We start from the raw sequence: 115343 nt of genomic DNA, 5'->3' as shown, positions 1-115343 counted from the left end.
GCTCGTTGTAACGCCGCGCCACTTCCACCGGGTCGCCGGCATCACGGATATTCTCGAACTGCACGCCTTTGACCACGCGGCCGTTGTCGACGTCCAGGCAGGGGATGATTCTCTTGGCCAAACCCATGGGCTTTCTCCGAAAGCAGCTTCAAGCGGCAAGCCTGAAGCTGCAAGTAAATGCTTGTGGCTTATGGCGTGCCGCTTGCCGCTGCGCGATCACAGAGCGCTTGCGCCTCTGCCACATCCAACGTGCCTTCGTAGATCGCGCGGCCGGTAATGGCGCCGATAATGCCGGGTGAGCGGGCGTTCAGCAGGGACTGGATATCGCCGAGATTATGAATGCCGCCGGAAGCGATTACCGGGATGCGTGTGGCATTGGCCAGCGCGGCGGTGGCTTCGACGTTGCAGCCCTGCATCATGCCGTCTTTGGCGATATCGGTATAAACAATAGCGGCCACGCCGTCGGCTTCAAAACGCTTGGCCAGATCAATCACCTGCACGGTGCTGACTTCGGCCCAGCCGTCAGTGGCCACAAAGCCGTCTTTGGCGTCCAGGCCAACAATGACCCTGCCAGGGAAGGCGCGGCAAGCTTCAGCAACGAACTCCGGCTCTTTGACCGCTTTGGTACCGAGGATCACGTAGCTGACGCCGGCGCGTACATAATGCTCGATGGTGTCCAGTGAACGGATGCCGCCGCCGATCTGGATCGGCAGCTCGGGATAGGCGCGAGCAATCGCCGTTACTACGTCGCCATTGACCGGCTTGCCTTCAAAGGCGCCGTTGAGGTCGACCAGGTGCAAACGGCGGCAGCCACCGTTGACCCATTTCGCGGCCATGGCCACCGGATCATCAGAAAATACCGTGGCATCGTCCATCAGGCCCTGGCGCAGGCGCACACAAGCGCCGTCTTTAAGGTCGATAGCGGGGATTATCAGCATAACTTTTTCCTTTGGAAAAAGCTTCAAGCCTCAAGCGGGTGCTTGCAGCTTACAGCTTGAGGCTTGAAGCTCTAGTTTTTCTACCAGCGTCCGTCCCAGGCCAGAAAATTCTGCATCAGCTGCAGGCCATTGGTATGGCTTTTTTCCGGGTGAAACTGGGTGGCAAATATATTGTCCTGGATCACCGCGGCAGCGAAGTCGACGCCATAGCGGCAGCGGCCGGCAATGTGGGTGTGCTTGCCTGGCTGGGCATGGTAGCTGTGCACGAAATAAAAACGCGCATCCTGATCAATACGATGCCACATGGGATGGTCAATGTTCTGTTTGACCTGGTTCCAGCCCATATGCGGCACTTTCAGGCGCACGTCGCCTTCGTACAGCTCATTGCCGAAGAAACTGACCTTGCCTGGGAAGAGGCCGAGGCAATCCACGCCGCCATTCTCTTCACTGCTTTCGAATAGCATCTGCATGCCGACACAAATCCCCAGCAGCGGCTTTTCCTTGACCACTTCGCGCACAACCTGATCCAGCCCCAGTTGCCGCAGCTCACTGACGCAGTCCCGGATGGCGCCCACGCCGGGCAGTACCACTCGGTCAGCCGCCAGAATGATGGCAGGATCGCTGGTCACTTCCACGCGCAGGGCGCCGGCATGCTCAAGGGCTTTGGCTACCGAATGCAGGTTGCCCATGCCGTAATCAATAACGGCTACTCGGCTGGCAGTCATCGGTTACAGGCAGCCTTTGGTGGAGGGCATCATGCCGCTCATGCGCGGATCTTCTTCCACGGCCATTCGCAACGCGCGGCCAAAGGCCTTGAACACCGTTTCGATCTGATGGTGGGTGTTGACCCCCTTCAGATTGTCGATGTGCAGCGTCGTCTGCGAGTGGTTGACGAAGCCCTGGAAGAATTCGCCGAACAGATCCACATCAAAGCCGCCGACACTGGCGCGGGTGTAATCTAGGCTCATGTGCAGCCCCGGGCGACCAGAAAAATCGATCACCACGCGGGACAGAGCTTCATCCAACGGCACATAGGCATGGCCGTAACGACGGATACCTTTCTTGTCACCAATGGCCTTGGCAAAAGCCATGCCCAGGGTGATGCCGACATCCTCCACAGTGTGGTGGTCGTCGATGTGCAGGTCGCCACGCGACTTGATCTGCATGTCGATCAGCCCGTGCCGGGAAATCTGGTCTAGCATGTGCTCTAGAAATGGGACGCCAATATCAAAGTCGGACTGGCCGGTGCCGTCCAGGTTGATCTCAACTTTGACCTGGGTTTCCAGAGTGTTGCGCTCGACGCTTGCCTTGCGCTCCGCCATGGCTGTTCTCCGCTGAATAATCTATCAAGGGCGTGCATTATACGGGTACCACGGTGCCCGGGGCTACAGCAGGCTGATCGCTTGTGCATATCGTGCCGATAGTGGGGCGCAGCCGGTTTGAAAATAGTGGGAGGGTGATTGATGTGCTGGGTAATCGATAGTGGACTCTGAGGTAGTGGTGGTTGGTGCGGGCGTAGTCGGCCTGGCTATCGCTCAGCGGCTGGCGCGCGGTGGGCGCGAGGTGCTGGTATTGGAGCAGGAGGCCTGGCCGGGTCAGCATGCATCAAGCCGCAATAGCGAAGTGATCCATGCCGGTATTTATTATGCGCCGGGGTCGCTGAAGGCGCGCCTGTGTCGCGAAGGTCGTGATCTGCTTTACGCCTGGTGCGCCGAATACGCCGTGATGCATCGGCGGGTTGGCAAGTTGCTGGTAGCCGTCGAGGCGGCAGAGCTGCCCGCACTGCAAGCGCTCCAGACCAATGCCAAGGCCAATGGCGTAGAGCTGCAGCCACTGACCGCCGCTGAGCTGCATGCTCGCGAGCCAGCAGTGCGTGGCGTGGCAGGTCTTTTTTCGCCACTCACCGGCATTATTGATAGTCACGGTTTGATGGGCTCCTACGAAGCGGCATTGCAACAGGCAGGCGGCGCGCTGCAATGCCGTACCCGAGTCGACCGCGTGGACACAATTGCCGGCGGTTTCCGGCTCAGCGGCGACAGCGCGGGCGATGTGTTCACCTTGACCTGCCGTTACCTGATCAACGCGGGCGGGCTATTTGCTCAGGCGCTGGCCGCCTCCGTAGAAAGTATGCCTGAGCAACAGATTCCGCCGCTGCATCTGTGCCAAGGGCAATATTTTGCTTACAGCGGTCGTTCGCCCTTCAGTCATCTGGTGTACCCCATGCCGGAGGCGAACGCGACGGGTCTTGGTGTGCATGCCACTCTGGACCTGGCTGGCCAACTGCGCTTCGGCCCCGATGTGCGTTATCAACAGCAGCTGGACTATGCGATGGACGAGTCGCGCCGCGAGGCGTTTGCCAAGGCAGTAATGCGCTACTGGCCCGAATGCCAAGCCGAAAAGCTGGTGCCAGCCTATGCTGGAGTGCGGGCCAAGCTCAGTGCGGCGGGGGAAGCGGCGATGGATTTTTTCATCCAGGATCATTCAAGCCACGCAGTGCCTGGCTTGATCAATCTGTTTGGGATCGAATCGCCTGGACTCACCGCCAGCTTAGCTCTGGCAGAAGAGGTGGCTACTCGATTCAAGAGCCTTTACCCTATCCGATATTAATAGGGGCACCCATTACTGGCCCCTTGGTCCTTTTCGCGTGTTGATGAATATAAGGAAGCATCCATGAAATCCTTTGCCAAAGTGCTGGGGCTGGTGGTCTTTGGTGTCGTACTACTGGCGGCAGGCGTACTGTTTTTCCTGACCCGCATGTTCGTCCCGAATGACTACAAGGACGAGATCCAGCAAGCAGCCCGTGAGCAGGCGAATATCGAGCTTACTTTGGGTGGCGATATTGGCTGGTCACTGTTTCCATGGCTGGGGATCGAACTTGAGGATGTCGGTGTGGCCGCGCTTGATGCTCCGGATGATGCGCTTGCGCAGATTGGTAATCTCGGATTGGGCGTCGAGGTGTTGCCTTTGCTTCGCCGGCAGCTGCGCATGAGCGATGTGATCCTCGACAACGTCAGCCTGAACCTGGTCAGGAATGCCGAAGGCAGGGGTAACTGGGAAAGTATCGGCGCTGATCAAGAGGCCGAGGCTGCGGCGGAAGAAGAGGTTGCCCAGGCTGACGAGGAGTCTGCAGACGAGGGTCGCGATTTTGAGGTGGCGATTGAGAGCGTGCGTATTACCAACGCGCGGGGTCGTTACGAGGATCTGGCTTCCGGGCAGATTTTGCAGTTGGAAGACGCCAACCTGACTACCGGGGCGCTGATCGAGGGTGAGCCCTTTGATGTGAATTTTCTTGGCCTGTTGACCGCGGAGCAGCCCGCCCTGCGTGTACGTATTGATCTGAAAACCCTGGCGCAGTTTGATTTTGAGCTTGAGCGTTATCAGTTGGATGCGGTGGATCTGAAGGTGGATGCCAGCGGCGAGCCCTTCTCCGGGCGCGCATTGGCTATGCAATTGCAGGGCGATGCTTTGCTGGATCTGGGTGCAAATATTGCCGAGTTCAATCAGATGCGTTTGTCCGTAGCCGATTTGCGCGCCACGGGACAGGTCAGAGCCAGCGAGCTCAGCGGTGATATGCGCCTGGACGGCCGCCTCGATGTAGCCGATTTCGATGCCCGCGCGCTGCTCGCGGCAGTAGGTCAGGAAGTGCCGGAAACCGCCAGGACCGGTGCGCTTGAGTCGGTGGCATTGAGCTCGGTCATCAGCGGTTCAGCTACCAGCCTGATGTTGGAAGAACTCAAGTTGTTGGTGGACGGCACCGAGCTGACGGGGAATCTTGGCATTGCCGATTTCGAGCGCCAGGCGTTGCGCTTTGACCTGTCTGGCGGCGCGTTGAATCTGGATGATTATCTGCCGCCAGCAGAAGAGCCCGCTACTGCTGAAGCCGCGGCCCAGGCTCCGTCTGGCGGCAGCCGGTCCGACACCGCACCTGAGGCCTGGAGCGATGAGGAGGTGCTGCCGTTGCAGGCCTTGGCTGGCCTGGATGTCGACGGCAAACTGGCGCTGGATGAGGTGCAACTGACGGGCCAAACGATAAAGCCGTTCATCGCCGCAGTGGTTGCCCGTGATGGCAAAATTCAAATCAAACAATTCGATGGCGGCGTGTTTGGCGGCCGCTTCAGTGTGACAGCAGAAATTGACACCACCAGCACGCCAGTCAGTCTCTCAGTGGCCAAGCAGTTGACCGGTATGGATTCATTGGCCATTCAGCAAGCCTACGATATGGGCGAGCAGATGCGCGGCAAACTGGATTTCAATCTGGATGTCAGTGCCAGCGGCAATAGCATCAAGCGCTGGATGGATACGCTGAACGGCAGCGCCCGCTTCAACGTGCTGGAGGGCGCGCTTATTGGTGTGAACCTGGAACAGCAGATGTGCGAGGCCATTGCCCTGGTTAATCGCAAAACGCTGGGTGAGTCTCGCGGCGGCGAAGATACGCCTTTCTCGGCTCTGGGCGGCAGCTTCCGCATCGTTGATGGCAAAGTGAGAAATGACGATCTGCTAGCGGCTTTGCCGGGCCTGGCGGTGAAAGGCACCGGCGAGGTGGACCTGCCACAGCAGCGCATGGATTACCGCCTGGGTTTGCTGATTCAGGGCGACAGTGCCTCGACGCCGGACCCCGCCTGTGCGGTGAACGAGCGCTATGTGGATGTTGAGTGGCCAGTGCGTTGTCAGGGCTTCTTGCACAATGCGGCCAGTAGCTGCAACGTCGACCGCGATGGCGTGCAGCGCATCGCCGGGCAATTGCTGGGCAATGAAGCGCAGCGCAAGGTCGAGGAAAAGCTGGAAGAAAAACTCGGTGATAAAGCCCCTGCGGTGCGCGACGCCATTCGGAGCCTGTTCGACCGGTGAGCAGCGCGGCTGACTTTTCGGCGGCGGTGCTGGAATGGTACGACCGGCACGGCCGCAAGGATCTGCCTTGGCAGCAGGATATGACGCCGTACCGGGTCTGGGTCTCGGAGATTATGCTGCAGCAGACTCAGGTCGCTACGGTGATCCCCTATTTCGAGCGCTTTATGCAGACGCTGCCCGATGTTGGGGCGCTGGCGGCGGCCGAGCCCGACGAGGTCCTGCATTTGTGGACTGGTTTGGGTTACTACAGCCGGGCGCGTAATCTGCACAAAGCCGCCAAGCTGGTGGTAGCCGAGTTTGCTGGCGAGTTTCCCCGGGACATTGATCAACTGATCAGCCTGCCGGGCATCGGCCGCTCCACTGCGGGGGCAATCGCCAGCCTGAGCATGGGCCTGCGCGCGCCCATTCTTGACGGCAACGTCAAGCGCGTACTGGCGCGCTACCACGCGGTGGCGGGCTGGCCCGGCGAGAAGGCCGTGCACGATCGATTGTGGGTGATTGCCGAACGTTACACCCCGCACAGCAGGGTCAACCACTATACTCAGGCGATGATGGATCTGGGCGCCACGCTTTGTACGCGCAGCAAGCCTTCCTGCCTGGTGTGTCCGCTGCAAGCCGGCTGCGAGGCGCGCCTGCTGGGTCAGCCAACGCAATATCCGCACTCCAAGCCGCGCAAGCAGATACCCGTGCGCCAATGCCTGATGCCCTTGGTGATGAATGCCGAAGGTGATATCTGGTTGCAGCGTCGTCCGGATTCTGGTCTCTGGGGTGGTCTGTGGTGTCCGCCGCAGTTGGATGATCGCGAACAGTTGGCCCGTTTGATCGAGCAGCAGGGCTGGCGCGCAGAAGCGCCGGAGCTGCTGGAGCCGCTGCGTCATACTTTCAGCCACTTCCATCTGGATATTCAGCCGCTGCTGGTGCGGGTGATGGCAGGCCATAGCGTGGCCGAGCCGGGCCAGGTCTGGTATAACCTGCGCCAACCATCGCGCCTGGGGCTTGCTGCTCCGGTAAAAAAGCTGCTGGCGCGAGCTGAATTGATTATCTGACCTGGCGTTTGATTGCCTCATTCAAGGAGATGCCCATGATCCGCATGGTGATGTGCCGCAAATATAAAGAACAGCTGCCTGGTATGGAGCGCGCGCCCTACCCAGGCCCCAAGGGCGAGAAAATCTTCAATGAAGTGTCGAAGAAAGCCTGGGATGAATGGCAGGCGCACCAGACGATGCTGATCAACGAGCGCCGCCTGAACATGATGGATCCTGAGGACAGGCGCTTTATTCAGGAAGAAATGGACAAGTTCCTTTCCGGCGAAGAATACGCTCAGGCCGAGGGTTACGTGCCACCTGAGCAATAAATGATCGGTAAGCGGCTGAAACAACGGAACAATATTTTCCTGCGGCGCTTGACACATACATCCTTAAACCGTTTAATAGCGCCCCGTTGCCCAGATAGCTCAGTTGGTAGAGCAGAGGATTGAAAATCCTCGTGTCGGCGGTTCGATTCCGTCTCTGGGCACCATTATTGTTAAAACCCGCTAGCGTCTTTGGCGGGTTTTTTTATGTCCGTACGAAATGTCTCCGCCGGGTTTAATCTGGAAAGACTTTTGCATGCATATTCGGGACATGACCCCAAGAGGGTTCTTGGTCATGCGCATTAGCTGTGCTAGCTTTGCCGCATGACAGGATTATTGCAGACGGATCTGTCGATACGCCGGAATCCGGTATGCCGGCCCACCGGTATGCCGGCTCAGCCGGTAGTCATTCATAATCAAGTACCTGTAGCCAGGTGCTATTTGCGCTGACTGGAAACGATACGTGACACCGCCCGCTCTCGAAGTGCGTAATCTGCATAAACGCTACGGCGACCTTGAAGTTCTCAAGGGCGTTGATCTTGTTGCCCACGACGGCGACGTCATCTCCATCCTCGGCTCTTCCGGCTCCGGCAAAAGTACTTTGCTGCGCTGTATCAACCTGTTGGAAAACCCCCACGCAGGACAGATCATCGTCGCCGGCGAAGAAATGAAGCTCAAGCCCGGTCGTGACGGTGCACTGGTTGCAGCTGACAGCAAACAGATCAACCGTCTGCGCGCACGGGTCGGTTTCGTGTTCCAGAGTTTCAATCTGTGGCCGCACATGAGCATCCTCGACAACATTATCGAGGCGCCGCGCCGTGTGCTGGGTCAACCCAAGGCCGATGCGATCGCCGCAGCGGAACTGTTTCTTGAGAAAGTCGGCATCGCCGACAAGCGCCACTCGTTCCCCGCACAGCTCTCCGGCGGCCAGCAACAGCGTGCAGCTATTGCTCGCACCCTGGCTATGCAGCCGCGGGTTATTCTGTTTGATGAGCCGACCTCGGCGCTGGACCCGGAAATGGTCAATGAAGTGCTGACCGTGATCCGCGCGCTGGCCGAGGAAGGGCGTACTATGTTGTTGGTAACCCATGAGATGGGCTTTGCCCGGCAAGTGTCCAGCCAAGTGGTTTTTCTCCATCAGGGTCAGGTCGAGGAAATCGGCACCCCTGAGCAAGTGTTTGATAACTCCAAGTCGGAACGTTGCAGACAATTCATGTCCAGCCAAAAGTAAGGAGCAGTACCCATGAAAAGCTATAAGAAGGTTCTGTTAGCCGCCGCTACCGCCATGCTGATCAGTGCTCCGGCACTGGCCGATGAGCTGCGTATCGGCACCGAAGGGGCGTATCCTCCCTTCAACCTGATCGACAAGAGCGGTGAAGTGGTCGGTTTCGACATCGACATCGCCAAGGCTCTGTGTGAAAAAATGGACGCTGAGTGCACCGTGGTTACTTCGGACTGGGACGGTATCATTCCCGCGCTGAACACCCGCCGTTTCGACTTCCTGGTCGCCTCCATGTCGATCACCGAAGAGCGCGAGCAGGCCGTTGATTTCACCGAGCCCTATTACACCAACAAGCTGCAGTTTGTTGCGCCGAAGGACTCTGACTTCAAGACTGACGAAGCCAGCCTGAAAGGCAAGACCATTGGTGCCCAGCGCGCGACTATTGCTGGCCAGTGGCTGGAAGACAACATGGGCGACGTGGTTGACGTGCGTCTGTATGACACCCAGGAAAATGCTTACCTGGACATGAACTCCGGTCGTATTGACGGTGTGTTGGCGGATAACTTCGTGCAGTACGAGTGGCTGCAAAGCGAAGCCGGTGCCAATTTCGAATTCAAGGGTGACCCGGTATTCGACAACGACAAGATCGGCATCGCTGTACGCAAGGGCGACCCGCTGCGTGAGCGCCTGAACAAGGCTCTGCAGGAAATCATTGATGACGGCACCTACGCCGAGATCAACGACAAGTACTTCCCCTTCAGCATCTATTGACCTGACTGGCCGGGCCCCTCGGGGCCCGGAACTGATACCTGCCCATGCTTGATTTACAAGGTTTTGGTCCAGCCCTGCTCGAAGGGACCTGGATGACCATCCGCTTATCCCTCGCATCTGTCGCACTCGGGCTGCTGCTTGGCCTGTTGGGTGCAAGCGCAAAGATATCCGGAAACCCACTGTTACGTGGTGTGGGCGGTTTCTATACGTCGGTTGTGCGTGGCATTCCTGAAACGCTCTGGGTGTTGCTGGCCTATTACGGCACCACCTCCATTTTCAATTACCTGGGTAGTTTTTTTGGCAATCCCTACCTGACGCTGAGCCCCTTCATTGCGGGCACCATGGCGTTGGGTCTGTGTTTTGGTGCCTACGCTACCGAGGTATTTCGCGGCGCATTATTGGCCATTCCCAATGGTCAGAAAGAGGCTGGGTTGGCGCTGGGCATGTCTGGCCCGCGAATTTTCTGGCGCATCACTTTGCCGCAATTGTGGCGTGTCGCGCTGCCTGGCCTGGGAAATCTGTATCTCATCCTGCTCAAGGATACCGCTCTGGTGTCGCTCATCAGCCTGGAAGAAATCATGCGCAAGGCACAGGTGGCATCGAACGCGACCAAGGAACCTTTCACCTTTTACTTTACCGCCGCAATGATCTACCTGGGACTGACAGTGATCATTATGGCCGCGCTGCACGTGTTTGAGCGTCGAGCGAATCGGGGCTTCGTGAGGACTGAACTGTGAGCTGGGCCGAACGCTGGGAAATGGTTGCGCGGTTCCTGCCAGCTCTGCTCGATGGGATGTTGGTGACGCTGGAGCTGGTCGCCGTCGCAATAGTAGTCGGTTTGATCCTCGCGATTCCGCTGGGCATCGCCCGCGCCTCTCGCCATTGGTATGTTCGCGCGCTGCCGTACATCTATGTGTTCTTCTTTCGCGGTACCCCGCTACTGCTGCAGTTGTTTCTGGTCTATTACGGCATTTCGCAATTCGAGGCCGTGCGCGAGAGCATATTCTGGCATTACCTGCGCGAGCCATACTGGTGTGCACTCATCACTATGACGCTGCATACAGCGGCTTATATTGCCGAGATACTGCGCGGTGCCATTCAGTCGGTTCCCGGTGGTGAAGTCGAGGCGGCTCGCGCCTTGGGTATGTCCCGTCGGCAGGCTCTGCAATACATCATTTTGCCGCGCGCAGTGCGCATCGGTCTGCCCGCCTACGGCAACGAAGTGATTTTGATGCTCAAGGCCAGCGCCGTGGTCTACACCATTACGGTGATGGACATTATGGGCGTGGTAAAGGGCATCAACTCCCAGACGTATCAGTTCGAACTCTTCTATCTGGTTGCGGGCGTCATCTATCTGGTCATCACCATTGCCTTCACGCAGCTGTTCAAGCTGGTCGAGCGCTGGTTGAAGATTGAGGCCAGCCAGAAGCGCTGAGGACCGCCATGGACTATGTTGAGCGATTCCAGCAGTTGGATGCCTGGCTGGTTCAACATCAGTCCGTGTGGCGCGCCACGCCCTTTACCCAGCTCAAGCTATCCTGGGAGCAGGAGTGGCCGGAATTGGCCGCCTGGCTGCGCTCACGTAGCCTGAGTGAGGCCGAGCAAGCCCATACGCAACTGCAAGCCCTCGACGCCCCTGACCCTTTTCGCCACCTGTGTGAACAAGCAGGTATCTTGAGCCAGGTTCCAGATTGGTCTGCGGAGCCGACGCGAAGCTGGCCGGAGTTGCTGGAGCGGCATATTCCTGGGCGCAAATGGCAGCAGATCACCCGATTTGCCCATGCCAGTCAGCGCGGCTGGAGCCGGCCGCCACAGCATTGGCTAGACTGGTGCGCTGGTAAGGGGCATCTTGGGCGCTTACTGGCGTGGCAGGGCGGTGAGCCGCTGACTTGTCTGGAACAAGATGCACAGCTCAACCGGGACGGGCGGATGCTCAGCCAGACGCTGCAGGTGGATGCTGCGCACCTTGACTGCGACGTACTGACGCCGAGAGCCTGGCGCCAGTTGCGGCCTGAGCATAGCCTGGTCGCGCTGCATGCTTGCGGTCAGTTGCATATGACCCTGCTGCAACAGGCCGCGCACGCGGGTTGCGCACAAATAGCTCTGTCGCCGTGCTGCTATAACCGGATTGACGGGGACAGCTATCATCCATTATCCACACTCGCACAGCAGTCCCGCCTGCAGCTCACCAGGCACGACCTCAGTCTGCCGCTGCAAGCTACCTATACCGCAGGCCGGCGCGCGCGGCGGCTGCGCGACCAATCGATGGCCTGGCGCCTGGCATTTGATCTGTGGCAGCGCGAGGCCAGCGGGCGCGATCTGTACTTGCCCACGCCCTCCAGACCGGAGAGCGCACTGGCGCAGGGCATTGCTGCATTCTGTGCCGACCTGGCCGCGCATCACGGCCTTATACTGCCCAACGGTTTCGACTGGGCCGCGCTGGAAGCACGCGGCTGGCAACGCTTGGCCGAGGTGCGCAATCTGGAGCTGGTTGGCGGCGTATTTCGTCGGCCATTGGAGCTCTGGCTATTGCTTGACCGTGCACTCTTTCTGCAAGAAGCGGGTTATACCGTAAACCTCGGCCTGTTCGCCCCGGCCCACCTGACGCCGCGTAATTTTCTGCTGCTGGGCGAGCGAAATACTGAACAGGCCATCACCAGTCTGTGAACCGGTTGCACACAGACTTATCCACAAGATGCCCAGATAAAACTTATCCCCGCCATCTGTGGATAACAATGTTGATGACTTCTTGGTAGTTTCATAGGAGCCCCTGAATGCGTGGCTTGCAGCGCGCTGATCAAAAACAAACCAAAGTGGATATCTTATTGTAAACAACGGCTTGAGGCAGCTTTGTCAAGTGCTGGTAGAGATTTCATGCACAAGCTGGGCACTAGTCTAAATAAGCAGAAAATTTGGACTTTTTACCCACAAGCGCTGTGGATGGCTTTACACAGAGGCCAAGCTCTATATAATGCGTGCCCATGCCGGTATAGCTCAGTTGGTAGAGCAACTGACTTGTAATCAGTAGGTCCCGAGTTCGACTCTTGGTGCCGGCACCATACAAATCAAGGGCTGCAGCGATGCTGCAGTTTTTGACACCGCATTCAGATGTTCCCGAGGTACAGTTTCAGTACAGTCGTACTGATCGCCGCCTCGGAGAACAGCATGGCAACACTCGTAAAAACCCCCTCTGGTACTTGGAAAGCCCTCATCCGTAAACACGGATGGCCTACCACCTCGAAGACTTTCCGCACAAAACGCGATGCCTCTGACTGGTCCAGACGAGTCGAGGATGAGATGGTGCGTGGCGTTTACATTCAGCGTACCGCTTCTGAACGAATGACTCTTGAGCAGGCTCTCCAACGTTACCTCTCAGAAGTCAGCCCTACCAAAGCGCCGAAAACCCTTTTAAGCGAACAAGGCAGTGCGAAGAACCTAGTCCGAAAGCTTGGTGGTTACTCACTAGCTGCATTGTCTGCAGAGTTGATTTCTGGCTACCGCGATCAGCGGCTGTCAGAGATGACTCGTCGGAAAACACCTGTCAGCAATAATTCGGTTCGTCTTGAACTAGCGTTGCTCAGTCACATGTTCAATGTCTGTATCAGAGAGTGGGGCGTCGGCCTCCCGTTCAATCCGGTCTTGAATGTGCGAAAGCCTGCGGCGGGGAGGGGGCGGGATAGACGTCTGACGCCCGATGAGGAGCGTCGTCTTTATGCAGCCGTTGACGCTCATTCGAACCCTTTTCTAGGCTACATCGTCCGGGTCGCTATTCAGACGGGCATGCGGTCCTCCGAAATCACTAATCTCCGACGGTCGCAGGTAGACATCCGACGCCGGATTATCACATTGGGCGCGACCAAAAACGGTGAACGTCGGGTGGTGCCCCTTAGTAAAGCCGCTACTGCGGTTTTCAGCCAGGCGCTCGACCACCCATACAGACCTATCGACACTGATCTAATTTTTTTTGGGGAGCCGGGCGGCAACGGTCGTCGACGTCCTTATGCATTCAATAAAACATGGCAGCGGATCAGAAACCGACTGGGTATGCGTGATCTGCGTTTTCACGATTTGCGCCATGAGGCTGTTAGTAGGCTAGTTGAGGTCGGTCTATCCGATCAGGAGGTTTCCATGATTAGCGGTCACAAAAGCATGCAGATGGTGAAGCGATACACCCATCTCCGCGCAGAGGATCTCGTGGAGCGGATTGATCTGCTGCGCAAGCAGCGGCAAATCTAGAGAATTCAGCCATCTTTCGCATGCGAAAGATTATATTTGGAGTCTTTTGCGAGGACGCCCCAAAAAGGGCCGAAAAAGGGGCACCTCTTCGCACTATTAGTGAAACCCATAGAATATTGGAGTTTCACGATGGCGAAAGATTGCGAAGCAGCAAAGATAATTGAAGAGCAATTAATTGAAGTTTATGGACTGTTGCTCACTCGTAAGCAGCTTGCGGAAGTTCTGCAGCGAAGGATTGGAGGCCTTAATTGGGAGCTTGGGCGCCATGATAGCGCGTTGAGACGCGCGCTCGGCCGGTAATCCCCCCATTTTTAGCGGGGCTCAGAAGTAGAGTTAGGCCGCCATGGCCAACTTCTGTCGCGGTGTAATGCCGCCCAAGGCCATATTTGGCCGCTCGTTATTGTATGTCCATAACCAATGTGTCGCGAAGTCCTGAACCTCCTCAACGGAGTCGAACAGGTATTGGGCCAGCCAGTCATAGCGCACGGTGCGGTTGTAGCGCTCGATGTACGCATTCTGCTGTGGGTTGCCAGGCTGGATAAAAACCAGCTTAACACCCTGCTTCTCGGCCCAGGCTGCCAGCGTGGCACTGATGTATTCCGGACCATTGTCGCAGCGGATCTGGAGAGGCTTTCCCCGCCACTCGATGATCTGATTCAGAGCTCGTATAACGCGTTCTGAGGGCAATGACAGATCTACCTCAATGCCCAGTCCTTCCCGGTTGTAATCATCGATCACATTGAACAGCCGGTAGCTGCGGCCATCCTCTAGCTGGTCGTGCATGAAGTCCATGGACCAACTGGTATTGATGGCCGTGGGCACAGCCAGTGGTTCTGGTTTCGCACGTATTAACCGCTTGCGGGGCTTGATACGCAGGTTCAATTCCAGCTCCCGGTAGATCCGGTAAACGCGTTTATGGTTCCAGGGGTATCCCTTCACGTTGCGCAGATACAGAAAACACAGACCAAAGCCCCAGTTACGCTGGTTATGGGTCAAACGCACCAGCAAATCAGCGATCTCGGCGTTTTCACTGCTGAGCTTGGCCCGGTAGCGATAGCAGGTCTCACTGATACCGAAGATCACACAAGCCTGGCGAATACTACAGCGAGCAGCGGCAACGGCTTTTTGCGCCATCTCACGGCGGAGAGACGGCTTTACCACTTTCCCTCAAGGGCCTCCTGGCGTAGCTCGGCCTTGAGCCGTTCTTCGGCATACATCTTTTTCAGCCGCCGATTCTCGTCCTCAAGTTCTTTCATGCGCTTGATCATGGAGGTATCCATGCCGCCGAACTTGGCGCGCCACTTGTAAAAACTGGCGCTGCTCATGCCGTGCTCACGGCAGAGGTCAGGCACCGCTACACCGTTCTCGGCTTGCTTCAGGATTGCCATGATCTGGCTGTCGGAAAAACGTGATGTTTTCATTGCAGAATCTCCCTGCGCTTAGCTTACGGAAAATTCTACTTCTGATCACCGCTGTTTTTTGGGGGGATTACCGATGTCAGTGTCCTTGAATTTAGTGGTTCTTGCAGGTCTGAATCATACCCAGGTTATCGAGTCTGTTTTATTTAAGTCAGGTCTTGGTGACTGTGGTTGTCTTGCTGGAAGAAGCTCCTCTCAGCGCGATTATCCTCCAACTGGTTTTTGTTTTTCCAAACAGGGGCCAACAAAAACGCAGCCATAGAAACCTGCAGATAACAGGATTGTCACTTGCGGTTCACTCTCTGGTTAACCTCATCCGGGATAATGGCTCCACGGATTACATTCGAATACCACGGCGAGAGCGCTATGAAATATCGCGAAATATGGACGAACTGAAGTTAGCTTTCGTCCTGTTTGGAGTGAGCACGGGAGTTATGCCAGAAGATCGCGGCTTACGCCTAATGATGACGCCCACCTATATGGATTCGGTGTGAACGCGGATGAGTCTTCGCCTAAAGACGAAGCTTGAAAGCGTGAAACGTTGATTGTGAAAAGTCACCTAGGCAGCGTCACTGTGATCTCCAGCGAAGCTGACCCTACGACATTTCAATTGTTGTTCAACCTAACATGAGGTGGCTTATGCTTGCCCTTTTTTGTTGTCGTCTGCGTGCGTCCGGGTGGTCGCGTCAGGCGAGGCTTTTGCTCTTCGGTAGCATGTTAATGGGATGGTCTAGCTATGGTTGGCCAGCCGATCGTGATACCGCGATCCTGACCTTGTCAGAGACCCTGGCTCGTGTTCTGCAGTCCAACCCCGAACTGGCTGTTTACCCCTATGAAATCCGTGCAGCCGAAGCAAGAACACTACAGGCGGGTCTGCGACCCAATCCCCGTATCTCTGTGGACGTCGACAATGTTCTTGGCAGTGGAGCACTCTCCGGTATTGACGCAATGGAAACCACGCTTGCGCTTAGCCAGGTAATTGAGATGGGTAATAAGCGTAGTCTTCGACGTGACGTCGGTAGTTGGCAGCGCCAGGCGGTAGAGCGTGACTATGAACTTGCGCGCCTTGATGCTCTGGCTGCAGCTGCAAGCCGCTACCTTGAAGTCGCACAAACCCAGAGGTTGCTGAATTTCTCAAAGCAGGTTGTTGAATGGACTCAAGCTTCTGAAGCCGTGGCCAAGAGGCGTTTCGACGTGGGTGGCGCTAGTAGGGCCGAGCTCGGCCGCGCCCGCACAGATTCGATGCAGGCTTCGCTTGAGGTTAGCAATCTCGAAGTACGGCTGGCGAGCGCCAAGCGCCGCCTGGCAGGTTTATGGGGAGAGACTGAACCCGATTTCGCTATTGTGGGGGCGGAACTTTTTTCATTGGTGGAAATACCAGACTTTACCCGCGTTCGGGCCCAGCTTGAGCAAGCGCCGCAGTTGCAACGGTTCCTGACCCAGCGCAGGTTGCGCCAGGCCCAACTTGAACTCGCCATCGCGGCGGGCCGGCAGGACATTGAGGTCGGTGCCGGTTTCAAACACCTTCGGGAAACCAACGATATCGGAATGGTGCTGCAGTTCTCCATGCCGTTGGGCTTGAACGACCAGAATCCGGGGAATATCCAGGCCGCGCGTGAGGACCTCGCGGTACTCGACATGGAGGAGGAGGCAACACGGGTCAGGATTTTTACCGAGCTACGCAACGCATACGCTCAACTCGAGCAGACCCGTCGCCAGGTCACGGTTCTGCGTGACGACATACTGCCCGAAGCACGGGAGACTCTGGAGTTGATCCAGGAAGGTTACCGCGCAGGCCGTTTCTCCTACCTTGAGGTCGTGCAAGCCCGACAGCAAGTGCTCGCGGTCGAGAACGATGCAGTTGTGGCTGCAACCGACTTTCACCAGACCCTTATAACCCTAGAATCCCTTACTGGTCAGCCTCTGACGGGTGCCGGACAAATTCTTACCGGTACCAACACCACCAACGGTCCGCCCTCCGAATTCCGTTTGCCATACCTAGATGGGTCCGCTGTTGATGAGCAAACGTCACGACAGGAAAAGTCACGATGAACAAACTATTGAATCTGGTACTTGGCTGTTTGCTCCTAGTTGCGCAACCGCTCCAGGGTGTCCTTGCCGCAACCGATCCTAAAAAGGAAACACAAGCCACTCACGCCAAAGAAAACGCTTCGCATCAGCATGCAGCGGAGGAGTCAGACGCTGAAGCACAGGACTCTGAAGAGGGACACTCTGAGGAGGAACGTAATCCTGCCGCGGAGGAAGCAGGACATGCCGATCATGCTGAAGAAGTTCAGGGTGAGGGCCACGAAAGTCATGAAGACAGCGAAGAGCCGGTTCTGACTCTCAGTGCCGATCTGTTACGGGATTTAGGTGGTGAAATTGCCGTCGCGGACGCGGGTATCATCCGCCAGCAGGTGTCATTGCCGGGAGAGATCCAGCTTAACAAGGAGGCAGTCACTCACATCAGTCCGCGTTTCGCCGCGAAAATCGTAGAGGTGCGTGCCAAAACTGGTGACAAGGTCAGCGCAGGCCAGACCCTTGCAGTGGCAGAGAGCTCGGAAACTCTTGCACGCTTCAGTCTTCAATCGTTAATCAACGGCGTGGTGATCAACCGGGAGGTTACTCTGGGCGAGCATCTGTCTCCAAGCGACACTGCCTTTGTGGTCGCGGATATGTCAACTCTTTGGGCCGACATTGCGCTATATCCAAGGCAAGTGCCATTGGTGAAGGTTGGCCAGTCGGTCCGCCTGAGCACCAACTATGGCCCGGAGGCGGTTGATGCCCGTATTGATTATGTCTCTCCCTCGGTAGATGAGCGCACGCGTACTGGCTTGGCCCGTGTGTTTCTGTCCAACGAAAACCAGGCGTGGAAACCGGGTATGTTCGTTCAAAGTGACATAGCCATAGGCGAATATCCGGTAGACGTTGTCGTTCCCGAGAGCGCAATCATCGATTTGGAAGGTCAAGCAACGATTTTTGTAAAGGAAGGTGAGCGTTGGGAGCCGCGACCGGTAACCGTAGGTCGCGGCGATGGAAAAATGGCAGAGATCCTCAGCGGTCTCCAGCCCGGTGAAAGTTACGCAATCCAAGGCGGATTCGTGCTCAAGGCGCAGCTGCAAAAGAATGAATTCGAATCCGGTCACAACCACTAGTCTAGGGGAACAGTATGCAAGGCATCATCCGTTTTGCGCTGGATAACCGGCTACTGGTAGTCGCGTTAGCTCTGGCGACGCTTGTTGGAGGCTATTTCGCCTATCGTACTTTGCCGGTGGACGCTTACCCGGATATCTCGCCTGCACTGGTTCAAGTGTTTGTGGAAACTGAAGGATTGGCGCCAGAGGAAGTGGAAAAATACGTTACTTACCCGATCGAAAGTGCCATGAACGGGCTGCCCAAGCTTGATCATGTGCGCTCAATTTCCAACTTCGGGCTATCTGTTGTCAATATTTACTTTGAGGAGGGAACGGACATTTATTTCGCCCGGCAATTGGTGGGCGAACGACTTCAAATGGCTCGGGAGTCAATCCCCGAAGGCTTTGGTGAGCCGGTAATGGGGCCGATTACTACTGGGCTTGGGCAGATCCTGTTTTATGTGCTCGAGGATACCACGGGCCAATATAGCACTACCGAGCTGCGCGAGATTCAAGATTGGATTGTCAAGTTCAATTTGCAGACCGTCAAGGGCGTAACAGAGGTCTTATCTATTGGTGGTGAAGTAAAACAGTTTCAAGTCAATATTGAGCCGAACGCATTGCTCCGTTACGACGTCAGCTTGCCGGAAATCAAGGCGCGAATTGAAGCTAACAACGCCAATGCGGGCGCTCAGTTTATTGTCAAGAATGACGAGGAGTACATTGTGCGCTCGGTAGGTCTCGCCACAGACCTGGAGTCCTTGCGCAATATCGTGGTGAAGACCAATGACGGTACACCTGTATATCTGCATCAACTTGGCGACCTTGAAGTTGGCGGGGAAATTCGTCGTGGACTGACGACCAAAGATGGTAACGGCGAGGTGGTTGTTGGGATGGTATTGAAGCTGATTGGCAGCAATACCTCGAATGTCATCGGCGCTGTGAAGCAGGAGTTGGCGGCGATCAACGACAACCTTCCGGAAGGCATCGAAGTCCAGCCTTATTATGACCAGGCCACTCTGGTCAAGGCGGCTGTAACCACTGTAATCAGTGCACTATTGCAAGGCATTATTCTGGTGGCTCTGGTGCTGTTGGCTTTTATGGGTGGGCTGAGGCCAAGTCTGGTCGTCGCACTGTCCATCCCATTTTCGGTAGGCTTTACCTTTATCGCGATGAAAATCTTTGGCATCTCCGCGAACCTGATGTCATTGGGCGGGCTTGCGATAGCAATAGGCATGATGGTTGATGGCGCGGTTGTAGTTGTTGAAAATGTTGATCGCATGTTGCGTGAGGCTCAACCTGATGAGTCTCGTATGCATATCGTAATGCGTGCCTGCCAGTCGGTTGCACGGCCGATCCTATTTGCAATCAGCATTATCATTATCGTATTTCTGCCGCTGTTTACCTTGCAGGGTGTAGAGGGCGCCACGTTCAAACCGCTGGCATATACGGTGGCGGTGGCAATGTTCGGCTCGCTTATTTTTGCCCTGGTGGTCGCGCCGGTGGTCGCTACGCTACTGATGAAGAGCCCCAAGGTGCGCGAAGACAAGCCACGCAAAGATATTGTCAGCTTTCTGCTCAAGGGCTATAAACCGCTGGTAGAGGCCATGGTCGCCCGCGGCTGGATCGCTTTGGTGCTGGCGGTGGTCGTTTTAGCCGTGGGCGCTGCAGTCGCGCCGCGTTTGGGTTCAGAATTCGTGCCGCGCCTTAACGAGGGTGATCTGTTGATCCGAGCCACCATGGCGCCTTCCATTTCTCTGGAAAAGGCTGAGACCACCATCACCGTCTTCGAACGGCAACTGATGGAAGATTTTCCGGAGGTAACACAAGTGGTTTCGCGTATCGGCCGGGGTGAGGTGGGTGCACACGCTGATCCAGTGAACAACGCAGAAATATTCGTTGCTCTCAAGCCACAGGATGAATGGGTCAGCGCGGACACGTTGGACGGTCTGTATGCCGCGATGAGCGAGCGATTCGAAAGCTTCCCTGGTGCCAAGTTTAACTTTACCCAGCCTATCGCTGCGGCCGTAGATGAGTTGCTCACAGGCACGAAGGCCGAGCTCGCCGCCAAGCTATTTGGTGATGATCTCGATCTGCTGGTTGAAAAGGCCCAAGAAATCGAACAGGTGATGCGTACTGTAAACGGAGCACAGGATGTTCAGCGTGATCAGATCGGTGGCACCCCGCAATTGCGCATTACGCTGGATCGGGCCGCCATTGCCCGCTATGGACTGAATGTTAGCGATGTTCATGACACGCTTAGTGTAGCCGTGGGAGGAAGTGAAGCGGGGCAGGTGTTCGAGGGTATTCGTCGTTTTGATATCTATGTGCGGCTAAAAAAGGAGGCGCGCAATGAGACGGAGGTCATTCGGCAATTGATTTTGGAGAACACCGCTGGGCAGCGAATCCCGCTGGAGGAGCTAGCAGCAATTGAAGAGGTGGTTGGGCCGAGGCAAATCACCCGGGAGAACAATCAACGCTTCATTACCATTCAGACCAACGTACGAGAACGGGACATAGGCTCCTTTGTAGCCGAAGCCGACGCGGCTATTGCCAAGCAGGTTGAATTGCCGCCCGGGTATTTTCTCAAATGGGGCGGCCAGTTTGAGCTTCAGCAACAGGCCAACAAGCGGCTGATGATTGTGGTGCCGATTACCCTGGCGCTAGTTTTCGTGATGCTTTACGCAAACTTCGGCTCACTTCGTAATGCGTTGCTGATCATGCTTAATATTCCGTTGGCTTTGGTAGGGGGTATTGTAGGCTTGTGGATGACAGGGCAGAGCTTGTCGGTGCCCGCGTCGATTGGTTTCATCGCGCTGTTTGGTATCGCATTGGAGAATGGTTTGGTGCTGGTCAGTTATCTCAACGAGTTGGTCAGGGACGGCGTTTCCGTTGCTGAAGCCAGTGTTCGCGCGGCTTGCGCACGGCTACGTGCGGTAATCATGACTGCGGTAACAACGGCGCTCGGTCTATTTCCACTCCTATTTGCCAGTGGTACAGGCAGCGAAGTGCAACGGCCTCTGGCGACCGTCGTGGTCGGGGGGCTGGTGACGGCTACGATTCTCACCCTGTTGGTTATTCCAGCCCTGTATCAATGGTTCGCTGATAAACCAGATGATATCGGCGAAACGCGTTGAAAGGAGATAACGTCATGCAAGAGATCAAAGCTTACATAAAGAACCACAAGCTTGAAGCGGTGACCCTCGCGCTGCATCGGGTAGAGGGTATCAGTGGTATGAGTGTGTCCGAGGTACGTGGTTTTGGACGAAGTAAAGCCCATACCAGCGCATCTAATCCAATTGACGGTACTGCAGATTTCGTCAAGCACGTGAAGATCGAAATAGTGTGCCACGACCAGTACGTGGACGAGGCGCTTGAGGTGCTGAAAGGTTTAGCCCATACAGGGCTTCGCGGCGACGGTCGTATCTTCGTCAGCGATGTCAGTCGGGCGATCCGGATTGAAGATGGTGTGGAAGACAACACAGTGGTGTGACTTCAATACCGTCGAGATTTTGTGGGTGGTATTCGAAAATACCCGCCCGGCAAATTGTCGGGCGATTTTCAAATAGCAATGAGCCTAGAGTTCAGGTTTTGGAACACAAAAACGCTATCATGCTAAACCCATGTGGAGGTGGACCCTATGAGTCATGACCATACCCATATGTCTGGTGGGTCCAAAGACAAACGCGTTGCTATTGCCATCTGGGCTAACGGAATACTGACCATCGCTCAGATAGGGGGCGGGATCTTCGCCGGCAGTCTTGCGTTAATTGCGGACGCCCTACATAACTTTTCGGACATGGCTTCGTTAGTAATTGCTTATGCGGCTCGAAAGATAGCGCGCCGTCCCGCAGATGCAAAAATGACCTTCGGTTACGGTCGAATTGAGGTCGTTGCAGCGCTGATAAATTACACTTCATTGATTATTATCGGGTTTTACCTCGTATACGAAGGCGGCATGCGCATTATTGATCCACCGGAAATAAAGGGCTGGTGGGTAGTCTGGCTGGGCGTTGTTGCGTTGACAGTCGATACATTGACCGCCGTACTCACCTATTCGATGCAGAAAGATAGTGTCAACATTCGCGCTTTGTTTCTGCACAATCTTTCCGATGCACTTGCTTCTGTCGCCGTCATTATTGGCGGTGCCCTTATTCTGCTTTACGACCTACGGTGGGTTGATCCTGCAATCACGATAGGTATCGCCGTGTATGTGCTCTATCTAGGTTTCACCGAAATTGGTGGCACCATCCGGACGCTGATGCTGGGAAGCCCGGTTGATCTGGATGTTGATGCTGTTATTTCCGCGCTCTCAAAGGTCGATGGTGTTATTGATCTACACCATGTGCATTTTTGGCAAATGGAGGAGCACGAGGCATCGCTGGAAGCTCATGTGGTCATCGAACAAAATGCATGGAATCACTTTGAAGAGATAAAACGCGAGATAAAACAGCTTTTGAAGCAAGAGTTCAACATAAAACACTCTACGCTGGAGTTCGAACATTCCGACCACGCCGATATTGATTCGCAATTTTGCGAGCACCGTTAATCCGGGCAGGCTCATTGAAATCCGGATCGTGATCGCCAGATAGCCATCCTTGGATTAATTTGTGAGAAGTCAAATAAGCTGCGTATCATGACTCCAGCAACCATAGTTACGAATCATTAGATCATCCTATGATCCAGCCCGGCTCAGGACACCGGATGTCTGTCCTGCAACTGCCTACACAGGCCGCCGATTTCTCCCCACGTTTCCGCTACCGCCTCGAGCGTCTGCCTAAAGGCTAGTCGCGCTGCAACGCAGATTTTAAATAATTTTTGCGTCTTTATGTTGTTATTTTTGTTTGACGGCGATTGGCACGCGCGTGCAGGCACTGGCAGACATTGTATGTCCTGGATATTCCTGACTGGTCTGTTCGTCATGATCGCCGAAGCGCGGGCCTACAATGTCGCCGAGGGCGACAAGAGGTAAATACACGAAATCACCGGGATGGATCTCTTTGCGTTCATGTACCTCGAGGCCATTGGCAATTCGGATTACCGGTTCAGATGCTAGTTGGTGCTGGCCGATTGCTGCCGTGATTCTTTTCAGTCGATTCGAAGCTCTGACAACGGGATTTCTTTTCCACCGATCATAAATGTACGAGGGGCGTCAGAGTCGACCTCTGCAGGTTTAGCTTCAATTTTTTTTGCCTGAGGTGCCTCCTTACCATAGTCTTTTAGCCAATTTCGGTGCCCAAATGTCTCTTTGAATAAGCTGAGCAGATGGTCGTGCCAGTCATCCAACGCCTTCGCTTTTTCGTCAAAATATGCATATCTGTCGTAGATCGCGTCCACGCTTAGATTCGCGTGATTAAGAATTCGGCTGCGTACGTTCTTGCCCAGGCCCCGGCCTGACATATGAGTCGTGGCGGTTCTCCTCAGGTCGTGAGCAGTGGGCCTTGGATACCCTTCGGCAACTCGGAGTAACCCTTCAGACTTCACTAGCTCCGCGTCGGCGACATACGTGTCATAAAGTCTGCGCATTGCTCGGTTTAATGAAGGTTGGGTCTGATGGGATGTCGTACCTCGACCAGGCAGAACCCAAGGGCTAGGTTTGCCGGTATCGCCGCTCTTTTCCAGTTTTACCGCTTGAAGATGTTTAAGGTGTTGCAAGATTTTGATGATGGGCGTGGAAAGGGGGATTGCGACGGGATTATTGTTTTTCTCAAAGCGGCCAGATCTGTCCCAGATCCCTTTCTCCAAATCCAAGTCGACCCAGCGCATTGCAGCGATAGTCCCCGAACGCTGTGCAAGCATCAAGGAAAGCAATAACGCAAAACGAGTGGCTACGGTAATCGAAGGATTTGCTAAGCGTTTTAAAAACCAAACTAATTCATGCTGATTGAGAGCCCGCTCTCTCGGGGTTTCTTTCGCAATGCTTTTCATCTGTACCAAGGGTGTGGCTTCGATAATTTCCCGCTCTACGCAAAAATTGAATAGCTTTCGGACTACTGCTTGTAAGCGATTTGCTGCGACTGGGGCGGTTTTTGCTTTGTTGTCCAACAGAGCCAGGACCTGTTTGCGCTTAACGTCTTGAAGCTTCATGTCCCCAATGGATTTTACAAAATCGTTCTTGAGCATCCGCTCGTCTTCTTTCCAAGATTTTTTGTTGGCCATGGCCCATTCGAGGTATGTGTCGACGGCATCAGCGACGGAAGGGCTTGTCCGGTACTCGAATAGTTCTAGCGTTTTTTTCTGACCCGGATCGATACCTTGCTCTACTAACTGAGCAGCATGCCTTGACCTAGCTCGAGCATCCGCCAGTGACATTGTTGGATAGGAGCCTAAAGTCAGCCGTCTTGGTTTGCCGTGAAAGCTGTATAGCAGGATGTACGCTATGGATCTTTTGTTAACCCGTACGCCGAAAGTCCCTTGGCCGTAAAGAGGAGGATCGAAGAATTCCTGGCGGTCTTTCTTCGGGTCGTACTTTAGCCGCTTCAGAAAATGCTCTTTCAATGCAGAGCGATTGCTGCTCATGGCCGATCCTTTTTGGGGTAGGTTTCGGGTAGGAGTTTAGCGTTTCGGGTAGGATTCGGGTAGGAGTTTGACCATTTTTATTTCGCGGTTATACGTTGCCTGTTTTGGGCGTTCCCGTTAAATAATCCTTAATTAACATAAGGATAAGCTATAGGTATTTTTTGTTTAAGGCTCGCAGAGCCACTGATTTCGGAGCAATGATACTGACTTGTAATCAGTAGGTCCCGAGTTCGACTCTTGGTGCCGGCACCATACAAATCAAGGGCTGCAGCGATGCTGCAGTTTTTGACACCGCATTCAGATGTTCCCCGAGTACAGTTTCAGTACAGTCGTACTGATCACCACCTCGGAGCGCAGCATGGCAACACTTGTTAAAACCCCATCTGGTACTTGGAAAGCCTTGATCCGCAAGCACGGATGGCCTACCACCTCGAAGACCTTTCGTACAAAACGCGATGCCCTTGATTGGTCCCGGCGGGTCGAGGATGAGATGGTGCGTGGCGTTTACATTCAGCGCACCGCTTCCGAACGAATGACCCTCGAGCAGGCTCTCAAACGTTACCTGTCAGAAGTCAGCCCTACCAAAGCGCCTAAAACCCTTTTAAGCGAACAAGGCAGTGCGAAGAACCTCGTCCGTAGGCTTGGAGGTTATTCGTTAGCAGCACTGTCAGCTGAGCTAATCTCTGGGTACCGCGATCAGCGCCTTTCTGAGACGACGCGACGGAATACTCCTGTAAGCAACAACTCAGTCCGTCTCGAGCTCGCCTTGCTCAGCCATATGTTTAACGTCTGTATCAGAGAATGGGGCGTTGGCCTTCCGTTCAATCCTGTCTTAAATGTGCGAAAGCCTTCGGCTGGTAGAGGGCGGGATAGACGTCTGACGCCTGACGAGGAAAGGCGTCTTTATTCTGCCGTTGACGCCCATTCGAACCCGTTTCTTGGGTATATCGTCCGTGTCGCTATTGAGACTGGAATGCGGTCCAGCGAGGTCACTGGTCTCCGACGGTCTCAGGTAGACCTTCGGCGCAGAATTATCACATTGAGCTCCACAAAGAATGGAGAGTCTCGCGTGGTGCCGCTTAGTATGGCCGCTACTGCAGTCTTCAGGCAGGCGCTCGACCACCCCTTTCGGCCCATCGACACCGATCTGATCTTTTTTGGTGAGCCGGGCGCATATGGGCGCCGACGTCCTTATGCGTTCAATAAAACCTGGCAGCAAATTAGAAACCGGCTAGGCATGCGTGATCTGCGTTTTCATGACCTCAGGCATGAGGCAATCAGTCGGCTGGTTGAGATTGGCCTGTCGGATCAAGAGGTGTCCGTAGTTAGTGGCCATAAAAGCATGCAAATGGTCAAAAGGTACACCCACCTGCGGGCGGAGGACCTCGTGGAGCGGATTGATTTGCTGCGCAAGCAGCGGCAAATCTAGAGAAATACAGCCATCTTTCGCATGCGGAAGATTTTATTTTGAGTTTTTTGCGAGGAGGCTCCAAAAAGGACCGAAAAAGGGGCACTGCTTCGCACTATTAGTGAAACCCATAGAATATTGGAGTTTCACATGGTTGACGCTAGTAACCGCGAGCATGCGGCGGAAAAAATCGAAAAAAACCTGATAGCGACTTACGGCATGATGCTTAGTCGCGAACAGCTCGCGGATTTGCTCGATCGTCGTATTGGCGGACTGAACTGGGAGCTTGCTCGGGAAGAGTCTCAGCTTCGACGAGAGCTCGGTCCGTCAATGGTCCGATTTGGCCGTCGCGTGTATTACAGTGCGCCTGAGCTTGCTCTAATCCTGGCTGCTCGGCTGGGCCGTGATTGATGGAGCAAGAACAAACTTCTGCTGATGATGACGAGACCATAGCAAGCGGATTTGGATTGAGCAGCCCCAAGTTAAAGCGCGAAGAACGCGCTATCGAACAAATGCTTGCTATCGAAAACCAAACTGCTCAGGAGGCGGGAGAAATTGGCTTTTTAGCGAAAAGCTTACTCCAGGCTAACCTACCGCATAGTAAGCGTTCCGAGAGTTCCTGGACTCGTATCAATGGAAATTTAACTTTTCATATTACGAGTCCCGCGGCAATAGGTTTACCCTACGGGAGGTATCCCCGGCTCCTCTTGGTTTGGATAACCACCGAGGCGGTACGCAACGCGGCTAAATTAGCACGTGGCCAAATTACGAATTCCGAAGCTCGGCTGCTAAGTTTGGGCGTTTCTTTAAAGCGGTTTATGGGTGATCTGGGGCTTAGGGCTACAGGTGGGGAAAGTGGATCCATATACCCATTTCGCGACCAAATGGACAGGCTATTCAATGCTACGGTGACGGTCAGCGTAACTAAAAATCAAAGAGAGACCGGGTCGGTTGTTATGAGCTTGGGGCCTTTGCGCGTAGTAGATAGGCTCGAATTGTGGCCTAAGACCTTCGATAGCACAAAGGACTCATACATAGAGCTTTCATCGGGATTTTACGAGCTCGTTACCAGTAAAGCGGTGCCCATTGATAAACGCATTATGCGGCATTTGAAATCATCGATGGCGTTTGACGTCTACTGCTGGGCGACTTACAGAGTTAGCTATTTATCCAGGTGGACTGTCATATCATGGTCCGACTTGAAGGGCCAAATAGGAGCGAGTTACCCAGATACCACCCAGGGTCGCAATGATTTTCAAAAAAACTTCAGAAAGGCGCTTTATGCCGTGCAGTTGCTTTGGCCACAATTAAAGGCGACACCCACTAAAAAGGGGCTGACTCTTAAGCCTTGTGCACCTCAAGTTCCTCGACGCACCTCGGAAGCGATCTAAGCTACCCCGCCGACGCAGTCGCTAAGCTGCAAAGTTATCCACGCATATTTATTCCCGCATGCCCGCACATAGTTGCTCCATTTCAATGAATATTTGCTCCTTTTTCACGCATATTTACTCCTTCTGACCTGTATCAAGGCCTTTGAGAGCAGGCCTTTAAGAGGTGTTCCTGTTGGGCCTGTAACTTCCCCTGTACAAAAGATTTTCCTCTACGCGAAAGAGCGACTTTCCGTATGACACAAAAAACCGCCCCTGGAGGCGGTTTTTCACTTTTATCTCACTCAGTCGAAGGTTTCTCCTCCAGCATACTCGGAGTACTTGTACACCGTAGACTGCGTTATCTCTGCTGCGTCCGTGAGGGATAGGTTCAGCAGTTCGTTGTAGGCCTTGAGTTCGGTCCAAAGCTCACTCTCGGATAGGAGCGGGAGGTTTCTGATGTGCTCAATCTCTCTACCCTGCTCATCGCACTTGATAAGGGCATGTGGATTCCGCGCATCATCACTATTAACCAAGCAATAGCCCTTGCGATTAAAGGGCTCTATCCCAGTAATTGTCTCAACAATGCTGTTGTACATAGGCTTGTGCGAGGCACCGTTGAAGTAAATCGGTGAATCACTCAGGGCGGAGAAAGTCACAAGCCAGAGGGTCAGCTTGAAGGAAAACCTCCCTGTATGATCAGCGAAGGTCACCATGATAGGGGTGTGGTTCTGATGACAGTAACTGATGTCGTTGGGGTCTAGCAGCTCTCTGTGCTCGGTGTACTCGCCGACAGCCCTGCTAAAGCCAATGGTGAGAAATCTGGGCTTCTGGGCTAACACAGGGGTAGGCCTTGTGTAACTGGTAACCCCAAACCCATCGGGGTCCAAGGATTGGGCGATCAGGTAATCACGAACCACCAATGGCATTTTCCAAGGCGCGGCACGACCATGCTCCAGAAACGTCATTGGTGTTTGGCCAGGAACCTCCAACAAGGCGATCGCTGCCGCAGTTTCCTCAGGGATCGTCTCTGGGAGTCCAGCACTTGCCGCATTCCAATGACGGTAGCCCAGCAAATGACTGAGTTTTTCTTGATGTGTAGATAGCTTGCTGCTTTGGCCAAGGGATTTGGTCGTAGAATGCAGGATTTTGGCTAGTTCAAGGACTTGCTTGCGAGATAGGGACATACGGGGCTTCCTCAGATCTGGTTTGCATCTGCTCCCCCGTTCCAGACGATTCAAAGATCGTAGGATTGACCCAATGTATGGTTTAACGCGATCCGCTGACGCGGACAGGGGAAGGCATTCACCGCGGCGCAAATTGCGCTGGGGAAGGGCAGGGGCTCCCGGAACCTGCCTTCAGGTTATGTCCTAACCGACGAAGATGCAACTGCGTTACTGCACCATCAAGATGGCCTGCTGGATGATCGGCGCAACCGTCGCCTCAGAGAAGCCTAGTAACCACGAGGGTTCTCGCGCCTGTCCTGTATTTTCTCCTGTAGACAAGCTTTTACCTGTAGTTAGCCTGTCATTCACAGTGGATAACGTAACAGCAGAAGATTTCCGGTTACGTGAAGCTTTAATGTCTTCGACGCGATTAGCAGACCATTACACTACTAAAATTACACCGGGTTCGGTTGTGTGGAAATTTTAGTGGGTTATGGTTGATCGGGTGAGTGAAAACAGGCATCCGGAGAATTGTATGAGTACAAAGATCGCGCTCCAAGGCGAAGCAAACGATGAAATAGGCAGCGACTCGCCGTTCCTAAAATATCGAAGCATACTGGTTAACGAGGGCTACAGCTCTGCCCGTTCCTTGCAGGACTTTGCTCTAAGTTGTTACAACGGCAGTCTCGGCCAGTTCCAAGGTAGCTCCATCAGGAACTTTGACAGCAACCACTTCGAAATTTTTCTGGAGCTGGTTAATTCTTATTATCATCAGGGGGAAAGCGATCCGCACTTGCTGACCGTCGGCGCTGCTATCTGGGCGAACCGCCTTGAGCGGGGGCGCAAACTTCTGGCCGAAATCGCTAGGCACCGAGCAATCAAACCCTCGGACTATGAGGACGGAGATGAGAGCGAGTATCGGCAGCAAATGGACTGGCTAGAACGCGAGTGCGAAATGATGCGTGCAAAAGGCTGGATCGACTAATCCTAAGCGTCCCCGTCTGAATATTGATGTTTTTCCGGATGGGGTCAGGCTTACGCATTAATGCGTTTTTGTCGGTTTGAGCTTGAGGGACTGGAAATCGAAGTTGGTAGGCTTGAAATCGCCCCGATTATCTAGACAAGTTATGACCGCATTTGGCCGAAACCAGTCATGCTGACCGGCACGCAACGGCCAAAAGCAGATGATTCCTTGGCCTCGATTTCAAGGGTTTTTGAGACGCCTACTAACTAAAATCGATTCAGAAATGAGAAGATGTATTTATCGTGATAACTAGCTGCTTCTGGAAGAAGTAGACCTCTACCTGTCGATCGTTTCCAGCCAAAAGCGGTGATCGAGCATCCACGAGTTCAGGATCATGCGTTCGACTACTTCCCCCGGTGCATCTGTTCTTATTTAGGGATACAGCATGAAGGTACTTCCCTCATGCCACTGACCTGGGGCTAGATCGGAGACATCCAGCCCGTAGGTGCGTAGCAACCAGCGTGTCTGTCCGCCAAATTCCTTGCCGGGCGCGCTACGACCGTGCAGTGCGATGCGGTTATTTACTAGAGCGATGTCACCAGGCTGCAGAGGCACTGCAATAACACACTCAGCGCACGCTTTCTTCAGAGCATCCATCGCCTCCTGAGCGGACTTTTGGCCGATTTCAGCAATTTGTGTGGTGCTGTGGCTAAAGCGGATCCACCAGCTTCCGTTCATAGGGAAGATAAGCTGGGCATCATCGACTTCAAGCTCGTCGCCAAGGATTTCTACCATACCATCGCGGAAGGTCAGTTGTGAGCCGATGATGTACTGAGGTTTTTGCAGTTCTTTAATGTGTTCAGAGCTCAGACGCTCCATGAGACGCTCAAGAGGCATGACCGTAGTAGGCACTTCATTTGGGTTGCGGAGTGCGGACAAGCAGACGAAGTCTGGAGAGGGCGCAATGCGCTCATTCACAGGGTCGCTATAACCGCGCAGGGGGAAGGTCACACCATCAGTGTGTCCAGTCATCTTGTCCGCCGACTTCTCAGTGAATTTACCTCTGCCAGGAGGAAACACCACGAGGTTGACGAACAAGTCCCCCCCGTTTTCGGATCCGTAGGAAACTGAGGCGGAATTGATTATCGCAAGGCAGGCGATTGCAGAAACCCGTGCGAGCACTGTTCCCTCCGCATCAGGGACGGGGCAAAAATTAATCGGGGTGTCCGGAAGCTCTGATGGCTGGAAAACAGCCTCCAGCTTCAGGAAGGGCTGTGACCAGGCAAAGGCTCTCACCTCAGCGCCACTGCAATTGCGCTTGTTTAACTCATGCTCGATCGCCGGCAACAGCTCACGGCTAAGGTCCCCAGGACATGCCAAGCCGTTAAGCATTTGCTCAAAGGTAACGCCCGTTCGCCAATTGGTGACAGCGAAACGCACTGCTTGTGAAAAGATTTCCTCGATCAATTGTGTCCCTACGAGTGCGAGTGATACAAAAATGATATACAGTTGATATACACACGGTGATTCTTACACACCATTCTACCAACGACCAAATCCGTCTATGAAAACGCCCACGCTTCAGCCTGCCGATTATCTCCAAGGGTGCGCTAGCTTCCTAGCCTGCCTCAAACCATTCATGCGCTTGCGGGAAACGTCCCAGGGTATTGAGTGTGAGATGACTCTAGCTAATGGTCATTTTGTGGTAGTCACTGGTAAGGATGAGCCACGTTTGCTGCTCAGCCTGATGTCTGTGCTGGTGAAACAAATCCCACAAGCTCACGCTGATGAAGCGTCAGTTATGGCGCCTAACTCACAAGCAGCACCTGTAGATGAGCAGATTTTGGAGACGACCATGAAATCTACGGCTACCACCCAGGAAGCAGATGAGCGAGCTGCTGCACGCTTGCAGGTTGGGTTGACTACCAAAGTCTCGCTACACCAGCTTGTAAAGGAAGTAGCAGACAGGCGTGCGGTATCGGTATCGACTGCCGCTCGGGATTTGTTTAAGGATGGGTTGGTTAGGTTTGATGAGGAATCAAGGACAGTAAGCCCCTCAAAGTTACTGAGCGAGTATGAGTTCAAGGCCAACCATTACGACGGTATCGAGTCGGAAAACTGGATTATTCGGGCTGACCGACGCTTGGTGATGAGGGCTCGCTTACGGGCAGGAGAGTATGGCCGCTCACTGTCGTCATTTGCCAACTTCATACTCGCCAACGCGTTGAGCCATTGCCCCCACGCTGCGGCTGTGCGTGCGGATTCTTCTGGATCAATTATCACGGATGAGGCTGTCGCAGAGGCTGTGCGGGCAATTGAGCAGTCAAGCGGTGTCAAGGCACGAGTCCTGGCTCCTCAGATCGATCTGGGTGAACAGCGTGGGCTGACCAATATGATCTTAGGCGGTACGGTGCTGGCACCCGCACGAGTGCTTGCGAAGTTGGCTGCGGCTTTAAAGCTGCCTCTGGATGTATTGTCGGTTGCGTTGGAGCGTCGGTTTGCCACTCAGCCGGTGCCCGCGTTCAAGGCAACTGACGGCAAACCAACTGTGCAAATAGAGCGGAAAGCTTGGAGTGTTGCAGTCAGGGAGCTTCAGCTTCCAACTGACGAGCAAGAGCGTCTTCTAAAGCTGGAGGGTTAAGTGTGAACCCATTTGACCGGGCGCGTCGGCAAGCATTTGAAACCCGAGAAGCCCTGGTCGGTTTGGCTGCCTCTCTCGGAGGGGTAAGCTCCACCGAATTACTGGCCCAAGTTGAAGATGCACTCGAAATTGCAATCGAGCGATTGCCCTTCGGACATCCTGAGTTGGGCGGCGGCAGTGGAGTCTTGAAGCGAGAAATCCCAGCCGTGTATATTCGGAACGATGCCTCCCCCGGCGAAACGGCCTATCTCATCGCTCATGAGTTGGGTCACTGGTATCTTGATGGTGACCGCCCGGCACAGACGATTGCTCATTTGAGCAGCTTGACGGACTCCTATGGCAGTCAGGCGACAGTCGCGGTCGAAGCTTATGGTGCACGTGAGCGTTTGGAGCTTCAAGCCAACGTATTTGCCCGCGAACTTCTGTTACCGCGTGGAGTCGCAAGCCAGTTATTTCAACACGGTCTAGGAGCCACGGCTATCGCGGCCAACTTTCAGGTTCCGCTGGAGATCGTTCGCCTTCAGTTGTTCGATGGGGTTTTGCTCCCTATATTGCCTCCTGCACCACCTCCACCCTTGCCGCTTATGACGCAAGGGCAGCATGACGCTGCTACTGCTTCGGAAACTTTCGTCAATGTCGTTGCCGGACCAGGTACTGGTAAAACAACCACGCTCATACACCGTATCAAACACCTGGTTGAGCGAGGAGTTCCACCCTGCCAGATTCTTGTGCTGACCTTTACCAACAAGGCTGCTTATGAGCTGGTAGAGCGCCTCAAGGTTTCCGGCATCGCCGGGGCTTCCGATGTTTGGGCCGGGACATTTCATGCTTTCGGGCTCGAATTTCTTCGCAAATACCATCAGATTTTTGGTCTGCAATCAGACGTTCGGCTCGCAGATCCACTGATGCAAGTGCGTCTTATGGTAAGCACGCTGCCCAAGGTGCAGCTCCAGTACTATCTGAGGCTTCAAAACCCCTATGATTGGCTTCCTAAGGTCTTAAGTCATATCAAAAGGCTGAAGGAAGAGTGTCTCACAGCGGCTGACTACCGAACGCGCTTAGCTGCACTGCCTGCCTGTGCGCCGGATGTGGCCAATGAACGGGAAGACATTGCTACGCTATTTGAAGCCTACGAAGCAGCAATGCGTGCTGAGCACCTGGTTGACTATGTAGATTTGATTGCCTTCCCCTCAACCCAGGCTAAGCGAGACCGTACATCAGTTGCTCAGTACATTGATCATTTCTCTCATGTGCTAGTGGATGAGTATCAGGACGTCACCGAAGTGATGGTCGATCTTCTTCGTCAATTGGCCCTGAATGCTCAATCTTTCTGGGTGGTCGGTGACGTACGCCAAGCCATCCACCACTGGCGAGGCGCATCGATCAGAAGCCTGATAAACTTCGATTCCACCTTCCGCAGCACTGTTCCGGGCGCCACTGTGCGGCGTTACGCTTTGGATCTAAACCGGCGAAGCACTCCAGAAATTCTGGAGCTATTTTCATGCGCAGGTATCCATCATGCATTGACTGGCCGAATGATCTTAGAGCACGTCAAGGCATATCGTCCCTCGATCGGGGTTGTGCCTACCCTGTACGAATGCGACTCCAAATCCTCCCAAGCTGTCACAATCGCACAGCGCATCGATGGATTAGTGCAGAGGGGGGTCCCCTACAGAGATCAAGTCGTAATCAGTCGAAAATCTGCAAACGTTGAGCAGATTGTTGAAGCGCTCGAAGATTTGAATGTGCCGGTGCTGCATATTGGCGACGTTTGCCAGCGCCCTGAGATAAAGCGCCTGCTATGTCTGATGGAGCTGCTGTGCATGCGACAGCCGCGCTCTTTGGTGGGGCTGGTGTCAGAGCCAGCATTCCGAATGCCCCCTCAAGATATCGAATATCTCATGTTCCTGACGCGCAAGGGCGCTGGATTAAGCATGCAGCGAGGGCGGTGGTTATGGTTGCCCACTCCCGGCCTATCGCCGGCTGGCCAGCAAGCCAAGGCAAACCTCGCTCTGCTTCTCAGTGGGCTCAAACGAAATTCCAGGCCTTGGGATTTTGTATCCAGGGTGCTGCTCGATCAGCGTTACGGATTACCCAACCACTCCGATCAATCGATCCAAGCACATACCCAGCGCCTAGCTCTTTGGCTGTTTGTTTACGCCGTACGCAATGGTGACGGCGACATCCGTCAGGCAAGGCTTTCCCAGTTTTTGCTCCGTGAAGAGCTGCGCCGCAGAATCGGAGAGAAGCTAGGAGATCGAGGTTTGCCTCCTGAGGCCCGAGTTTTGGATGCTGTGAGCGTCATGACTGTGCACTCAAGCAAAGGACTTGAATATCCAGCCGTCCACGTGACTGATGTGGATGACGGTTCATATGGCGCCAATCAACCTTTTGCTTATGATGTACGGGGGTTGGAGCTGATGCCTCCTGAGGTGCTGAACAGCACCGCGTCAGAGTTCATGTTTGAGGAGCGGGTAGAGCGTAATAACCTTCTATATGTCGCTCTATCTCGGGCCCGCGACTACCTCTACCTATATGAGATCAGCGGGTGGCCGCGTCCCGTGCCGCTGGATCGCGCCCCTGATGCGAGCTTGGTCAAGCGCGCTGGAGTGAAGGTTCCGCCGTCTGCACCAGTGACGCCGATGCCGCTAGCCAGCAGCTCCGTGGTGCCCACCGTGAGCTATGAGGCTTTTCAGGCTTACATGAGCTGTCCCTTGCAGTTCCACTATCGCTATGAGGCTGCGCTGACTGCCGAACAGAACATCGACATTTCGATCCGAGCTCGCTGGGCCATCATGGACATGCTACTGGCTGTTGCAAGGGATGGGGCTACTCCTTCAACGGCATTCCAAGCTGCTTGGGCTTCCCATGGTCTACCGAGCAAAGAAGAAGATCCTGGCCTGATGGGCGATGCAATAGCTGCCGCCAAGCGCGGGCTATCGGTGGTTAGAAGTGTCAGCGGTACCGTCGAAGAGGGCATGCTTTCCGAAGCCAACGGCGTACGAATTGAACTCCCCTGGATGCTCGCGGATAGGGGACAGCTGCACTGGATCCGTGCACAGATGGGGATTCAGTACGACCTTAGCTATCTGCGCCCTTTGATGCTGAATATCAACGGATCGCGGACTCATAGTGCAACGATTTACTCCATCGTTACCGACCAAAACGTTAAGGACGGCCCTTCTAGGAGGGCCGAGAGCACGACCGTTTACAAAATGGCCCAGCGCTTTGCAGCAGGCGACCGGTCGGCCTCCAAAGGTCGACATTGCGGTCGTTGTTCTTACCTGAGTATTTGTCCCAGTATCCCCTGACGTACTTGATGATCTATCTCACCCTGGCACCGACATCGAGTCGCAAGCACCACCCAGAAGTTTAAGCGCAGCCGGATTAGATCAAAGGAGTTGCTAGTACGTAAAAAGTCGGGAACTGTGGACCCATGTGATGGCTGCTATTGGCCTTTAGCCGCACCTCACCCATGTTGCTGCTGACCAAAGCATACCGATCGAACCATGCTTGAGCTCCCCTGCATTGAAGGCTCCGGGGTTATTAAAAGTCGTATTGATTCGGGGTCATCAAAGGACATGGTTAGACATGCAAGGGTTGTCACAGTCATTTAGAGTGTGTTTTAGGGATGTCAGGGAGTTTGAGAAAAGATCAAGTGAAGCGGTTTTCTGTTTGTTCAGGAGCTAATGAGGGCGTTCTGCGTATTGCAGGGAGACGGATAAGGCTGGCAAGGGTGAGCAAGGGGGCGGCAAAGTAATTCATCATGAGTTTAGATGAGGTTTACGAGGCAGGCCTCGTGGGAGTCAGTCTCGTCAGCGCAGGTAAATCTCAGTGATCTCCGGTCGGAAGTGTCCTAATTCCTGACTCACCGTCTCCAGTGCCTCGCTCCTCAATAATCCTTTGGATTGAAGCTCGACCATTCTCTGCTGGGCATAGGTATGCCGCAGCCCGTGCGCTCCAGTAGACCAGCCCAGAGCTCTTTGGGAGGCCGCTGTGACAGACTGGCTCCACGAGTGTCCCCCGGGTAGTTTGTAATGCTGCTTATAATAGACGCCGCGATCTGCAACGACCACTGCCATCTCCAGCCTTAGCGTCTCCAGGCGTTCGGCTAAATCGGTCGGCAGTAGGACTTCTCTAGTTAACCCTCCTTTGCCAATAACAACGTATCGGCGCCCTGACCTGCCCAGAAATTTCTCATTTCTAGCTGGCCGGCTGTCAGCTCTTCTTTCTTTGGCTGGTTGCAGAGTGATCAATTCGTGGGCCCTCAGTCCTGCTGCGTAGGCGATCTCCGTCGCCAGTGCATTGGCTTCTCGCTGGTGCGAAGCAATTCGACGCACCTGCTCTTTCGTGTAAGCACGAGACTGGAGTGCTTGGGCATGCTCTGACCTTATAACGGGCAGGCGTTCTGGGGGTTGCAGTTTGCCAATGGAGCGTAAGAAGCCCTGCACGGCCTGACGATCTAGATCAAGGGTCTTTTGTCCTACAACCTGGCTTCGTGTCTCCAGGAAACGGATAGCCTCCTCGCGGGAGAGTCCGTGGAGACCACCCGGGACCCGCTCTGAGCTGGCGTATTCTGCGGCTCTTGTGAGTGCCTGGTGATAGTTGCGACCCGTCCCGACACTTTTCAGATTGCCACTGCGCTGGACCTGTCGAATCGCTGAGAGAGCCTGCTTGGCGGGCTTAGCAAATTTCGCCATTCGTTGCCCCCTTGCGCTTGAGCCAGCGGGCTACTGTCGAATGTGTTACTCGAACCCTTTGCTCGAGCAACCAGCGCTGCAGCTCGGCTGGACGCGCACCTGCTTCATGCAAACGCAGAAGCTCGCCGGTGTATTTGTCCAGCCGGGAGGTGCGATAGGGTTTTTTGCGCCTAGCCAGTGAATCCTGGCGTAGGCGCTTAGCTAAGGCGTTGGGGTCGAATTCTTGTGGCATCTTGTATTCCAGTCAGAGCAATTGGAACACGATATCCAAGAGGAAATAGGCGCGCCACCGAAGTGGGGTGTAAAAACGAGATGTTCGAATGCATTGTAAGAATGACTGGCCAAACTCTGGCTCAGCGGCTTGTAGCCTATTCGCCCCTGTTCGCATGTCACATGCGGGCTCGGACTGGTCTCGCCCTATTACATTGACTCGTAAAGCAGCTTTCAGCTCAGCCGTCGCGTCGAACATGCGATGCGGTATGGCTCGGCAAAAAGCATCCCATTTTGAGCAGATGAGTTACTGCGCATCCAAATTAAGAGCCGGAGCAAGCCCTAGTGCATCTGCCGCTGAATTGCAGCATGGCGCAGAAACACATCAGATTAACGTGGTGGTGCACGCGTGAACAAAGTGCTCACGATATCAACAAGGTCATCATAGCGCGCCGGCGATGGGCAGGATATGGCCTTTTGAAATCGTGCGTTGAACTCTGTGCGCGAAACTCGTCTGTAGGCTCTAGCACGGCTATGTCAGGCCGGTTTTTGAGCCTGACATAGCCGTGCTATGCACGGATGCGCGACGTAGTCGCGCTGGGTTGTGCGAGTGGTACTCGCACAGCACGTGGTTGGGTCATCCACGTGCGCAAGGAGCGCAAATCCAACTATTAGGGGAGGTGCTGACACAGAGTCCGTAGCTGCAAAGTAGGGCTGGGTCTTGGGGAATGGGGCATGTGCTGCAGGGTGCGTATAGGCATCACTTGCAGCACCAAACATCTCGAGACGGATGTTCACCTGCTAATTTGAGACTACTCATCTTTCACATTGGCGCAACTCAAATGGGGGGTAGAAATGGTGTTATTCAATTTGGCTAACCGGTTCCCAATCTTGGGCGCTCAGTTAAAAATTCTGATGCGAGACGAGTCGTCAGCGATTGGAGTCATTGTGTGGATCGAAGAGTATTTATCATGCCTTTGTGATGCGGGAGTCATTGACTGGCGCCAGCGCCTCGAATGCCAAACTGCAGTGGTCATGTGTATTGGTGTCGGGGAAACGCATTTCCAGACGCTTGTGACACCGATAATGCACTAGACAATACGCTTTTGGCTGAGGTTTACATTATGCAAAAGGGTAACGAAGTCGCTCTTGATGAACTGGTCGGTCAGTATCCGAGTTACCAGTGGCGCATTTGGACGCGTCGATACTGCGAAGAATTGGGCAATGAGGTCCTTTCGGCGAGCTCATTTTTCCTAGATGTGCCGCAGGAAATCCTTTTCTTCGCGCCAGCCATTGGCGACGGCAAGCTTGATGCTCTCCTTGAGGAGTTGAATGCGCGCGCAGGTTGGGATGGTGCAATTCAGAATTGGCAATCGAGGCGTCTTCGAGCTTTGATAGCTGAATTACCGTTACCAACGCCGGGGGTCGTCGGGCATGGGTAAAATTGAGTAAGTGATAGCCAGCGGTGATCAATGTTTTTGACCCCTGATTCGGATGAACGGGATAGCCGTTATTGGTAGCGTTTCTTCTCACACTTTTGAGGAGTACCTATGTCGAGCCTTACTGAAATAATCGCAATGAAAATCCCGGTTACCGCTGTATCGAACCCTAACGGCTGTAAGCCTGGGTTTGTGAGCTGCTATGACATGAGGCAAATACTTAATGACGCGGCGAGTTACTTTAAGCTAGGTGACGCGCTGGCCGCGGTAGGTATTCTGGAAGACGTCTTATGGTCACCGAAGGCATCCAAGCTATCCATAGTGCATTGGCTTCGCTTGCCGATTTATCTGCAGCATGCGGGCTCTAATGAAATGGCATGGCAGGTTCTCGAGATTTATCGCTATCGGCGTAAGGATTGGGGATCGCAGAAGGAAATCGCTCGTACAATGAAAATAATGGCGGAAAATGAAAAATGGGCAGAGGGCTTTTACGTCGCTCTGATCTGGTTTATCTGCTGTGAGGATAGGGAGAGGGCATCGCAAATCAAAGCTACTCGTTCATCATTAGGTATGAGCGCGCAGGACCTGAAGCAGTTTACAAAGACCTTGGCTGAAAAAAATGGCACTTTATCAAAGATAAGAAATAACTCAGACGATGGTTTTTATGCACTCAAAAAAACTGTCTGGCAGCACATCTGTTCACTGAATCCAAAGCGTCTGCAGACGCGACTACAAAACTACGCGCACAGGCAAGATATGCCCTTTCCGAAGCAGTTAACAGAAGCGTTGATTCAATACCGCCTAACTGAAAAAGAGTATAGGTACGATTCGATCGTCGCCCTTGTTCGCTCGCAAAATCTGGGAGATTAATGATTTTGCGCTGGTGACACCGTTTCACTGATTGATGATGACGACTCCAACCAATGAGGGAGTCGTCATCATGAATGTATCTAGCAATAAAGTGGTCAAAATCGGTAAGCTCTCGATGTCGCGGTCCCAATTTATGGTGGCATGCGCTATCGGAGGAGCGCTGGCAGCAATCCCGGGCGCTCTCGCCTCGAGGTCCCTTCCATGGCCTTGTTCAAATTTCCTCGAAATCCTCATGAGCCGACAGCTGCTCAACGCTCTAATGCTTGGGGCGTTGCTCCTAATCGTATGTGCAGGGCTGGCCAGCTTCAAGACACCAGTCGAGATGCGTCGGATTGAGCGGTTGACCTGTCTATTCTGGGGAGCTTACGCAGGGTCCTCACTCGGTCCGCTCCTCAGCGGCACGGGTGTGGGATAGTCAGGAGTAACAGTAATAATCCTACGATTATTACTGTTAATGCGTGATCGCAGCTCATCCGCAAAAATGAAACAGGGTTCGCGGGAAGTGAATCAAGCTGGGTTTTATGACGGCCATTTCTACCATTGGCAAAACCCAGCAGGTAAGCTGCCCCCAGAAGAATATATTTTTCAGGAGCAGTACCTTGAACACGGAAAATCACTCCCAAACCGCCGCCTTCCTATGGTCCGTTGCCGATCTGCTGCGTGGCGATTTTAAGCAATCACAGTACGGCCGAATCATTTTGCCCTTTACCCTGCTGCGGCGTATGGAGTGCGTGCTTGAGCCGACGCGGCAGGCGGTTATCCGTGAGGCCAAAGCCCAGGAGGGCCGACCAGATCTGGTACGTGAGCAGATGCTACTGCGCGCTGCGGGAGGGCTGCAGTTTTTCAATGCTTCGCCTCTGTCCCTTGGCACCCTGTCGGATACCCAGACTGCCGACGACCTGATGAGCTACGTGCAGTCCTTCAGTAAGGACGCCCGGGAGATCTTCGATCATTTCCATTTTGAGGATTATGTACAGCAGTTGGCCTCCGCCGATCTGCTCTATCAGGTAGTACAGCGTTTTGCTGCCACGGACCTGAGCCCGGCGCGCATCAGCAACTTTGGCATGGGTATTGTGTTCGAGGAGTTGATCCGCAAATTTGCAGAAAGCTCGAACGAAACGGCCGGGGAGCACTTCACCCCGCGTGACATCGTTCACCTGACTACCTCGCTGGTGATCACTGGTCAGGACGACAAGCTCAAGCCCAATAGCATCGTGACTATCTATGATCCGACAGCGGGCACGGGTGGCTTCCTGTCCGAAGGCGAGGAGTACATTCAGTCCATCAGCGACAATGTCACCGTTTCGCTGTTTGGCCAGGAACTGAACCCCGAGTCCTATGCCATCTGCAAGGCAGACATGCTGATCAAGGGGCAGACGGTAGGCAACATCAAGCTCGGCAATACCTTATCGGATGATCAACTGCCCGGCAGTGAGAACCACTTTGACTTCATGCTCAGCAACCCGCCTTTCGGTGTGGAATGGAAAAAGGTACAGAAGCAGATCACCGAGGAGCACAGCCTCAAGGGTTTCGATGGCCGATTTGGTCCGGGTCTGCCGCGAGTGTCTGACGGCTCATTGCTGTTCCTGCTGCACCTGGTCAGCAAGATGCGCAAAGCAAAAGACGGTGGATCTCGCATCGGCATCATTCTCAACGGCTCACCGCTTTTTACGGGGGGCGCAGGTTCCGGGGAATCAGAGATCCGCCGTTACTTGCTGCAGAACGATCTGGTCGAAGCCATCGTCGCGCTTCCCACCGATATGTTCTACAACACCGGTATCGCTACCTATGTGTGGGTGCTTTCCAATCATAAGGTGGCTGCGCGCAACGGCAAGGTTCAGCTGATTGACGGCAGCAAGTACTTCTCCAAGATGCGCAAATCCCTCGGCAGCAAGCGTCAGTACATAACCGACGAACAGATCGATGAACTGGTGCGGCTCTACGGTCGCTTCGAGGAAACGCCGCAGAGCAAGATCTTCCCCATCGACGCCTTTGGCTACCGGCGCATCACTGTCGAGCGCCCGCTACGGCTTAACTTCCAGACCACTGCCGAACGCATCGAGCGGGTGCTGGAAGAAAAGGCTATCCAGAAGCTCAATGCTGCCGCCCAGCAGCGCCTTACAAGCGCCTTGGAGTCGATGGACGCCAGCCTGCAGCACCGCAACCGGGAACAGTTCACCAAGCTGCTGAAAAAGGCGCTGAGCAACCACGATGTATTCCCGGCCACGGCAGAACTTAAGGCGCTGCTCAATGCCCTGAGTGAGCGTGATCCGGAAGCCGATATCTGCATGAGCAAGGGCAAGCCAGAGCCGGATACAGGATTGCGCGATAACGAGAACGTGCCGCTAGGTGAGTCGGTCTACGACTATTTTGAACGGGAAGTGAAACCTCACGTCTCAGATGCCTGGATCGATGAGAGCAAGACCGATGCGCAGGATGGCGAGGTTGGTATCGTCGGCTTCGAGATCCCCTTCAACCGGCACTTTTATGTTTTCCAGCCGCCGCGTCCGCTGGAGGAAATCGATCGTGATCTGAAAGCCTGTACCGACCGCATCAAGCAGATGATTGAGGGGCTGTCGGCATGAGTTTGCCGGCGTATGCAGACTACAAGTGCTCTGGGATAAAGTGGCTCGGCAACGTGCCGCGGCATTGGCCAATATATGCACTGAAGCGAGCCGTAGACGGTTGCAAAAATGGCTTGTGGGGGGAGGAGCCTGACGGCGAAAACGATATTGCGGTCATACGAGTAGCCGACTTTGAAAGATCGTTTGCCACGGTCGGGCTTGATAAACTGACCTACCGCAGTATTACTCCTAAAGAAAAAGAGTCGAGATTGATCAAGCTGGGGGACTTATTGATCGAGAAGTCTGGAGGCGGCGAGAAAACGCTTGTAGGCTGTGTAGTATTGTTCAAGCACGATTTCGAGGCCGTTACATCGAACTTCGTAGCGCGAATGCGCCCGCTAATTGGGTTCGATAGTCAGTTTCTCTGTTATGCCTTCGGTTGCCTTTATGGGGGACGAGTTAATTACCCTTCCGTGAAACAGGTTACGGGTATTCAGAACCTAGACGCCGAGTCTTATTTGCAGGAATTCTTTTGTTTTCCGACTCCTTCAGAACAAACCCAGATCGCCCGCTTTCTCGATCACGAAACCGCCCGCATCGACACCCTGATTGAAGAACAGCAGCGCCTGGTCGAACTGCTCAAGGAAAAGCGCCAGGCGGTGATCTCCCACGCCGTCACCAAAGGCCTCGATCCCACCGTGCCGATGAAGGACTCCGGTGTTGAGTGGCTGGGCGAAGTGCCGGCGCACTGGACGGTGACAAAACTGAAGTTCGTAACAGATCAGGTTGTAGACTGCCCGCATGAGACCCCTATTTATGATCCAGATGGTGACTATCTTGTAATTCGAACTGCAGATATTGATCAAGGCGTACTTAAGCCTGACCGGATGTATCGATTAGATCGTGAGCAGTACACCCATCGTACGCGCCGCATGATTCTCGGAAAGAATGACGTCGTATATAGCCGTGAAGGAGAGCGGTGGGGGCATGCAGCTTTGATTCCTAAGGCCGACCTGTATGCGCTTGGACAGAGAATGATGCAATTGCGTGTCTGTGACGGCATTTGTCCTGAGTTCTTCATGTATCAGCTAAATTCTGTCGCCACATATAGGCAAGGCGAGGTTGATACGGTGGGAGCAACGGCCCCCCATGTGAATATTTCAACGGTCATTAACTACTGTCTGATGCGGCCTGGGGTTTCCGAGCAAAGGAAGATTGCCCGGTATTTGAATAAAATCTTAGGTGGTCTGGATTGTTTGCTCGGCGAATCCCTTGAGATGAAGGGGCTACTGCAAGAGCGCCGCTCTGCTTTAATCTCCGCCGCCGTCACCGGGAAAATCGACGTACGCAGCTGGCAGCCACCAGATTGGAAGCAAACTCCCGTACAAGAATTTGAAGAGGTCTTATAAATGGCGGACAGCAAGGAAGCTCAATTCCAGTCGGATATCATCGCCGCGATGACCGCGCAGGGCTGGCTGGCAGGTCCTGCCAGCGGCTATGACCGTCGCGTAGCCCTTTATCCAGAAGACCTGTTGGGCTATTTCAAGGAAGCCTGGCCCGACCGGTGGGACAAGTTCAGCAAGGCTAATCCCAAAGATCCGGATGCAGTGTTGATTCAAAAGGTGGTACGCGAACTGGAACAGCATGGCACGCTGGATGTGCTCCGCCATGGCTTCAAGCTGCCAGGGGTAAAGATCGATCTGTGCAGTTTCCAGCCTGACCATGGCATGAATCCCGATACCCTTAACCGCTACCAGGCCAACCGCCTGCGTGTGGTTCAGGAGGTTTCGTACTCGCCCCATGCCCGCGAAGCGGCTGACGCAGGAAAGGGCTACAACCCCAGGCTGGATCTGGTGCTGTTCGTCAACGGCATCCCAGTAGCGACGCTAGAGCTGAAGAGTGAGTTCAAGCAAACGGTAGAGAATGCCAAGCGCCAGTACCGTTATGATCGACCGCCGCTGGACCCGGTCACGCGCAAACCCGAGCCGCTGTTGACTTTCAAGCGCGGCGCATTGGTGCATTTTGCCGTAGGCCAAAGCGAAGTGGCGATGACCACCAAACTGGCAGGCAAGGACACCTTTTTTCTGCCTTTTAACCAAGGTACAGAGGAGAATGGCGCTGGCAACCCCATGCCCACAGATGAAAGCCAATACGCTACTGAATATCTGTGGAACCGGGTTTTCCAGCCAGACGCCTGGCTCAAGGTGCTGGGACGCTTTTTGCACCTGGACAAGCAGACCAGTGAAGGATTTGACGGTAAGCGGATCACCAAGGAAACGCTGATCTTTCCCCGCTTCCACCAGTGGGAAGTGGTCAACAAGCTGATTGATACCACGCGCAGCGAAGGCCCAGGGCAGCGCTATTTGGTTCAACACAGCGCTGGCTCGGGCAAATCCAATTCGATCGCCTGGACTGCCCACCAGCTAGCCTCATTGTACGACGCTCAGGGCAACAAGCTATTCAACTCGGTGATCGTGGTTACTGACCGCACCGTGCTGGACACCCAGCTGCAAAACACCATCTATCAATTCGAGCATGCCCAGGGTGTAGTTCGGCCGATAAGCAGGGATATTGGTAGCCAGAGCAAATCAGAGCAGCTGGCCGAGGCGTTGTCTGAGCAGACGCGCATCATCATCGTTACCATCCAGACCTTTCCTGCTTTGTTTGCTGCCTTGGATAAACACCCAAAGCTGGCTGCTGGGCGTTATGCAGTTATCGCCGACGAGGCCCACTCCTCTCAGACCGGTTCCTCAGCTAGCAAACTGAAACAGATCTTAGGTAGTGATGCTCTAGAGCAGGACGAGGAAGAAGTGTCGGTTAGCGCCGAGGAGCTGCTGGATGCAGCCGTTGCCGCACGCGGACCGAACGAGCGGATCAGCTACTACGCCTTTACTGCTACGCCCAAGGCCAAGACGCTGGAGCTGTTTGGTCGTCCGCCTGAAGCTACGTTACCGCCCAGCTCGGACAACAAGCCTGAGCCCTTTCACCTGTATTCCATGCGTCAGGCAATCGAAGAAGGTTTCATTCTCGATGTGCTGCGCAACTACACGACCTACAGCACCGCCTGGAAAATTGCTCACCCCGATGCCGACGACGAGGAAGTCGACAGCAAGAAAGCCCGCATGAAACTGGCGCGTTGGGTACGGCTTCATCCATACAACATCAACCAGAAGGTCGAGGTTATTGTTGAGCACTTCCGCGCCAACGTGCGGCACCTGCTCAATGGGCAAGCCAAAGCCATGGTGGTCACTGCAAGCCGCCAGGAGGCTGTGCGTTACCAGCTTGCGGTCAAGGCTTACGTGACACAGCAAGGCTATGACGATGTGCATCCGCTAGTCGCCTTTTCTGGCAGCGTATTGCCTGATGATGTGATTCCTGAGGAAGTAACGGAGAACAGTAGTCTGCTCAATGATGGGCTGAACAATCGCGATCTGGCAAAAGCATTTGATACCCAGGATTTCAACGTAATGATCGCGGCTAACAAGTATCAGACCGGCTTCGATCAACCCAAGCTGTGCGCCATGTATGTGGACAAAAAGCTGCAGGGCGTTGATTGCGTGCAGACTCTGTCGCGTTTGAATCGGACCTTCGGTGACAGCAAACAGACGTTCATTCTCGATTTCTTCAACGATCCGAAAGACATCCTTGATGCCTTCTTGCCCTATTACGCCAAGGCCGAACTGAACGACGTTACGGATCCACAGATCCTCTATGATCTGCAAAAGAAACTGGATGCCGAGGGTATCTACTACCGTTCTGAGGTGGAGGCTTTTGCCTTGGCTTTCTTTGATCCCAAGGCCCCAGCTTCCAAGCTGAGTTACCACTGCTACTCGGCCAAGGACCGTTTCGCCAAGCGATACCGTTTCAGCCAGGATGCCCGCCAACACGCACTGGATTACAAGCGCAACGCTGAGGCCAATGGCGACAGCACGGGCTTGAAGAGGGCCGAGCACGATCTTAAGGAAGCCGGCGAGCAGCTCGACCAGCTCACGTTGTTTCGCAAAAACCTGCAGAGCTTCGTGCGGCTATATGAGTTTCTGTCGCAGATAGTCCCTTACGAAGATCGGGACCTGGAAGCCTTGTGTGTATTCGCGCGCCATCTGTACCCGTTGCTCAGCGTTGAGCAGCTTGAGCAGGAGAACGTGGATGTGGGCGACCTGCAGCTTACCCATTACCGCCTTACGAAAACGGCTGAGCATCAGTTGAGGCTGGAGGACGAGAAAGGCGAATGGGGCCTAGACCCTGCTACCGGTATTGGCTCAGGCAAACCTCACGACGCAGAAAAGAAGCGCCTGGCGGAGATCATAGAAGCCTTGAATGATCTGTTTGGCGCTGAGGTTGGCGACGACGATCAGCTGCAGTTTCTCACCGGAATAGCCCAGCGCATTAGCCGGCAGGACGATGTAATGGCGCAGGTAAGCAACCACAGCGAAGAACAGGTAATGCACGGTCTTTTCCCAAAGCGCGTCGTCGACACCGTGCTGGACGCCATGACGGACCATGAAAAGCTGTCGCTGGATGTGCTGGACAACGAAGTCAGCGGTCGCAAGTTTGCGTTGTTGGTCTTGCAGATGTTGAAGAGTCTGGGGCCGCAGCCTGAGAGGGAAGAGTTGTAAGCTGATAAAGCGCCTCTCTGGCTTAGCAAGGCTCCGCATCGGTTTTGAGCCACTCCAGTTTGTGACACCCGATTGGGTCGCGGGCGAATAATTTTTTGTGCACGATCGTATCAACTCATTTAAAGGAGATACGCGATGCACCCCACGACCCTGATTTATTCCCTAGTCACCAACACCAGGACCAGAATACATTCCATAGAGCTGCCCATCAGAGCTACTGCGCGCAGCCTGCAATTGGAGTTGCCGTTTGCCAACGTTGACGTTTGGCTGGGCGGCTACGGAGAGATAAATGGGCGGATATTGCAGAGCTTTTCATGTGAGGAAACAGCGCGTTCTTCGTATAATCGGTTGTGCGACAGGATAAAAGTCTGCACGTCTTCGCTAGCAAAAGTTGAGGCCGCCGGCAAAGGCCCGACCGAGAAAAGCAGGAAGGTACGGGTCCTGGCAGTCTACGTTGGGTATCCCGAAGACTATCGCGTTCCAGTTGAAGCAGTGTATACGCACACAATCACTATTCCCGCGTCCATGGTTAAAGAAATTTCGGGGAGCCTTTACGTTCCGCGCTGGTTTCTAAGGAAAGCCCTGATAGATAGGCAAGTACGCCAACCCTATGAGCACTTAGTTCGCGTGGAAGGGGAGTGGGATGGTGAAGAAAAGCTTTGGAGGGAAGTATTTGAGCCTATGCTCAATTACTTGAACGAGCCCGCTTCAAGTATCTCGAAAAAATGTAGCTCTAGGGCGTTGAGCCATAGCCTCGCGGATGCTCAATAGATCGCTGCTTACCCCTTGCGGCCCCCTCAAGCGGTAATACTGTATACTCAGATTGACGATGTGGTGAAACTGGTATCACGCCCGCCGATTAAAGGCCAACCATCTTGAAAGCGGGAGTCATGGGTTCGAGTCCCAGCATCGTCATGTCAACCGAGGGATGCAATGCTAGGCTCACAGAATGAGGCTCAACTGAGCAACACTGATCACGCACGAGGCGTGGCAGAACCCGCGATTACTTTCGGTACTCAGGCGTTAGCGGACTTTCTCAAAGTCGTAGGCGGCGGGGTAGCCGACTTGAATACTATCGCTGTCGGCCTAGCAGCTATTGGCCCTGATCATGAGAAACCTGCAGGATTGAACGTCAGCTGGTCCCCGAGGGATCCTGAAGTCGCGGCGCGCAAAGCTCGCAAAGCTGCTATGCATGCAGCAATGGTCGTGACAGTGGAAGCACTAGCTCAATATGTCCGCACTATCACGAAGCTACCCCGATTTGGGCCGCTGACTGATAAGTGGAACTCAAGGTCACCTAAGCCTTCTACAGCTGAACGCTTTTCCGAGTTGGCAGAGCTGCTATTTGTTCCAGCCCCCTCTGAGAAAGGTGCGGCGGGGTATGAGACTCGTTTTAGAACCGCTTGTGTGGCGCTGCTAATCCATTGGCGCAACCGACACGTACATTCAGACTCTAATGCAGAGCTGACTTATCAAGAAAAACAGCTGATTCACTCCCGTGACGATCACATTCGCGAGGCTTATGCGGGGCTCGACGTTGATCAGCTTTTTGGAGACTTCAAGCAGAACCGTCCGACCTTGAAAGAAGCAACCACCCTTATAGCAATGTCCATCCAAGAGGTTCGAGCGATGGACGAGGCGGTATACGCCTGCAGCGATGCAGCTGATGTGCAAGCATGGCTCGACCATTACAAACTTACTGAAAGAATCGACAAAATCCGTCGCGAATCCAAGACTGAAAAGCAGAGGGCCTCTATCCTTCGTATGTTGGGTACCCATGCCCCTCATTTGAAGCCGTGGTACGAGAAATACTTTCCCGAGACGATCGGCATCGCACCCTAACCTTAGTTTTAGATCAATTATCGCTTAGGATTTTCGTCTGCGTAAACTTACTCTAGCGACGGACTGATCGGGCTGCAAATCACCCTGAAGGACCATGTCCGATGCCAGCGCTGCACTTATTTATCGATACAAATATCTTTCTCAATTTTTACTCCTTTTCAGACGACAAGCTCGAAATCCTTGATGAGCTTATAGTGCTCACGGCGCCGGGCCAGATTATTCTGCACCTGCCTAAGCAGGTTGAAAATGAGCTAAAACGTAATCGTGAGTCGAAGCTGCAAGTGGCTTTGTCTGACTTCAAGAAGGCCCAGCTCCCAACCGGTGTGCCACACCATATGCGAGGGTCTGAAGCCGCTAGGCAGTATGACGAAGCCGTAAAAAGTGCTGAGCAGGCTAAGAGGCTATTGATCGCAAATGCGATAGCTCTAGCGTTGAGTGATGAACTGGAGGTTGATCAGAAGCTCTCAAGACTGTTTGAAAAAGCGACTCGTTATCCCGAAGACGATGAGTTATACCAAAAAGCGCTGGTGCGAATGAATAAGGGTAATCCTCCAGGAAAAGCGCAAAGCATTGGTGATCGGTACATCTGGGAGACACTGCTGGCTCAGGTGCCAAACGGTGATTTATTTTATCGTCTCGAAGGATGGTGATTACGCCTCCCCTCTAACGATGGACAAAAATACTCGCCCACTTGCGTTTTTAGCTGAGGAGTGGAACGAGCGAAAGCAGGGCGGCCATCTAACTATTTTTAGGACTATCAATGAGGTAGTGGCTTACTACAAAAACACTCAGAATCAACCAGATGTCGGGGAGCTTGTGGCTGCCAGGATTCCGGAGGAGCCCGAGAATCCAGAGGTGGAAGATGTCGGTCAGCGGCAGATCCCTGAGGCTCCTGCTCCGGCACCTCAGTTCGGTTTGAATCGCCCCCAGTATTCTAGACACTCGCCAGACTCTGGTAATGACGCTTTTCGTACTCGACCGGTGACAGGTCACCACTCGTGCCGTGCCGGCGCCTTGGGTTATAAAACATCTCAATGTAATTGAACACGTCTTGTCTAGCAGCCTCGCGTGTCGGATAAATCTGCCGCTTGATTCGCTCCCGTTTGAGTAATTGAAAGAAGCTTTCAGCTACCGCGTTGTCATGGCAGTTTCCCCGGCGGCTCATGCTGCCCACCAGGTGATTCGCTTTCAGGAAGCTCTGCCAGTCCCCGCTACTAAACTGACTGCCTTGGTCCGAATGAACCATCACACATCCTTGCGGCTTGCGACGCCACACTGCGGCTAACAGCGCGTCTAGCGCCAAGTCAGATGTCATGCGCGGCTTCATCGACCAGCCGACAACCTGACGGGAGAACAGGTCGATAACCACGGACAGATACAACCAACCTTCGTAGGTGCGGATGTAAGTTATATCGGTCACCCATGCAACATTGGGCGCTGCTACATCGAATTGGCGATCCAAGTGATTGGGTGAAACTACCGCAGGCTTCCCACCGTAATGACCAGGGCGGCGGCGATAACCCGTCTGTGAGCGCAATCCCTCGCAGCGCATGAGCCGGGCTACCCTGTGCTTACCGCAAGCCTCACCCGCTTCACGAAGATCCAGATGAATTTTGCGATAGCCATACACGCCGCCGCTTTCCAGCCAAGAGTGTTTTATCTGGCCCAACAGACGCTGATCTTCCCGAGCGCGATCAGACAGCTTGTTGCGACACCATGCATAGTAACCGCTGGGGTGCACAGTCATCATTTTGCACAGGCGGCGCACGGGATATTTGTCCACTTGGCTCTGAATAAACGCGTACCTCAGTCGGACTCTCTGGCGAAGTACGCGGTGGCCTTTTTTAATATATCTCGCTCTTCTGATACGCGCTTGAGCTCGGCCTTCAATCGACGGTTCTCAGCCTGAAGATCATCATCCTGCTGTCGCTGGGCGGTGGGCTTGGAGTAGCGCTTGAGCCATTGATACAGGCTGTGTGCCGACACGCCTAATCGAGCGGCGACCTCGGCAACGGAATGGCCTCGATCTGCCACCTGCTTGACGGCTTCGATTTTGAATTCTTCGGTGTAGCGTGGATTGCTCATTGGACCTCCTGGGTGCCTCGATTATAAGGCCTGGAGGTGTCTACGAAACTAGGGGCGATTCAGGTTTCATCTCCAGTCCAATCACAAAAAGAAACATCACCACCCCCAACTCGGCCACCTCAATGATGGTGTGGGGGTCATTGATCAGTTGCAGACCGAAGGGGCCAATTATCAGGCCCGCCGCCAGGTAACCGACCACTGAGCCGAGCCCGATGCGTTTGAACAGTGGTACGGCCACCACGGCGGCGGCTAGCAAAATGACGATACCGAGTAATTGCCCTGCGCTGCCTTCACCGGCCATAGCGTTGCCCCTTATCCCTCACCTCACATCAGGACCGATAATGCGTCCACGGCCAGACGTGTTGAGCAGAGCTTCCAAGCTGAGCGCTCAGTTCCGCAAATTATTCAGGACTAAGCAAAAGATCCGGAGCGTTCGCCAAGAACTCTCCGGGATGGGAATGGCAACTGAAGTGTAGTACAGCACACCGGCATCGTTTGACAGGGTGACAATAAATTCAGTAGCGACCCTGTCCGTACCGTAAAGGGCAGGCGGGCCCGGCCTCTCGGCTGATCAACTTTGAAACGACCGCAGCATCCGCCCCAGCAACTCCATCGCTTGCTCACATTCGGCTCCCCATGGATGCCCATAATTCAAGCGGGCACAGTGCCGAAAATCCTGGCTGGCGGAGAAGATCGGGCCGGGTGCCAGGCTGATGCCCTGGGCCAGCGCCAGTTTGAACAGCTGCAGCGAGTCCACATTGTTGGGGAATTCAAACCAGAGAAAGTAGCCTCCGGCGGGGCGGGTCACGCGGGTCCCTTCGGGAAAGTGTCGGGCTGCTGAGGCGAGCATGGCCTCCTGTTGCCCTTCCAGGGCATAGCGCAGTTTCCGCAGGTGCCGATCATAATTGCCGTGTTGCAGGTAGTCGGCGATGGCGGTTTGTGCGGGTACCGATGGTGAGATGGTGGTCATCAGTTTCAGGCGCGCTATGCGCTCGGCATAGCGGCCACCGGCAACCCAGCCCACGCGATAACCGGGTGCCAGGCTTTTCGAGAAGGAGCCGCAATGCATGACCAGGCCTTGGGTATCCAGGCTCTTGATCGGCTTGGGCGGGCGTTCGCCGTAGTAGAGTTCGGCGTAGACATCGTCTTCAATCAGCGGTACCTGATGCTCGCACAGAAGCTTGTAAAGATCCTGTTTGCGGCTTTCATTCAGGCTCGCGCCGACAGGGTTCTGGAAACTGCTCATAAACCAGCAGGCTTTGATCGGTAAGTTTGCCAGGCGATCACGCAGTATATTCAGGTCCACTCCGTCACGTGGGTGCACGGGGATTTCCACTGCTTTGAGCTCGAGGCGTTCCAGTACCTGCAGGCAGGCGTAAAAGGCGGGCGATTCGATGGCGACCAGATCGCCGGTCTGGGTGACGCTTTGCAATGAGAGATTCAGTGCTTCCAGGGCGCCGTTGGTAATCACCAGCTCTTCCATCGGCAACATGACCCCGCTGACCATATAACGCAGGGCGATCTGGCGCATCAGGTCGGGGTTGCCTGCGGTCATGTCGGCAATGATGTCGTGCGGTGACAGTTTGCGGAGGCTTTGCGTCATCGAGCGCGCCAGGCGCGCCAACGGAAATAAGTCAGGGCTGGGGAAAGCCGAGCCGAAGGGCACTGTGTGCGGATTCTTCAGCGAACCGAGCACGGAAAACACCAGCTCGCTGACGTCCACATCCTTGGTCTCCTGAGCCGAGAGATCCAGTCTCGGCTCAGGTGTTGGCAGGCCTGCCAAGGCACGAACAAAATAGCCTGAGCGTGCACGCGCCTGGATCAGGCCTCTATCCTCGAGTAGATAATAAGCTTGAAATACCGTGGAGGGGCTGACGCCGTAGGTCGTGCTGGCGTGACGAATCGATGGAATCCTTTCACCCGGCGTAAGGATGCCGTTGCGAATGAGCCCGGCGATATCGTCGGCCAGCCTTTCATAGCGTTTCATGGCGTTCCTCGATTCAGCGTTATAAAGCCTTTAGCGTCTGACTGGGGCGAGGAACGTGGATGCCACTGTTACGGCATTGGTCTCGTTATCGACAGCCGAAAGAACGAAGCTTATCTCTTTTCTAGGGTCAGGCCATTGTTCACCATCCCAAATCACATTAACGGGTACATCGAGAATATCTTCGGCATCCAGGTACAGCGTGTGTGGGGCCATCAGGCTAAAACCTGCGGGGGCGTCGAGGCTGATCTGATAATGCCCAGGCTGTTGACGTTTGTTGATGACTTTCAGGCTGTAAGCGTTCTCCACCTGGCCCGCCCCATTCTCGCGAAACAGGTTGCGATCGCGTGTGACGTCAATAGACATCAACGGCCGCTCTAGAAGAGCGACGATAAACAGCCCGGTCATGACAGCCAAAACGCCGGCGTAACCAACTAGACGGGGCCTAAGCCAGTGGGTTTTACCGCCCTCCAGGGCGCTTTCCGAGGTGTAGCGAATCAACCCGCGCGCGTAACCCATTTTGTCCATCACGCTGTCGCAAGCATCGATACAGGCGGCACAACCAATACATTCGTATTGCAAACCGTTGCGGATGTCGATGCCGGTTGGGCAAACCTGCACGCAGAGTGTGCAGTCAGTGCAGTCGCCAAGTCCCTGTGCCGCTGGGTCGCTGCCTTTGCGGCGGGCACCTCGGTGCTCTCCACGCGCGGCGTCGTAAGAAATGACCAGCGTGTCGCGGTCAAACATAACGCTCTGGAAGCGGCCGTAGGGACACATGTCGCGGCACACCTTTTCGCGCAGCCAGCCAGCATTGATGTAGGTGGCAGCGGTAAAGAAGAACACCCAGAAGGCGGTCTGCGGGCCCAGATCCATCGTCAGCAGGCCAACACTCAGCTCGCGTATGGGAGTGAAGTAACCGACAAAGGTCAAGGAAGTGATGAGGCTGACGCCCAGCCATATCCCATGTTTGGCGCCACGGCGTAGCACTTTGTTTGCTGTCCAGGGCGCGGCGTCCAGTCTTACGCGTTGATGGCGGTCACCTTCGGTGACTTTCTCGGCCCACATGAAGACCCAGGTCCATACGCTCTGTGGGCAGGTATAACCGCACCAGATCCTCCCGGCGGCGACAGTGATAAAGAACAGTCCGAAGGCGGCAATAATCAGAATGGCCGAGAGCAGAATCAGATCCTGTGGCCAGTAGGTAGCCCCGAAGATATGGAATTTACGGTTGACCAGGTCCCAAAGCACGGCTTGGCGTTGATTCCAGGTCAACCAGGCGGTACCAAAAAATAACGCGAAAAGGGCGCCTACGCCGAGCAGCCGGAAAAGCCGGTAACGGCCACTGAACGCTTTGGTGTGGATAGGTCCCCCGGAGCCGGCAGGTGTGTTGCGCACGGCTGCGGCATCGATGATCTTGGCGGGAATTCTCTCGCTCATGCTGGTACCCCATCATTCGTTATCAGGCTGATGCGGATGATGGGCAGTGTCGCTGATACGAAACAGGCTCAGATTTTGGAATAAAAACCGTATCAGGCGTGACATGCGGTCGCAGGGTCTGCGGTTGGGAAGAAAAGCCGGTACTGCGTAGAGCGCATAAGTTGGCCGGTTTGTAGCATCTGATATGGTTTTGTTGGCTTAATCTGAGTCTGTTTAGGGAACAGCCAAAACCTCATAGTGCGCGTTCGAATCAGCTGTAGGAGGCGATGAGCGCATGTACCACTATGATGATTATGACCGCGCGTTAGTCCGCGAGCGGGTTGCTCAGTTTCGCGACCAGGTCGAGCGGCGTCTGAGTGGTGAGCTAACCGAGGAAGAGTTCCTGCCGCTGCGATTGCAGAACGGGCTCTATCTGCAGCGTCATGCCTACATGCTGCGAGTCGCGATACCCTACGGCACGCTGTCGGCAGATCAACTGCGCGCGTTGGCCCATGTGGCCAGCGTATTCGATCGGGGCTATGGCCACTTCACTACGCGGCAGAATATCCAGTTCAACTGGATTGAGCTGGAGCAGGTGCCAGACATTCTGGAGTGGTTAGCCGAGCATGACATGCATGCGATTCAGACCTCGGGCAACTGTGTGCGCAATATCACTACCGAAGCCTTTGCCGGAGTGGCCGCCGACGAATGGCTGGATCCGCGTCCGCTGGCCGAGATCCTCCGCCAGTGGTCGACCGTCAATCCTGAGTTCCTGTTTCTACCGCGCAAGTTCAAGATTGCTCTGAATGCTTCGGCTGAAGACCGTGCTGCTATTCAAGTGCACGACATCGGTCTGGACGTCTATCGGCAACAGGAGGAGTTGAAGCTGCGCGTCATGGTCGGTGGTGGGCTTGGACGCACCCCGATTATCGCCAAACAATTGCGTGATGACCTTTCCTGGGTAGATGTGCTGTCTTACGTTGAGGCGATCCTGCGGGTCTACAACCGCCACGGCCAACGCGACAACAAATACAAGGCGCGAATCAAGATCCTGGTCAAGGCGCTTGGCATCGACGCCTTTGCTGAAGAGGTCAATCGCGAGTGGGAACAGATCAAGGACGGCCCCGCCCGATTGACGCTGGCCGAATATGAGCGGGTCGCCGCTTCGTTTCAGCGATCTGCCTACGCGCCGCTTTCAAGCGTCGACCTGGAGCATGGAGCCCGTCTGAGTCAGGAGCCTGAGTTTGCCCGCTGGGTCGAGCGTAATGTGATGGCGCACAAAGTGCCGGGCTACAGCAACGTGGTGCTCTCGACTAAGCCCGGCCTGGCCGCGCCGCCGGGTGACGTGACAGCTGAGCAAATGCGCCTGGTCGCCGACTGGGCAGAGCGTTATGGCTGCGGCGAGATACGGGTCGCGCATGAGCAGAACCTGGTGTTGCCGGATGTGCCACGCAGGCAGTTGTACGCTCTCTGGCGCGAAGCGCTCGAAGCTGGCTTGGCGACTGCCAATGTGGGCCTATTGACCGATGTAATTGCCTGCCCAGGTGGTGATTTCTGCTCCTTGGCAAATGCGCGTTCGATCCCCGTTGCCCAGGCTATCCAGGCGCGCTTCGAGCAGCTGGATTACTTGCATGACCTTGGTTCATTGAGCCTGAATATTTCCGGCTGCATGAACGCCTGCGGTCATCATCATATCGGCAATATTGGCATCCTCGGCGTCGATAAGAACGGCAGCGAGTGGTATCAGTTGACCCTCGGCGGTAGCCAGGGTCAGCAGGCCGCGCTGGGCAAGGTAATCGGACCAGCTTTTGCCGCTGAAGAAGTGCCTGAGGTGATCGAGCGAATAGCGTCGGTTTATCTGCAGCTACGACGGGGAGATGAAACTTTTCTTGATACATACAACCGTGCGGGTCTGGAGCCTTTTCGCGTGGGTGTCTATCAGGCTGAGGGGGCAGCAACATGATTAATCTGATTCGTCTACTAGAAGGCGGCGCTCGGATTATCGAGGACGATCCCTGGCAACTGCTTTGCGATGACAAAACTCCCGTGCCGAGCAAGGCAATTCTGCCTTTGCAGCGCTGGAAGCACTCCCAGAGCGAGGCGGTGCTGCAGGGGCATGAGACCAGTAGCCAAGGCGTGCTGTTGCAGCCGGATGACGAGCCTGAAGCGCTGCTGGACTGGCTGCCAGTATTAACCTTGATTGCTATCGACTTCCCCAGCTTTCGTGATGGGCGAGGCTACAGCCAGGCATATCTGTTGCGTTCTCGACTTGGCTGGCAGGGCGAGTTGCGTGCGGTGGGTGATGTGCTGCGCGATCAACTGGCGCATATGCGCCAGTGCGGCTTCGACAGCTTTGCTGTGCGTGAGGATAAATCGGCTGCCGATGCGCTCAAGGGGTTACAGGGACTGAGTGTGTTTTACGGACGTTCAGCAATTGAACCTCGACCTTTGTTTCGTCGGAGGTAGAAGTGAATATTGGCGCTCTTTTATGGTTGATGGCCTTGCAAGTACTGGGCAGCATTATCAGCTTTTTGATTTTGCCCTGGCTCCCCGGACCCATTATAGGGATGCTTTTGCTGGTGATCGGATTGGTGCTATTAGGTGGTGTGCCGGATTCACTTGAGCGCACTGCCGCGGTTTTGCTGAAATATCTGCCGTTGCTGCTGGTAGTGCCAGCTTCGGGCATCGTGCTTAGCCATCAGCAACTGGCGCAGGATGCTTTGCCTATCGCCGGCGCACTCGTGGGATCGCTGCTAGTGGCTATACCGGTCTGCGGGCGATTGTTGCAGTGGCTGGTACGCCGTCAGGAGGCTCGTTAATGCTAAGCATAGTAACGTCCCTGCCAATGTTCGCCCCGATGCTCACTTTAGGAGCCTATCAAGCTGCGCTGTATATCCATCAGCGCAGCGGCTCGCTGTTGTTGCAGCCGGTCATTGTCACCTTGTTATTGGTGATTGCCGCTTTGTGGCTGCTGCAAATTGATTACGACCAGTATCGTCAGGCAGCGAACCCCATCGCATTGCTGCTCGGACCAGCGACGGTTGCGTTGGCCGTGCCCTTGTATTTGCAGCGGCACAGAATTGGGCAGCTGTTGTGGCCAATTATGCTGACCTTGCTCTTCGGCGGAGCGCTGATCATTTTCTTGACGCTGTTGTTGGCTTGGTTGTTCGGCGCCGAATGGGTCACGCTCATGTCGCTTGCACCCAAATCGGTGACCATGCCTATAGCTATGTTGCTATCAGAGCAGATTGGTGGCAATCCAGCGCTGACGGCAGCGCTGGTGATGTTGACTGGTGTGGTAGGTACTGTCATGGCTCCGTCACTGCTTCGTTTAGCCGGGGTAGACTCGCCAGTCGCGCGTGGGTTTACCCTCGGCATGAACGCCCACGCTATTGGTACGGCCTATGCAGTTCAGGAGGGTGGGGAGAGTGCAGCCTTCGCAGCGTTGGCAATGAGTTTAATGGGCGTTTTCACCGCGCTTGTCTTACCTTGGGTCATGTGACGCTCCTCAATTTCATCACACGCTTCCTCCCCGGCCCCGGGCTGCCGTTCACTTTCTTCTCCGCCGACCGCAATGGTGCGACGCGGCGCTAGATTCGAGCCCTGCCGGTTTAGCTTCTATTTTGTCGGCTTGACGCGGTGGTTTTGACTTTGGCACCAATTGCACTTGTGCTGATCTGCTTGCCCTCTAGAATCAGGGAACAATAAGCAGTTCACCCCTATTCAAAAGCGCAGTCATGACAATGCCCATCCACCCACCCAGCTGGTCGCAGGGAAATCAGGTAAGCGCAACTGCGCGATCCGTTTCGCCTGAGCACCTTATGACTACGGTCAAGGCGCTCAAGCTTGCCCTGCCGAGTGCGCTGATGGAGTCGGTCTCGGGTCAGGTTACTCATTTGCAGCGCCAGTCTGCCTATCAGCGCATCGCACTCACCGAGATGGATGAACTGGTGACCGATTTACTGCATGCGGTGGGCGATCCGCTGTTGCTGGTCAGGGCTTACGCCGGTCTCAATTATCAAGCTGGTTTTCTGCGCAAAACCTACCTCGCCAGTGCCTTCACCCGGCGCGATGCGTTGGTATTGCTTTGCCGCTACTTCAAGGTAAACAACGAGGGTGTAGCGCTGGCGCTTGGCGGCGAAGGGGACGCTTGCGTATTGAGCGTCGCGGCCGCGGGCTGCTCGGCCGCCGCCTGCCTGCAGCGCGATGCCATTGTTTATGGACTGACCAGAACGTTACTCAGTCTGGGCATCAAAGAGATTCAACACGTTAGGCTTGCTTACACCCCTGATGCTCAAGTGCAGCAAGACCACCGCACACTGTTCCCTGTGAAGGTTCTTTTTGCCGGGCCAGGTCAGGCGCAGATTCATATTGGTCAGGGCTCACTTGACCTTCCGCTAGGCTGGCCGAGCTGTTCTGTGGAGCAGATTGCCAGGCGTGAACGGCATCTGATGCGCCTGAATCCGGAGCCGGAATGGTGCGATTCGGTCATGGCGCTGCTGCCACTGCTATGCCGCCAGGGCGATGTCGATATTGATCAGTGTGCGGCTCTGTTGGCGGTGAGCCGACGTACGTTGCAGCGCAATGTTCAGCGAGAAGGTGCTGCATTCAGAGGCCTGATCGAGCGGGCTAGAAAGCAGCAGGCTCAGCGCTATCTGCTCCAGGGCTATTCACTGGACGCTGTTGCCGCCCTGTTGGGCTATCGGCAATCGGCACAGTTCTACCGTGCGTTTCGTCAGTGGTTTGGTTGCTCGCCAACGCACTACCGTTCGGCTCAGTTAAGCCAGTCGGCAATAAACTCCTAAAAAAGAGATAACACGATGACCAAGACTTTGCTTCTGGGCGCCAGCCTGATGTTCGTAGCGGGCCTGCCTTTGACTTCATTGGCGGCGCAATCGCTTACCGACCGGGTAATCGACAATGCAGCGCAGCTTGAGCAGAAAGCCATCGGCTGGCGGCATGATATTCATCAGCATCCGGAGTTGGGTAATCAGGAAACCCGAACGGCCGCGTTGATTGCCGAGCATCTTCGCCAGTTGGGCATGACGGTCGAGACGGATGTAGGTACTACCGGTGTGGTGGCCATGTTGAAGGGTGGCAAGCCAGGCCCGGTGGTGGCGCTCAGGGCCGATATGGATGCACTCCCAGTGGCAGAAAATACCGGGCTTGCCTATGCATCCGCGGTGAAGCAGGAATACCTCGGCAAGTCGATGCCGGTGATGCACGCCTGTGGGCATGATGCGCATGTGGCGATACTGATGGCAGTGGCGGAAAATTTGGCAGCGGTGCGCGAGGAATTGTCTGGCAGCGTGAAGTTTATATTCCAGCCGGCGGAGGAGGGTCCGAGTGATTATGTCTACGACGGTGAGCGTTACTTTGGCGCGCGTCTGATGGTGGAGGAAGGCGTGCTGGAGAATCCGGCGGTGGATGCGATCTTTGGTCTGCATGTGACGGCTGCAGCGCCAACTGGTGTGATCGGCTATCGCAGCGGTCCGACCATGGCCAGTAGCGGGGATTTGCATATCACCGTAACCGGCAAGCAAACGCACGGGGCGCAGCCCTGGAATGGGGTTGATCCGATCGTCGCGAGTGCGCAGATCATCACTGGCCTGCAAACCGTGGTCAGCCGTAGAACCGATATCATGCCGGCACCGGCGGTCGTTACCATCGGCACCATTGAGGGCGGTACGCGCCACAACATCATCCCCGACAAGGTCAAGATGACCGGCACAGTGCGAACCTTTGATGATGAGGTGCAGAAGGAAGTTAATGCGCAGATCACACAGACTGCCGAGCATATTGCGCTGTCGTCCGGAGCTACCGCTGAGGTGACCATCGTTGAAAACTATGCAACTACAGTGAACGAGCCCGATTTGACCGCGCGCATGCTGCCAACCCTGCAGCGAGTCACAGATGGCCGCACCTTCCAGTCGCCGCTGGTTACAGGCTCCGAAGACTTTTCGTATTTTGCCCAGAAAGTGCCGGGTCTATTCTTTTTCCTTGGTGTGACACCGGCCGAGAAACTGGGCCGGGCAGCGCCGAATCATTCGCCGGAGTTTCTGGTGGATGACAAGGCACTGCTGACCGGTATCAAGGCGCTGTCAGCGTTGACCACCGACTACCTGCAAGCGGCGGACTGATCCAGGCCGCGCTCCAGCAGCGACAGTCGACTCAAAGGTGATATTCCTGATGAGCTTCGGGCTGGTAAGGAATATCCAGGACCTTCAGTTTCAATGCACGGCAATGCGCCGATGACCATTGGATACTCTGGCCGATCTTGAGTCCGAGGATCGCCGTACCCACCGGAGCGAGTACGGAGACGGTGTCGGGTCCGCCGGCGTTGTGCGGATACACAAGCGTCACCAGAAACTCGCGCGCGGTAGTCTCATCGAGCAGCCGCACGGTTGAGTTCATGGTCACTACATCGGTTTGGATGCGCTTATGACTAACGATCCGCGCACGGGCCATTTCAGCCTCCAGTGCTTCCAGGCTGTCGAGAGGATATTTCATCGGGTCGAACAACTGGTCTAGGCGCTGAGCGTCAAGCCGGGTGATGACGATATTAGGCAGATTCATGCTGGGCATTCCGTTTGATTGCAATTTTTGCTGTTCTGCCTGGACACAGATCAAGGCTACGCGTCGGTATTGATCGCGCGGTTGAAGCAATTTTTGATGGGCTGGTCCAGATAGGCGGGTGATAAACGACACGGCCGGGTACGTAAAAACGTCCCGGCTTAAACGAGGAAGTCCTGAGGCGTTCTAGAGGCGGATAGAGAATGCTTCATGTGCGATTGCGGTTATCAGGCTGGAACAGCCTCTACCATAGTCAATCTGGCATTTAATGCAAGAGCGGCACTCTTCCTCGGGCGAGCGAGCAAACAGGATTGGGCAATAATGCAATAGGATTGTTTTATACGATAATAAAATCCTTTCAATACAGGTATTTGCGTATGGTGCGACGTTGGTAAAAAATAACAAATGCAGAATCGGGCAATAAGTTGGCAGTATGTGTGTACCTCATTTTTCTCCCGAGCTTTATCGTATGAACCATGCAGAGAGCTACTGAGCTTGTTCTGCAGGAATGTTGAAGGCGCTCATATTGTAGCCAGCCTCAAGTCAAACAACGGTTCTGGAGGTGTAAAGTGAAAGTATCAAATCGTCTGTCTTCTAATGTGTTGGTGGGTCTGGTGTCAGCTGCTGTGCTGGTTGGTTCCGCTTTCAGTGTTGCCCATGCCGAGGGCGGTGCAGAGCGTCTTATCGATCTGCGCACCAAGTCGGTAGAAAGCAGCGCATCGCAGCTTGGCTTTTCTGTAGGTAGTGATTTGAAAGATTATCTGGTGGAGGGTGGATCTGAGCGTTTGAGAGACCTGCACCGTGGTGCATCGCAGAGCGGACTCTCTGCAGATGATAGCCTTAACGGCTACCTTGCTGAGGGTGGCTCTGAGCGTTTGAGAAGCCTGCACCGTGATGCCGAGCGCGGTGTGGCGCCTAGCCTCAGCACCCTTTCATGAGCTGCAAGAGCCCGGCCTGTTCAGCTGCTGCCTGCCAAGGTGTTAGTTGTTCCGGTCGGGTTCGCCATTCTCCCTCTGGTTATCCCTTCCAGCTTGATCCGCTGCTAACTCGTCCTTTCATCTTCGAGCACGTGCTGCCTGAGAATCTGTGCAGCAGGTGAGAGTGTGTGGCCGGCACGGCTAACCAATCCATAAGCAGAGGTCTGCTGAAACATACCGTTGGTCAGCGGCAGTACGCTCAGTCGGCCGGCAGCCACATCTTCGGCGACCACATCCCATAACGCCATGGTCAGTACGTCGCTCTGCGCTACCAGCGCTTTGAGTACCATGAAGTTGTCACACTGAATGCTGATCGGCTGTTCCTTGCCACTCAGACTGTTGAGCTCCTGATTGATTTGCTGAGGCAAATGCGTTGCCGCCAAGGGATAGGCCAATAGCTCGTTAATGGACAGACTCTTCTTGCGGCTGAGAGGATGGTCGGGCCGGCAGCAGATCACGCCGCGATGCACGCTCAGAGCCTCAATATGCAGGAGTGGGTCGTCTTCCAGATCGCGGATGTCAGCGACAAATAGCTCCAGATCATCATTAAGTAATCGGCGGCGCAGCCCCAGCCAGTTGTCGATCAGCAGCTGAATTCTGACTCGCGGGTAGGCGCTGGCAAGCTTGCCTAAAGCTTGCGGAATCAAACGCGCTGCCGGGTAAGGGCCGCTGCCCAATAGCAGCTCGCCAGCCTCAAGGTTACCCAGTTGGCTGACCGCGTTTTTCAACGCCTGGCTACCGGCCAATAATCTTTGGGCGTGCTCAAGCACCAATTGACCATGCACGGTCAGGCTGATACCGCGGCTGTGGCGGTCGAGCAGGCGGCAGTCCAGGCTTGCTTCGAGTGCCTGGATGCTGCGGCTCAGCGCGGGCTGGCTGAGATGCACCGCTTCGGCTGCACGGGCGAAGTTGCCGTGCTCTGCCAGGGCGGCAAAATGACGTAGTTGCTGAAGGTTGCTCATGCGCCCTCTGCATTACTGTTAAGTTTGTAGTGCATGGAGTTTATGCTTCTAAAGCGAAGAAACGCCAGGGGGGCTCGGTAATCAGCCGTTCATTCGGACGCTTTTCTGCCTTCCATAGGCGCCTAGGTGTCCGGAATACCCGTGGGTCAGAGCATTTCGTCGGAATCTTGCCTGTTTGAAAAATAGCTCTTGACCTGACTTGGCTGTTGGCTTCTTTTATTAGCTTGTTAAAAATATTAACAGGTCCTTTGCTAAGGAAAGCTGCATGAAAATACTTGTATTGGGCAACCTGGGATATGTCGGGCCATCGGTGGTGCGCGAGCTTGCTCAGCGGCATCCTCAGGCGCAAATTGATGGTTACGACAATGCCTACTTCGCTCACTGTCTGACCGGCGCCATCAGTGCGCCGGAGCGCTATCTGCATCAACAATTCTTTGGTGACGTGCGAGCGATCACTGAGGAAGAGCTCAAGGGCTATGACGCGGTGGTCCAGTTGGCTGCCGTTTCCAATGATCCGATGGGCAACCGCTTCGCTGCGGTGACACGGGAAATCAATCAAGATGCAACGCTGAGCATTGCTAAAAGTTGTGCTGTCGTGGGAGTCAGGCACTTTGTGTTTGCTTCCAGCTGCAGCGTCTACGGCGTAGCTGATGGCGCGCCGCGCTGTGAGTCCGATCCCGTGGCCCCCATGACGGCCTATGCCAAATCAAAAATAGGGTCCGAACAAGCCTTGGCTGAGATAGAGACCGGCATGGTTATCACCTGCCTGCGTTTTGCTACCGCCTGTGGCATGTCCGACCGCCTGCGGCTGGATCTGGTTCTCAATGACTTTGTCGCCTGCGCCCTCAGTGAGGGGCGAATTACCGTGCTCAGCGATGGTTCACCCTGGCGGCCATTGATTGACGTTGCGGACATGGCCCGCGCTATCGATTGGGCCGTGCAGCGGCAAGCCGATAACGGCGGCCGGTTCCTCACCGTCAATACCGGGTCTGACGCCCGCAATCATCAGGTGCGCGATCTAGCGGCGGCGGTGGCTGATGCCGTTCCTGGCACCACGGTCAGTATTAATACCGATGCACCGGTCGACAGCCGCTCCTACAAGGTGGATTTCAGTCTGTTCGGCCGTCTGGCGCCGGATCACCAACCGCAGATGACCCTGTCCGACTCGATCAAGCGCTTGATCGAGGGGCTCACACGGATGAAATTCAACGACGCTGATTTCCGCTCTTCACCGCTGATGCGCCTGCATGTGCTGCAAAGCCACATTGCCGAACACCGGCTATCCGAGAATCTGGTCTGGCTTGAGCGTTAAGCGTTCTATTTTTTCGTAGCAGCCAAGGAGTGTAGCTATATGAAGGTAGCAATATTTGCCGGCGGGTTCGGCACCCGATTGAGTGAGGAAACAGCTGTCAGGCCCAAGCCGATGGTTGAAGTCGGTGGCATGCCGATCATCTGGCACATCATGAAAATGTACGCCCATCATGGTTTTACCGAGTTTGTGGTGCTGGGCGGTTACAAGGTCGACTTCATCAAGGAGTACTTCCTCAACTACCGGGGTATCCGCAGCGATTACACCATCGATCTTCAGAGCGGCAGTATCGAATGGCATGACAAGCTGAAGGAGAAGTGGAAAGTCACGGTACTTGATACTGGTGGCGAGACCATGACCGGGGGGCGCCTCAAGCGTGCTCAGCAGTACCTTTCTGACGGACCCTTCTGCTTGACCTATGGTGACGGCGTCAGTGATGTGGATATCACGGCGCTGGTCGAGGCCCATCGTAGGTCCGGGCATTGGTGTACCTTGACCGCGGTGACCCAGCCGGGCCGTTACGGCGCGCTGCGCTTGAATGAAGAGTTGAGTCACGTGGAAGGCTTCCGTGAAAAGGGCGCCGCTGATGGTGGTTTGATTAACGGTGGTTTTTTTGTCTGTGAGCCTAAGGTGTTTGATCTGATTGACGACGACCAGACGGTTTGGGAAAACGAGCCGATGGATCGTATGGTCGAGGCTGGCAAGTTGGGCAGTTATCACCACAAGGGGTATTGGCAGAGCATGGACTCGCTCCGCGACAAGGTGGTGCTGGAAGAGGCCTGGGCCGCCGGTGCGCCCTGGAAGCTTTGGGACTGATCACGTCAGTGCAAGATTCGGAGAAAAACAATGATCATCGTCGACAGCGCCTTGGCCAAGCGTCAGGCAGAAGGGCGGCCCATTCGCGTGGGCATGATTGGCGCAGGCTTTCAGGCCAGCGGTATTGCATTGCAAATAATGACGGCCACTCAGGGGATGGAGTTGTGCGCGGTAGCCAACCGACACCTGGCACCGGCTATTGCGTTATACGGACAGGTCGGCATTGAACCAGTGCATTGCGACACCCAGGCGCAGTTGGAGAGCGCCATTGCCGCTGGCCGTCCGGCGGTTACCGAGGATGCTCAGGCGTTGGCGAAGGCGGATGGTCTGGATGCGATCATCGAGGTGACCGGTTCGATCGAATTTGCTGCTCATGCCGTTCTTGCTGCGTTGCAAAGCGGCAAGCATGTGGTGCAGATGAACGCGGAGCTGGACGGCACTATTGGCCCGATTCTCAAGAAGCGTGCGGATGCTGCCGGGGTGGTTTACAGCTTTTCCGATGGCGATCAGCCTGGTGTGCAAATGAACCAGTACCGTTTTGTTGCCGGTCTGGGTTTGAAGCCTGTTCTGTGCGGCAACATCAAAGGTTTGCACGACCCTTATCGCAATCCAACCACGCAGGAAAGTTTCGCCAAACGCTGGGGGCAGAAGCCAGCGATGGTCGCCTCATTCGCTGATGGCACCAAGATTTCCTTCGAGCAGGCTATCGTGGCCAACGGTACCGGTATGCGGGTAGCTCGCCGCGGCATGCTCGGCCCCGACTTTTCCGGTGGTGATCCGGGCGCTCCGCTCGTGCCCATCGAAGAAACGCTGGCGGCTTTTGAGCCGCATCTGGACCCTACAGGCCCCGGGCTCGTTGACTATGTGGTAGGCGCGCGACCGGGCCCTGGCATCTTTGTTCTGGGCACGCTGGACAACCCCAGGCAGCGGCATTATCTCGAGCTGTACAAGCTCGGCAAAGGGCCGTACTACTGCTTCTATACCCCCTATCACCTTTGCCATTTCGAAGTACCCAATTCGGTCGCGCGGGCGGTGCTGTTCAACGACGCAGTGCTGACGCCTAAGGGCGGGCCCACGGTGGGTGTAATTGCATTGGCCAAGAAGGACCTGGAGCCAGGGGAGGTGATTGAGGATTTCGGCGGCTATGAGGTTTACGGCGTAGCGGAGAATATGGACGCGGTGCGCCGAGACAACCTCCTGCCAGTCGGGCTGGCGTTGGGCTGCACGCTGGTACGCCCGGTCGCCAAGGACACACCGCTGACCTTTGACGATGTCAGCGTACCTCCCGGCCGCTTGGTCGATGCCTTATACGCTGAGCAGGAACACCTGTTTGCTTAAAGCCCTGTGCCAGCCATTGAAAAGGAGTTTTGCATGATTTACCGAGAAACCACGTTGAAGGATGCCTGGTTGATTGAGCTGGAACCGCGTGGGGACGAACGCGGTTCTTTTGCTCGCAGCATGTGCCGCGAAGAATTTCTGCAGCACGGAATGGCCGGCGACTATGTTCAGCAAAACACCTCGGTATCTGCCCAGCGCGGCACCTTGCGCGGGCTGCACTACCAGATTCAGCCCTATGCCGAAGCCAAGCTGATCAGGTGTATCAGGGGAGCGATTGTGGATGTTATTGTCGATCTGCGCGAAGACTCTCCCAGCTACCTGCAACACGAAGCGTTCGAGCTGACGGATCGCAACCGCCATCAGCTTTATGTGCCCCCGGGATTTGCCCACTCCTTCCAGACCTTGGTGGATGATACCGAAGTCAGCTATCTGGTCTCTGCGCCGTACACGCCCCATGCGGAGCGTGGTTTACGTTTCAACGATGAACGCCTTGGGATCGTCTGGCCGTTGCCGGTCAGCACCATGTCAGACAAGGATAGGACCTGGCCTCTGATCGGTGAGGGGGTCGAGAAGCTCTTCTGAATTCAGTGGCAGAGCGTCGAGCGCGAAGTCCTTGTGCTCGACTTCAGTGGGTTCGAAATAGGACGTCGGTGACCGCACGGTTACCCCCAGATCCTCAATTGGCGCAGATGCAGATTCGATACCCGGGTTGAAACGCCAGCTCTCCCATAATCCCTGCAACACGATGCTCGCTTTCTGTGACTGATGCATGCGCAGCAATCTGACGATCAGTACCAACTGTTTGAATATGGAAATGATCAAACGCCGGTTGCGGGAATATTTGCGGGCGACGAATATTTCATTGCGGAAATAATGGCGATGGTATTTGAGTCGGGCAGGGTTGGTTTCCGCCATGATGCTGATGGCGCCGTTCTCTTGCCGCAAATGTTCAACCTTGCTTTTGCCGACGATGTACCCAGGTGCTCTGGCCGTGACCCTGAGCGTGAACTCGGTATCTTCTCCCCAGATGAACATGGAGGCGATCGGCAGACCGTACTCTTCCAGCGTGGCGCGTGGGACCAGAATTGACACAAAGGTCGCCCGGCGCACGGGCAGCACGCCATGCTCCAGGGTCAGCGGCCAGCTCTCGTAATCAATGCGGTTACGCCGGGTGTCAACGCTAGGCGCATTGGTGATCAGCCCGCTTTCGGTAAAGGCCGTCGAAAGCAGAAATGCGCGCTCCGTGGAGTTGTTTTCAAGTAACTCGTCGGCTTCCAACAGCTGGGCCAGGGCATCGGGCGCGGCGATGACATCGTCATCCATCATCCAGATAAAATCGGCCCCCTGCTGAAAGGCCATGCGGAATCCCGCGTTGAACCCGCCGGAGGCACCTATGTTATGCGAGAGAACGTAAAGCTGCAGGCCAGGATAGTCAGCCTGCATCAGCATGGACTCGGTGCCGTCGCTGCTGGCGTTGTCAATAACAATGACCCCATCACAAGAGCGGGTCTGAGTGAAAATGGCGTCTAGACTGCGTTTGAGCAGGTCCTTTCGATTGTAGGTGAGTACTACCGCGTATACCTTTTTCATTTCAGCTCCATGAGTGATAAGAGTCTTCCTTAGCTGCATAAAGAACAGATTTCAGGAAGCAAGGCAAGGGGCGAAATGGCGCTCTGAATCTCACTTTTTATGATGTCAAAATAATATCATGTGGCCTTGTTTTTTAATTGTGAATGGATACAAATAGTTGCAGAATATTTCCGAAAGCGTGTAAAGATTCCTTATGAATATTTCTTCTGTGACTTGCGTCACATATGAGGAAATAATCCTGCCTCAAATTTGTTGGACGTCTGTCATTGGGATTGTTTCAACATTCTTTATCGCCACCATGCTGGGTCCATTCAGAACGCCGGTCTTTTCAATGCGCTGGGCGCATCGACTCTCAAATTAAAATGCATTGGTATTATTCCGGTACCTTTGTAAATCTGTTCTCTGTCCTTCGAATAATCACAAAAAGATAACGCACCCCCTGGTGCAAGGAGCCGAGGATGAAGCGTCGTGATCTGTTGAAGTTGGCTGGTGCAGTATCTGCTGCCGGCCTGGCTCAATCGCTCGGTGCGCAAACGGCTGGAAAAGGTACCGAGCCATCTTCCACGCAGGGTGCGGTAGCAACTTCCGCCCGCGCCGGGAAGAAGCTCAATATCCTGTTGATCGTCACCGACCAGGAACGGGCCATGGCCGACTTGCCAAGCGTGCTGCACCTCCCCGGACATGAAGCGCTGATGCAGCGTGGCGTGAGTATGGGTAACTTCCACGTCAACACCACGCCTTGCTCACCATCGCGCTCGGTTATCTTTACCGGTCAGCACACGCAAAAAACCGGCATTGTCGCCAATCTGGGATTGCCACCGTTCAATGAGTTGTCTTCGTCGATGCCGACGCTGGGACATATGCTCAGAGATCTGGGCTATCACACGGCCTACAAAGGCAAGTGGCATCTGTCTCATATCGCCGAAGCCTCTGACCTGACCTATGGCGAGGTGAAGACCACCACCGATGCGTTACTGCCTTTCGGGTTTGCGGATTACAACCTCAACGGTGATCCGCATGGCTCGCATATGAGCGGGTTTATCTTCGACAAGGTCACCGCCAGCGACACCGTCAGTTGGCTGCATGAGCACCGTGATGACCAGAAACCCTGGTTTATGGCGGTCAATTTCGTGAATCCGCACGACATCATGTTCTACAGCTCGGGCCCGGCGCAGCAACGCAGCCGCTTGCGCGAAAACTACCTGGGGCCGATTTCGCCCGGCCCGGCGACAGGCGTCTATGCCAAGCAATGGGATGTGCCGCTGCCGGCCAGTTTCTATCGTGAAGACCTGCGCACCAAGCCCTGGGCACACCAGACCGATGTGCATATCTGTAATCAGGTCTACGGGCATATTGATCCGCAAGATGAACAGCTCTGGCAGGGTTTGCAGAGTTACTACTTCAACTGCATCCGCGATGTCGACCAGTCGATCGCCCAGGTATTGGGCGCGCTCAAGGCCAGCGGGCGGGACCAGGACACCATCGTCATTTTGACCGCTGACCACGGTGAAATGGCCGGCGCGCACAAGCTGCGGCAAAAGGGCCCGCACATGTACAAGGAAAACACCCGGGTCAATTTCATTGTCAGCCACCCGGATATTGAATATGCCCGTGATACCCCGGCGCTGGGTTCGACGGTGGACGTAGTGCCGACATTGCTGGAGCTGGCGGGCTTATCCTCTGCGCAGCAAGCGGAGCGCTATCCCGATCTGGCCGGTGTGAGTCTGGCCAGCAGTCTGGGTGGTGCCAGTCAGCGTTCGGCCCGAGATGAACGCGGCCATCTGTTTAATTATGGCGTGAGCATGTATCTGGATCCGGAGTTCACCGAGTCGGTGATGCTTAATGCGGACAAAGTCACGCCCTGGACGCTTATCCGCGAATCACTGCGCCAGGGGCGGCTGGGCCCCTCAAGGGACAACCGTGCATTGTTTCGCGGCATTCATGATGGGCGTTACAAATTCGCCCGTTATTTCGCCCCGAGCAATCACCATACCCCCGCGGACATCGAAACCCTGAGCGCCCACAACGATCTTGAGCTCTATGACCTGCAAAGCGACCCGGACGAACTGGTTAACCTGGCCAACAACCTGCAGGCCCATCGCCAACTGATCGAGGGCCTGAATGCTCGACTGAATGAGTTGGTCGCGTTGGAGGTGGGTGTCGATGATGGTCGTGAACACCCTGGGCCGGCATTTCTGTATAGCTAGATTGATCAATAGGGAAGGGAAAACCAGATGACATTTTTCATTTTAGGCAAGGTTCTGCTGGCACTGGTGTGGGTCTCGGCGCTGGTGGTCGCGCTATTCCCGTCCATGGCAACGGGAGAAGGCATGCTGGTCAAGGTAGCGGTCGTCACCTTGGTTATTCATGTGATTGAACTGGTCTTTGTCGATGCGCGGTTACGGCAGCAGCCCAATCCTCTATGGCATCGCGTGCAAGTATTGCTGTTCGGCTATTTTCACTGGGGCAGGTTGAGCAAGACGGAACCGGCCTGACGGCGGAGTTACTAGCGAAGGAGGTACTAGCGAGGGAGGTAGTGCGCAGATGTTTCAGAATGCGCCAGGATGGAATCCTGCGCGGTAAATGCTGTCATCCTGTTCAGGGCCATGTGGCCCACTGAATACAGGAGAAAGATAATGGCAGGTCCCTTGATGATCAATAGGCTGATGGCAGCTTGTATCGCCGGTGTCGCGACTGTCGGCTTCGTCGGCTTCGTCGGCAGTGCCGCGGCCCAGAATACAGACAGCAAGCCCGTATATGACGCCGAGCTGTCGAGCTTTGAATATGCGTACCCGGTCGAGCGTTTCACCTTCAGCTCGCAGGGCCAGGACCTGCAAATGGCCTATCTGGATGTTCAGCCCGAGGCGGACAACGCCAATGGCAGAACCGTGATGCTGATGCATGGCAAGAACTTCTGCGCCGGCACCTGGGAAGGCACTATCGCCGAACTGCATGAGGCGGGCTACCGGGTAATCGCGCCGGATCAGGTGGGTTTCTGCAAGTCGTCCAAACCCCAGCAGTACCAGTTCAGTTTCCACCAATTGGCTGCCAACACCCATGCGTTGCTGGGGAAGCTGGATGTGGAGCAGGTCACGGTTATGGGGCACTCCATGGGCGGTATGCTGGCGACGCGTTACGCGCTGATGTACCCCGAGCAAACCGAACAGCTGGTGATGGTCAACCCGATTGGGCTGGAAGACTGGAAAGCTCTCGGCGTGCCCTACCAGAATATCGACGATGGCTATAAGGCCGAACTGGGCAAGACCGCCGAAGGCATTCGCGCCTATCAGAAGTCGACCTATTACGTGAATACCTGGGAGCCGGAATACGATCGTTGGGTCGAGATGCTGGCGGGTATGTATGCGGGCGAAGGTAAGGAACGGGTCGCCTGGAACCAGGCCTTGACCTCGGACATGGTGTTTACCCAACCGGTGGTGCATGAGTTCGACCAGCTGCAGATGCCGACCTTGCTGTTGATCGGCGAGAAGGACAACACCGCCATTGGCAAGGCGCAGGCGCCCAAGGATATTCAGAAGACGCTGGGTCGCTATGACGTGCTGGGTGAGAAAGCCGCCGAGGCTATCCCTCAGGCTACGCTGGTGGAGTTCCCGGATCTGGGCCACTCGCCGCAGATCCAGGAGCCCGAGCGCTTCCACAAAGCGTTGCTCAAAGGTCTGGCAGATAAGTAACCAGCCTGTTGTAGCCGACGCCCGGCGGGTGAGCGCGAGCGGTTAAACCAGTTCGCGCTTCTCGCGCCGCGCGACGCGGATATCCTTCAAGGTCGCCAGGCCAATAACCCCGAGTACGGCGAGTGATACCAGCGGCCAGATCAATACGTAAAGTGCCAGAATAAATGTTTGCATGAGTGCTTCCTTTGTCTGGCAGGTGCGCTGCAAAGCGCACCTGCGCACGGAGTGATTTCTAGTCAGCCTGGGGCAGCTTGACCGGATCGTAGTTGATGACGTTCTGATCAATCTGGGTGAAGTCGAACTTGCTCGAGCTCAACAGGCTGATGCTGACGCAGACCAGTGTGCTGACGCCGTAGGCCATCAGCGATGCGAGCAGGACGGTGTAGTCGCGCAGGAAGCCGACGCAGAAGAATGCCAGTGCGACAGCGCTGAGAGCGGCAACGATCAGCCCGATGCGACGTCCGCAGAAGCCGAACGCCATCAACCCGAGCACCACACCACCACCAACGGCAGCCAGTAACTCAAACAGCACCGCCACCACGCTGATCATGGGCAGCAGCTCGAAGCGGGCGATACAGAACATCAGCAGACCGGCGACGACCGCCCAAGTGAAGGCCGCGTTGGTCACCCGATCCCAGAAACAGCTGGCGATGACCGGGAACACAATGGCGCCCCAGAGTGCGCCAACAAAGACCAGCATGATCAGAATATCCATCGAGAAGCTGGCGAGAATCACCCCGATCAGCGTCGCGACGATCATCGTCAGCCTGCCGATAAACAGCATCTTGGTCGGGTCAGGCTTGTTCTTGGCGATATTTTTGCCATACACATCGGCCATGACAATGGCTGACATCGCGGACAGATCCGAGTCGGCAGTCGATGACAGCGAGCCAATCACCAGAATGAAGAACAGCCCGATAAATACCGGCGGCAGATACAGCGATACCATCTGCGGGATCAGGTTATTCATGTCGCCATCAATCGGCTCCATACCGGTCATCAAGGCCATCAAACCAATCATGCCGAGGCCGATAACGATTGCACCGTAGCCGATGGTCGCGGTGATAAAGGTCGGTTTGATGTGGTCTTCACGCACAGCGAACAGCCGTTGGGAGATGGTCTGGTTGCCGATCGCATAGGCCAGCACCGCAACAAAGAATGGCGCGCCCTGGTTGAGGATGGCATCCATCGAGAACAGGTTGGCTTGCTCTGATGTCAGCAGGCTCATGCCGTCAGCCAAGGTGCTCGGCCCGCCGAGGGCGAACAGCACCGCGGGAATGATCAGAATCGCCACGGCCATCATCGCCATCAACTGAGCGAAATCAGTGAGTACCGAGGCGCGAAAACCTGACCACAGCGTGTAGGAGAGTACGCCGACACCGGCGATGACTACGCCAGCCTGGAAGGACAGCGGCGAGAGCACTGAAACCAGTGCGCCCGAGGCGGTAAAGTTGACCATCAGGCTGATGATGCTGCCGAGGATGTTTGAAGACGCGAGAATCAGTTGGCTGGACGAGCCATGCCGGGCGTGGATCAGCTCACCCAGAGTGTGCGCATTGGGCGCGAGCTCGCGGAAACGCCGGCCAAACGGATAGATGAACAGAATCATCAAGGCGCCCCAAAGGCCGTAGTGCAAAGGTCCTGAGATTCCGTAGGTATAACCCGAGGTGGCGGCGCCGTAGAACGAAGCGGCCCAGATCCAGGTCGCGGTCATGCTGGCGGCGCCAAGGCCAAAACCAATCTGATGATTGGAGACCATAAAGGCGTCGGTATTTTCCTTTTTCTTTTTGATCAGCAAGGTCAGCAGGTAAGTGCCGCCGTAAAAGGCGACAAGCAAGGCAAGTACGGTCAGTGTCGAGAACTGATAGAAGTTTTGTTCGTTCATTGAGTACCCATAGGCAATACAGCCCGATCATCCTTCGCAGAGGCCAGAATTCCATATTCGGAGCGGCCACCGCAGGACGTAAGCAAAAACAGAACATCTTTCTAGGAATGTCTGTAGCGAGATAAAGGCCGGCGTTAGCGGCCTGGTAGCGCAAGAGTTCGACGTAAACGCCGAGGTACAGCGGCCAGATCAACGCACGCAGTCAAGCGCAAAAAGCGCTGTAAGGGTCGGTCCGGTGGCAGCTACCCTAACGTTTTGGGTCTGCCCCGTCCAGGCATCATTCCCCGCCGAGGCGCCGTTGGACACCGAAAAGGCGCTCTCAGCTAAGCCATCCGAGCAGCAGTAGCCCAGCTATCAGCCAGGCGCTGGCGGCCACCGCGTCAGGTTGAACAAAGCGATTCCAGCGGCGCTCCAGATCGCGCCAGCGTTGTGCTCGGTTCGCCGGAGTCGGGGCTGGTTTGGGCGGGCGACTCATCCAGCGTTTAAAGCGGATTGATGCCGCTCTGGCGGGATTCGGCAGATGCTCCAGGGCTGCGGGTATACGCCAGTTGAACCGAATGGCCATCAGGCTCAACGCCAAGCCCAGCGCCAACGGCCAGGTGGCGGCCCAGAGCGCATAGCCAGGCAGGCTATGCAGTAGCGCTTCGCGCATGTCAGGCCACAGCCAGGGCAGCGTAACTGGCATGATGCAGAGCAAGCTCCAGGGCAAAATCTGACTGGTCTGCGCGACCGGTAGCTCATTAGCCTGTTGGGCCTGGCGCATCAGCCAGAGTGCGCGCGCCACCACCAGCAGCGTCGCCAAGGAGCCAATGCTGAGCACGGTCAGCCAGATTTCCGGCAGGCTGCTCTTGACGCTGTCCTTGAGCAATACCTTGATCGCTGCGCCGCTGGTGAATGGCAAGCCGGCCAACGCCAGCGCGGGTATGGCCATCAAGATCCAGTGCCAGCCTTTGAGCCGCCCGTGCGCACTCAGTCCGGCGCCCATAAACAGCGCGCCCTTGGCCAGGCCATGGTGTACGCCATACAGCGCCAACATCAAAGCAGCGGCTGGTCGGGCTTCAGGCTGGTGCCAGCCAAGGGCGAGGATGATCAGCAGATAGCCAATCTGGCTGACCGACGAGTAAGCCAGGGCAGCCTTGGCTTTATGTTGCAGCAGTCCGAGCAGCACACCGTAAAAGGTACTGATCGCGCCGATGGCCAGCAACCAGACAGCCCAGTGTTGCAGCAGCGCATCCTGCGCCGGTAAAAAGCGCCAGATACCGAGTATCCCGGCTTTGATCATGGCGCCGGAGAGCACCGCACTGGCGGCGGCGGGAGCCGCTGGATGGGCCAGTGGCAGCCACACATGCAGCGGCCAGAAGCCCGCCTTCAGGCCAAACCCGACAAGCAGTAGAGCCGCGGTCGTAGCGCCGATGGGGATGCTCTGCCAGTCGGCAAAATCGAGCAAACCGCCAGCTTCATGCATGCGCAGCAGCATCCCGGCATAGATCAGCATTTCGCCGAGCACCGCGAGCTGCAGGTAAATGCGCCCGGCCTGACGGGGCGCTGGGCCGCGCAGATGCACTACCAGCCCGTAGGCGCTGAGGCTCATCAGAGTGAAACCGATATAGAAACTGGCGGCATCCTGAGCGATCACCAGCAACAGATTGCCGGTCAGCGAGAGCAGCCAGAACAGCCAGAAGCGCTGCAGACGCCGGCCGTCGTTCAGGTCCGCTACCGCAAAGCGGCTGGCGCAGGCCCACAACACCGCACTGAAGCCTAGCCACGCACGCGCCAGCAGGTCATCGGCGCCCCAGCTGGCGCCAGGCCAGAGCAGCGACAATTCCAGCGCCGGCGCCGGCCAGATGCTCAGCAATAGTGCCGGGATGCAGGCTAACCAATACCAGGGCGCGACACGTTCTGGCCGCAGCCACAGCAACACCCCAGCCAATAAGGGAATAAGCGGAACAACTATCCACCACAGGGGGGTCATAAACCGAACTCCCGGTTGATGATCAGTTGACTCCAGGATAGCGGACTCAGCGTAGTACCGGCAAAGATGCCCACCAACAATGCCAGCGCAGCAATGAACATCACGGGCGCGAGCAACATCCAGTGGGTCTCGCCCCAACCGGGCTTGCCGGTACCCAGATTGGATTCAGCCGGCCAGGTTGTCGGCGCTTTGGCAAACCAGCCGCGGTACAGCAGCGGCAGGAAGTAGGCCGCGTTGAGCAAGCCGGACAGCACGAACACCAGCACCACCCAGGCATGGCCGGCATCCAGCGCGCCATAGCCCAGGTACCATTTGCTGATAAAGCCCGCGGTGGGTGGTACACCGATCATCCCCAGCGCGCCCAGGGTGAACGCGCTCATGGTCAGCGGCATGCGCCGGCCGACACCGTCCATCTCGCGAATATGGTGGATACCCAGGGTTTCGGCGAAGTTGCCGGCGCAATAAAACAAGGTGACCTTCATCAGCCCCTGATGCACCAGGTGGACCAGCGCGCCGACTCCTGCGATAGGGCCGAGCATGGCCACACCCAAGGTGATGTAAGACACCTGACTGATCGTCGAGTAGGCCAGGCGCTTCTTGATTTCGCGCTGCTGCAAAGCCTTGAACGAACCGTACAGGATCGTCGCTGCGGCCAGCGCCATCAGCGGCACACTCAGCCCGAGCGCCTGCATGGGCTCCACACCGTAAACATCGTAAACCACGCGCACAATGCCAAAGGCGCCGGCCTTGACCACGGCCACCGCATGCAGCAGCGCGCTGACCGGGGCCGGTGCGACCATGGCCTGTGGTAGCCAGCCATGCAGTGGCAACAACGCAGCTTTGACGCCCAGACCGGCGATCAACAATCCGAAGGCGAGCATCAGGCTGGCGTTGTGGTTTTGCAGCAGCGGCTGCAGGTAGCCGCCCGGGACGAAATCCTGGCTGCCGGTCAAACTGTGCAGCAGCGCCACACCCATCAGCAAAAATGCGCCACCGCCTAGCGTGTAACTCAGATAGATGCGCCCGGCGCGCAGCGCCTCAGCTGTGCCCCGATGTACTACCAGCGGGAAGGTCGCCAGCGTCAACAGCTCGTAAAACAGCAGGAAGGTCACCAGGTTGCCGGCCAGCGCCACTCCGACGGTAGCGCTGACGCACAGGCTGAAGTAGCCGAAGAAGCGCGAGCGCAGCGGCGAGTCTTCCAGGTAGCCGATAGCGTAGATGGTCGTCGCCAACCAGAGGATGGAAGACAGAGTAATGAACTGCAATGCCAGCGCATCGCCCTGCAGTACCAGCCCACCGCCGGGTAGAAAGGGGACGCTGAAACGGAATTCCAAGCCCTGGCTGACGCCGAGCAACATCAAGCCTACCAGGCTGAGTTTGAGCATCGCACCTGTCAGGTTCAAGGTGATACGCAGGCGGACCTGATCCTCGCGCAGGCTGAAAATGATCAGCCCGGGTATCAGCGAACTGAGAATGATCAGCAGCGGTAATAGCGTGGTCCACGACAGGTTCACAGGCCCACCTCCGTAAACCAGATGATCAGCGGTTCACTGAACAGCGCCATGGCCCAGACCACCACGGCGGGCAACATCGCCAGCCACTGGGCAAATGCATCCGGGTCATAATTCGGCGGCGTGGGATCGGCGCGATCAAAGGCAATGGCCACCACGCGAAAGACGTAGGCGGCGCTGGCCAGCGTGCCGAGCAGCACGCCAAAGGCCCACGGCCAGTTGGCCGGATCGCTGAACAGCGGTTGCAGCAGCACCCACTTGGCGACAAAGCCGCCGCTGGGCGGCAGGCCGACCAGACTACCGCCCGCCACGGCAAAGGCGAACATCGCTAGCGGCATGGTTTGGCTGGCGCCCTTGAGCGAGCTGACGCGCTTGCTGCCCAGGGTGGCCTGCATCTCGCCTGCGGCCAGAAACATGCTGACCTTGGCCAGCCCGTGAGCCAGCACGAACAGCCACAGGGCAATCGATAGTTCTCTTTGTTGCCAATGCAGCAACAGGCCCAGCGCAAGTAACGCATAGCCCAGCTGGGCCACCGTCGAGTAGGCGACCAGCACTTTCAGCCAGGGTGTACGCAGCGCCGACCAGCCACCGGCCACCAGCGCGATAATACCCGCCAGCGCAAATAGCAACCCTGCCTGTTGGGCAAACTCGACCGGCGCGATGCGGCTCCATAATAGCCACAGAATAAACAGCGGCCCCTTGACCACCAGCGCCGAGAGCAACGCGCTGACGGCAGTTGGTGCCGCGGCATGCGCGGCCGGTAGCCACAGGTGCAAGGGCCAGAACGCGGCCTTGAGCATCAGGCCCAGAGTGATCAGCGTCAGCGCCATTTGTGTGGTGGCGGTGTTGCTGGTTACCTCGGCCAGCAAGGTCAGATCCAACACCCCATATTCGCCATACAGCAAGGCCACGCCGAGCAGGTAACACAACGAGGCAGCCAGCGAGAGCAGCAGATAGCGCAACGCGGGGACGTGAGCCTTGCGTCCGGAGAGAATCACCATGGCCACGGCGACCAGCCCGAGCAGCTCCAGGGTGACATACCAGTTGAACAGGTCGCGCGACAGCCATAGCGCCGCAAGGCTGGCGTGCAGCAGGCATGAGAGCGGCCAGAAGTCGGTATCACGAGTCTGGCTATGACGGCTGCGTTCGGCATATACCGCCACCAGCAGGTGGACCAGGGCGGTGAACACCAGCAGTACCGCGGTCAGCGGGCTGAGTTCGAAGCGAATGCCCAGCGGCGTATCCCACCCGCCCAGCGCCAGTTGCTGGGTGCCCTGTTCAATTACCGAGTACAAGGCAAAGCCCGCTGCAGCCAGGCTGAGCGTATTGGCCAGAATCACCAGCGCGCCGGCACGCGAGCGCAAAAGCAACAACAGCAGACTGGTCGTCAGCGGAATCAGCAGGCTGAGCAATGCGAAATTCATTGTGGCTCCTGATCGGAGCTATCCGCACTGGCGGTAGCCAGCCGCAACGCGAAGGCGGTGGCGCTGGCCGCGACGACCAGACCGGTGACCACCAACGCCTGCAATACCGGGTCAATCGGTTGTACGCGGTTGGCCAGCGCGACCATCAGCATAAACACGCCGCTGCCCATTATGTTGACGGCGATAATACGCCGCAGCGCATGCCGCTGGCTGAGCAGTCCATGCAAGCCGAGCAGCCACAGAGCAAGTCCGGTCAGGAGATACAAAAGGGTATGCGTCATGCGGCCAGCTCCTCGGTATCACCGATCACCAGCAATGTCAGCGCCGCAGCGATGGATAGCGTCGCGGCAATCTCAATCGACAGAATAAGCCCGCCGCTCCACTCTCGCGGATAAGCCAGCCAGCCCTCGCCCAGCCAGGCGCTGGTCGCGGCAACCAGGCTGAACAGCGCCACACCCACAAGCACCAGCGCGCGCAACGGCCATTGATGCCAGCCGATGTTGGGCAGTAGCCCGCTCAGGCGGAGCGTCACCACGCCAGCGGCCAGAACTACCCCAGCCTGAAAGGCCCCGCCGGGTGCATGGCTGCCGCTCCAGAGCAGATAGCCCCCGACCATGACCACTAACGGCGCGATCACACGGCTCCAGGCAACCAGTAAAGGCCAGGCTTGCGGTCGTGGGCCGGTGGATGGCTGCAACTGGCGCACCCCAAGCAGCGCCAGCAAGAGTACCACCAGCTCCAGCAAGGTATCCCAGGCGCGGAAGTTCAGCAGCACCGCCGTTACCGGGTGGCTGACACCGCTGTTGTCCAGTTCCTGCGCGACCTGTTGTGGCAGGAGGGGTGAGGCATCCAGCAAGGGGATGGCCGCCCGGGTCAGCAGTAACAACACCAGTACAGCCAGCGTCAGGCTGGCGATATGTTGAAGCGGCCGTGATCGGGAAGCTGGCTCTGGAGGGCTGCGGCCCATGGCGCTGAGCAGCATGACGCCGATCAGTCCTGCACCAATTCCGGCTTCGGCCAGCGCCAGGTCCGTCGCGCCCAGCCGCGCCCAGGTCAGCGCCAGCATCAAACCGAAGACGATGAACATCACTATGCTGGTGTAAAGCTTCGGAGCATGAATGGCCGCTACTGCGAGCCCCAGTAACAGCAGAATCAACGTCAGATCGAACAAAAGGTCAGCGTTGATCATGCTGCTCCTCAGGCTTCTGGCTGGCACTGGTCTCGGCACCGCCATCGCTATCGAATTCGCGCTGGTGACGCGCCAATAACTGGCAAGCGGTCGCGCTCGAAACCATCACTAGTAGCCAGATCAGCAGCATCAACAATGCCGGCTGCCAGCCGTCGCTGCGCAGAGCCAAACCGGCGGCCAGCAGCCCCAGCCCCAGAGTGTCCGCCTTGGTCACAGCATGCAGGCGGCTGTATACGTCGGGAAAGCGCAACACGCCGAGTGTGCCGGAAATGAAAAAGAACATTCCCGCTAGCAACAATGGCCAACTGAGCCAGATCAGCCACTCAGTCATGACGTCTCCTCAGCAGCTGGACCAGCGCGGCGCAGACCACTGCAGCGAGCAGTGCCAAAACCAGGGCCGCATTCAGTAAGGCTGGCATATTTTGCGCCTGAGCCAGGAGCATCAGAGTCGCCGCCCCACTGGTGCCGAATAGTTGCACCGCCATCAACCGGTCAGCCTGCGTGGGGCCGCGCCAGGCTCGCCACAGGCCCGCACCGACGCTGAGCAGAAGGATGCTTGCCAGCCAGGTCATGGATCAGACTTCTTGAGCAACCGGTCGAGCTTGCGTTCCAGCCGCGCTATGGTTTCGTGCCAGTTCTGCCGATGGTCCAGGGCATGCAGGTGTAACGTCTGGCCGTCGAAGTGCGACGCCAAGGTGCCGGGTAACAATCCGACCATGGCCGAAAGCAACAACTGTACCCGCGGCTCGGTGCTGGACATCTGGTAGCGCACCCATTGTGGCTTGATCGGCAGGCGTGGATGCCATGCACGGCGGGCGACGTCCCAGCCGCCAACAAAAAGTTCAGCGAGGAAAAAGCCGAGAAAGGCGGGAAGATGTTTCAGATGCACAGGTTCGGCATGCAGCCTTACCTGCCAACTGACGCAGGCCGCAAGAACAGCCAAAGGCGTCCCGAATGCCCAGCCCTGGTTGCCGCTGAGCAGCGCCCACAATACTAGCCAGGCTCCCAGACTTAGCAAAAAGCCGAGCAATTGCCTGGTACGCGATCTAGCCGGGCGGGAGGCTGGGGCGGGCATTGGCGATGGCATTGAAGAGAGCGACGCGCTGTTGGATTCTGGGGGCACTGGTACTCCTGAAGCTAAAAGCGCTGCCATGTTAACTGTCAATGTTAAGAGAAGCGCCGCTTGGGCTCAAACCGGGAAAGTTGCCAAATCAGACAGTGCAACCTCAGCAAAAGTCCCTTAAGGTCCAAAGCGATACGCTATAAGCAATATTCGGTAGCGGCGGCAAAGTGTTATTTTCAGGTAATGGACATCCAGAGGTCATGGTCGCGGGTATAGCCATGAAGGGACGGGTAAGCGAAGTGCTCGGCACAGGAACACAGCATGGCGGATAACGGATTTGATTACGACAGCGTGCTGGAAGCCTGTGCACGCAGGGACAAGGCAGCCTTTGCGCGGCTATATCAACAGGAGGCCGGGCAGATGCTCGGCTTGGCGATCACTCTGCTGGGCCGCCGCGACCATGCCGAGGACTGCCTGCATGACGCCTTCGTCAAGATCTGGAGTAACGCGGACCGCTTTGATCGGACGCTGGGTCAGGGGCGGGCCTGGATCTACAGCATTCTGCGCTACCGAGCGTTGAACCAGTTGCGCAGCCGCGGTCGGCTGGTGAGTGCTGACGATGGCTTTATCGAGCAGATGGCGGATGACAGTCCGCAAGCCGAGGAGCATATGGCGCAGCAGTGGCAAGGCAAGCAACTGCGTCGCTGCCTGCAGCAGCTCGAGCGTCCGCGCCGCCACCCGATACTGCTGGCATTTTATCGCGGCTTGACCCATGACCAGATCGCCGAGCGCCTGACCATCCCGTTGGGCACCATCAAGGGCCGTATTCGCGCTGGATTACGCGCATTGCAGGAGTGTTTGCAAGCATGATTCCAACATCACCCGCAGATCGCCGTGCGTTGATCGGCGAATATGTTCTGGGGCTGCTCGGCGAACCGGAAGCGACTGAAGTCCGTGAGCTGATCGAGGCCGACAAGGATGCCGCACGCATGGCGCTGGAGTGGGAACGGCATTTGCTGGAACTGGCCGATGAGCTGCCAGCGCAAACACCCGCGCCCAATACCTGGGAGCGCATACAGCAGAGCCTTGGCTGGATGCCGGCGGAGAATGGCCGGTCAACGGCTTCACCCGCTGCACGCTGGTGGAACAGCCTCGGCCTCTGGCGTTTGACCACTGGCGCACTGGCGCTGCTGGTGTTGCTCAGTTGGCTACCGGGTGTGCTGCGCGACCAGGCTCCCGCTGGCGCAACCTATACCGCCGTGCTGCAGGAGCCGGGCGAGTCTGCCAGCCCGGGCTGGGTGGTGAATATCGATGCTGAGGGTACGCTGAGCCTGGTGTCTCTGGTTGAAGATCAGATCCCCGAAGACCGCTCGGTGCAGTTCTGGACACTGATCGACCCTGCGGACGGTCCACGTTCTTTGGGCCTGATCGAGCCGGGTGAACAGGTCACGCTGAATGCCGAGCAGATTGGTGCGGTGCAGGCCGGACAACTGTTCGAGCTGACCCTGGAGCCGGCAGGCGGCTCGCCATTGGATCGGCCGACTGGCGAGGTGTTGTACATCGGCCGAGCAGTGCTGACAGCGAGCAACTAAAAAATATTTTCAATCCGGGACATCTGAAAGTGATCCTCGTGGGTATTGATAGACAGGTGACTTGCAAACAGCACCTGTCTGGATGGGCCAAGCCCATCGCTAACTGCTTACGAGGAATCACTGATGAATACTTTCAATAAACTGATCCTGGCTACTTCTTTGACTCTTGCTGCCGGTACCGTCAGCGCGGCCAGCCTTTTGGCCCTGGGTGAAGATGGCAAGCTGTATAAAATCGACAGTGACGCACTGACCGTAACCGCCAGCATGGACGTCGAAGGCGCCGATGATCTGCGCGGCATCGATGTGCGCCCGGCCAATGGCAACCTGTATGCCCTGGGCGGTGGTGATCAGCTGTACACCGTTGATCTGACCTCCGGTGCAGCTACCGCTGGCGCAAAACTGAATATGGAACTGCCCGGCAGCGGCCAGGCGGTAGTGGACTTCAACCCGGTGGCCGACCGCCTGCGTCTGCTGGCTGATGATGGCACCAACTTCCGCGTCAATGTCGACACTGGTGAAGTGATCACCGATGGCGAAGTGGCCTACGCCGAAGACGGCGACTACGCAGGTGACAGCGCTAAGATCGTCGCGGGCGCTTACACCAACTCCTACGCCGGTACCGAGAAGACCTCGCTGTATAACGTTGATCTGGCGACTGGTAATCTGATGCTGCAGGATCCGCCGAATGATGGCGTGCAGAAGACCGTAGGTGAGTTGGCCAAGGGCCTGGACGGTGCAGCGATGGATATCGCCAGCGACGGCAAGGGCGGTAATGTTGCCTATGTATTGACCGGCACCACTCTGCACACGGTGAACCTGGAAACTGGCGCACCGACCACCCTGGGTGAAGTGGCTGATCTGCCGGACGATATCATCGATATCGCCGTACTCCCGGCCATGTAATTCAGTAGTTGAACAACCCCTGCATGCTTCGGCTTGCAGGGGTTTTTTTACAACTTCAGTTTGGTCAATTGCTCGCGTATGGCTTCGGTCAGCGGTGCCGGGCGACCACTGGCCTGGTCGATTACCACCATCACACTGTTGGCCACCGCCTGCAGGCCATGCTCGCTGATCGCGCAGCCAGTGAAAACGAATGAGGTATTGCCCATGCGGGTAATGCCCGAGCCCAGCTCCACTGGCTTCCAGCCGGGGCGATAGTGCAGAAAACTAATGTCGGCTGCGGCAATCAGAATACCCAGACCACCCAGATCCATTCCGCGAATCGCGCCAAACCGCGCCTGCTCCATATAGCGCGCCAGTGCCGCTTCACTGCGCTGGCTGTCGGCATCCAGATCGGCATAACGACCGCTGAGCTGCTGGCGCATAGGCCACTGAGCCGCAGCCTTGGCCACCCCGATATAGTCATCCGGCGCCAGCGCTTCGGCCGTGCCAGCCGCAGCAGCCTGCAACTGCTCGCGAACATGCTCCGGCAGATCGACCCGCTGGCCTTTGACGAAGGCGCCCATCACACACTCCTGCGAGCCGACATGCTGACCATTCTGCGACAGCTCGCTGCGCACCCGGTAGGTATCCGGTTCGCAGCTGAGCACCTGCACGCGCGCCTGCACATCACTGCCGTACCAGGTCACCTCACGGTACTGGGTAATGCTGCGCAGCGGGCGGATTCTGACATCGTCGGAAAACCATGCATCAGCGCCGAAGCGGTCGATATGCGCGAGGATGCGCGCCTCCTGATGCAACTGGTAAATCCGTGAATTGTTGACGTGGCGCCAGGTATCCAGATCGGTATAGCGGGGGGTAATGGCACATTCAAAGGCCGGGCCGGCCGTGGGTTTGGAGTCGGGCATGGGTGCAGGGCATCTCATTCAGGTTCGCAATTGGTGAATCAGCGTTCACGCATCATCGGCATTTCGCCTGCGCCGCGCAACGAGAAGGGCGGCTCGATAGATATGCCAAATGCAGCTTCATTCCAGATAGTTGCGCTCGTCGCGGCATATCGGCATGCTCGAAATTTGGCTGCCGAGGGCGGTCTTGAGGAGTCCATCATGATTGATAAAGCCAGCAGCGTTACCCAAGCCATGTTGTCACGTCGTTCGGTGCGCGCCTTCACTCAGCAGCCGGTCAGCGGTGAGTGCATTCGCCGGCTGCTAAGCACTGCAGCCCGCGCGCCCTCTGGCGGTAATCTGCAGCCCTGGCAGATCTTTGTGGTTGGCGGTGATGAGCTGACGCGTCTCAAGGCGATCATGCGTGAGCGTGTGCAAGAGGCGCCCCGGGGAGAAGAACCGGAGTATGCGGTGTACCCCGAGGAGCTGGTATCGCCCTACCGGGATTACCGTTTTCAGCTTGGCGAGGACCTTTACGCCGAGCTGGGCATTCCGCGGGATGACAAGGCCGGGCGCCTGGCCTGGTTCGCGCAGAACTATCAGTTCTTCGATGCGCCGTTGGCACTGTTCTGCTACGTCGACCGCCGAATGGGGCCGCCGCAGTGGTCGGACCTGGGCATGTTTCTGCAAAGCCTGATGCTGTTGCTGCGCGAAGAGGGTCTGGATTCCTGCGCGCAGGAGTGCTGGTCACTGTACCACCGCACTCTCGCGGATTTTCTTGAGCCGCCCGAAGAACTGATGCTGTTTACCGGCATGTCGATTGGTTATGCCGACGCCAGCGCCCCGGCCAATCAATTGCGCAGTCGCCGCGCACCACTTGATGATTTCGCGCGGTTTCGCGGGATCTAAGCAGCATTCTAAGCGGTTTCGTTTCCTTTGTTTTTCCCGACTGCCTGAACCGAACTGGTTTATGCCTCCATGCATTCCCCTGACTGATGGGTCACCATTCCGCCGGTCAAGTAAAACGCCGCGCGCCGGTCACTAGGGTATTCTGCGTTTTTGTCCCATTAGCCGATCAATTGAGGAGACTTTCCCGTGACCGATCTGCACGCGTTCCGCGAGGAAACCCGGGCCTGGCTCGAAGAGAACTGCCCGCAGAGCATGCGCACGCCTTTTACTGCTGAGGATGAGCAGTGCTGGGGGGGCCGCAACTTCAAGTTCAAGAGCGACGACCAGCGCTTGTGGCTGGAGCGCATGGCCGAGAAAGGCTGGACGGCGCCGGATTGGCCGCAGGAATACGGTGGCGGTGGGCTGAGTAACGCCGAGTGCAAGGTGTTGCGTGAAGAGCTGGCAAGGATCAAGGCGCGGCCGGCGTTATCGAGCTTCGGCGTATGGATGATCGGCCCGGCCATTCTCAAGTTCGGTTCCGAAGAACTCAAGCGTCAGCATTTGCCGCCCATCGTGCGCGGTGAGATCCGTTGGTGCCAGGGCTACAGCGAGCCGGGTGCCGGCTCCGATCTGGCCGGGCTGCAAACCAAGGCGGTGGATGAGGGCGATCATTTTATTGTCAATGGCCAGAAGATCTGGACCTCCTACGCCGACAAGGCTGACTGGATGTTCTGTCTGGTGCGGACCAATCCGGAAGCCAAGAAGCAGTTGGGCATTACCCTGGTGCTGTTTGATATGGCTACCCCGGGTGTGTCTACCCGCCCAATCAAGCTGATCTCCGGTAACTCGCCGTTCTGTGAATCCTTCCTGGATAACGTACGGGTCGAGAAGAACCAGGTGGTGGGTGAAATCAATGCCGGTTGGACTATCGCTAAATACCTGTTGACCCACGAGCGCGAGATGATAGGCGGTATGGGCAAGACCGCCGCTGGCCAGAAAACATTGCCGCAGGTGGCAGTGGACGCTATTGGCCTGGACAACGGCAAGCTGGCCGATGGTTACCTGCGCAGTGAAGTAACCCGTTGGGAGCTGGATGCGCGAGCGTTTGAACTGACCTCCGAGCGGGTGCTGGATGAAGCCAAGGCGGGTCAGGGCGTGGGCGCTGCATCGGCGATGCTCAAGTATTACGGCACTGAAGTGAACAAGCGTCGCCAGGAATTGCTGGTTGCGCTGCGCGGTAGCGATGCGCTGGTCTGGGAAGGTGAGGCCTGGAAGGAAGGTGCACTGCCACGCACCTGGCTGCGTTCCAAGGGCAACTCCATCGAGGGTGGCACTTCCGAAATTCAGCTGAACGTGATTGCCCGCAACATTCTTGGGCTCCAGTGATCGATTCGAGGTAAAGACGATGGCAGCTTTGGTACTTAATGAAGAACAACAGATGCTCAAGGACGCCGCCAAGGGCTTCTTGAGCGAGAGCGCACCGATCAGCCAGTTGCGCCAACTGCGTGACAACCGCGATGAGGCCGGATTCTCCCGCGAGCTGTGGCAGAGCATGGTCGAGATGGGCTTTGTCGGTACGCTGATGCTGGAAGAATTTGGCGGCTCGGCCTTCGGCAACGTCGGCATGGGTCAGGTATTTGAACAAGCCGGCCGCAACCTCAGTGTTGCCCCGCTGCTGTCTACGGCGGTGATCGGCGTTTGCGCACTGCAGTTGGCTGGCTCCACTGAGCAGAAGCAGGCGCTGTTGCCGGCTATTGCCGAAGGCAAGCTGTTGACCGCACTGGCCGTGGATGAAACGCCGCGGCATAACCCTGCACGCGTGACCACCACGGCGGCGCCTCAGGGTGCGGGTTTTGTGCTTAACGGGCACAAATCCTTCGTCATCGATGGCCATGTGGCGGACAAGCTGATCGTTTCGGCGCGCACTGCTGGTGACAAGAACGACCGTGCGGGTATCAGCCTGTTTCTGGTCGATCGCCAGGCGGCTGGGGTGAGCGTTGAACGCACCTTTATGGTCGACAGCCGCAATGCCGCGATTGTGCGATTTGATAATGTGCAGGTGGATGCAAGTGCGCTACTCGGCGAGCAGGGCCAGGGCTTTGAGGTCCTCGACAAGGTCCTTGATGTGGCGAACGCACAGCTGGCTGCAGAATTGCTGGGAATAGCATCACAGGCTTTCGAAGTGACTGTTAAATACCTGCAGGAGCGCAAGCAGTTTGGCGTGGTGCTGGGCTCTTTCCAAGGGCTGCAACACCGCTGCGCGCATCTGTTCAGCGAGCTGGAGCTGGTCAAGTCGGTGGTGCTCAAGGCCCTGGCGGCGCTGGATGAGGGTGCCGAAGAGGCATCACAGCTGGTTAGCCTGGCCAAGGCCAAGAGTTCTGAAGTGGCGGAGTTGGCGACGAACGAGGCGGTGCAGATGCACGGCGGCATGGGCATGACCGACGAATTTGATGTCGGCCTGTTCATGAAGCGGGCGCGGGCGGCGCAGTTGCTGTTCGGTGACTACCGTTATCATGCTGATCGCTTCGCCAGCTTGCGCGGCTACTGATCCGTTAAAGCAAGCAAGCGCTGCAGAAAGCCGGGCCCGTGCCCGGCTTTTTTATGCTCCGGCGCAACCTGGGACTAGGCACTAGCGAGTTCTGTGTTTAACCTTGCGGGTTACCTGCTAGTAAGTGGATGTACTTATGCTGTTACGCGGACTGACTTGGCTCATCGTTTTTCAGTTGCTCGGTACGGGTTTGAACGTTCTGTTCCTGCCTTTTCTGCCTGGCCCGATTATCGGAATGGTGCTGCTGCTGATCTATCTGGTGCTGCGCGGCGAGGTGGGCGAGCCGCTAGAACATGCCGCCGGCAGCCTGTTGAAATATCTTCCCCTGATTCTCGTGCCGCCAGCTGTGGGCGTCATGGCCTACGGCGCGGAAATGGCAGAGTACGGCTTGGCCATGGCCGTCACCTTGTTTGTTTCGCTGTTTCTGGCCCTGCCGCTGTGCGGCTGGATAATGGAGCGAATGATGCGTCGCAAACAGGCACGGGAGTCACAATCATGAGTGGCAGTTTGCTGTTGGCCTGGCAGGCGATCATGGATCACCCTTTATTCTGGGTCGGGGTTACGCTGGCGGCCTACCAGAGCGGTGTGGTGCTCTACGAACGCAGCGGCATGGCGGTATTTCATCCGGTGCTGGTATCCATTCTGCTGTTGATAGGCATCATCCTGCTTCTGGGCGGAGAGCTGAGTGCTTACCACCAGAGCGTGACACCCTTGATGGTGCTGATTGGGCCGGCAACGGTGGCGCTGGCAGTGCCGCTGTATGTAAACCTGAAACGCATACGCGAATTTCTGTCCCCGGTACTGGTTACGCTGCTGGTAGGCGGCACGCTGGCCACGCTGGCAACTATCGTGATTGCCTGGGGTCTGCGCATCGAACATTCGCTGGTCATGACCATGGCGCCGAAATCGGTGACCACGCCCATAGCCATGCTGGTTGCCGAGCAGACCGGTGGCATAGCCGCGCTGGCAGCGGTTTTTGTAATGATCACTGCGGTTATAGCGGCGGTATTCGGTCCCTGGTTATTACGTATTGTCGGCGTTCGATCAGAAGCGGCCTGGGGCCTGTCGATGGGCATCTGCGCGCATGCGATAGGCACGGCCCTGTCGCTCGAACGCAGTAAAGAGGCGGGCGCCTTTGCCGCTCTGGGCATGAGCTTGATGGGCATCACTACGGCAATCTTGCTGCCCCTGGCCGTTACCCTCTGGTTGTTGATTTAACACCCAGTTACCGCTGCGGCATTTTACCACCTGGCCCCGATCCTCATCTGGGGCCACACTATCTGCTAGAACATGTACCAGGGCCGTGCTTGGCTCTGGAACATTCCCGGCCTAGATGCGGTCACAGCCTCGTTCCGTTTTAACTGACCCGCTGCCATTTACCGCATACGCGGCATCAACTTTTCCATTAAGGAGCTGTGCGCATGGAATTGGATCCTCTCCTGCTGTCACGCATCCAGTTTGCATTTGTGGTGTCGTTTCACGCGATATTTCCGGTCTTTACCATCGGGTTGGCATCTTTTATTGCCTTCCTCGAAGCGCTGTCGTTCAAGACCGGCAATCCAGTCTGGGAACGCCTGTCCAAGTTCTGGGTACAGGTGTTTGCCGTGGTATTTGCCATGGGCGTGGTATCGGGCATTGTCATGTCTTTCCAGTTTGGCACCAACTGGAGTAACTATTCCTACGCAGCCGCCAACTTCCTCGGGCCGATGCTCAGCTATGAGGTGATCACCGCCTTTTTCCTCGAGGCGGCGTTCCTGGGTGTGCTGTTGTTTGGTCGCAACAGGGTGCCCAAGGGTGTGCATCTGTTTGCTGCCTGCATGGTAGCGCTGGGTACCTTCATTTCCGCATTCTGGATTCTGGCGGCCAATAGCTGGATGCATACACCCGCCGGTGTCGAACTGCGCGACGGCGTGTTCTTTGTTACCTCCTGGACCGAAGCGATCTTCAATCCCTCCTTCCCTTATCGCTTTGCCCACATGGCGGTTGCATCCTTCCTGACGGGGGCTTTTGTGGTGTCGGGGGTCAGCGCCTGGTACCTGCTGCGCGGACGTGAGATCGAGGTTAATCGCAAGGCGCTGTCCATGTGCCTGTGGTTGATTCTGATTCTGGCGCCCACCCAGGCGGTTATTGGTGACTTCCACGGTATCAACACGCTGGAGCATCAGCCAACCAAGGTAGCGGCAATGGAAGGCAACTGGGAAACCGCCTCCGGCGTGCCCTTGCTGCTATTTGCCTGGCCCGATCAGGAAAGCCAGAGTAACCGCTTTGAAATCGCGATCCCCAAACTGGCCAGCCTGATCCTCACCCATGACCTCAATGGAGAGGTGCCGGGGCTTAATGAGGTCGCGGCGGAAGAACAGCCCCCGGTGGCCATAGTCTTCTGGGGATTCCGGGTGATGGTGGGTCTGGGATTGCTGATGATTGCTACGGCCTTTACCGGGCTGCTGCTGCGCCATAAGCAGCGCTATTGGCAAACGCCCTGGTTCCTGCAAGGGCTGCGGCTGATGAGTGTCACGCCTTTTATTGCGGTTCTGGCTGGCTGGATCGTGACCGAGTCCGGGCGCGCGCCCTGGTTGGTCTACGGCCTGATGACCCATGCGCAGGGCGTGACTCCGTCGCTGACCGGCGGCATGGCGCTGTTTACTTTGCTTGGCTACATCCTGGTCTACGCGATGATATTCAGCGCGGGTCTTTATTACCTGATGCGCGTATTACAGGACGGTCTGGAGGTCCCAGAGCGTGTTACCGAGCTGGATGATGATGTACACCGGCCGGCGCGTCCGTTCTCGGGCAGCGACGTCTCATTCGAACAGAAGGGGTCCTGAACATGGAAATGGAAATCTTCGACCTGTCGATGATCTGGGCCATGATCATCGCATTCGCGGTGATCATGTATGTGCTGATGGATGGCTTCGATCTGGGCGTGGGCATGCTGTTCCCCTTCGCCCCGGATGAGGACGCCCGCGATGTGATGATGAACTCGGTGGCGCCAGTCTGGGACGGTAACGAAACCTGGCTGGTATTGGGTGGCGCAGGTCTGCTGGGTGCCTTTCCGCTGGTCTACTCGATTCTCTTGCCAGCCTTGTACATCGGTGTGTTCCTGATGCTTGCCGGTCTGATCTTTCGCGGCGTGGCGTTCGAGTTCCGCTTCAAGGCAAAAAGCTCGCGCTACCTGTGGAACTGGGCCTTTGCCGGCGGCTCCTTTCTCGCCGCCTTTGCCCAGGGCGTGGTGGTCGGCTCCTATATTCAGGGCTATGAGACCGAAGGCCTGGCCTACGCCGGCGGTGCGTTTGATTGGCTGACGCCCTTCACTGTGATGACAGGGATCGGGTTGATGGCCGGTTATGCACTGCTTGGCTGCACCTGGCTGATCATGAAAACCGAGGGCTATATTCAGGAATGGGCCTACGGCCTGGCGCCCTGGTTACTCGGTGCGGTGCTGGCCGTGTTCGCGATCATCAGCATCTGGACGCCTTCAGTTGACCCTGCCGCCTTTGAGCGCTGGTTCGCAGTGATTCGCTGGATCTGGATCTTCCCGGTGCTGGCGCTGTTCTTCGCCTTCCAGGTCTGGAGTGGGCTGAGAAAGCGCAAGGAGGTCCTGCCCTTTATCGCCACCATGGCAATGTTTGCCTCGACCTACTTCGGTCTGCTCTGGACCCGCTGGCCCTATGTGATCCCACCGAACTTCACCCTGTGGGATGCGGCCTCGGCTCCGGAGTCACAGCTGTTTCTGCTGCTGGGGATGCTGTTCGTGATTCCGATTATCCTGGCCTATACGGCCTGGACCTACTGGGTATTCCGCGGCAAGGTCCGCGTGGGTGAAGGCTATCACTGAGTCCGGTCGCCGCAGCCGCAACTGGTTGCGGCTCCAGGGGCTGGCAGTCCGGCCCTGGTTGCACGCTGCGGTACTGCTGGGGTTTATGCATACTCTAACAGTCATGGCGCAGATGGGCCTGATTGCCTGGTTGGTACATGCCCTGCTGGTCGCGCAGGTGCCCTATTTCAATCTCCTATGGCCGGGTGCTGGTTTGGCGTTGGCCATTCTGTTGCGCGCCCTGGCGCAGGGCGCCCAGGAACGTTGTGGTCAGCGTGCCAGCGCCCAGGTACGCCAGCAGACACGGGTGCAGATCGCCAGTAGCTGGGCCGATTTGGGGCCGGTGCGTTTGGCAGATCGCTCCAGCGCGACTCTGACCAATCAATGGGTCGAGCAGGTGGAAGCGCTGGACGGTTACTACGCGCGCTACCTTCCGCAGCAATGGCTGGCATTGCTTTCCCCGCTTCTAATACTCGCGTTGGTGTTCTGGCTCGACTGGCTTGCGGCGCTGTTTTTGCTATTCGCGGCGCCATTGATTCCGCTGTTCATGGCCTTGGTGGGCATGAGTGCGGAGAAAGTCAGCCAGCAACACGTACTCGAAGCCGGCCGACTGGCTGGGCATTTTCTTGATCGGGTGCGCAGCCTGACCAGCTTGCAACTTTTCGGTCAGGTCGGCGCGGCCACCCTGTCGGTACAGGAGGCGGCCGAGCGCTATCGCTCGGTGACCATGCGCACCCTGCGCGTGGCCTTTCTCTCGTCGGCTGTGCTTGAGTTTTTTGCCTCGGTGGCGATAGCCGTGGCGGCCATGTATATCGGTTTTGGTTTGCTCGGCTATATCCAGTATGGGCCGGCAGCGGAACTGACGCTGTTTTCCGGTCTGTTTATTCTGCTGCTGGCGCCGGAGTTCTTTCAGCCGCTGCGCAGCCTGGCGCAGGCCTATCATGATCGGGCTGCGGCGCTGGCGGCGGCGGATGGTCTGGCCGCTTTGCAGCACGAATCGGCCAGCCTGATCCAGCCTGAGCACCGCTCATCTACCGCGGATGCTGACAAACTTTCTATACAAAATCTGGTGCTTGCTTACCCTGGGCGCGGACGCGTGCTTGATCGGATCACTTTAAACATCGGTCTTGGCCAGGTTGTGGCGTTAGTGGGACCGTCGGGCTCAGGCAAGTCGAGTCTGCTGCATTGCCTGGCCGGCTTTGTACAGCCCGACGAGGGTGTGATCAGTTTATTCCGACGCTCACCCGGTAAGCAGCCGATTGCCTGGCTGGGGCAGCGGCCCTTTTTGATTCAAGGCAGTTGGGCCGACAATCTGCGACTGACTGCGCCACAGGCGGATTCGCCAGGCATGCTGCGCGCCATCGAGGCGGTGGGGCTCGGCCCCTTGCTGGCAACTCAATCCGCTGGCCTGGATACGCCGCTGGGCGAAGGCGGACGCGGGCTGTCCGGCGGGCAAGCGCAGCGCCTGGCGCTGGCGCGGGTCTGGTTGTCTGACGCCGATCTGGTATTGCTCGACGAGCCCACCGCCAGCCTTGATGAGCATAGTGAAGCCGAAGTGATAGAGGCGTTGCGGGCGTTGGCGGGCAGTGGCAAAACGCTGGTTATAGCGACCCATCACCCTGCGCTGATGGCGTTGGCGGATCGCCGTGTCGAGCTGGTCAAGGGGAGACTGACGCATGTCTGAACTCAAACCCTGGCTGAATCTGATCATGCAGCGCCGCGCACGTTTGTGGATTGGCGCGTTGCTACTGGCCTTGACGCTGTTTAGCGCTGTCGGGCTGCTGGCGCTGTCGGGCTGGTTTATTACTGCCACCGGTGTAACAGCGCTGTTGTGGGCAGCGGGCCAACGGGTGATGTTCGATGTGTATATGCCTGGCGGCGGCATTCGCTTCTTCGCTCTGACGCGCACCGTCGCGCGTTATTTTGAGCGGGTGTTTAATCACAATACCGTGCTGAGTCTGCTTGCGGATCTGCGCGGTAAGCACTTCGCGGCGCTGGCAGCGCTGGACGGCGCGACCCTCGGCCGGCTGCGCGCGGCGCAGTGGCTGAATCGGCTGACCGCCGACATCGATACTCTGGACACCCTGTATCTGCGATTGCTGGCGCCACCCCTGGTGGCGTTGCTGGGGGTTGTGCTGGTCTGCGGGTTGATTGCGATATTCCATGCATCACTGGCGCTGTTGATTGGTGCTCTGCTGCTGGCACTGCTGTTGGCGCTGACATTGGGGATGGCGCGCTTGGGTTTGCATTACAGCGCCCGCCGAGTAGAGCAGTTGGACGGCCTACGGGTGCTGGCCGTCGAGCAGTTGCAGGGTTTGGCCGAGCTGACCGCCGCCGGCACGCTGGGCTCACATCGGCAGCAGTTGCTGTCAGCCAGCCAGCGGATGCTGGACGATCAACTGGTGCTGCAGGGTCGCATTGCCTTTGGTCAGGCGCTGACCACGCTCGGGGTAATGGGCGCAGTGGTGGTGGGGCTGTTTGGCACCATTCAAGCCTATATTGCCGGGCTGGTGTCGGGGCCAGTCATGGTGATGATTCCGCTGGCGTTGATGGCCTTGAGCGAAGGGTTTGCCGGGCTGCCGGCGGCCTTTGCGCAATATGGCGGTACTCGCGCGGCGGCCAGACGCTTGAATCAGCAGGCGGCGATGAGTACGGCGCTGCTGGACCCGGCTCAGCCGGCGGCTTTGCCTGCAGATTTGACGCTGCACTGGCGGGATGTCTGCGTGAAGTACGCGGGACTGCAGCAGCTGGATTTGACCCTGGCGGCGGGTAAGCGGCTGGCGATAATCGGTCCATCCGGTAGCGGTAAATCAACCCTGGCCGCGTTGGCGGCGCGGCTGATCGATCCTGATGCCGGGCAATTGATGCTGGCGGCCACCCCGTTGAAGCAGTTGTCGCTGAGCGAATGGCGAGCGCAGATCGGCTATCTGACCCAGCACACCGAATTGCTGCATGACAGCATTGCCGCCAACCTGTTGCTGGCCAATCCGGCAGCCACCAACCAGCAGCTTTGGCAGGTGCTGGAAATGGTCGATCTCGCCGAGCTGGTCAGTGCCCTACCGGCAGGTATCAACACCTGGGTCGGTGAGTCGGGTAAACAGCTGTCCGGTGGCGAAGGGCGGCGCCTGGCCTTGGCTCGCGTATTGCTCAAGGACGCGCCGCTGGTGATTCTGGATGAGCCCTTCAGCGGCCTGGATGCGGTCACGCGTGAGCGAGTCAGTCAGCGCCTGGAGCCCTGGCTAGAGGGCAGAACGGCGCTGTTTCTGGGTCATGATGCGGCCTTGTTGCCCAAAGCAGATCGGGTGATCGCTCTGGACTCGCTTTAACAGCAAAATCCGCGCCGCTCGCTTTACGCTACCAGGTATCGACGAATGGTCGGGTACCCTTGGTCAAGGATTCCGGCGGCGCGGAGCTGAGGCCGCGCAATAGCCAGTCGCGGGTTTCCATCGGGTCGATAACCGCGTCGATTTCCAGGAAACTGGCCATGCTCACGCCCTTGCCGCGACGATAGAGTTCGGCAACCAGCTTGTCGAATTGAGCCTGACGTTCGCCTTCATCTTCGATGGCCGCCAGCTCCTTGGCATAGCCCAGTCTGACCGCTCCCTCCAGCCCCATCGCACCAAACTCGCTGCTCGGCCAGCCAATGGTAAACATCGGCGCCATAAAGCTGCCCGCCGCCATCGCCTGGGCACCCAGGCCGTAGCCCTTGCGCAGCACCACGGTGAAGAAGGGTATTTTCAAGCTCGCCGCGGTGACGAACATGCGCGACACGTGACGCACCGTTGCCTGGCGCTCGGACTCCGGTCCGACCATGAAACCGGGGGTGTCGCACAGCGAGACCATCGGCAGGCCATGTGCCTGGCACAGTTGCATAAAGCGTGCGGCCTTGTCGCCGGCCACGGCATCAATGGCACCGCCCAGATGCATGGGATTGTTCGCTATCAAACCGAAGACCTTGCCGTTGATCCGGATCAGCGCAGTGATCAGCCCCGGCGCGAACTTCCGACGCAGCTCCAGTACTGAGCCAGTGTCAGCCAGCGTTTCAATGACTTCGCGGATGTCGTAAACGCGCAGGCGGTTTTCCGGAATCAGATGGCGCAGTTTGCGCTGATCCGTACAGTCGCCGCCAACCAGGTCACCCTGGAAATACGCCAGATATTGCTTGGCCACGCGAGTGGCTTCGGCTTCGTCCTTGACCAACACGTCGATCACACCATTGGGCCCATGCATGCTCATCGGACCCACCTGCTCGGGCGAGTAACTGCCCAGGCCGCCGCCTTCGATCATCGCCGGGCCGGCCATGCCCACGGTGGCGTTCTCGGTGGCAATGATCACGTCGCAGCAGCCGAGCAGGGCGGCGTTACCGGCAAAGCAGCGGCCGGATACCACGCCCACCAGCGGTACCTTACCGCTGAGGCGCGCCATGCGCATGAATGTGGTGCAGTCGAGTCCGGCTACGCCGACCTTGTCGATGTCACCTGGCCGGCCGCCGCCGCCTTCGGTAAAGAACACCAGCGGCAGGCGCCACTGCTCGGCCAGCTCGAGCATGCGGTCGGTCTTCTTGTGGTTCATTGCGCCCTGGGTGCCGGCGAATACCGTGTAGTCGTAACTCATCGCCATGCAGCGCGCGGCTTCGGCGCCGAACAGCTCGGCATTTACCGTACCGATGCCGGTAATCAGCCCGTCCGCCGGGCTCATTTTCAGTAGATCCGCGTGGCTGCGACGGGTGCGCTGCGCGGCCAGCGCCAGGCCGCCGTATTCCATAAAGCTGCCTTCGTCGAGCAGGTCCACCAGGTTCTCGCGGGCGGTACGCTGGCCGGTTTTACGGCGTTTGGCTACCGCGTCAGGTCGGCGCTCATCGGTCAGATTGGCGTGCAGCTCCAGCAGTTCGGCCAGGTCGGCGCGGATATGGGCGATATCCACCTGCTCCTCATTCAGCGCGTCGCCACCTTCAACCTCGGCAGGCTCAAGGAACAGCAGCGGATTGCCTTCGAACAGGTTGTCGCCAGGAGCGCAGGCAAGCACGCGGACGATACCGCTACGCTCGGACTTGACCACGAATTCCATCTTCATCGCTTCCATTACCGCGACTTGCTGACCCACAGCGATGCTGTCACCGGTTTGCACGTCGAGGCTGATCAGTACGCCCTGCACCGGGGCGTTCAGTGGCTCAGTACCGGCCGGCGCATCCACTGCCGCTGCTGGCGATGACAGGGCATGACCTGCGTGTTGAAAATACAGATGCGGGTGGGCCTGCTTGTTCTCGCTGGCGCGAGCGGCGATCAACTCCCCGGCATGGCTTTCAATAAAGCCGGTGGTCACCTGATTGTTCTGCACCTGCGGGTGGGCGAGCAGATTCTGCAGAAAATGCAGGTTGCTGCTGACGCCTTCCAGGCGGAATTCACAGAGTGCTCGATAAGCGCGGCGCAGCACTGCCTGGTAGTCGGCGTTGGCATGCACGATCAGTTTGGCCAGCAGTGAATCAAAGCTCGGGCTGGTGGTGTAGCCACTGTAGCCATAGCCATCGACCCGGACTCCAGGGCCGCTAGGTGGCTCATAGGCGCTCAGGGTGCCGCCAGCCGGCTTGGCGCTGCCATCGCTGCCCATACTCTCCAGATTGATCCGTAGCTGCACGGCGTAGCCTTGGGCGGCAGGGATCTGTCCTTGGGTAAGTCCCAGCTCTTCAAGGCTGGCACCGGCAGCCAGACGGATTTGCGTCTGTGCCAGATCGATGCCGGTCACGGCCTCGGTCACGGTATGCTCAACCTGGATACGCGGGTTGGCCTCCATAAAAACGAAGTCGCCGGTGTCCTCGTCCAGCAGGAATTCCACGGTGCAGAGTCCGCGGTAGGCCACCGCAGCGGTCAGTTTGATCGCGGCTTCCAGCATGCGCTGGCGCAGTGCGGGGTCCAGGCCGGGTGCTGGGGCAATTTCAAGCAGCTTTTGATTGCGCCGCTGCAGGGTACAGTCGCGTTCCCACAGATGACTGACCTGCTGGCCATCGCCGATGATCTGCACTTCGATATGCCGCGCATTGCGAATCAGCCGTTCGGCATAGAGCTCGCCACTGCCAAAGGCCGCCTTGGCTTCGGAGCTGCAGCGGGCAAAAGCCTGTTCCAGATCAGCGATATCCAGCACCGCGCGCATCCCGCGTCCGCCGCCGCCAGCCAGTGCTTTGAGCATGATGGCGCTACCGGCGCCTAGCTTCAGCATAAAGGCTCGCGCCTGCTCCAGGCTGGTACTCTGGTTGGTGCCCTGTACCAGTGGCACGTTGTGCTCCAGCGCCAACCGCCGGGCGCTGGCCTTGTCGCCGAAGGTCTCCAGTACGCTCGCCGCCGGGCCGATAAAAGTAATGCCGGCTTCATCGCAGAGTCTGGCAAAGCGCGCGTTCTCGCTGAGGAAGCCGTAGCCCGGATGAATTGCATCGCATTGATGCTCTTGCGCCAGCCGGACCAGTTGTTCGGCATCCAGGTAGGCACTGGCACCACGGCCTGTGAGCGCGACGGCCTGATCGGCCTTGCGCACATGCAGGGACTGGGCGTCGTCTTCGGCAAATACCGCCACGCTGAGCATCTCCAGCTCGGCGGCGGCGCGGGCCAGACGGATGGCAATTTCGCCACGGTTGGCGATCATTATTTTCTTGAAGGTCATCAGAGCCAGCCCTGCAGTTCGTTCTTTTTCACTTTGCCGGTGGCGGTCATCGGCAGGGAATCTACCAGTCGCACCTCCGGTACCTTGTAAATGGCCATCGCCTGCTTGCACCAATCTACCAGTTGCTGCGCGTCCAGATTACTGCCGGGCTTTTTCACCACGAAGGCCACCGGGCATTCGCCGCGTTTGTCGTCGTGGCGGCCGATCACCGCGGAGGCGAGGATCGCCGGATGCTGGCCAAGCATGGCTTCCAGCTCACTGGGAAACACGCTCATGCCGTTGACCTTGAGCATTTCCTTGCGCCGGCCCAGGTAGCGAATAAAACCCTGCTCGGTGATCACACCACTATCGCCGGTATGCAGCCAACCATCACGCAATGCTTCTGCACTGGCCTCGGGCTTGTTCCAGTAGCCCTTGAGTAGCGAAGGTGAACGCACACATAACTCACCCTCGCTGCCGAGCGGCAGCAACTCGCCCGTGGCGAAATCGCAGACCTTGAACTCGGTGCCGGGTACCGGCAGGCCAACAAAGGTCGGCGCCGACTTGAGATCGAAGTCGTCCTCCTGCAGGCCAGCGGTAAAGGTATCGCAGGTGTGGGTTTCGGTCATGCCGAAGCTGGTTTCAAACAGCGTGCAACCGGTCAGCTTGCGCCAGCGCTGGCGGTATTCGGGCGTCAGCTTCTTGATAAAGGACACGCAACTGGTGATCTGCAGTGAGCTGAGATCGAATTCGCTGACCTGCGGGTGATCGAGCACTTCCGAGGCGCTATCGACCAGCAGCCCGGTGTGATTTACCCGGTAATGCTGCACCGCGCTCATGAAGGTTAGCGTGTCCCAACGGGCCAGCAGCACCAGGGTGGTGCCGGAGAAAACCGGGAACAGCAAACCGGCATTTTCGCCAGCAATCCAGAACTCGGGCATGAAATTCAGGCTGACGCGCTTGCTGTCCAGACCCAATGCAGCAGGGACAAAACTGGCGCAGGTGTAGAGCATATCGCCGTGGGTATGGATGCAGCCTTTGGGCAGGCCGGTGGTGCCGCCGGTGTAGTTCAGCGCGGCAATGTCGTCCAGTGCCGGTACCGGCAGATCCGCTGCCGGTTGGATACCCTTGAGCGCGGGGAGCATGTCGATGTAATCGGTGACCGCCAGTTTAGGAGCACGCAGCAGGTCGGGTACCGGAATCGGCGGTTCTGCGGGACAGATCTCGGAGAGGCTGGTCGCAATGGCCAGCCGCACCTGGGTCTGTTCGCGAATCTCGCGAAACACTGGAAGCAACTGATCGAAGCAGACAATGACGCTGGCGCCGCTGTCCTTGAGCTGGTAGCTGAGCTCCATCGGCATCGCCATGGGGCTGACCGGAGCATGGATGGCGGCGGCCTTGAGAATGCCGTAAAAGGCGATATGCAGCTGCGGGCAGTTGGGCATGAATACTGCCACCCGATCGCCGGGGCGCACTTCCTGTTCGATCAGCAGCGCGGCAAAGCGATCGCTCAAATCATCCAGTTCGGCGTAACTGAGGTCATGGCCGTAGAAACGCACGGCCGGTTTGTCCGGCGTGGTTTCGGCCCAATGTCGCAGATATTCGGTCAGCGGCTTTTCTCCCAGCGGGTAGACGGGCGCCTGCGCGCTCTGCTCAGGCCACGCGTGCTGCTGCTTTTGTTTCAGCTCGCTCAGATAGGTTGGTTCATGCATGGCGGACACCTGATATTGTTTTTTTACCGATCATTTGTTTCCGATAAGGGAAATCCTACGGCTTTATTGCAATGGGTGCTGGTTTAGCAGAGAGACATGAGTGAAAGGAATAAGACGTTATCGTCTGACCGAATGGATTGCCTGTAACCAGCGGCTGCAGGTCAGAGCATGCTTGAGGTGGGACGCCTGGTCGAGCAGGCGCACGCTCGCTCGACCAGGCCTTGTAATGTTGTTAGAACAAGCCTTGGGGCAGTGAGTCGCTGCCGCCGGACGGATAGGCGCCGCTTTCAATTTCGTCCCAGGCCGGAGGCGCGTCCTCTTCCTTGAATATCTCAAAGAAACCGTCAGAGGCACCGGGCCGTGAGGTGCGACCAGTGGCCGGGTCTATGCGTACGCTGGTCAGCCCTTCGGGGATGGGTTGACTGTGCTCAGGTCTGCCATCCAGTGCGCCAGCCATAAAATCCATCCAGATCGGCAGCGCAGCGGTGCCGCCGTACTCGCGGCGGCCAAGCGTACTTGGCTGGTCGAAACCAACCCAGGCGACGGTGACGAAATCACCGTTATATCCAGCAAACCAGGCGTCTTTCTGATCGTTGGTGGTGCCTGTTTTCCCAGCCAGGTCCTTGCGCTGAAGCGCTCTTGCTCGTACTGCCGTACCGCGGGTAATGACGTCCTGCAGCATGCTGGTGAGCTGATAGGTCGTGCGTGGGTCGACTACTTCCTCCGCGATGGGCAGCTCTGGAATGGTGAAATCGGCATCGGTAAAATTGGCCGCCTGAGCGTAATGAGATAACCGTTCCTCATGGCGTTCACGGGCTGCTGGCGTCACTGCAGCGGCGGTGACCTCCAGGATCTGTCCGTTATAATCCTCGATCCGCTCTATCAGGTAGGGCTTGACGGCGTAGCCGCCGTTGGCGATGACGGTGTAGCCCTGGGCGATCTGCAGCGGTGTCAGTTCGGGCGTGCCCAACGAGGCAGACAGATTACGTGGCAGGTCCGAGCGGCTAAAGCCGAAGCGCTCGATATAACTGAGAGCTTTGTCTACCCCCAGGTCCTGCATCAAGCGGATGGACACCAGGTTGCGCGAGCGATACAAGGCTTCTCTAAGGCGTATCGGACCGAGGAAATCACCGCCAGAGTTTTGTGGCCGCCAGGCAGAATCCAGATAGTCATCGAAGAACACCAGTGGTGCATCATTGACCATGCTTGCCGGGCTGTAACCGTTATCAAGCGCGGCGGCATAGAGGAAGGGCTTGAAGCTCGATCCGGGTTGGCGGCGTGCTTGAGTAACCCGGTTGTAATTGCTTTCAACGAAAGAGAAGCCGCCGATCAGAGCCTGAATCGCGCCATCCTGCGGCGAGATGGAAATCAGCGCACTCTGGGCTTCGGGTACCTGGGTGAGGCGAAACTGGATGCCTTCGACCGGTACTACCCGAACAATATCGCCCACTGCCAATACATCTGCGGGTTTATTCGGGTTGGGTCCCATACTGTTGGCATTGAGGTGGGGGCGAGCCCAGCGCATCGCTTCCCAGGTGATTTCGCCCAGCGCTCCGCCACGCAGCAGCAGCGTCACCTTGTCATCGGCCACGCCGGTTACCATTGCCGGCAGCAGGCCACCCAGGCCGCGGTAATCCTTCAACAGTTCTGGCCACTCGTCAGGCTTGCTGTCCGGGTGCCGCGCTTCGGGACCACGGTAACCATGGCGCTGGTCGTAACTCATCAGACCGGTGCGCAGTGATACGTTGGCTAACGTCTGCAGCTCGCTATCGACTGTGGTGTACACGTGATAGCCATTGGTATAGGCCTTGTCGCCGAACTTGCTGAGCATTTCCAGGCGTGCCATCTCGGCCACATAGGGCGCTTCCAGCTCGGGATTGGAGCCATGGTTGGTAGCCGTGATCGGGCTGGCAACGGCTTCGTCATACTCGGCCTGGTCTATATATCCCAGACTCAGCATACGACCCAGGATCCAGTCGCGGCGCAACAACGTGCGTTCGGGGTTGGAGATCGGGTTGTAGCGTGACGGCGCCTTGGGCAGACCGGCGATCATGGCCAGGTCGGAGAGTGGCAGTTGATCTATCGAGGTGCCGTAATAAACCTGAGCGGCAGCTTCTATGCCGTAAGCTCTGTTGCCGAGATAGATCTTGTTGACGTAGAGTTCGAAAATCTCGCGCTTGTTAAGTGATCGCTCGATTTGCAGTGCCAGGAGTATCTCGTTGAGTTTGCGAGAAAAGACCCTGTCGCTGGTCAGAAAATAATTTTTTGCCACCTGCATGGTGATGGTGCTACCGCCGGTTTGAATACTCCCGGTTTGTACTAGCTCGGTAACGGCGCGCAGCAAGCCCATGGGGTCCACACCGTGGTGATTGAGGAAGTTGTCATCCTCGGCTGCGAGAATTGCATTAATAAAGTTTTCCGGCACTTGGCCGTAACTGATAGGTATGCGGCGCATTTCACCGAATTCTGCTATCAATTTGCTATCTGTGCTATATATCCGCAACGGCGTCTGCAATTGCACATCGCGCAGCGTTTCAACGTCCGGCAAGCCGGGGCTCAGATACAGCGCAATAGCGGTAAGGCCCATGATTGGGGCGCTTATCAGGGCGAGTAGAGACCAGAATAGAATTTTTAGAAAGCGCATAAGGGACAGGCAAATTCCCTGACAAATGAATTGGTTAGCTGTGTGGTGCGATGAGAACGGGTTAACAGTCTGCATTATAAGCGCATTTTTTTTGTTTTAGCTATTTGCGCTTGTACAAGGACTGTTATTTAATGTAGGAAAACATAAACCGTCCGTAAGTGTCGGATGCTGATAGGAAATTGGCTGTGCTAGGGCTCATAAAGAAAAAAGCGAATACGCTACTGGGCATTGATATCAGCTCCACTACGGTGAAGCTGCTCGAACTCAGTCGCTCAGGTAACCGTTATAAGGTCGAGGCCTATGCGGTTGAACCTCTCCCACCTAGTGCGGTGGTAGAAAAAAACATCGTCGAGCTTGAAGGTGTTGGCCAGGCATTGGAGAAAGTCCTTGCCCGGTCGCGCAGCTCTCTCAAGCAAGCCGCCGTTGCGGTCGCCGGTTCTGCGGTGATCACCAAGACCATTGAAATGGATGCGGATCTCGACCCAGAGGAAATGGAAGAGCAGATCAAGCTAGAAGCTGATCAGTACATTCCATATCCTCTGGATGAGGTTGCGATAGACTTCGAGGTCCAGGGGCCGTCACCGCGCAATCCCGATCGAGCTGAAGTGCTACTGGCCGCCTGTCGCCGTGAGAACGTCGATATTCGCGAGGCAGCGCTAGCGCTTGCCGGACTGGGCGCACGGGTGGTCGAGGTCGAGGCATACGCGATGGAGCGAGCCTGTGATCTGGTCATCGATCAGCTTGATGGTGACCGCGATGAGATGACCGTTGCGGTGATCGATATCGGCGCCACCATGATGACCCTCAGCGTATTGAGCAAGGGTCGGATCATTTATACCCGCGAGCAATTGTTCGGTGGCAAGCAGCTCACTGACGAGATTCAGCGACGCTACGGTTTGTCGCAGGAAGAGGCGGGTCTGGCGAAAAAACAGGGTGGTTTGCCAGACGATTACGAGAGTGAAGTGCTGGGGCCTTTCAAGGACGCAGTGGTTCAGCAGGTATCTCGTTCTCTGCAATTCTTCTTTGCCGGTGGCCAGTATAACGATGTGGATTACATCCTTCTTGCCGGCGGTACAGCCTCCATACCGGGACTTGATCATCTGATACAGCAAAAGATTGGTACCACCACGCTGGTCGCCAACCCCTTTGCAAACATGACCCTGTCAAACAAAGTCAATGCAGTGGCGCTTAGTAATGATGCGCCGGCATTGATGATTGCCTGTGGTCTGGCAATGAGGAGTTTCGACTAATGGCTCGCATTAACCTATTACCCTGGCGCGAGCAGCTCAGGGAAGAGCGCAAGAAAGAGTTTCTGACCATTCTGGCCTTGATCGTGATAGTGGCGGGTGCACTGGTGTTCCTCGGCGACCGCTTTTACGCCGGCAAAATTGATCATCAGAACGCGCGTAATAAATTCCTGCAGGACGAAATCACGCTGCTGGAAGCGCGCATCAAGGAGATCGAACAGCTGCAAGCGCGACGCACGCAACTGCTTGACCGCATGAAGATCATTCAGGATCTGCAGGGTAATCGTCCAATCATCGTTCGGGTATTTGACGAGATGGCGCGGACCTTGCCAGATGGCGTGTTCTTCACCTCGGTCAATATGCGTGGCTCGACCGTCAATATCAAAGGTGGTGCCGAATCCAACAGCCGGGTTTCCAATCTGATGCGTCAGATGGATGCCTCTGAATGGATGACTTCGCCGAACCTGACTGCGGTGCGCGCGGTTACCTCGGGCGGCGTTGATCAGGCTAACGTTTTCGAGCTCTCAGTCCGTCAGACTGAGCCGAAGGCTTCTGCTGAGGGAGCGCAGCAGCAATGAGTATGTCTCAAATCAAGGATAGTTTTCGCAAGATCGATATCAATAATATCGACTTCAACAATGTCGGAGTCTGGCCTGGGGCGTTAAAGTTTATCGTCGGCCTGCTCCTGTTCATCGCCCTTTTGTTCGCTGGCTATCACTTTCATTTGAAAGATATGAAGGCCAGTCTGGAGCAGACCGAAGCCAGAGAAGTGGCTTTGCGCAAAGACTTTACCGATAAATCTTTTCGGGCGGCCAATCTGGAAGCCTACAAGGAACAGTTGGTTGAAATCGAAGAGCGCTTCGGTGCCCTGTTGAAGCAGTTGCCCAGCGACACTGAAGTGCCCGGTCTGCTTGAAGATATTACCCAGATGGGCCTTAACAGTGGTCTGGAGTTCGAGTCGATCACTTTGCAGCCGGAGTCGGCGCAGCAGTTTTATATTGAGCTGCCGATAAAGATCGTAGTGCAGGGCAGTTATCACGATATCGCCACATTTGTCAGCAGCGTCTCAGGTCTGCCGCGCATCGTTACACTGCATGATTTCGATATTGTTCCGGTTACCGAGGGCAATCCGGATCTGTTGAAAATGGATATTCTCGCGAAAACCTATCGCTACAACGAAGCAGGGGGCCAATAATGATCATGCAAAAGCGCGTATTGGGCCTCGCCCTCGTATTGCCAATGCTGTTGGCCGGGTGTAGTGACGGTAGCTTCAGTGACCTGCAAGCCTTCATGGCGGAAACACGTGCACGGCCCGCTGGCAATATCGAACCGCTGCCCCGTTTTGCGCCCTACGAGGCCTTCACTTACAGTGCGACGTCGTTGCGTAGCCCCTTCCAGCCGCCGATCAAGATTGACTTAAGTCAGCGCGAGCGTGGGACGCAGGATTTGAAGCCGGATGAAGATCGTGTAAAGCAGTTTCTTGAAGGCTTCAATATCGAGGCATTCGAGATGGTTGGCATCCTGAGTAATCAGGATGGTATGCAGGCTTTGGTCCGCGGGGCGGGCAGCGTGCATAGGGTAAGGATTGGTGACTATCTGGGTCGTAACCACGGCCGTATTACCAGTATTGAAGAAGGCCGTGTCGACGTAGTCGAAATCGTCCCGGACGGGGAAGGTGGTTGGTTGGAGCGCCCGCGAACGCTCAGCTTGCCTGAGCGCGGATAAGTCAACCAGGGAGAGACAAAATGAACTGCAAACAGTCACGCGTGGAACGCAATCAAATGCCTTTAACCAAAAAAATTACGCTTGCTGCCATGATGGCCTTGCTTAGCCCCCTGGCCTTGGCCGCCAATCTTGAAAACTTGGATGTTGCCTCTCTGCCTGGAGAGCGGGTTGAGTTGAAACTGTCTTTTGACGAGCCAATAACTTCGGCGCCAAAAGGCTACACCATCGATCAGCCGGCGCGCATTGCCATCGATTTGCCTGGTGTAAAGAACGAGCTCGGTGAGCGTACCCGCGATCTAGGGTTGGGGAATGCGCGTAGCGTGACTGTGGTCGAGGCTAACGACCGTACCCGTCTGATCATTAACCTTACCGATCTGGTGCCTTACGCCACCCGAGTAGATGGCAACGATCTATATGTCATGGTCGGCTCCGACAGTGCCCCAGGCTATGCCCAGGCCGCACCGCAGCCTGCAGCTGCCAGCGCAGCCCAGCCAGTTCCAGCGGCCACCACTGACTGGCGCGCCACGTCAGAGCCTGCTGTGACCAGCCCGGCGGCCATGGCAGGACGCTCTATCACCAGCCTGGATTTCCGTCGTGGTGAGCAGGGCGAGGGCAACGTCATCGTTGATTTGTCCGATCCTTCGGTAAAGGTTGATGTGGCTGAGCAGGGCGGGCGTGTCAGGCTGACATTCCCAGATACTCAGTTACCTGATGCGCTGCGCGTGCGCCTGGATGTGAAGGACTTTGCCACGCCGGTCAATTTCGTTAGCGCCAGCACCAGCGGCGGCAACAGCGTGATCAACATTGAACCAACCGGCTTTTATGAGCATCTGGTGTACCAGGCGGATAATCGTTTGATCGTCAGCTTCAAACCATTGACTCAGACTGAAGTGGAAAAACGCCGTTCCGAAGCTTTTTCTTACACCGGCGAGAAACTATCGCTGAATTTCCAGGATATCGAAGTACGTTCGGTGCTGCAGTTGATCGCCGACTTTACCGATTTGAATCTGGTCGCCAGTGACACGGTTCAGGGCAGCATTACGCTGCGCCTGCAGAACGTGCCTTGGGATCAGGCGCTTGATCTGGTACTGAAAACCAAGGGTCTGGACCAGCGCAAAATAGGTAATGTGCTCCTGGTGGCTCCGGCAGACGAGATTGCCGCCAGAGAGCGCCAAGAGCTGGAGTCCCAGCAGCAAATTGCCGAGCTGGCGCCCTTGCGACGTGAGCTGATCCAGGTCAACTACGCTCGTGCTGCCGACATCGCCAGCCTGTTCGCTTCAGTGACCGCCGGTGACGGTGAGCAACGCGGCTCGATTACGGTCGATGATCGTACCAACAGCATCATCGCACTGGAGACGCAGCAGAAGCTGGACGAGCTGCGTCGTATCGTCGTGCAACTGGATATCCCGGTTCGCCAAGTAATGATCGAGGCTCGCATCGTTGAAGCCAACGTCGGTTTCGACAAGGCTTTGGGCGTTCGTTGGGGCGGCAGTATCAATGCCGGTGATCGCTTCGATGTATTCGGGCGTAATCCTGGCGGTACGGGTCAGATGCCTACACCTTCAACTAACTCACCTTTTGTTGATATGGGTGTAGCGGGCGCGACTTCGGGTATCGGTATCGGTTTTATCACCAACAACACCATTCTTGACCTGCAACTGTCAGCGATGGAAAGCACCGGTAACGGTGAAATTATCTCCCAGCCGAAAGTGGTTACCTCTGATAAGGAAACTGCCAAGATCCTCAAGGGTTCGGAAATCCCCTACCAGGAAGCCAGCTCCAGTGGCGCCACTACTACAGCCTTCGCTGAAGCCGTGCTGTCTTTGGAAGTAACGCCGCAGATTACCCCGGACAATCAGGTGATCATGGAAGTCGTGGTAACCAAGGATGAGCCGGACTTTACCAACGAGGTTAACGGCGTGCCGACGATTCGCAAGAATGAGGTCAATGCCAAGATCCTGGTTGGTGATGGTGAAACCATCGTGATTGGTGGTGTATTTTCCAGCGAAACTCAAACTACTCGCGAAAAGGTTCCTTTCCTCGGCGACCTGCCGGTTCTCGGCAAAGTCTTCCGTCGTGACGTCTCTCTGGAAAACAAGTCGGAACTGCTTATCTTCCTGACGCCTCGTATCATCAACAATGGAGCTATTACGGTTGCTAGGTAATCACCTTGCGTAATGTGTTTCTGATCGGCCCGATGGGCGCTGGAAAAAGCACCATCGGGCGTCTGCTTGCCAAAGAACTCAAATACCCTTTCAAGGACTCAGACCGGGAGATCGAGGCGCGTACTGGCGCTGACATACCCTGGATTTTTGACGTGGAAGGCGAAGAGGGTTTTCGCGAGCGTGAAGAGGCGATGATTGCCGAGCTGGTGCAAGAGCACGGGATCATTCTGGCCACCGGTGGGGGGGTGGTCATGCGCGAGGCGAATCGGCGAGCCCTGAGTGCCAACGGTCTGGTTGTGTATCTACGCACCAGTGTCGATCAGCAGCTGCAACGCACCTCCAAGGACCGGCAACGTCCGTTGTTGCTGAATGCCGACCCAGAGAAGGTGTTGCGTGATCTTATGGCGCGCCGTGACCCGCTTTACAGCGAGATAGCCGACGTCACTATCGATACCGACCAGCGCGGGCCTAAAATTGTCGTCAATACTATCCTAAGCCGGTTGCAAGGCACTGACGACTAGATCGTTCCAGTATCCAATTCCATTCATGAGTCGACATTCGGGCTGAGCACAATATGTGCGCCTGTTGTATTCTTGCCGGAGTCGTGTCGGAGAGAAATTGATGCAGCAATTAAACGTTGATCTGGGTGATCGCAGTTACCCGATCTATATAGGTAGCGACCTGCTTTCCCAGTCAGGGTTGCTTGCTCGGCATATCAGTGGGAAACAGGTTTGCGTTGTGACGGACGACACCGTAGCGCCGTTATACCTTGAGGCGCTGTGTGAGGCCCTCAAGGGGTATCAAATTCTACAAGTGGTGCTGCCGACCGGTGAAGCATTCAAGACCTGGTCCACTTTACAACAGGTATTTGACGCTCTGCTTGCTGCGCGGCATGACCGCAAGACCACTCTGATAGCGCTGGGTGGAGGTGTGATCGGTGACATGACTGGCTTCGCTGCTGCCTGTTACCAGCGAGGTGTGGATTTCATCCAGATGCCGACTACGCTGTTGTCCCAGGTGGATTCGTCGGTGGGTGGTAAGACCGGGATTAATCACCCGGCGGGCAAGAACATGCTCGGCGCTTTTTATCAGCCCAAAGCGGTATTGATCGACACCGAAAGTCTGAAAACGCTGCCTGCGCGAGAAGTCAGTGCCGGTCTGGCTGAAATTATCAAATACGGCCTGATTCGTGACGTCGCGTTTCTAGCTTGGCTTGAAGACAATATCAGCGGTCTGCGGGCGCTTGATCCGAGCCTTGTCACCGAAGCCATTGCCCGCTCTTGTCAGATCAAGGCCGACGTAGTGGCTGCGGATGAGCGAGAGGGTGGTGTTCGCGCGATTCTTAACCTGGGTCATACCTTTGGCCACGCGATCGAAGCGCATCAGGGTTATGGGCAGTGGTTGCACGGCGAGGCGGTGGGCGCTGGGATGGTCATGGCGCTGGATATGTCCTGTCGGCAGGGCTGGATTAGCCGGGCCGATGTCGATAGAGCGACAGCGTTGATTGCTGCTGCGGGTTTGCCGGTTTCACCGCCCGGGAATATGCAGGTCGGCGATTTTATGGATTTGATGGCAGTAGATAAAAAAGTACTCGACGGACAGTTGCGCCTGGTTTTGCTCAAGGCGTTAGGGCAGGCCGTCGTCAGCGCAGAATTCGATTCTGCTTCCTTGCAGGCAACACTCGCGGCAGATCAGTCATGACAGTTGAACCGGATATCAATATCAGCGCCGCAGGCGGACTCGATGAGTTTCTTGATCATTATCAGTTGAGTCATGATCCTTTTGCGGCCCGCACGCCGGGATTTCGTTTTTTTACACCGCAACGCAAAACGGTATTGGCACAGCTCCACCATTTGGCCCGTTTTGGTGACCGTCTTCTACTGGTGACCGGGCCCCAGGGAAGTGGCAAGACCTTGCTGCGCCAGGTGCTAGTGGCCAGTAGTAACAAGGATACGACCCAGTGTGTGGTGGCCACCGCTCGCGAATTTTCCGAAGAGTCCGCGTTGATTGGTTACCTTTGTCAGGCAGTCAACGCCAAGGGCCGTTCCACGGACGCATTGCTTGAACGTGCCGAGCAGCTGAAGCAAAGCGGCGTGCAACTGTATCTGATCGTTGATGATGCCCAGCTGCTGGAGCTGCAGGCCCTGCAGGATCTGGCTGACCTGGGTTTGAGCGGAGGCGCGGATTCGCCGGTCAGGATCTTCCTGTTTGCTGACGAAAATATTTCCCTGTTGTTGCCGCAGATAGATACCGATGGTGCTGCAGAACAGTGGGTGCACCGAATTGATCTGGACCCCTATTCACCTGACGAGACGCGCGACTATATTGCTCAGCGCCTCGAAGCGGCGGGTCAGGAATTGGCTTTGCTGGATGACGAGCAGTTGCAAGAAATTCATCGCCGCAGCAGTGGCTGGCCTGGGCGCATCAATACGGTCGCCAGACAGGTTATGGAAGATGCGATGGAGCAGCCCGCAGCTCGCCCCAGCAGGCGCTCAGGCGGAGTGGTGCCAGTACGCTCAATGATTGCCGTGTTGCTGGTGGCGGCAGGTATCGGTGTCGCTTGGCTGATGGGCAGCAACGAGACTGTCGATGAGCCTTCCCGCACCGTGCTTGAACTGCCGGAGCCAGTTAACCCGGTCAACGTCGAAGAAGATCGTCAGCTGGCCGAACTGACGGAGCTGAATGCAGTTACCCTGGAACCAGAGACTGTTGAGATCGCTGCGCCATCTGTCGCTGACGTAGCCGAGGCGGAAGCAGACGCTCCAAGCACTTCCTCAGCTTCCCCTGAGCAGGTAACGGTAGCGCCCGAGCCGGCGGAACCGGTAGATCTGGCGCAGGCACCTGTGGACGCTACTTCGGCTGCGCCCGTGGCAGAGCCAGAACCAACACCGGTAGCACCTGCTGCAGCATCGTCAGCACAAGCGACGCGCACGGCTGATTGGTATCGCCAGGCAGACTCCAGCGCATTTGTTTTGCAGCTATTGGGTACGCGCAGTCGGGACGCGGCGTTGAGCTTTATCAAGCAGCAATCAGGGTTGGAAAATATTGGTTACTTCGAAACGCTGCATGAAGGTCGCCCCTGGTTCGTGGTAACACAAGGCTTGTACGGCACGCGCCAACAGGCGCAGCAAGGCGTCAGTGCATTGCCGGAAGCGCTGCGGCGACAGAACCCTTGGCCCAAGGGCGTTGGCGCGATCAAACAGTCCTTGCGTTAATAGCGATCCGGCCCTCGGCTTTCGAGGGCTGGAAAATCTCATGCGCGAGGTCTGGCCCCAGCTCTTTTGCTCGTCGCACTAGTGAAAAGCTTTCCTATTTACGACATTTGGATATGATTTTGCGGCACGATGGCCCGAAAAAAAATTGTGGGCATTGTTGCCGCTGTGTACAATTACTCCCCTTTTGTCCGGCGCCGAGCCAGATCCAGTCTTGTTTGAGTCTCGTAAGCGCCTGAATCCTATAGCATTTTGAGAGTGTGCCTATGAAAGCAGGTTTATATCAGCCTGATCAGTTCAAGGATAACTGTGGCTTTGGCCTTATTGCCCACATGCAGGGTGAGCCCAGTCATCACCTGTTACTGACGGCCATTGAAGCCCTGACATGCATGACACACCGGGGTGGCATCAACGCCGACGGCAAAACCGGTGACGGTTGTGGCCTGCTGATTCAGAAGCCCGATCGGTTTCTGCGTGCGGTCGCCAAAGAGTCTCTGGGTACCGAGCTCCCTGAGCAATATGCTGTGGGTATGGTGTTTATGGGCGTCGATCAGGCTGCTTCGGCCGCTGCTCGTCAAGCTTTCGAAGCTGCGCTTGAAGATCAGGGTTTGCCGCTGGTTGGCTGGCGCGAAGTGCCTTTCGACAGCAGCGTGCTGGGTCCGTTGGCGTTGAGCTGCATGCCGCGTATCGAGCAGGTGTTTGTGTCCGGTGAAGGCTTGGACGAACAGCAGTTCGGCATCAAACTGTTCTATGCCCGCCGCAAGGCCGAAATTGCCATGCAGGCCGACCAGGATTTTTACGTTTGCAGCCTGTCGCACAAGGTCATCTCCTATAAAGGCCTGATGATGCCCGCCGATCTGGGGCAGTTCTTCCCGGATCTGAGCGATGAGCGCATGGAGACCGCCATCAGTGTGTTTCACCAGCGCTTCTCCACCAACACGCTGCCCAAGTGGCCGCTGGCACAACCGTTCCGGCTGATCGCGCACAATGGTGAAATCAACACCATCACCGCCAACCGCAACTGGGCACATGCGCGACGCAATAAATTTACCAACGAAATGCTGCCGGATCTGGAAAGCATCTCGCCGATCGTCAACGTAACCGGTTCCGACTCCTCGAGCATGGATAACATGCTGGAACTGTTGATTGCCGGTGGCATGGATTTGTTCCGCGCCATTCGCATGGTCGTGCCGCCGGCATGGCAGAACGTGGAAACCATGGATGCCGATCTGAAGGCATTCTATGAGTTCAATTCCATGCACATGGAAGCCTGGGATGGCCCGGCCGGTATCGTTCTGACTGAAGGCCGCTACGCGGTCTGTTTGCTCGACCGGAATGGTCTGCGCCCTGCGCGCTATGTCGTGACCAAGAATGGCTATATCACCCTGGCGTCCGAAATCGGTGTCTGGGATTACCAGCCCGAAGATGTGATAAGCAAAGGTCGGGTTGGCCCAGGTCAGATTCTGGCGGTCGATACTCAGACCGGCGAAGTGCTGCACACCAGCGATGTGGAAGGGCGCCTGAAATCACGGCACCCGTATCGCAAGTGGTTGAAGGAAAACGCGCTGCGTATTCAGGCGACCATGAACGACCGCGATCATGGTTCGGACTTCCTCAGCCCGGAACAGCTCAAGCAGTATATGAAGATGTTCCAGGTCACCTTCGAGGAGCGCGACCAGGTGCTGCGTCCGCTGGCAGAGAATGGTCAGGAAGCCGTTGGCTCCATGGGTGACGATACGCCGATGGCGGTGCTCTCTACCCGTGTTCGCTCGGTATACGATTATTTCCGCCAGCAGTTCGCCCAGGTCACCAACCCGGCGATCGATCCGCTGCGTGAAGCCATCGTCATGTCGCTGGAAACCTGTATCGGTGCAGAACGCAACGTCTTTGAAGAGACTGCGGATCACGCTAACCGTGCGATCCTCAGCAGCCCGGTGATTTCACCGGCGAAGTGGCGCACGCTGATGAACCTGGAGCGCCCGGGTTTCGCGCATCAGCGCATTGAACTGAACGCCCCGGCTGACATGCCGCTGGGCGAAGCGGTCAAGGCGATTGCCGAGCAGGCCGAAGCGGCCGTGCGTGAAGGCAAGACGTTGCTGGTGTTGACTGACCGTTTCATCTCCGAAGGCAAGCTGCCAGTGCATGCTGCGCTCGCCGTCGGTGCGGTGCATCACCACCTGATTGCGGTGGGTCTGCGCTGTGACTGCAACATTTTGGTTGAAACCGCTACGGCGCGTGACCCGCACCACTACGCGGTGCTGATAGGTTTTGGGGCGACTGCGGTCTACCCCTACCTTGCCTACGAAATCCTCGGTGATCTGATCCGTACCGGCGAAGTGATCGGCGATCTGTATGAGGTGTTCAAGAGCTACCGCAAGGGTATCTCCAAAGGCCTGCTGAAAATCCTGTCGAAGATGGGGATTTCCACTGTGGTCTCTTACCGCGGTGCGCAGCTGTTTGAAGCAGTCGGCCTGGCCGATGAAATTGTTGATATGTGCTTCAAGGGCGTTGCCAGCCGGATTCAGGGCGCGCGTTTCAGCGACCTGCAGGCCGAGCAGTCGTTGCTCGCCCGTGAGGCGTGGAACCCGCGCAAGAATATCCAGCAGGGCGGTCTGCTCAAGTTCGTGTTTGGCGGTGAGTATCACGCCTATAACCCGGATGTGGTGCGTGCGCTGCAGGACGCGGTGCAGGGCGACAGTTACGACAAGTACCTGGAGTACGCGGCACTGGTCAATACTCGCCCGGTAGCTTCGCTGCGCGACCTGTTGAAAGTGCGTGGCGATCAGCAAGCCATTGCACTGGATGACGTCGAGCCGCTGGAGTCGATCTTCAAGCGCTTTGACTCGGCGGGTATTTCGCTCGGCGCACTGTCGCCTGAAGCGCACGAAGCCATCGCCGAGGCGATGAACCGCCTGGGCGCGCGCTCCAACTCCGGTGAGGGTGGGGAAGATCCTGCCCGTTACGGCACCGAGCGCATGTCGAAGATCAAGCAGATCGCTTCTGGTCGCTTTGGTGTTACGCCAGAGTATCTGGTCAACGCCGAAGTGCTGCAGATCAAGGTCGCGCAGGGCGCCAAGCCCGGCGAAGGCGGTCAGTTGCCCGGTGGTAAAGTCAACGAGCTGATTGCGCGCCTGCGTTATGCGGTGCCTGGCGTTACGCTGATTTCGCCACCGCCGCACCACGACATCTATTCCATCGAAGATCTGTCGCAGCTGATTTTTGACCTCAAGCAGGTCAATCCGCGCGCGCTGGTCTCGGTCAAGCTGGTAGCTGAGCCCGGTGTGGGTACTATCGCCGCCGGTGTGGCCAAGGCCTATGCCGATCTGATCACCATTTCCGGTTACGACGGCGGCACCGGTGCTTCACCGCTGACCTCGATCCGTTATGCCGGTTCGCCCTGGGAGCTTGGCCTGTCCGAAGCGCACCAGACGCTGCGTGGCAACGATCTGCGTGGCAAGGTCCGGGTACAGACCGATGGCGGCCTGAAAACTGGTCTGGACGTGATCAAGGCAGCGATCCTCGGCGCAGAAAGCTTCGGCTTCGGCACCGCGCCGATGATTGCCCTGGGTTGCAAATACCTGCGGATCTGCCACCTGAACAACTGCGCGACCGGCGTAGCGACACAGAACAAGCACCTGCGTGACAATCACTACATAGGTACGGTGGAGATGGTGATGAATTTCTTCACCTACGTCGCCACCGAAACCCGTGAGCTGATGGCTCAGTTGGGTGTCAGCCGCTTGCAGGACCTGATTGGCCGCGTTGATCTGCTGGAGATTCTGCCAGGTGCAACCAGCAAACAGCAGAATCTGGATCTGGAGCCGCTGCTGTTCAGCAAGGACGTACCAGCGGATAAGCCGCAGTACTGCGAGTCGCCGCGAAACGTGCCTTTCGACAAGGGTCTGACTGCCGAGAAGATGGTCGAACTGGCCCGTGCCAGTATCGACGGCTTGACCGGTGGCGACTTCGAGATGAACCTGACCAACTGTGATCGCTCGATCGGCGCTCGGGTTTCCGGCGAGATCGCCCGCGTACACGGTAACCAGGGCATGGTCGGCGCGCCGATCACCTACCGCTTCAAGGGTACCGCTGGACAGAGCTTCGGCGTATGGAACGCGGGCGGCCTGAACATGTATCTGGAAGGCGACGCCAACGACTACGTCGGCAAGGGTATGACCGGCGGGAAATTGGTCATCGTGCCGCCCAAGGGCAGCCCGTTCCGCTCCGAAGAAACCGCGATTATCGGTAATACCTGTCTTTATGGTGCCACCGGCGGCATGCTGTTGGCGGCGGGAACCGCCGGCGAGCGTTTCGCGGTGCGTAACTCCGGCGCGCATGCAGTCATCGAAGGCGCTGGCGACCATTGTTGCGAGTACATGACCGGCGGTATGGTGTGCGTACTCGGGCCTACCGGGCATAACTTCGGTGCCGGTATGACCGGTGGTTTCGCCTTTGTGCTGGATCAGGACAACAGCTTCTTCGACAAGCTCAACCATGAGCTGGTGGAGTTGCACCGGATCAGCAGCGAGTCGATGGAAGCCTATCGCAGTCACCTGACCATGGTGCTGACTGATTACGTCGCTGAGACCGGGAGCGCCTGGGGGGAAGAAGTGCTGGAGAATCTGGATAACTATATCCGCCGTTTCTGGCTGGTCAAACCCAAGGCCGCCAGTCTGCGTGCCCTGCTGACCAGCACTCGCGCCAACCCGCAATAACTAGAGGCCGATGGCAGACCTGCTCGACAGGTCTGTTGCCTTGCCCTGATGAGTCCTGCAGTTGCAGCTTGATGCTCGCCGCTGCTGTTTAGAGGTTTGAATATGGCTGACCGTTTGAGTAACGACTTCCAGTTTATCGATGTGGGCCGCAAGGATCCGCTGAAGCGTCCGCTGCGCCAGCGTAAAACCCAGTTCGTTGAAATTCATGAGCAGTTCAAGCCGGAAGCGGCAGCCGATCAGGCGCACCGCTGCCTCGAGTGCGGTAACCCGTATTGCGAGTGGAAGTGCCCGGTGCACAACTACATTCCCAACTGGTTGAAGCTGGTGTCCGAGGGCAATATCCTCGAAGCGGCGGAACTCGCGCACCAGACCAATACATTGCCGGAAGTCTGTGGCCGCGTATGCCCGCAGGATCGCCTGTGTGAAGGCGCCTGTACGTTGAACGACGGTTTTGGGGCGGTGACTATCGGCTCGGTCGAGAAGTACATCACCGATACCGCCTTCGCCATGGGCTGGCGTCCGGACTTGTCCCACGTGGTCCAGACCGGTAAAAAGGTCGCCATCATCGGCGCTGGCCCTGCCGGCCTTGGCTGTGCTGACGTGTTGGCGCGTGCTGGTGTAAAGCCGGTAGTCTTCGATCGCTACCCGGAAATCGGTGGC

At 56.6% G+C, this 115343-nt stretch carries 94 protein-coding genes, 3 tRNA genes and 1 pseudogene (2 of these 98 running past the window's edge); 67 read left to right on the top strand and 31 right to left on the bottom strand.

Annotated elements, in window-relative coordinates:
• The 4 genes from hisF to hisB all read right to left on the bottom strand — a co-directional run.
• On the bottom strand, nt 1–127 hold the start of the coding sequence (gene hisF / locus EAO82_RS20480; protein WP_096345908.1) for an imidazole glycerol phosphate synthase subunit HisF. 647 nt of this gene lie to the left of the window's left edge; the window shows 127 of its 774 coding nt (coding positions 1–127); it begins with the start codon at nt 125–127; its stop codon lies off the left edge, out of view.
• 61 nt (nt 128–188) lie between these two features.
• On the bottom strand, nt 189–938 hold the full coding sequence (gene hisA, locus EAO82_RS20475) for a 1-(5-phosphoribosyl)-5-[(5-phosphoribosylamino)methylideneamino]imidazole-4-carboxamide isomerase (RefSeq protein WP_096345907.1): 750 nt from the start codon (nt 936–938) through the stop codon (nt 189–191).
• Between the two features lie 80 nt (nt 939–1018).
• On the bottom strand, nt 1019–1663 hold the full coding sequence (gene hisH / locus EAO82_RS20470) for an imidazole glycerol phosphate synthase subunit HisH (protein WP_096345906.1): 645 nt from the start codon (nt 1661–1663) through the stop codon (nt 1019–1021).
• A 3-nt stretch (nt 1664–1666) separates the two neighbouring features.
• On the bottom strand, nt 1667–2260 hold the full coding sequence (gene hisB, locus EAO82_RS20465; protein ID WP_096345905.1) for an imidazoleglycerol-phosphate dehydratase HisB: 594 nt from the start codon (nt 2258–2260) through the stop codon (nt 1667–1669).
• Between the two features lie 157 nt (nt 2261–2417).
• Between hisB and EAO82_RS20460 the strand changes: the two genes are divergently transcribed.
• The 12 genes from EAO82_RS20460 to EAO82_RS20405 all read left to right on the top strand — a co-directional run bounded on the left by EAO82_RS20460 (nt 2418) and on the right by EAO82_RS20405 (nt 13366).
• Complete coding sequence (locus EAO82_RS20460; RefSeq protein WP_096345904.1) at nt 2418–3545, top strand: NAD(P)/FAD-dependent oxidoreductase; 1128 nt, start codon at nt 2418–2420, stop codon at nt 3543–3545.
• Nucleotides 3546–3608: 63 nt separating this feature from the next.
• Nucleotides 3609–5786 carry an AsmA family protein gene (locus EAO82_RS20455; protein ID WP_096345903.1) on the top strand — a complete coding sequence of 726 codons (2178 nt, stop codon included), beginning with the start codon at nt 3609–3611 and terminating at the stop codon, nt 5784–5786.
• The gene (gene mutY / locus EAO82_RS20450) at nt 5783–6832 is read left to right on the top strand and encodes an A/G-specific adenine glycosylase (RefSeq protein ID WP_096345902.1); all 1050 of its coding nucleotides are present in this window, start codon (nt 5783–5785) and stop codon (nt 6830–6832) included. Before EAO82_RS20455 ends, mutY begins: the two co-directional genes overlap by 4 nt.
• Before the next feature lie 35 nt (nt 6833–6867).
• Complete coding sequence (locus EAO82_RS20445) at nt 6868–7140, top strand: oxidative damage protection protein (RefSeq protein ID WP_096345901.1); 273 nt, start codon at nt 6868–6870, stop codon at nt 7138–7140.
• Nucleotides 7141–7228: 88 nt separating this feature from the next.
• Nucleotides 7229–7304, top strand: a tRNA-Phe gene (locus EAO82_RS20440).
• 296 nt (nt 7305–7600) lie between these two features.
• The gene (locus EAO82_RS20435; RefSeq protein ID WP_096345900.1) at nt 7601–8368 is read left to right on the top strand and encodes an ABC transporter ATP-binding protein; all 768 of its coding nucleotides are present in this window, start codon (nt 7601–7603) and stop codon (nt 8366–8368) included.
• A 12-nt stretch (nt 8369–8380) separates the two neighbouring features.
• A complete protein-coding gene (locus EAO82_RS20430) occupies nt 8381–9130 on the top strand; it encodes an ABC transporter substrate-binding protein (RefSeq protein ID WP_096345899.1) in 750 nt (249 codons plus the stop codon).
• Between the two features lie 44 nt (nt 9131–9174).
• Nucleotides 9175–9867 (top strand): ABC transporter permease, encoded by a 693-nt coding sequence (locus tag EAO82_RS20425; RefSeq protein WP_096345898.1) that lies wholly within the window; start codon nt 9175–9177, stop codon nt 9865–9867.
• A 20-nt stretch (nt 9868–9887) separates the two neighbouring features.
• Nucleotides 9888–10565, top strand: a complete 678-nt coding sequence (locus EAO82_RS20420) for an ABC transporter permease (protein ID WP_096345942.1) — start codon at nt 9888–9890, stop codon at nt 10563–10565.
• A gap of 8 nt (nt 10566–10573) precedes the next feature.
• The gene (locus EAO82_RS20415) at nt 10574–11797 is read left to right on the top strand and encodes a methyltransferase (protein ID WP_096345897.1); all 1224 of its coding nucleotides are present in this window, start codon (nt 10574–10576) and stop codon (nt 11795–11797) included.
• A gap of 316 nt (nt 11798–12113) precedes the next feature.
• Nucleotides 12114–12189: transfer RNA gene (locus tag EAO82_RS20410), tRNA-Thr, on the top strand.
• 106 nt (nt 12190–12295) lie between these two features.
• Entirely contained in the window at nt 12296–13366 is a 1071-nt protein-coding gene (locus tag EAO82_RS20405) for a tyrosine-type recombinase/integrase (RefSeq protein ID WP_096346991.1), read from the top strand.
• Nucleotides 13367–13699: 333 nt separating this feature from the next.
• Here EAO82_RS20405 and EAO82_RS20400 read toward each other — a convergent pair.
• Nucleotides 13700–14787 (bottom strand): IS3 family transposase gene (locus EAO82_RS20400; protein WP_096346509.1). Its coding sequence is split into 2 segments (ribosomal slippage): nt 13700–14532 and nt 14532–14787, totalling 1089 coding nucleotides; the frame shifts between segments, so codons are not numbered across the junction.
• 636 nt (nt 14788–15423) lie between these two features.
• Here EAO82_RS20400 and EAO82_RS20395 point away from each other — a divergent pair.
• The 5 genes from EAO82_RS20395 (at nt 15424) to EAO82_RS20375 (ending at nt 22467) form a co-directional block, all read left to right on the top strand.
• Complete coding sequence (locus EAO82_RS20395; RefSeq protein ID WP_174959074.1) at nt 15424–16836, top strand: TolC family protein; 1413 nt, start codon at nt 15424–15426, stop codon at nt 16834–16836.
• Nucleotides 16833–17939 (top strand): efflux RND transporter periplasmic adaptor subunit, encoded by a 1107-nt coding sequence (locus tag EAO82_RS20390; RefSeq protein WP_096344606.1) that lies wholly within the window; start codon nt 16833–16835, stop codon nt 17937–17939. Before EAO82_RS20395 ends, EAO82_RS20390 begins: the two co-directional genes overlap by 4 nt.
• Before the next feature lie 14 nt (nt 17940–17953).
• On the top strand, nt 17954–21055 hold the full coding sequence (locus EAO82_RS20385; RefSeq protein ID WP_096344605.1) for an efflux RND transporter permease subunit: 3102 nt from the start codon (nt 17954–17956) through the stop codon (nt 21053–21055).
• Nucleotides 21056–21069: 14 nt separating this feature from the next.
• Nucleotides 21070–21411, top strand: a complete 342-nt coding sequence (locus EAO82_RS20380; RefSeq protein WP_022961489.1) for a P-II family nitrogen regulator — start codon at nt 21070–21072, stop codon at nt 21409–21411.
• 147 nt (nt 21412–21558) lie between these two features.
• The gene (locus tag EAO82_RS20375) at nt 21559–22467 is read left to right on the top strand and encodes a cation diffusion facilitator family transporter (protein WP_096344604.1); all 909 of its coding nucleotides are present in this window, start codon (nt 21559–21561) and stop codon (nt 22465–22467) included.
• Nucleotides 22468–23006: 539 nt separating this feature from the next.
• Here EAO82_RS20375 and EAO82_RS20370 read toward each other — a convergent pair.
• Nucleotides 23007–24437: a tyrosine-type recombinase/integrase gene (locus EAO82_RS20370; protein ID WP_096344603.1), complete on the bottom strand. Its 1431-nt coding sequence runs from the start codon at nt 24435–24437 to the stop codon at nt 23007–23009.
• A gap of 358 nt (nt 24438–24795) precedes the next feature.
• Here EAO82_RS20370 and EAO82_RS20365 point away from each other — a divergent pair, with 358 nt between their 5' ends.
• The 3 genes from EAO82_RS20365 (at nt 24796) to EAO82_RS20355 (ending at nt 27236) form a co-directional block, all read left to right on the top strand.
• Nucleotides 24796–25866 carry a tyrosine-type recombinase/integrase gene (locus tag EAO82_RS20365; protein WP_096348569.1) on the top strand — a complete coding sequence of 357 codons (1071 nt, stop codon included), beginning with the start codon at nt 24796–24798 and terminating at the stop codon, nt 25864–25866.
• 129 nt (nt 25867–25995) lie between these two features.
• The gene (locus tag EAO82_RS20360) at nt 25996–26256 is read left to right on the top strand and encodes a hypothetical protein (RefSeq protein WP_096348551.1); all 261 of its coding nucleotides are present in this window, start codon (nt 25996–25998) and stop codon (nt 26254–26256) included.
• Entirely contained in the window at nt 26256–27236 is a 981-nt protein-coding gene (locus EAO82_RS20355) for a replication protein RepA (protein ID WP_096348552.1), read from the top strand. Before EAO82_RS20360 ends, EAO82_RS20355 begins: the two co-directional genes overlap by 1 nt.
• A 281-nt stretch (nt 27237–27517) precedes the next feature.
• On the opposite strand, the gene EAO82_RS20350 is transcribed toward EAO82_RS20355, so the two are convergent.
• Nucleotides 27518–28399 carry a hypothetical protein gene (locus EAO82_RS20350; protein ID WP_096348553.1) on the bottom strand — a complete coding sequence of 294 codons (882 nt, stop codon included), beginning with the start codon at nt 28397–28399 and terminating at the stop codon, nt 27518–27520.
• Nucleotides 28400–28913: 514 nt separating this feature from the next.
• Here EAO82_RS20350 and EAO82_RS20345 point away from each other — a divergent pair.
• Nucleotides 28914–29363, top strand: coding sequence for a hypothetical protein (locus EAO82_RS20345; RefSeq protein WP_096348554.1), 450 nt, complete (start codon nt 28914–28916; stop codon nt 29361–29363).
• A gap of 411 nt (nt 29364–29774) precedes the next feature.
• Here EAO82_RS20345 and EAO82_RS20340 read toward each other — a convergent pair whose 3' ends face one another.
• Complete coding sequence (locus tag EAO82_RS20340) at nt 29775–30809, bottom strand: TauD/TfdA family dioxygenase (protein WP_174959071.1); 1035 nt, start codon at nt 30807–30809, stop codon at nt 29775–29777.
• 211 nt (nt 30810–31020) lie between these two features.
• On the opposite strand from EAO82_RS20340, the gene EAO82_RS20335 reads away from it, so the two are divergent.
• Complete coding sequence (locus tag EAO82_RS20335) at nt 31021–31983, top strand: hypothetical protein (RefSeq protein WP_096348556.1); 963 nt, start codon at nt 31021–31023, stop codon at nt 31981–31983.
• 2 nt (nt 31984–31985) lie between these two features.
• Complete coding sequence (locus EAO82_RS20330; RefSeq protein ID WP_096348557.1) at nt 31986–35294, top strand: UvrD-helicase domain-containing protein; 3309 nt, start codon at nt 31986–31988, stop codon at nt 35292–35294.
• A gap of 504 nt (nt 35295–35798) precedes the next feature.
• Here EAO82_RS20330 and EAO82_RS20325 read toward each other — a convergent pair.
• Nucleotides 35799–36683, bottom strand: coding sequence for a site-specific integrase (locus tag EAO82_RS20325; RefSeq protein WP_096348558.1), 885 nt, complete (start codon nt 36681–36683; stop codon nt 35799–35801).
• Nucleotides 36667–36915: a hypothetical protein gene (locus tag EAO82_RS20320; RefSeq protein ID WP_096348559.1), complete on the bottom strand. Its 249-nt coding sequence runs from the start codon at nt 36913–36915 to the stop codon at nt 36667–36669. Before EAO82_RS20320 ends, EAO82_RS20325 begins: the two co-directional genes overlap by 17 nt.
• A gap of 1102 nt (nt 36916–38017) precedes the next feature.
• On the opposite strand from EAO82_RS20320, the gene EAO82_RS20315 reads away from it, so the two are divergent.
• The 8 genes from EAO82_RS20315 (at nt 38018) to EAO82_RS20280 (ending at nt 48874) form a co-directional block, all read left to right on the top strand.
• Nucleotides 38018–38335, top strand: a complete 318-nt coding sequence (locus EAO82_RS20315; protein ID WP_096348561.1) for a hypothetical protein — start codon at nt 38018–38020, stop codon at nt 38333–38335.
• A gap of 108 nt (nt 38336–38443) precedes the next feature.
• Nucleotides 38444–39202, top strand: a complete 759-nt coding sequence (locus EAO82_RS20310) for a hypothetical protein (protein ID WP_096348562.1) — start codon at nt 38444–38446, stop codon at nt 39200–39202.
• A 599-nt stretch (nt 39203–39801) separates the two neighbouring features.
• The gene (locus EAO82_RS20305; RefSeq protein ID WP_096348570.1) at nt 39802–41787 is read left to right on the top strand and encodes a class I SAM-dependent DNA methyltransferase; all 1986 of its coding nucleotides are present in this window, start codon (nt 39802–39804) and stop codon (nt 41785–41787) included.
• Nucleotides 41784–43175 carry a restriction endonuclease subunit S gene (locus EAO82_RS20300; RefSeq protein ID WP_096348564.1) on the top strand — a complete coding sequence of 464 codons (1392 nt, stop codon included), beginning with the start codon at nt 41784–41786 and terminating at the stop codon, nt 43173–43175. Before EAO82_RS20305 ends, EAO82_RS20300 begins: the two co-directional genes overlap by 4 nt.
• Nucleotides 43176–46382 carry a type I restriction endonuclease subunit R gene (locus EAO82_RS20295; protein WP_096348565.1) on the top strand — a complete coding sequence of 1069 codons (3207 nt, stop codon included), beginning with the start codon at nt 43176–43178 and terminating at the stop codon, nt 46380–46382. It abuts the gene before it with no gap.
• An 825-nt stretch (nt 46383–47207) separates the two neighbouring features.
• Nucleotides 47208–47297 (top strand) — tRNA-OTHER (locus EAO82_RS20290).
• Between the two features lie 150 nt (nt 47298–47447).
• Nucleotides 47448–48224: a hypothetical protein gene (locus tag EAO82_RS20285; RefSeq protein ID WP_143520399.1), complete on the top strand. Its 777-nt coding sequence runs from the start codon at nt 47448–47450 to the stop codon at nt 48222–48224.
• A gap of 101 nt (nt 48225–48325) precedes the next feature.
• Nucleotides 48326–48874: a PIN domain-containing protein gene (locus EAO82_RS20280; RefSeq protein ID WP_096348568.1), complete on the top strand. Its 549-nt coding sequence runs from the start codon at nt 48326–48328 to the stop codon at nt 48872–48874.
• A 284-nt stretch (nt 48875–49158) separates the two neighbouring features.
• Here EAO82_RS20280 and EAO82_RS20275 read toward each other — a convergent pair.
• The 4 genes and pseudogenes from EAO82_RS20275 to ccoG all read right to left on the bottom strand — a co-directional run bounded on the left by EAO82_RS20275 (nt 49159) and on the right by ccoG (nt 53730).
• A protein-coding gene (locus tag EAO82_RS20275) for an IS3 family transposase (protein WP_153274282.1) occupies nt 49159–50309 on the bottom strand; the annotation gives its coding sequence in 2 pieces (ribosomal slippage) (nt 49159–50072 and nt 50072–50309; 1152 coding nt in all).
• A gap of 61 nt (nt 50310–50370) precedes the next feature.
• Nucleotides 50371–50610, bottom strand: a pseudogene (locus EAO82_RS20270) (cation:proton antiporter); the annotation flags it as partial.
• 270 nt (nt 50611–50880) lie between these two features.
• Nucleotides 50881–52296 carry a GntR family transcriptional regulator MpaR gene (gene mapR, locus EAO82_RS20265; protein WP_096346903.1) on the bottom strand — a complete coding sequence of 472 codons (1416 nt, stop codon included), beginning with the start codon at nt 52294–52296 and terminating at the stop codon, nt 50881–50883.
• A gap of 30 nt (nt 52297–52326) precedes the next feature.
• On the bottom strand, nt 52327–53730 hold the full coding sequence (gene ccoG / locus EAO82_RS20260; RefSeq protein WP_096346902.1) for a cytochrome c oxidase accessory protein CcoG: 1404 nt from the start codon (nt 53728–53730) through the stop codon (nt 52327–52329).
• Between the two features lie 274 nt (nt 53731–54004).
• On the opposite strand from ccoG, the gene EAO82_RS20255 reads away from it, so the two are divergent.
• The 6 genes from EAO82_RS20255 (at nt 54005) to EAO82_RS20230 (ending at nt 59849) form a co-directional block, all read left to right on the top strand.
• Nucleotides 54005–55672 carry a nitrite/sulfite reductase gene (locus tag EAO82_RS20255; protein WP_096346901.1) on the top strand — a complete coding sequence of 556 codons (1668 nt, stop codon included), beginning with the start codon at nt 54005–54007 and terminating at the stop codon, nt 55670–55672.
• Nucleotides 55669–56175, top strand: coding sequence for a DUF934 domain-containing protein (locus tag EAO82_RS20250; RefSeq protein WP_096346900.1), 507 nt, complete (start codon nt 55669–55671; stop codon nt 56173–56175). Before EAO82_RS20255 ends, EAO82_RS20250 begins: the two co-directional genes overlap by 4 nt.
• 29 nt (nt 56176–56204) lie before the next feature.
• Entirely contained in the window at nt 56205–56528 is a 324-nt protein-coding gene (locus tag EAO82_RS20245; RefSeq protein ID WP_410402936.1) for a CidA/LrgA family protein, read from the top strand.
• Between the two features lie 26 nt (nt 56529–56554).
• Nucleotides 56555–57211, top strand: coding sequence for an LrgB family protein (locus tag EAO82_RS20240; protein ID WP_231703255.1), 657 nt, complete (start codon nt 56555–56557; stop codon nt 57209–57211).
• Between the two features lie 319 nt (nt 57212–57530).
• The gene (locus tag EAO82_RS20235) at nt 57531–58514 is read left to right on the top strand and encodes an AraC family transcriptional regulator (RefSeq protein WP_174959068.1); all 984 of its coding nucleotides are present in this window, start codon (nt 57531–57533) and stop codon (nt 58512–58514) included.
• Between the two features lie 15 nt (nt 58515–58529).
• A complete protein-coding gene (locus EAO82_RS20230; protein WP_096346896.1) occupies nt 58530–59849 on the top strand; it encodes an amidohydrolase in 1320 nt (439 codons plus the stop codon).
• 31 nt (nt 59850–59880) lie between these two features.
• On the opposite strand, the gene rnk is transcribed toward EAO82_RS20230, so the two are convergent.
• Complete coding sequence (gene rnk, locus EAO82_RS20225) at nt 59881–60285, bottom strand: nucleoside diphosphate kinase regulator (protein WP_096346895.1); 405 nt, start codon at nt 60283–60285, stop codon at nt 59881–59883.
• 566 nt (nt 60286–60851) lie between these two features.
• Between rnk and EAO82_RS20220 the strand changes: the two genes are divergently transcribed.
• The gene (locus EAO82_RS20220) at nt 60852–61220 is read left to right on the top strand and encodes a hypothetical protein (protein WP_096346894.1); all 369 of its coding nucleotides are present in this window, start codon (nt 60852–60854) and stop codon (nt 61218–61220) included.
• A 104-nt stretch (nt 61221–61324) separates the two neighbouring features.
• Here the strand turns inward: EAO82_RS20220 and EAO82_RS20215 are convergent, their stop codons facing one another.
• Complete coding sequence (locus EAO82_RS20215) at nt 61325–62221, bottom strand: LysR family transcriptional regulator (protein ID WP_096346893.1); 897 nt, start codon at nt 62219–62221, stop codon at nt 61325–61327.
• Between the two features lie 265 nt (nt 62222–62486).
• Here EAO82_RS20215 and EAO82_RS20210 point away from each other — a divergent pair, with 265 nt between their 5' ends.
• From EAO82_RS20210 to rfbC, 4 genes are read left to right on the top strand one after another with little or no spacing between them, the layout of a single operon-like run.
• Nucleotides 62487–63533: an NAD-dependent epimerase/dehydratase family protein gene (locus EAO82_RS20210; RefSeq protein WP_096346892.1), complete on the top strand. Its 1047-nt coding sequence runs from the start codon at nt 62487–62489 to the stop codon at nt 63531–63533.
• Nucleotides 63534–63572: 39 nt separating this feature from the next.
• Nucleotides 63573–64346 carry a glucose-1-phosphate cytidylyltransferase gene (rfbF, locus tag EAO82_RS20205; RefSeq protein ID WP_096346891.1) on the top strand — a complete coding sequence of 258 codons (774 nt, stop codon included), beginning with the start codon at nt 63573–63575 and terminating at the stop codon, nt 64344–64346.
• A 30-nt stretch (nt 64347–64376) separates the two neighbouring features.
• Nucleotides 64377–65684 (top strand): NAD(P)H-dependent oxidoreductase, encoded by a 1308-nt coding sequence (locus EAO82_RS20200; protein WP_096346890.1) that lies wholly within the window; start codon nt 64377–64379, stop codon nt 65682–65684.
• 33 nt (nt 65685–65717) lie between these two features.
• A complete protein-coding gene (gene rfbC / locus EAO82_RS20195) occupies nt 65718–66266 on the top strand; it encodes a dTDP-4-dehydrorhamnose 3,5-epimerase (protein ID WP_096346889.1) in 549 nt (182 codons plus the stop codon).
• Here the strand turns inward: rfbC and EAO82_RS20190 are convergent.
• Nucleotides 66210–67274: a glycosyltransferase family 2 protein gene (locus EAO82_RS20190; protein WP_096346888.1), complete on the bottom strand. Its 1065-nt coding sequence runs from the start codon at nt 67272–67274 to the stop codon at nt 66210–66212. The genes rfbC and EAO82_RS20190 overlap by 57 nt on opposite strands.
• A gap of 458 nt (nt 67275–67732) precedes the next feature.
• Between EAO82_RS20190 and EAO82_RS20185 the strand changes: the two genes are divergently transcribed.
• From EAO82_RS20185 to EAO82_RS20175, 3 genes are all read left to right on the top strand, one after another.
• A complete protein-coding gene (locus EAO82_RS20185) occupies nt 67733–69481 on the top strand; it encodes a sulfatase-like hydrolase/transferase (protein WP_096346887.1) in 1749 nt (582 codons plus the stop codon).
• Nucleotides 69482–69508: 27 nt separating this feature from the next.
• The gene (locus EAO82_RS20180; RefSeq protein ID WP_096346886.1) at nt 69509–69769 is read left to right on the top strand and encodes a DUF1145 domain-containing protein; all 261 of its coding nucleotides are present in this window, start codon (nt 69509–69511) and stop codon (nt 69767–69769) included.
• A gap of 159 nt (nt 69770–69928) precedes the next feature.
• The gene (locus EAO82_RS20175; protein WP_410402935.1) at nt 69929–70963 is read left to right on the top strand and encodes an alpha/beta fold hydrolase; all 1035 of its coding nucleotides are present in this window, start codon (nt 69929–69931) and stop codon (nt 70961–70963) included.
• 42 nt (nt 70964–71005) lie between these two features.
• Here EAO82_RS20175 and EAO82_RS20905 read toward each other — a convergent pair whose 3' ends face one another.
• The 10 genes from EAO82_RS20905 to EAO82_RS20130 form a co-directional block, all read right to left on the bottom strand.
• Nucleotides 71006–71137, bottom strand: a complete 132-nt coding sequence (locus EAO82_RS20905; RefSeq protein WP_218838618.1) for a putative transporter small subunit — start codon at nt 71135–71137, stop codon at nt 71006–71008.
• A gap of 58 nt (nt 71138–71195) precedes the next feature.
• The gene (locus EAO82_RS20170; protein ID WP_096346885.1) at nt 71196–72848 is read right to left on the bottom strand and encodes a sodium:solute symporter family protein; all 1653 of its coding nucleotides are present in this window, start codon (nt 72846–72848) and stop codon (nt 71196–71198) included.
• A 319-nt stretch (nt 72849–73167) separates the two neighbouring features.
• Nucleotides 73168–74820 carry a complex I subunit 5 family protein gene (locus EAO82_RS20165; RefSeq protein WP_096346884.1) on the bottom strand — a complete coding sequence of 551 codons (1653 nt, stop codon included), beginning with the start codon at nt 74818–74820 and terminating at the stop codon, nt 73168–73170.
• A complete protein-coding gene (locus EAO82_RS20160) occupies nt 74817–76334 on the bottom strand; it encodes a proton-conducting transporter membrane subunit (protein WP_231703253.1) in 1518 nt (505 codons plus the stop codon). Before EAO82_RS20160 ends, EAO82_RS20165 begins: the two co-directional genes overlap by 4 nt.
• Nucleotides 76331–77755: a complex I subunit 5 family protein gene (locus EAO82_RS20155; RefSeq protein ID WP_096346883.1), complete on the bottom strand. Its 1425-nt coding sequence runs from the start codon at nt 77753–77755 to the stop codon at nt 76331–76333. The genes EAO82_RS20160 and EAO82_RS20155 overlap by 4 nt, the downstream gene beginning before the upstream one ends.
• Nucleotides 77752–78036 carry an NADH-quinone oxidoreductase subunit K gene (locus tag EAO82_RS20150; RefSeq protein ID WP_096346882.1) on the bottom strand — a complete coding sequence of 95 codons (285 nt, stop codon included), beginning with the start codon at nt 78034–78036 and terminating at the stop codon, nt 77752–77754. Before EAO82_RS20150 ends, EAO82_RS20155 begins: the two co-directional genes overlap by 4 nt.
• Nucleotides 78033–78944 (bottom strand): hydrogenase subunit MbhD domain-containing protein, encoded by a 912-nt coding sequence (locus EAO82_RS20145; protein WP_096346881.1) that lies wholly within the window; start codon nt 78942–78944, stop codon nt 78033–78035. Before EAO82_RS20145 ends, EAO82_RS20150 begins: the two co-directional genes overlap by 4 nt.
• A complete protein-coding gene (locus tag EAO82_RS20140) occupies nt 78931–79275 on the bottom strand; it encodes a cation:proton antiporter (protein ID WP_096346880.1) in 345 nt (114 codons plus the stop codon). Before EAO82_RS20140 ends, EAO82_RS20145 begins: the two co-directional genes overlap by 14 nt.
• On the bottom strand, nt 79268–79516 hold the full coding sequence (locus EAO82_RS20135; protein ID WP_096346879.1) for a monovalent cation/H+ antiporter complex subunit F: 249 nt from the start codon (nt 79514–79516) through the stop codon (nt 79268–79270). Before EAO82_RS20135 ends, EAO82_RS20140 begins: the two co-directional genes overlap by 8 nt.
• Nucleotides 79513–80067 (bottom strand): Na+/H+ antiporter subunit E, encoded by a 555-nt coding sequence (locus tag EAO82_RS20130; RefSeq protein WP_231703252.1) that lies wholly within the window; start codon nt 80065–80067, stop codon nt 79513–79515. Before EAO82_RS20130 ends, EAO82_RS20135 begins: the two co-directional genes overlap by 4 nt.
• A gap of 261 nt (nt 80068–80328) precedes the next feature.
• Here EAO82_RS20130 and EAO82_RS20125 point away from each other — a divergent pair, with 261 nt between their 5' ends.
• The 3 genes from EAO82_RS20125 to EAO82_RS20115 all read left to right on the top strand — a co-directional run bounded on the left by EAO82_RS20125 (nt 80329) and on the right by EAO82_RS20115 (nt 82502).
• The gene (locus EAO82_RS20125) at nt 80329–80877 is read left to right on the top strand and encodes a sigma-70 family RNA polymerase sigma factor (RefSeq protein WP_096346877.1); all 549 of its coding nucleotides are present in this window, start codon (nt 80329–80331) and stop codon (nt 80875–80877) included.
• Nucleotides 80874–81599 (top strand): anti-sigma factor domain-containing protein, encoded by a 726-nt coding sequence (locus EAO82_RS20120; RefSeq protein ID WP_096346876.1) that lies wholly within the window; start codon nt 80874–80876, stop codon nt 81597–81599. Before EAO82_RS20125 ends, EAO82_RS20120 begins: the two co-directional genes overlap by 4 nt.
• A gap of 123 nt (nt 81600–81722) precedes the next feature.
• Entirely contained in the window at nt 81723–82502 is a 780-nt protein-coding gene (locus EAO82_RS20115; protein WP_096346875.1) for a DUF4394 domain-containing protein, read from the top strand.
• A gap of 47 nt (nt 82503–82549) precedes the next feature.
• Here EAO82_RS20115 and EAO82_RS20110 read toward each other — a convergent pair whose 3' ends face one another.
• Entirely contained in the window at nt 82550–83407 is an 858-nt protein-coding gene (locus EAO82_RS20110) for an acyl-CoA thioesterase (protein ID WP_096346874.1), read from the bottom strand.
• 198 nt (nt 83408–83605) lie between these two features.
• Here EAO82_RS20110 and EAO82_RS20105 point away from each other — a divergent pair, with 198 nt between their 5' ends.
• The 9 genes from EAO82_RS20105 (at nt 83606) to cydC (ending at nt 93959) form a co-directional block, all read left to right on the top strand.
• Nucleotides 83606–84292, top strand: coding sequence for a nitroreductase (locus EAO82_RS20105; RefSeq protein ID WP_096346911.1), 687 nt, complete (start codon nt 83606–83608; stop codon nt 84290–84292).
• Nucleotides 84293–84478: 186 nt separating this feature from the next.
• On the top strand, nt 84479–85657 hold the full coding sequence (locus EAO82_RS20100; protein WP_096346873.1) for an acyl-CoA dehydrogenase family protein: 1179 nt from the start codon (nt 84479–84481) through the stop codon (nt 85655–85657).
• A gap of 19 nt (nt 85658–85676) precedes the next feature.
• Nucleotides 85677–86819, top strand: coding sequence for an acyl-CoA dehydrogenase family protein (locus EAO82_RS20095; RefSeq protein ID WP_096346872.1), 1143 nt, complete (start codon nt 85677–85679; stop codon nt 86817–86819).
• 136 nt (nt 86820–86955) lie between these two features.
• Complete coding sequence (locus EAO82_RS20090; RefSeq protein ID WP_096346871.1) at nt 86956–87318, top strand: CidA/LrgA family protein; 363 nt, start codon at nt 86956–86958, stop codon at nt 87316–87318.
• On the top strand, nt 87315–88037 hold the full coding sequence (locus EAO82_RS20085) for an LrgB family protein (protein ID WP_096346870.1): 723 nt from the start codon (nt 87315–87317) through the stop codon (nt 88035–88037). Before EAO82_RS20090 ends, EAO82_RS20085 begins: the two co-directional genes overlap by 4 nt.
• 203 nt (nt 88038–88240) lie before the next feature.
• A complete protein-coding gene (locus EAO82_RS20080; protein ID WP_096346869.1) occupies nt 88241–89644 on the top strand; it encodes a cytochrome ubiquinol oxidase subunit I in 1404 nt (467 codons plus the stop codon).
• An 8-nt stretch (nt 89645–89652) separates the two neighbouring features.
• A complete protein-coding gene (gene cydB, locus EAO82_RS20075; protein ID WP_096346910.1) occupies nt 89653–90654 on the top strand; it encodes a cytochrome d ubiquinol oxidase subunit II in 1002 nt (333 codons plus the stop codon).
• A complete protein-coding gene (gene cydD / locus EAO82_RS20070; RefSeq protein ID WP_218838617.1) occupies nt 90638–92317 on the top strand; it encodes a thiol reductant ABC exporter subunit CydD in 1680 nt (559 codons plus the stop codon). Before cydB ends, cydD begins: the two co-directional genes overlap by 17 nt.
• Nucleotides 92310–93959 (top strand): thiol reductant ABC exporter subunit CydC, encoded by a 1650-nt coding sequence (gene cydC, locus EAO82_RS20065; RefSeq protein ID WP_096346868.1) that lies wholly within the window; start codon nt 92310–92312, stop codon nt 93957–93959. Before cydD ends, cydC begins: the two co-directional genes overlap by 8 nt.
• Nucleotides 93960–93987: 28 nt before the next feature.
• Here cydC and EAO82_RS20060 read toward each other — a convergent pair whose 3' ends face one another.
• The 3 genes from EAO82_RS20060 to EAO82_RS20050 all read right to left on the bottom strand — a co-directional run bounded on the left by EAO82_RS20060 (nt 93988) and on the right by EAO82_RS20050 (nt 101619).
• Complete coding sequence (locus tag EAO82_RS20060; RefSeq protein ID WP_096346867.1) at nt 93988–97284, bottom strand: carboxyl transferase domain-containing protein; 3297 nt, start codon at nt 97282–97284, stop codon at nt 93988–93990.
• Nucleotides 97284–98975: an AMP-binding protein gene (locus EAO82_RS20055; RefSeq protein WP_096346866.1), complete on the bottom strand. Its 1692-nt coding sequence runs from the start codon at nt 98973–98975 to the stop codon at nt 97284–97286. The genes EAO82_RS20060 and EAO82_RS20055 overlap by 1 nt, the downstream gene beginning before the upstream one ends.
• Nucleotides 98976–99207: 232 nt before the next feature.
• Nucleotides 99208–101619 (bottom strand): penicillin-binding protein 1A, encoded by a 2412-nt coding sequence (locus tag EAO82_RS20050; RefSeq protein ID WP_096346865.1) that lies wholly within the window; start codon nt 101617–101619, stop codon nt 99208–99210.
• A gap of 185 nt (nt 101620–101804) precedes the next feature.
• Between EAO82_RS20050 and EAO82_RS20045 the strand changes: the two genes are divergently transcribed.
• The 10 genes from EAO82_RS20045 to EAO82_RS20000 all read left to right on the top strand — a co-directional run.
• Nucleotides 101805–102869, top strand: coding sequence for a pilus assembly protein PilM (locus EAO82_RS20045; protein WP_096346864.1), 1065 nt, complete (start codon nt 101805–101807; stop codon nt 102867–102869).
• Complete coding sequence (locus EAO82_RS20040) at nt 102869–103444, top strand: PilN domain-containing protein (RefSeq protein WP_096346863.1); 576 nt, start codon at nt 102869–102871, stop codon at nt 103442–103444. The genes EAO82_RS20045 and EAO82_RS20040 overlap by 1 nt, the downstream gene beginning before the upstream one ends.
• Nucleotides 103441–104061, top strand: a complete 621-nt coding sequence (locus EAO82_RS20035) for a type 4a pilus biogenesis protein PilO (RefSeq protein ID WP_096346862.1) — start codon at nt 103441–103443, stop codon at nt 104059–104061. The genes EAO82_RS20040 and EAO82_RS20035 overlap by 4 nt, the downstream gene beginning before the upstream one ends.
• 5 nt (nt 104062–104066) lie before the next feature.
• Complete coding sequence (locus tag EAO82_RS20030) at nt 104067–104591, top strand: pilus assembly protein PilP (RefSeq protein ID WP_096346908.1); 525 nt, start codon at nt 104067–104069, stop codon at nt 104589–104591.
• Between the two features lie 56 nt (nt 104592–104647).
• Entirely contained in the window at nt 104648–106756 is a 2109-nt protein-coding gene (pilQ, locus tag EAO82_RS20025; protein ID WP_096346907.1) for a type IV pilus secretin PilQ, read from the top strand.
• Between the two features lie 5 nt (nt 106757–106761).
• A complete protein-coding gene (gene aroK / locus EAO82_RS20020; protein WP_096346861.1) occupies nt 106762–107277 on the top strand; it encodes a shikimate kinase AroK in 516 nt (171 codons plus the stop codon).
• A 100-nt stretch (nt 107278–107377) separates the two neighbouring features.
• On the top strand, nt 107378–108457 hold the full coding sequence (gene aroB, locus EAO82_RS20015; RefSeq protein ID WP_096346860.1) for a 3-dehydroquinate synthase: 1080 nt from the start codon (nt 107378–107380) through the stop codon (nt 108455–108457).
• Nucleotides 108454–109971 carry an AAA family ATPase gene (locus EAO82_RS20010; protein WP_096346859.1) on the top strand — a complete coding sequence of 506 codons (1518 nt, stop codon included), beginning with the start codon at nt 108454–108456 and terminating at the stop codon, nt 109969–109971. The genes aroB and EAO82_RS20010 overlap by 4 nt, the downstream gene beginning before the upstream one ends.
• A gap of 263 nt (nt 109972–110234) precedes the next feature.
• Nucleotides 110235–114683: a glutamate synthase large subunit gene (gene gltB, locus EAO82_RS20005; protein ID WP_096346858.1), complete on the top strand. Its 4449-nt coding sequence runs from the start codon at nt 110235–110237 to the stop codon at nt 114681–114683.
• A gap of 102 nt (nt 114684–114785) precedes the next feature.
• Nucleotides 114786–115343: the start of an FAD-dependent oxidoreductase gene (locus EAO82_RS20000; RefSeq protein WP_096346857.1), read on the top strand. The gene runs 861 nt beyond the window's last position; 558 of the gene's 1419 nt are visible here — the first part of the coding sequence; its start codon is at nt 114786–114788; its stop codon lies beyond the right edge, outside the window.

Origin of the sequence: Halopseudomonas pelagia, assembly GCF_009497895.1 — a bacterium.
GTDB lineage: Bacteria > Pseudomonadota > Gammaproteobacteria > Pseudomonadales > Pseudomonadaceae > Halopseudomonas > Halopseudomonas pelagia_A.
This window is presented reverse-complemented; position numbering and strand designations above follow the sequence as displayed.

Excerpts from the sequence above, each read along its gene's own strand:
- hisA (WP_096345907.1), bottom strand. The coding sequence starts at position 938 with ATGCTGATAATCCCCGCTATCGACCTTAAAGACGGCGCTTGTGTGCGC.
- hisH (WP_096345906.1), bottom strand. The coding sequence starts at position 1,663 with ATGACTGCCAGCCGAGTAGCCGTTATTGATTACGGCATGGGCAACCTG.
- hisB (WP_096345905.1), bottom strand. The coding sequence starts at position 2,260 with ATGGCGGAGCGCAAGGCAAGCGTCGAGCGCAACACTCTGGAAACCCAG.
- EAO82_RS20455 (WP_096345903.1), top strand. The coding sequence starts at position 3,609 with ATGAAATCCTTTGCCAAAGTGCTGGGGCTGGTGGTCTTTGGTGTCGTA.
- EAO82_RS20445 (WP_096345901.1), top strand. The coding sequence starts at position 6,868 with ATGATCCGCATGGTGATGTGCCGCAAATATAAAGAACAGCTGCCTGGT.
- EAO82_RS20430 (WP_096345899.1), top strand. The coding sequence starts at position 8,381 with ATGAAAAGCTATAAGAAGGTTCTGTTAGCCGCCGCTACCGCCATGCTG.
- EAO82_RS20425 (WP_096345898.1), top strand. The coding sequence starts at position 9,175 with ATGCTTGATTTACAAGGTTTTGGTCCAGCCCTGCTCGAAGGGACCTGG.
- EAO82_RS20420 (WP_096345942.1), top strand. The coding sequence starts at position 9,888 with ATGGTTGCGCGGTTCCTGCCAGCTCTGCTCGATGGGATGTTGGTGACG.
- EAO82_RS20415 (WP_096345897.1), top strand. The coding sequence starts at position 10,574 with ATGGACTATGTTGAGCGATTCCAGCAGTTGGATGCCTGGCTGGTTCAA.
- EAO82_RS20405 (WP_096346991.1), top strand. The coding sequence starts at position 12,296 with ATGGCAACACTCGTAAAAACCCCCTCTGGTACTTGGAAAGCCCTCATC.
- EAO82_RS20395 (WP_174959074.1), top strand. The coding sequence starts at position 15,424 with ATGCTTGCCCTTTTTTGTTGTCGTCTGCGTGCGTCCGGGTGGTCGCGT.
- EAO82_RS20390 (WP_096344606.1), top strand. The coding sequence starts at position 16,833 with ATGAACAAACTATTGAATCTGGTACTTGGCTGTTTGCTCCTAGTTGCG.
- EAO82_RS20385 (WP_096344605.1), top strand. The coding sequence starts at position 17,954 with ATGCAAGGCATCATCCGTTTTGCGCTGGATAACCGGCTACTGGTAGTC.
- EAO82_RS20380 (WP_022961489.1), top strand. The coding sequence starts at position 21,070 with ATGCAAGAGATCAAAGCTTACATAAAGAACCACAAGCTTGAAGCGGTG.
- EAO82_RS20375 (WP_096344604.1), top strand. The coding sequence starts at position 21,559 with ATGAGTCATGACCATACCCATATGTCTGGTGGGTCCAAAGACAAACGC.
- EAO82_RS20370 (WP_096344603.1), bottom strand. The coding sequence starts at position 24,437 with ATGAGCAGCAATCGCTCTGCATTGAAAGAGCATTTTCTGAAGCGGCTA.
- EAO82_RS20365 (WP_096348569.1), top strand. The coding sequence starts at position 24,796 with ATGGCAACACTTGTTAAAACCCCATCTGGTACTTGGAAAGCCTTGATC.
- EAO82_RS20360 (WP_096348551.1), top strand. The coding sequence starts at position 25,996 with ATGGTTGACGCTAGTAACCGCGAGCATGCGGCGGAAAAAATCGAAAAA.
- EAO82_RS20355 (WP_096348552.1), top strand. The coding sequence starts at position 26,256 with ATGGAGCAAGAACAAACTTCTGCTGATGATGACGAGACCATAGCAAGC.
- EAO82_RS20350 (WP_096348553.1), bottom strand. The coding sequence starts at position 28,399 with ATGTCCCTATCTCGCAAGCAAGTCCTTGAACTAGCCAAAATCCTGCAT.
- EAO82_RS20345 (WP_096348554.1), top strand. The coding sequence starts at position 28,914 with ATGAGTACAAAGATCGCGCTCCAAGGCGAAGCAAACGATGAAATAGGC.
- EAO82_RS20335 (WP_096348556.1), top strand. The coding sequence starts at position 31,021 with ATGACTCTAGCTAATGGTCATTTTGTGGTAGTCACTGGTAAGGATGAG.
- EAO82_RS20325 (WP_096348558.1), bottom strand. The coding sequence starts at position 36,683 with ATGGCGAAATTTGCTAAGCCCGCCAAGCAGGCTCTCTCAGCGATTCGA.
- EAO82_RS20320 (WP_096348559.1), bottom strand. The coding sequence starts at position 36,915 with ATGCCACAAGAATTCGACCCCAACGCCTTAGCTAAGCGCCTACGCCAG.
- EAO82_RS20315 (WP_096348561.1), top strand. The coding sequence starts at position 38,018 with ATGCAAAAGGGTAACGAAGTCGCTCTTGATGAACTGGTCGGTCAGTAT.
- EAO82_RS20310 (WP_096348562.1), top strand. The coding sequence starts at position 38,444 with ATGTCGAGCCTTACTGAAATAATCGCAATGAAAATCCCGGTTACCGCT.
- EAO82_RS20300 (WP_096348564.1), top strand. The coding sequence starts at position 41,784 with ATGAGTTTGCCGGCGTATGCAGACTACAAGTGCTCTGGGATAAAGTGG.
- EAO82_RS20295 (WP_096348565.1), top strand. The coding sequence starts at position 43,176 with ATGGCGGACAGCAAGGAAGCTCAATTCCAGTCGGATATCATCGCCGCG.
- EAO82_RS20280 (WP_096348568.1), top strand. The coding sequence starts at position 48,326 with ATGCCAGCGCTGCACTTATTTATCGATACAAATATCTTTCTCAATTTT.
- mapR (WP_096346903.1), bottom strand. The coding sequence starts at position 52,296 with ATGAAACGCTATGAAAGGCTGGCCGACGATATCGCCGGGCTCATTCGC.
- ccoG (WP_096346902.1), bottom strand. The coding sequence starts at position 53,730 with ATGAGCGAGAGAATTCCCGCCAAGATCATCGATGCCGCAGCCGTGCGC.
- EAO82_RS20255 (WP_096346901.1), top strand. The coding sequence starts at position 54,005 with ATGTACCACTATGATGATTATGACCGCGCGTTAGTCCGCGAGCGGGTT.
- EAO82_RS20250 (WP_096346900.1), top strand. The coding sequence starts at position 55,669 with ATGATTAATCTGATTCGTCTACTAGAAGGCGGCGCTCGGATTATCGAG.
- EAO82_RS20245 (WP_410402936.1), top strand. The coding sequence starts at position 56,205 with ATGGCCTTGCAAGTACTGGGCAGCATTATCAGCTTTTTGATTTTGCCC.
- EAO82_RS20240 (WP_231703255.1), top strand. The coding sequence starts at position 56,555 with ATGTTCGCCCCGATGCTCACTTTAGGAGCCTATCAAGCTGCGCTGTAT.
- EAO82_RS20235 (WP_174959068.1), top strand. The coding sequence starts at position 57,531 with ATGACTACGGTCAAGGCGCTCAAGCTTGCCCTGCCGAGTGCGCTGATG.
- EAO82_RS20230 (WP_096346896.1), top strand. The coding sequence starts at position 58,530 with ATGACCAAGACTTTGCTTCTGGGCGCCAGCCTGATGTTCGTAGCGGGC.
- rnk (WP_096346895.1), bottom strand. The coding sequence starts at position 60,285 with ATGAATCTGCCTAATATCGTCATCACCCGGCTTGACGCTCAGCGCCTA.
- EAO82_RS20215 (WP_096346893.1), bottom strand. The coding sequence starts at position 62,221 with ATGAGCAACCTTCAGCAACTACGTCATTTTGCCGCCCTGGCAGAGCAC.
- EAO82_RS20210 (WP_096346892.1), top strand. The coding sequence starts at position 62,487 with ATGAAAATACTTGTATTGGGCAACCTGGGATATGTCGGGCCATCGGTG.
- rfbF (WP_096346891.1), top strand. The coding sequence starts at position 63,573 with ATGAAGGTAGCAATATTTGCCGGCGGGTTCGGCACCCGATTGAGTGAG.
- EAO82_RS20200 (WP_096346890.1), top strand. The coding sequence starts at position 64,377 with ATGATCATCGTCGACAGCGCCTTGGCCAAGCGTCAGGCAGAAGGGCGG.
- rfbC (WP_096346889.1), top strand. The coding sequence starts at position 65,718 with ATGATTTACCGAGAAACCACGTTGAAGGATGCCTGGTTGATTGAGCTG.
- EAO82_RS20190 (WP_096346888.1), bottom strand. The coding sequence starts at position 67,274 with ATGAAAAAGGTATACGCGGTAGTACTCACCTACAATCGAAAGGACCTG.
- EAO82_RS20185 (WP_096346887.1), top strand. The coding sequence starts at position 67,733 with ATGAAGCGTCGTGATCTGTTGAAGTTGGCTGGTGCAGTATCTGCTGCC.
- EAO82_RS20180 (WP_096346886.1), top strand. The coding sequence starts at position 69,509 with ATGACATTTTTCATTTTAGGCAAGGTTCTGCTGGCACTGGTGTGGGTC.
- EAO82_RS20905 (WP_218838618.1), bottom strand. The coding sequence starts at position 71,137 with ATGCAAACATTTATTCTGGCACTTTACGTATTGATCTGGCCGCTGGTA.
- EAO82_RS20170 (WP_096346885.1), bottom strand. The coding sequence starts at position 72,848 with ATGAACGAACAAAACTTCTATCAGTTCTCGACACTGACCGTACTTGCC.
- EAO82_RS20165 (WP_096346884.1), bottom strand. The coding sequence starts at position 74,820 with ATGACCCCCCTGTGGTGGATAGTTGTTCCGCTTATTCCCTTATTGGCT.
- EAO82_RS20155 (WP_096346883.1), bottom strand. The coding sequence starts at position 77,755 with ATGAATTTCGCATTGCTCAGCCTGCTGATTCCGCTGACGACCAGTCTG.
- EAO82_RS20150 (WP_096346882.1), bottom strand. The coding sequence starts at position 78,036 with ATGACGCATACCCTTTTGTATCTCCTGACCGGACTTGCTCTGTGGCTG.
- EAO82_RS20145 (WP_096346881.1), bottom strand. The coding sequence starts at position 78,944 with ATGATCAACGCTGACCTTTTGTTCGATCTGACGTTGATTCTGCTGTTA.
- EAO82_RS20140 (WP_096346880.1), bottom strand. The coding sequence starts at position 79,275 with ATGACTGAGTGGCTGATCTGGCTCAGTTGGCCATTGTTGCTAGCGGGA.
- EAO82_RS20135 (WP_096346879.1), bottom strand. The coding sequence starts at position 79,516 with ATGACCTGGCTGGCAAGCATCCTTCTGCTCAGCGTCGGTGCGGGCCTG.
- EAO82_RS20125 (WP_096346877.1), top strand. The coding sequence starts at position 80,329 with ATGGCGGATAACGGATTTGATTACGACAGCGTGCTGGAAGCCTGTGCA.
- EAO82_RS20120 (WP_096346876.1), top strand. The coding sequence starts at position 80,874 with ATGATTCCAACATCACCCGCAGATCGCCGTGCGTTGATCGGCGAATAT.
- EAO82_RS20115 (WP_096346875.1), top strand. The coding sequence starts at position 81,723 with ATGAATACTTTCAATAAACTGATCCTGGCTACTTCTTTGACTCTTGCT.
- EAO82_RS20110 (WP_096346874.1), bottom strand. The coding sequence starts at position 83,407 with ATGCCCGACTCCAAACCCACGGCCGGCCCGGCCTTTGAATGTGCCATT.
- EAO82_RS20105 (WP_096346911.1), top strand. The coding sequence starts at position 83,606 with ATGATTGATAAAGCCAGCAGCGTTACCCAAGCCATGTTGTCACGTCGT.
- EAO82_RS20095 (WP_096346872.1), top strand. The coding sequence starts at position 85,677 with ATGGCAGCTTTGGTACTTAATGAAGAACAACAGATGCTCAAGGACGCC.
- EAO82_RS20090 (WP_096346871.1), top strand. The coding sequence starts at position 86,956 with ATGCTGTTACGCGGACTGACTTGGCTCATCGTTTTTCAGTTGCTCGGT.
- EAO82_RS20085 (WP_096346870.1), top strand. The coding sequence starts at position 87,315 with ATGAGTGGCAGTTTGCTGTTGGCCTGGCAGGCGATCATGGATCACCCT.
- EAO82_RS20080 (WP_096346869.1), top strand. The coding sequence starts at position 88,241 with ATGGAATTGGATCCTCTCCTGCTGTCACGCATCCAGTTTGCATTTGTG.
- cydB (WP_096346910.1), top strand. The coding sequence starts at position 89,653 with ATGGAAATCTTCGACCTGTCGATGATCTGGGCCATGATCATCGCATTC.
- cydC (WP_096346868.1), top strand. The coding sequence starts at position 92,310 with ATGTCTGAACTCAAACCCTGGCTGAATCTGATCATGCAGCGCCGCGCA.
- EAO82_RS20060 (WP_096346867.1), bottom strand. The coding sequence starts at position 97,284 with ATGACCTTCAAGAAAATAATGATCGCCAACCGTGGCGAAATTGCCATC.
- EAO82_RS20055 (WP_096346866.1), bottom strand. The coding sequence starts at position 98,975 with ATGCATGAACCAACCTATCTGAGCGAGCTGAAACAAAAGCAGCAGCAC.
- EAO82_RS20050 (WP_096346865.1), bottom strand. The coding sequence starts at position 101,619 with ATGCGCTTTCTAAAAATTCTATTCTGGTCTCTACTCGCCCTGATAAGC.
- EAO82_RS20040 (WP_096346863.1), top strand. The coding sequence starts at position 102,869 with ATGGCTCGCATTAACCTATTACCCTGGCGCGAGCAGCTCAGGGAAGAG.
- EAO82_RS20035 (WP_096346862.1), top strand. The coding sequence starts at position 103,441 with ATGAGTATGTCTCAAATCAAGGATAGTTTTCGCAAGATCGATATCAAT.
- EAO82_RS20030 (WP_096346908.1), top strand. The coding sequence starts at position 104,067 with ATGCAAAAGCGCGTATTGGGCCTCGCCCTCGTATTGCCAATGCTGTTG.
- pilQ (WP_096346907.1), top strand. The coding sequence starts at position 104,648 with ATGCCTTTAACCAAAAAAATTACGCTTGCTGCCATGATGGCCTTGCTT.
- aroB (WP_096346860.1), top strand. The coding sequence starts at position 107,378 with ATGCAGCAATTAAACGTTGATCTGGGTGATCGCAGTTACCCGATCTAT.
- EAO82_RS20010 (WP_096346859.1), top strand. The coding sequence starts at position 108,454 with ATGACAGTTGAACCGGATATCAATATCAGCGCCGCAGGCGGACTCGAT.
- gltB (WP_096346858.1), top strand. The coding sequence starts at position 110,235 with ATGAAAGCAGGTTTATATCAGCCTGATCAGTTCAAGGATAACTGTGGC.